Below are 115,343 nucleotides of genomic sequence, written 5' to 3' on the forward strand. Positions count from 1 at the left end.
GGTACGGCGTGCAGCGAAGGGGGCGAATCTTAGCTCGCCGGCCGCCGCTTGCGCAAGTCCCAATTTCCAGCCCGACAAAATAAAAGAGGCGCGACACCCGTCGCGCCTCAGTCCTGCACCACCCTCTATCGATATCAGCTCTTCGACGGCTTCTTGAACATCGCCTTGCAAGGCGGCGATAGCTCGTCGTAGTGCTGCTTCATGCAAGCCTTGATCTTCTCCTTATTAGGAACCTCGCTCGCGCAGAAGTGAAATGCATCGCCGCGACAGGCGTGATCCTGTTCATCCTGCGTGGCGGCATATCCCGGCAACGCCGCCGCGAGCATGAACGTCGCCGCCAGCATTGCCCCCACGCGCATCGGGCGCCTCATTGTTCCGATCATGTCGCGATCCTCGTGGTGATTGTTCTGATCGCCCTTTGCAAACGCCATTCCCGGCATGAGGTTTGCACACGCCAAAGCAGAATCCACCACACGGAGGCGCTGCCGCAACGGCAACGATCCCAACATGCAAACGCAAACTTTCGCCCGCACCGTGGCCACGGCGCTTCTCGCCATCGCACCGCTCGCCGCCCATGCGGACGATAGCGCCAGCCCCTGCACCGCACTCAAGCGCATCGTGGCAGCGGCGCCGCAACATTTCGCCTCGCTGACTCCCGACGATGGCCGCGCCGTCGCCCAACCCTACAGCGACGACGCCCAATGCGCCGCCACTCACGGCACGTATCAATGCAGCTGGAGCACGCGCAACGCCGACACCGGCTCAGGCACCGATGCACTGGAAAGCGTCGGCGCCGATATCGCGTCCTGCCTGCCAAACGCCACCCACGACGGCAACGCGCCGGGCCGCCAGCACTTCTATCTAGGCGAGCGCGGCAACCGCACCGAGATCACCGCACAAACCGCCGGGGCGAACCGGGTCAAACTCACCGTCTCGAAGCAGTAAGCAGCAATCGCACGCGGCATTCAGGTTCGCGCCGCGCCCTGCGGTGGCGTCACACCCTTGCGCCGACCACCCGCCGCGCGCGCAGCACCCTGTCGGCGCCCCGTCAGCACCGTCTGCACGATCACGGCGGCGAGCAGAAACGCGCCGCTCGCGAGATTCTGATAGTACGGGCTGAGCGTCCCGACCTGATTAATAACATTGTCGATAACGCCCAGCAGCAGCACGCCCGCCAGCGGCCCGGCCATCGTGCCGACGCCGCCCGTCAGCAACACGCCGCCGATCACCGCCGCCGCGATCGACTGCAACTCGTAACCGGTGCCCGCCGCCGCCAACCCCGAATCCAGATGCGAGGCAAGCAGCGCGCCGGACAACCCCGCCAGCGCGCCCGACAAACCATAGGCCAGCACCTTCACGCGCTCCACGCGCACGCCAAGCATGCGCGCCGCCTCCTCGTTACCGCCGATCGCGAAAATCGCCGCGCCAAATCGCGTGTGATTGAGCAGCAACGCGCCAAGCCCATAAACCACCGCCAGCACCCAGATCAGATTGCTGATCCCAGACAGCGAGCCATTGGCGATATGCGCGAAGAAGCCGGGATTGGCGATCAACAGGTCCTGGCTCGCGAGCACCAGCGCGAAGCCCTTGAGCCCAAGCAGCGCCGCCAGCGTCACGATGAACGGCGCCATGCGTGCCCGCGCGATCAGCAGACCATTGACCGTGCCGATCAGGAAACCCGCCGCGACCGGCGCCAGCATCGCTGCGCCCCAACCATACGGCGCGGCGTACGCGGAGAGCACCGTGCCCAGTCCGACCATCGAGCCGACCGACAGATCGAAGCCGCCCAGAATGATCACCAGACTTTGCCCGACGGCGACCAGCCCAAGAAACGCACTGTTCGACGCGATATCGGCGAGATTGGCCGGGCGCAGGAAGTCGGGAAACACGGAGCCCGCGATCAGCGCGACGACCACCAGCATGCCGATCGCCCCGCGCGACTGCACGAGCGCGATGATCTGTGCGCGGCGGCTCGCACGCGGAGCGGCGGAAGAAGCCGGGGACGAGGAGGAGCGCATTGCGTCGTTCGCCATCGCATCACGCTCCCGAACGTTGCAGATACAGCGCGACGACGATAAACACCGCCTTCAGGATCTGCGCATAGGTAAAGCTGATGTTGTTCATGATGAAGCTCGCGTCGAGCACCTGCAGCAGCAGCACGCCAAACACCGCGCCGACGATCGAAATCCGCCCGCCCGACAGCGGCGTGCCGCCAATCACCGAAGCCGCGATCGCATCGAGTTCGAAATTCACGCCGACGTAGTTCGGATCGGCGGCACCCAGGCGCGACGAGGCGAACAATCCCGCCAGCCCGGCCAGCGTGCCGCTCACCGCATAAACGAGGAACAGCGTGCGGCGCACCGGAATACCGGCGAGAAACGCGGCGCTACGGCTCGCGCCCACGAGGATCGTGTAGCGTCCGAAGGTCGTGCGTCGGACGACGAACGCCACCACGGCGGCGAGCGCCAGCGCGATCAGCATGACCATCGGCACTGGCCCGAGCGCGAAGGCGCCGAGTACATCGAAGGCCGGCGCTTCGGGCAGATTCACGCGCGAACCGCCGAGCAGCGCCTGGGCGAGACCGCGCGCGGCGACCAGCAAGGCCAGCCCTGAAATCAGCGGATCGATGGCGAGCAGCGCGACCAGTGCGCCGTTGCACAGCCCAGCCACCGTCCCGACCGCGACCGCGCCCACCAGCGCCGTGCCGACGCCATACGGCAGGAACACCGCGATAGACGCACTCGCCAGCGCCATCACCGAGCCCACCGAAAGATCGATGCCGCGCGTGGCAATCGCCAGGTTCTGGCCGAGCGCGATCAACACGATCGGCGCGGCTTCGAATAACAGACTGCGCGCCGCGAACGGGTTCGAGAAGCCCGGCGTCACCGCGAGATTGAACAGCACGAGCGCAGCCAGCGCGAAATAGACGCTGTGCTCGCGCAGCAGCGTCAGCCACGCTACGCGGCCTCGCGGCGCGGAGAAGTTCGAGGGACTCAAGCGTTCCTCGTTCGATTCAAGCTTGCTCGCCATCGCCATCTGGTCCTTGAAGTCCCTGGAGTTCATGCGGTCCTTGCCCTGCCAGCACGGCGAGCACGTCATCGGGATGCGCGCCCGCCGTGGGCATGCCGCCCTGCGTCGCACCTTCATTGAGCATCACGAGCCGGTCGGTCAGCGCGAGCAACTCCTCCATTTCCGAGGACGTCACCACCACCGCCAGCCCTTCCTGCGCGAGTTGCTGCACGACGCGATGCACCTCCTCTTTCGCACCGACATCGATGCCGCGAGTCGGATCGTCGAGCAGCAGCACGTCCGGGCGCGTGGACAGACATCGTGCGATCAGCGCCTTCTGCTGGTTGCCGCCGGACAGCGTTGTGATCAATGCCGCCGGGCCGGCCGTCTTGATGCCAAGCCGCGCAATCGATTCGCGCACCAGTTGCGCTTCCTTCGCGCGCGAAATAAAGCCGAAGCGCGATATACGCGGCAACAAACTCGCGACGATGTTTTCGCGCACCGAAAGCCGCGGGAAAATGCCTTCTGCGCGACGGTCTTCGGAGAGAAAAGCGAGACCGTGGCTGATCGAACGCGCGGGCGTCGCGTGTGCCAGCGTGCGGCCCGCGAGCTTAACGTCGCCGGCATCGGCCTTCTGTGCGCCGAAGATCGTCTTGAAGGTTTCCGTACGCCCCGATCCGAGCAGCCCGGCCAGCCCGACGATCTCGCGCGGCGCCACGCGCAGCGACACATCGCGCACGCGGTTGCCCCATTGCAGCGCGTCGACCTGCAGCGCGGGCGTGGTATCGGCGTTCGTTTCGGCGCGACCGGTGCGATCGGCCCAGGCGTGCTCGCCGGCGCTTTCGCGGCCGAGCATCGCAGCGATCAACGCCGCGCGCGGCAACTCCTCGGACGTGCCCGTTCGCACCACCGCGCCGTCGCGCATCACCGTGAAGCGATCGCACAGGCGATAACACTCGGAAAGCCGGTGGCTCACGAACAGCAGCGCGATGCCTTCCGCGCGCAACCGGTCGACCACCTCGAACAACACGTCGACTTCCGCACCGCTGAGCGCCGAAGTCGGTTCGTCGAGAATCAGCACGCGCGCGCCCAGCGAAACACCGCGCGCGATGGCCACCATCTGCTGCGCGCCCAGACCGAGCGTGCCCAGCTTCGCCGCCGGATCGACGGCCAGCCGGTAGCGCTGCACGATGCCGGCGGCGCCATCCAGCATGCGCTTTCGATCTGTCAGGATGCCGAATCGTTTTGGCTCGTGGCAGAGATAGATATTGTCGGCGACGCTGCGCTCGGGAATCAGGTTGATCTCCTGATACACCGCGCACACGCCCGCGCTCTGCGCGGCGCGCGGGCTGTCGAAGGACACGTTCGCGCCATCGAGCGTCAGTGCACCGACATCGGGCTGATGAAAGCCCGTCAGCACCTTGATGAGCGTCGATTTGCCCGCGCCGTTTTCGCCGACCAGACCATGCACTTCGCCCGCACGCAAGGTGAGCGAGACGTCGCGCAGCGCACGCACCACGCCGAAGGTTTTCGACACGCCGCGCGTTTCCAGCACGGTGCGCGGCCCGGCTTGTGAATCTGATGCTGATGCGTCGTCCACTGCGCTCATCGTCTCTTCACCTCGTTGCCGACTCAGTACCGCTTGCCCGACTTAGTAGACCTTGCCCGCCGCCAGCGACGACTTCGCATTCGTCTTGTCGAACAGTGCATCGTCCATGATCTGCTTTTGCGGCACCGGCTTGCCCGCGATCCAGTCATCGAGCGACTTGAAGGCCAGCGGGCCGAAACGCGGATTCGTTTCAACATCGGCGGCCACGATGCCTTGATCGATATCGGTGACGATTTCCTTGGTGCCGTCGATCGACACGATCTTCACGCCCTTGAGCTTGCCCGCCTGGCGCAGCGCCGTGATCGCGCCGACCGTCATGGTGTCGGCGTGCGTGTAGACGGCGTCGACATCAGGATGCGCGAGCAGGATCTGCTCCATCACCTTCTGCGCTTCGGTAGTCGACCAGTTGGCCGTCTGCGCCGCCGCGATCTTCATATTCGGATAGGCTTTGAGGCCTGCCGCGAAGCCATCCGTGCGCTGGCTTTCGACCGTGTTGCCGTAGCCGCCCTGGATTTCGGCGATCACGGCCTTGCCGCCGGTCGCGTCCGCGAGCGCCTTGGCTGCTCGCTCGCCCTGCTTGTAGAAGTCAGAGCCGAGGAAGGTGATGTAGTCCTGGCAGAATGTGCCCGCCGTCAGACGGTCGATCGTCACGACCGGAATGCCCTTGGCGCGCGCCTGCGCGAACGCGGGTTGCAGGCCGGTGGAGTCATTCGGCGCGATGATCAGCGCTTCGGCGCCCTGGTTGATCATGCTTTCGATATCGGCGACCTGCTTGGCCTGGTTGGCGTTCGCATTCGTATACAGGAGGCGCTTGACGCCGGCCGCCTTGGCCGCCGCGCGCACGGACGCGGTTTCGGTCGCGCGGAACGGATTCTGTTCGTTCTCGGATTGCGAGAAACCGACCACCATATCGCTCAGCTTCTTGCCGCCAGGCTTGGGATTGGTACAGCTTTCGCTGGAATTCGACTGGACTTTCTGCGCCCCGGAATCGGACTGGGCGTAAGCGCTGCCCGAGGTGGCGGCAGCAAGGGCCGCGCACAAACCGGCGGCAATCAGGGCGGACTGGATTCGTTGACGACGCATGGCTGTCTCCTGTCGGCCGCGTCCGACGCTCAGGCGTTCGGCACGACCCCATGCAAAGCGTTGAATGACGTTGGCGGCGGGCTTTGCCCTGCCGCGGCGTTGTTGTCTTCCTTTCTTGTCTTTCTTACCGGGCGACGCAATGACCAGGCCGCCTTATTACGTGTGTTGCTTCAACTAATATTATCAGCAATATTTAGGAGATATTAATGAGGGTATTCACGGGTACGACCGGGTTCGGCGCGCACACGGAAGCGCGCTCGATCAGCGGCCCGTCGAGTTTCACGGTGCGGTGACGCACCGGCGCGCCGGCGCTGCGGTTCTGTTCTTCCTGCAGCAACGTATCGACGGCCCAGCGGCCCAGTTCATAGTTCGGCAGCACCACGGTCGTCAGCGCCGGATGCGTATGACGGGCGATTTCCTGATCGTCGTAACCCATCACCGAAACATCTTCCGGCACGCGCATTCCGAGTTGCTTGAGCGCTTCGATCGCGCCGATCGCCATCAGATCGTTGGCGCAGAAGATCGCCGTGGGCGGATTCGGTTCGCGCATCAGCGAAAGCGTGAGTTCGAAACCCTTGTCCGGGCTCCAGTCGCCGTCACGCACGAGACACGGATCGAACAGCAGATCGGACGTCGCGAGCGCCTGACGGTAACCCTTGAGGCGATCTTTCGCCGCGTCCTGCCAGGTTTCGCCGTTGATAAAGCCGATGCGCCGATGCCCCGTTTCGATCAAAAACTCCGTCGCCGTATGACCGCCCGCCACTTCGGCCGGCACGACCGACGACAGCGCGTGATCCGCCGCATAGCAGTTGAGCAGCACGGCCGGCACCTTGAGCAGCGCGGGCGGCACGGCGACCTTGCGGGTATAGACGGTCGCGTAGATCACGCCGAGCACGTTCGGCATGGCGAGCGTCTGCAGCACGCGCTGCTCCATCTGCGCATTGCCGTGAGTCGAGAACACCGCGAGCACGCAGCCCGCGTTCCAGGCGGCGTCGCGCGCGCCGTCGATGCTCACGACCGGATGCGGGCTGGTGGAGATTTCGTCGGCGATATAGACGATCAGGTTGCGATCGCCCGCGGGCGCGGGCGGCTGCGCGGCGCGCACGGGCAACTGGTAGCCGAGCGATTGCGCAACCTCATGCACCTTGTTGCGCGTGGCGTCCGAGAGTTTGGCGCCTACCGCGCCGTTGAGGACGAGCGAGACCGTCGATTGCGAGACGCCGGCCGCCTTCGCAATATCGGTCATGGTCGGGCGGCGCTGGGTCGATTTTTTCATCGTATCGAGAGTGGCTTGCGCGGCCCGGCGGCAGAGGGACGGCCAGGTCCCGGGCGGGCGCTGGTGGGCCACAGCGTAGCACTAATATTTTTACCGGACAATTGGCGTAAATCGCCATGACCTTAGCGGAGCACCGCGCACTTTCCGGTCTATATTATTTTTTATTAGTAATATTCTTGAGCCACCGGAGATTGCGCCTTTGACCGCCGCCCCGACGCCCCGCTCTTTCCCGCTTGCCGGTTCCTTCGACGCTGCCGCGCTCGACGACGGGCAACTCGTCGCCTTGACCCACGGCAATTCGCATGTGCTGATCGCGCCTCATGTAGGCGGATCGATCGCCGCCTGGTACGACACGGACCGCACGACAGGCGCGACGGAACACTGGCTGCGCCCCGCCACCCGCGCGGCAATCGACGAACGCGACCCGCTCGGCATGGCCAGCTTCCCGCTGATGCCGTACTGCAACCGCATCCGCGACGGCCGATTTCGCTTCGACGGCGAGATGATCGATCTGCCGAGCGGCACCGGCGCCTTGCGGCACGCACTGCATGGTCACGCCTGGCGGCGGCCTTGGCGGGTCGAATCGGCGGAAAAGAATGCGCTCACGCTGCACTTCGAACATGAAGCGCCCGCGCGCGGCGGCGAGGCCTGGCCATTCAGCTATGAGGCGCGCCAGCACATCACGCTCGACGAAAGCGGGCTTTCGATCCGGCTCTGGGCGCGCAATCTCGGATCGCGCACCATGCCGTTCGGCTTCGGCCATCATCCGTATTACCCGAAACCGCCCGGCACGCGCCTGAGTGCCCGCGTGCGCGCGATGTGGGAAATCGACGCCGAGGTGCTGCCGGTGACGCTCAGCGCGCACCCGGCCGTCGACGCGCTGGAAAACGGTCTGATCGTCGATGAATTCGATCTCGACAACAATTTCTCCGGCTGGCGGCGCGAAGCGCTGATCGAATGGCCACACGAGGGCCGCCGGCTGACGTTGCGCGCCGGCGCGCCGCTCGATTACTTCGTGCTTTATAGCGCGCAAGGTCTGCCGTGGTTTTGCGCCGAGCCGGTGAGCAACACGACGGACTGGCTCAATCTGCAGCTAGACGGCCTGGCCGGGCGGCTCGACGTGGGCGGCACCGCGCTCGCGCCCGGCGAAATCGTGGAAGCCCAACTGGGCTGGACACCCAGCCGCGTCTAGACCTTAGCCCAGCGCGCCTCACATCCCCGGCGTCGAATGGATGCCGGCCTGTGGCGCGCCATAGCCGCCCGACTGGGCGTTATTCGGCAAGCCGTTGGCCAACTGGCCGCGAGGATCGGTCGGCCCGACCGGCAATTCGCCGGCCTGGCGGTTGCCGTGCGTCGGATATTCGCTACCCAGCGGCGCATTGGACATCAGCGCGAGATTGTTTTGCGGCGAGCGCAGATCGTCGTTCGGCGAAAGCTGCGCCACGGCGCTGCGGGCAGGCAGTCCCGCCGCGAGGGCTACTGTCAGGGCAAGCGCGCCCGCGCGTGCCACGGAAAATCGCATCGGATTTTTCACGTCGATCTCCTTCTTCAGACCCGCATCCGGTTCGACACGCCGCCGCGCGGCATGTTCATTTCAAGATACGCACGACGTCCGTAGGCGGATGCATCTCAATAATGTCCCCGATATCGCTCGAGGCCGGAGACGAGTAGGATGTTTGTCCGAAGTTCGCATAGCGAATTTGTGTGCGCTTCGTAGACAGAGGAGACACTTTTCATGAACCGCAGCGCCGTCAATGTTCAGACGTTCATCAACGAGCATCCGTTCTCGCCATTCCAGTGGTTCATCTTCCTGATGTGCTTCGCCATCGTGCTGCTCGACGGTTTCGACACGGCGGCGATCGGCTTTATCGCCCCGTCGCTGCTCGGCGAGTGGGGACTCGCCAAGCCTGCGCTCGCACCGGTGCTCAGTGCCGCACTGTTTGGTCTCGCGCTGGGCGCACTGGCATCGGGGCCGCTTTCCGACCGCCTCGGGCGCCGCGCCATGCTGCTCGGCTCCGTGCTGATCTTCGGCGTGGCGTGTTTCGCCTCGTCGTTCGCCGACAGCATCGACCATCTGGTCTGGCTGCGCTTCGCCACCGGCGTGGGTCTGGGCGCGGCCATGCCGAACGCCGTCACGATGATGGGCGAATACTGTCCCGACGCGCGCCGTGCGACCATCATTAATCTGATGTTTTGCGGCTTTCCGCTGGGCGCGGCCTTCGGCGGCTTCCTCGCCGCGTGGATGATTCCGCATTTCGGCTGGCGCAGCGTGCTGCTGCTTGGCGGCGTCACGCCGCTCGTGCTGGCGATTCCGCTCGCGCTGCGCATGCCGGAATCGGTGCGCTATATGGTGGCAAACGCCAAGCCGGCCGAGCGCATCCGCGCCGCGCTCGCACGCATTTCCGCCGATGCCGCCTCCGCCCAGGCGTTCACCATGACCGAAACCGCGCCGCACACCGAAGGCAAGGGCATCGGCGTGGTGCTTTCGGGCCGCTATCTGGTGGGCTCGGTGATGCTGTGGATCGCCTACTTCATGGGACTCGTGATCTTCTACGCGTCGATCAACTGGATGCCGCTGCTGCTCAAGGACGCCGGCCTGCCGCCCGCGCGCGCCACGCTGATCGCCGCGCTGTTCCCGCTCGGCGGTATCGGCGCGGTGCTGTGCGGCGTGCTGATGGACCGCTTCAACGCCAATCGCATCATCGCCGCGTGCTATGCGTTGACTGCGCTGTCCGTCTGGCTGATCGGCCAGGCCGTGGGCAATGTGGGCGCGCTGGTGCTCGTCGTGTTCGCGGCTGGCGTGCTGATGAACACCGCGCAATCGTCGATGCCCGCGCTCGCCGCCGCGTTCTATCCGACGCAAGGCCGCGGCACCGGCGTTGCGTGGATGCTGGGGATTGGGCGCTTTGGCGGTATCGCCGGATCGTTTCTGGTCGCCGAACTGGCGCGCAGGCATTTTTCGTTCGCGGGCATTTTCTCGACGATCGCCGTGGCCGGTCTCGTCGCCTGCGCGGCGCTGCTCGTGAAACAGGCCGCCAGACCGCTCGCCGTGGATGCCACGGCCGATGCGCGCAAGGAGTCGTTCGGGCATTGAGTGCGACGTCAGGTCGCGCTTTTTGACAGAGAGACCGCCGAAAAAACAAAAGGGGCCGCAGATTCAACTGCGGCCCCTTTGCATTTCAGCGAGCGCCCGGTGTATCGATAAGCCGGGCCGTGCGTTAGAACTTCGGCAGCGGACGGCTCGTCAGGCCCTGCGTCGCGTTATGCGATACGCCGGATGCGGCGGTGGTGAACGTCCACAATACGTCGATCGGATGCGTCTGGCTCGACGAATCGGTGAGCGTGCCGGTCACGTGCACGGTGTAGGTCGTGCTGGCCGCGAGCGGCGAGTACGGCGCGCACAGGGCGGCGTTCGACAGTTCGTTCGGCGTGGTCTGCGGCGTCTGCGCGAGACACGGAATATTGGTGCCGTTGGTCGCCGTGATCGTGAAGCTCATCGAGCTCAGCGTCGAACCGAACGCGCTCTGGATCGTCACCGGATAACCGACCGTGGTCATTTCGTACTGCGTGGCGCTGGCGAACGGATTCGGGTCTTCGTTGGCGAACCAGCTCGTCGGCACGCCCTGCTCGCCGGGGAACGGGTACGCGACGAGCGACTTCGACGAGAGCGTCGTGTCGGCCGTGGTCGAACCGAAGTCGATATTGAACGCCTCCCAGTTCGCGTTCGCCATGTAGCCGACGCCCATCGACGTGAAGTCGTCGAGCATGACGATGCGGTGGAACGGCGCGTCGAACAGCGTTTCGACCGGCGACACGCTGTCGCTGAAGGCCGCCGGCTGACCGGCCACGACGACTTCGCCCATCATCGTGAAGCTGCCTTCGGCTTCGATACGCGTTTGCGGATCGGCGCCCGTGAAGCCGGGATTGCCTGCGGTTTCCGTGTGACCGTACGCCTGGTTATCGACCAGGTAGGTCGCGTGATCGCTTGATGCCGTGGCAAGACCCGCGTTGCTCGGCAGGGCCGACAGACCGACGTTCTTGCGCATCGCGTTGATGTAGGCCGTGCCGTCGGCGCTGGCGTTGCCGCTAGCGGTCGGCATCGACGTGAGTTGCGAGGCCGGCGTGATCAGGATCGCGCTGTTGGTCGACGTCGTGGTCGTGGTGTTCGTCGTGGTCGTCGTCGCCGTGGTGGCGTTGCTGCCGCTCGACGAGTTACTGGACGCTGAGCTCGAACCGTCGGAGCCGCCGCCACCGCCGCCGCAGGCGGCAAGCAAGGCCGTTGCGAATAACGCAACTGCTTCGAATCTGAATTTGGAAAACCGCATTGTGGTGCCTTGTAAAGGTTCTACGTGAAGCAGCGTCGGCCAAACTGCCGCCGCCAGATGCAGGCGCGCCCACCCATCCTTGCTGCTTCGGGTTTTATTACCTCCCCTAAATCCGCTTAATGGCTTTCTATTCGTCTGGAGAAAGACATTGCACGAATTTGATTGCGCGTCCTGACTAACGGCAGGTCACGAATGAACTTGAGAGAAAACAGCAGAGGATAAAAACAGGCACGTTTTACCGGTCTTTCCGGCAAAACGCGCGATTATGAAGGAATGCAAAGAGGGCTGGAACGCTTGATTGCAGCGGGATTCAATCAGCGTTTAAAGAGCGATTCGACACAAATTTGAAATATCGAATGCGATGAGTTTTGTCTGATTTTTTATTTTGAAGTGCTTGCTAATTTTCGTTTGTGTGGGTTCCGCTCGCTGACACTCAGCCGCCGAGCGCAGCGAGATTGAGCGGGTAGGAATGACCGATCCACGCGGCCGCATCGCGGTGATCGCGCAGTGCATCGCCCGTGTTCGGGTGCACGAAAACATCGAGCTTTCCGTGATTGACCACGAGCCACGCGAACACATGCGCAAAGTGTTCGTTCGTGATGGCGAGCTGGTACGACCACATCGGATGCGGGCCGACGGGGCGTTCGTGAAAGCGACCCATTTCGATGGAATCGCCCAGTTCCGCCGTGATGGTTTCGCGCAAGGACCATGCGGTGTCGCGCGTGTCGGCGTCGAAATAAATGTGGGCATGCCACGTGGCAATGTTGGCGGGATCGGCGAGTTTCATGATGGGCGCTTGACGGGCTGGAAATGGATTTAAACCGCTATTTTGCCGCGATTTCGACTTTTACCTGTGGCTCGACGGCAGGGTTCAATACGCTAATTCCCAATCTGATTGAATAGGAATCCTTTTTAATTTTTTCTTCTTCGAAAGGATGTCGAGAGACCCCTTCGTGGTGGAGAACGTCTCTCGTGGTTCATGCCGTGTTGTCCGGTTCGCTTACTTCAGGAACAAACGATAAGCCGGGTTCTGCGTCTCTTCCCAGTGCGGATAACCGAGCGTCGCGAGGAAGCGGCGGAACTCCGCGTCTTCCGCTGCGGGCACCTGGATGCCGACCAGAATCGAGCTGTAATCCGCGCCTTGGTTGCGGTAGTGGAACAGGCTGATGTTCCAGTTCGGCGCCATCGACGAAAGGAAGCGCATCAGCGCGCCCGGACGCTCCGGGAATTCGAAGCGGAACAGGCGTTCGTCATGCGCGAGCGGCGAACGCCCGCCCACCATGTAGCGGATGTGCTGCTTCGAGAGTTCGTCGCCGGTGAGATCGACGCTCGGGAAACCGTGTTCGACGAAACTCTGCGCGATCTGCGCTGATTCGCCGCGGTTGCGAATCTGCACGCCGACAAAGATATGCGCGCGCTCGGCATCGTCGATGCGGTAATTGAATTCGGTGACGCTGCGCGTGCCCACCAGTTCGCAGAAGCGCTTGAAACTGCCGCGCTCTTCGGGGATCGTCACGGCGAAAACGGCTTCGCGCGCTTCGCCGACTTCGGCGCGCTCGGCCACGAAGCGCATGCGGTCGAAGTTCATGTTCGCGCCCGAAGTGATGGCGATCAGCGTTTTGCCGTCGATGCCTTCGCGTTCGGCGTATTGCTTCGCGCCGGCGACGGCGAGCGCGCCGGCCGGTTCGAGCACGCTGCGCGTGTCCTGAAAGACGTCCTTGATCGCGGCGCAGAGGGCGTCCGTGTCGACGGTCAGCACGTCATCGAGATATTCCTGGCACAGGCGGAAGGTTTCCTCGCCCACGAGTTTCACCGCCGTGCCGTCGGAGAACAGGCCGACTTCGCTGAGTTCGACGCGCTTGCCCGCCTTCAGCGATTGCGCCATCGCGCAGGAATCGTCCGTCTGCACGCCGATCACGCGGATTTCCGGGCGCACGGCCTTCACGTACGCGGCCACGCCTGCGGCCAGACCGCCGCCGCCGATCGGCACGAAGATCGCGTGAATCGGGGCCTGATGCTTGCTGAGGATTTCCATCGCCACCGTGCCCTGACCGGCGATCACGTAGGGATCGTCGAAGGGATGCACGAAGGTCAGGCCGCGTTCTTCCTGGAGACTGACGGCGTGCGCGTAGGCATCGCTGTAGGATTCGCCCGCCTGCACGACTTCGACCATCGAGCCTCCGTGGGCGCGCACCGCATCGACTTTCACCTGCGGCGTGGTGACCGGCACGCAGATCACCGCTTTCACGCCGAGTCGCGCGGCGGAAAGCGCCACGCCCTGCGCATGATTGCCCGCCGAAGCCGTAATCACGCCGCGCTGCAATTGTTCCGCCGACAGATGCGCCATCTTGTTGTACGCGCCGCGCAGCTTGAACGAGAAAACCGGCTGGTTGTCCTCGCGCTTGAGCAGGACCGTGTTGCGTAGACGTGCCGAGAGGTTCGGCGTGGGTTCGAGCTCGGTTTCGCGCGCGGCGTCGTAGACGCGGGCGGTCAGAATCAGACGGAGGTAATCGTGCTGCTGCGGCTTTTGCGTTGCTGTGCGCGTTTCGGCTTCGACTGCGGTGTGGCTCGATTGGACCTGCATGACGGCTCCTGTGCTGTCTCGTATTGAGCCCAGGAGGCGGAAACAAAAAACCCGCCTCGTGGGGCGGGTTGTTGTCGCTTATGTCAGACGCACGCTAACCCACCATTCGATGAATGGTGATAATAATCAGCGTAATCGGACGGAGGCGCGTGTTCATTCCTACAAGCATGGCGTAGCTGATCGAAATTGTCAATCGATGCGATTTCGACATCAATCGTTTCAAAAACTACGAATTACATTTCAAACAATACGTTTTTGAACGTACTTGCAAGCCGTGACGCCAGAGGTGGCTTGGAGCATCACATGCCGGCCTGGAAAACGCGTCTAGCCGTGAAACACTCGAGAAGGCAGGCATCAACTCTATGATTATAAAGGATTTTCTTCATCCCGCCTCTTTAGCGATGATGTTTCACGGGTTCGACCCTAGCCCTCCCCTGCTCCGGTCTACCTCGTTCCATCGGCCAAAAAAGTATGGGCAAGGCACGATCTCGTGCCTTGCCCTTTTCATGCGCTCGTTCGACCCGGCTGATCAGTTCGCAGCCGTCGTTTCCATTTCAGCCGCCCATTCGTCGATGACGGCTTTCATGCGCTCGGCAAGACGCTGCTGATCGGCGGCGGCGATGCCGTTGAGATTCAGTTCTGCCCGGCCATCGCCGAAAAGCTTGAGTTCGCCCAGCGCTACGCCATCCGGACGATTGAACTGGACGCGCGACTGATAGTGCGTCCTGCGCGGACCAATGCGACGCGCACCGGCTTCAGCCGACGCCGCTGCTTCGAGCTTGCGTACGCTGGCCTTGCCTTCGATCACCTGTTCGAGCCAATGCTCCGCAACCGATGCGCCGGCGCGATCGAAAATCAGCTTGATGTTGTACGCGTGGCCCAGACCGACATCCGCGCGATTCTGCGCCATGCGCTGCAACAGATACGGCGGCAGCGACGTCAGCGAAATGACCTTGCTGATGTGCTTCGGATCTTCGCTGACGGCCACGCCCAGTTCGACCTGATCGACATAGACACCTTCGTCGAGCAATTTCTTCCACGCGAGCGCATCGTCGAAGACCGTCTGCTCTTCGCGCTCCTTGTTCGCGTGATAGGCACGCAGATAGAGATTCTGGTTATCGAGACCGTCGCGGACGTCGGCGTCGATATGCTTGTCGCCGCGCGAACGCGCAGCACGAATACGCCGCTCGCCGTCGACGATAACGTACTTGCCCGGAAACTCTGCAAGCCGCGTCACCAAAATCGGCGTGATCTGGCCTTGCTTGTCGAAGCTTTCGGCAAGTTCGTCGATCGTTTCCGCGCTGTAGAACGAACGCGGATTGTAGGGATTCGAGACGACGTCTTCGACCGGAATGCGCACTACCGCATGCGTGGTCGTGTTTGGATCGCTATCCGCAGGCGTGTCGGTTGTGGGCGAGGTGACGACCGCATCCGCCGCCGGCGCCTCTTGGGGCGCAGCGGCTGCGACTTCCGCGAGCGAGACAACCGCTGCGTCGCGCTGGGCGATACCGACCACATCGCCGTCGGCAAGACGCTCCCCTGCCGAAGCGCGCTCGACTGCCATTCCCGCGCGAACCTTGCTGGTGAAATTCAGCTTAGTTGCCATCGACGACCTCCTCTTCCTGGACGAGCGCAATGATCTCGTTGTAGACAGCGGAGATTTCGTCCTTGGCGATCTTGACGCCCCGCACGCCTTTCACGTCGAAGACAGTCCGGCCAAGCGCGGCTGCCTGACGATAAAGCTCGCGTTGCTTGACCGTGGAAGCCAGCACACGCACGTTGCTTTCTGCGAGGATCGCGCTCATCTGGGTATGAAGCAGCGTCTTCGAATTCGACTTATTCAGCAAAATTGCGAATTTACCGGCTGGATTGGCGACGCGCGTGCGCTCCACCAGTTCCATCATCCCTTCGCTACTCCAGATGTCGATGGGCGATGCATCGGTTGGGATGACGGTTGCATCGGCAACAGCCAATACACGCGCCGTCGTCAGGTCGTTGATATTTGGCGGGCAATCGACGATCACGACGTCGTAGTCATTGGCCAAAGCGGCAATTTCCGGCCCGATCATCTTTTCCAGCTTATTGATGCTGCCGACCCGGAATGGCAACGGCGTTTCCGGCCCGGCTGCCGCACACCAGCTCATGCATGATTGCTGGCCGTCAGCATCGGCGACATAGACTTTGTAGCCTTCCGACTGGAAAGCGCCTGCGAGATTCATGCTGGTGGTGGTCTTGCCCACCCCGCCCTTTTGGTTCGCTACAGCGATGACCAGTCCCATTCAATTCTCCATGCAGTGTTCAACGGTAGAGGGTTCTGCACGCGGAATCTCCACGTGGAGACTCTCCAGCGAGTCAACTGGCAGTCTAGCGGCAAGTTAAAGTAAATTCTAGCTTTAGCGCTGAAATCGTTGCTGATTGCCTACCAAACTGGCCATTTGGCTAGTGGGTGAAGGGGAAATGAGAAGATTGATCGCCACCGAGCTACGCCGCACTCTTCACGTGGAGAGTGGGTTCTTCACAGCCTGGCGAATTGATCATGAATTGATGGCCGAAACTTCACTGTGAGATTGCACATCTCCACGTGGAGAATCGCGGACCTTGCGGGCGAGAGATGATTTACGGCAATTGTGCCGTAGCCCGCTTTTGCGTGAGATCTTGAGAAGCTGTCGCTAAAATTGCATGTCCTGAGTCACGTTCTCCGCATCACGAACTTTCCACGTGGAGAGTTCGCTAGGCACATAACGATCAGGGCTTCCAGAGTGAATCAAAAATAGCCGCGCAACGTAGAATTTTTAGCTTCGCGAATCTCCACGTGGAGACTCATCGGAAACGAGGAAAGCTAGCGCCATCAGCTCGCACAGCGCCATCTAGATGATCTGCGCAAATCTAAACGAAGTATCGACTCGAAGAATGTCTTTGCAAATGCAATCGCACGTAAGTGTGAAACTTGCGGCCTCCACGTAGAGGCGCCTCCGTTTCGAGTACGCAGACTCCCAGCGCCCGAATATTGATTGTTCGCGAGAGCATCAAGGCCTATCGCCACATCGCTAACCCAATTCAATCGCAACCGCTGCTTGCCGATGCAAAGCAGCGCGCGAAAAACGGCGCAAGCGTCCACCCGAATCTCCACGTGGAGATTCCCAGCATCGATACGCAAGTGGGAAAGCAGAAAAAGAAAGACTCGCGATCAAGCGCGCCAGCGGGAAGAGACATCAGGCAGGCGACCGAACCTATTCAATCCGGTGCCAAGCTGCAATATGCAGAAAATGTTGAAAGTGAAATTTACCTATGTTTTTATAATTGGCAAATTTCACCACGAAGTATCAGCGTTGCGCGCTCACTCTTCGCGCGACTTGAATGCGAATTCGACGTCGGCCAGTGCACCAAGGCCATCCCCTGCCGGCGCTTGCTGTCCGCTCAACAGGAATTCGAGCAGATCGGCGGCCGTCGGTTGACCCCAGGTATCCAGCACGACCCAACGGAAGAAGTTCGTCGATGCCATCTTGCTCGGCACCTTCGAAGTCGAGACCTTCAGCTTGTCCATGCCGACCGTCTCGTTGTAGCGCTTGATGAGCGCCGTCTGGTCGTCGTACTCGAGTTCGTTGAAGTAGGAACGCGCCTCGGCAATCTTCGCCGCAATGTAGCGATCCTGGACCTGATCCTGACTTTCGCGTGCCTTGCCCGCGTCGGCATTCGCTCCCGCTGCCGCATTTGCGCCGGGCAACTGATAACCCTGCATGAGCGCCTTGCGGAAATACGCGGCCACATTAGCCAGCGGCGCTGCATTTTTCTGCGCGACGCGTGCCGCCGTGTAGGCGACCGCGGAGCGAATCTTTTCATCGCCGTACTGCTTGAGCAGGCGACGCGCTTCCGAAACCGGAATGCTGAACTTCGCCATCTCGCCAATCAGCAGCGTGTCGTTGGCGCGAAGCTCCTGCGACGGGTCCGTTTCCGGCTTGCGCGTCACACGGAACTGCAGGGCCACGACCGATCGGCCGACCTTATGCTCGATCAGCTCGAAGTTGTGATCCGAGATCTCGTTGACTTCCTTGATACAGGGCACCAGCACGCGGCTCTTGAACTGCTTGTACAGCTTGTACGACTGCGCCGACGTGTCCTGGCCAAGAATCAGATCGCGCAATGTCGCCAGCGGGAAACGCGCGGTCATGCCCACGGCTTCGTAACGCACGACGTTTTCCCACAGCGCGAGCGAATGCGCCTTCCTGAACTGACGCGTGATCCGCATATCGATCATCGCGTAGATTTCAGGATTCAGGAGTTCACCGCGAATCTGCTCGGAAAAGGTGTAGCGCAGCACCGATCGTTCGAGTTCGGCGCCCGCCAGCAGACCCGAAGCCTTCCAGATGCTGCGTTTATCCTGAGTCAGGTAGTCCCAGTTGACGACCGTGCTGATGAGCGAGTTGATCGTTTCCTTGACGTACTCTGTGTTGTTGCTGTTCAGATCGACGTCCTGCGAGAGGGCGGAGATCGTGATCTCGAACGACGAGCGGCCTTGCTCGAGGGAATCCTGGCGGATCGCATTCTTGATCAGCGAGCTGAACATCTTGCGCTGCTGCAGACTGATCGATCCGGATTTCGGCGCGATGTGAATCGCGGGTACCGCCTTGCGGAAAAGATCAGGCGGCTGGCCTTGCTGGAATACGAGTGCACCTTGCTTGTCGGCGTCGCCGGCGTCGGCCTTTTTTCTTGCCATATGACCCACGTGATAGGGAACCTGGTCGGTTGGTAACTGTATACCAACCGACCAGGTGACTCAAGCGCGCCGATATGTCAGTGTAGGTGGACTGCACTCGCAGAAGGAAAACTTGACAGCCGCTCCGCGATTCGTGGCCGCGCCAGCACGACAATGGCCGTGCCGACGACTTGAACGAACCCGGAGGAGAGCCCATAACACGTAACCTAAGCATCTCGGCGCTCCAGAAATGCCACCCATAACTGGATACCTTTAGCGAAAATGTGAGCGCTCACTCTCGATAAAGTTACCCACAGGTGCCCAGTTATGGGAGTTTTTGCCGATCTGGGCCTACGGCAGCATACGCCGCGCCGGCACGTGGAAAAGCTCCCATCCAAGGTGACCTTGGGTTGATCCCATAAATGGATACCTCAAATTGCCGTACTTTCTGACTTTCACACCCGGCGGATCCCAGAAACCACCCATATCGCGTTACCTTTGTCTGATCCCATAAGCGGTGACCTCATGAATCGACGATCACCTGTCATCAAGTCTCTCGCGCAGGTCTCTGAAAATAGAGGCAAGGGTGACCTCCAGACGTGCGCAGGAAAGCGACCATAAGCGGTTACCTTCAAAAATCCCCATAACTGGATACCCCAAACGCAGCAAACAGCACTCCAAAGCCTTCTCCGTGCACGTTTGCTGCCCATAACCCGCTACCTAAGGACGCTCCCATAACCTGCAACCTGAGGGCATTTCGGCAAGAATTCCCATACGGCGAGACCTTTTTCCCATATCCACAGTCCCGAATCCCCATCCCTGGATACCGAAATCCCATATCCACAGCCTCCAACTCCCATACCCGGTACCTCAGGCCCCATAACATGCCACCAAATCGGCCGCAAACCCTTGCCCAGCAAGGATTCCAGCCGCCTAAAGGTTTACTAAAGGTTCTAAAGCGTATTTGGTAAACACTGAAACAGGCGTTCGGGAAGAAAGAGGTCTCCCAAAACCGGGACCCTAACTAGATGTAAGTGGTCACCAACTTCCCGAAAACCATATCTGGTGACCTAAGCGCGTCCGCGCTCAGCAAACCTCCCACTGGATGGCACCTTTGCCGGAGACCTTCACTGAAAACTTTCAGTTTGATCGCTAAGCCTATGATTTGTATAGAGTCGATTCTGAAGGTATCGAAATATGGGAAGCGAGCGTGCCGTATAGGTCACGCGCTATGGGAAGAATCGACGCTCCGCAGCCTGCCGCGTTGGAATCAGACACCTGGCGACAGGTAACACCGAATCCGTCTGACACGAACCGTTGAGCGCCTGAAAAACGGCGATCTGGGGTAAACCCGCTAAAGGTCACCAGTTCCCATAACGCGTTACCTTAAAAAGGTCTCCGTTAATGGGAATCCGGTGGGTGTCCGGCAACGCTTGCTGAGCAAGGTCCACCGTGACACGCGCAAACGGTGACCTTGCGAAGCGTCGAATCGAAGCCTCAGTTCGCCTGAGCGCGAGCCTGGATCTGGGCCGGCGGTGCGTCCTGCGTCGCCGTCTGCCCGGCAAGACAATCATGTCGATACAGCTTGCCCAGACGCTCCTGGGCGGCTTCCAGGTCCGACGGATACTCGTTGTCTACCGCGTGCTCCTCGTAGCCCACCAGCGAGAGATCCTTAATCTCCTGCATGAGTTCGCCGTGTGTGACCTCATGCGCGGGTTTCACGAACGGGTAGCTATGACAGGCGCGCGGCGAAAGATGGGGCGCGGCGAACGCGCTCACGCTTGCGGCGCCCAGTAGGGGAATCAATGCGAACCTGAGCCAATGCTTCATGGTGACCTCCGATTTGTTCTCGATTTGTGGACCGATACCTGACCAGCTCGTGGATGAATCGCCGGCATGCCTGCCGGCGAAAATCGAGAATAAGAAGTCAGCCGATGCGGGAAACGCTCACCAGCATGAAAGAACGTTTACCGACGAGCACCGCCGATCGATGCACGCGCATCCATGCCCGCCCACGCCTCGCGTAGATCCGAATTGACAAATTGACAGCTTCACGTCAACCGACGGTAAGGACATGACCCTCTCTTCATCGTCGCGATGCGGTTTGGGCAAGTCGTGCCCACTAAGATGGCCGGGCACGCGCGCAAAGATGGCGCTCGTGCGCTCAACGAGGACCGTCATCGAGGGAAGTCATGTCAGCCAGCGAATTCACGATGCCACCACGCCCGACGCTCCGGCAGCCGCATCCGGCACGGGGCGCACGATGAACCTGCCCGGCTGGGTCGCCGGCCGCATGGGCGCTTTCGTGCCGGAGGTGTCGCAGGGACGCGACACGCGCGCACCACTGGACGCCGAACCGGCGCACGCCACGGCAGCCGGGCTCGGCCATGAGCGCTGGAAGACCACGACCTTTCGCTGGTTCGCCGCCTACGCCGCCGTGTTTTCGGTGTCCTTTATGGTGTTGCTCGGTTTTATCGAGTATTCGGTGACCCACGCGATGCTGCGCGAGACCGACAGCGGCCTGCGCTGGCAACTGCGTTATTTCGATTCGCGCGGCGACGCGACGCTCGGCGCCACCCTCAATGCGCGCCTGCATCGCGAAAACCGGCAACAGAACTACTACGGCCTGTTCAGCGCGGACGGCCGCTGGCTCGCCGGCGACATCCGCACTTTGCCGCCGAAACTCGCTCTTGACCCGTGGGGCCGCTCGCACGAGCACGCCAGCGGCCAGAGCTTGCTGGTCGATACCACCGCCGCCCCGCAAGACCCGACGGCGCTGCGCGCGATGGGCGAAGTCCGCGCGGACGGCTCGCGCCTCGTCGTAGCGCGCACGCTGTCGGATGTGCGCCACGTCCACGGCGAACTGCTCAAGGCGCTGTTCGGCGGTGGCCTGCTCTGCCTGTGCGGCAGTCTGTGCGCCGGGCTGCTGCTGAGCATGCGGCAGATCCGGCGCGTCGCGCAGATCCGCCGTGCGACCGCGCGCATCGCCGCTGGCGAACTGGGCGAACGGCTGCCCGTGGTCGGCCGCGACGAACTCGACATGCTGGCCGATCTGGTCAACCGCATGCTCGACGAGGTCGAACGGCTGATCGGCGAAGTCAAAAGCGCCTGCGACGGCATCGCCCACGACCTGCGCACGCCGCTCACGCGGCTGCGCCTGCGTCTTTCGCATGCCGCCGAGACCCTTCACAGCCGTGGCGAGCCCGCGGTGGCCGAGGTGATCGAAAGCGCCCGCGACGAGGCCGACACGGTCCTAGAGCGCTTCGCCGCGCTGCTGCGCATTTCGGAGATCGGCGCGATCAAGCGGCGCAGCGCGTTCGCCGAGGTAGCGTTGCCCGACCTCGTGACCGAGCTATGCGAGCTTTACGCCCCGCTCGCCGAAGACAAAACGATCGACCTGCGTATCACGCTGGCCGACGTCGCCCCCCTTCACGCCGATCGCGCGCTGCTCTTCGAAGCCTTCAGCAATCTGCTCGACAACGCCATCAAGTTCGCGCCGCAAGGCGGCCAGGTCGGCGTCGCGCTGCATGCCACCGCTGCCGGCGCGCAGTTCAGCGTCACCGATAACGGCCCCGGCATCGCCCCCGCCGAACGCAGCGCGGTGCTCGGCCGCTACTACCGCAGCGATGCGGCGCGCCATGTGCCGGGCACGGGTCTGGGCCTCGGCATCGTCGCGGCGGTGCTGCGCTTGCACGACTACCGCCTGTCGATCGGCGACGCAAGCGAAGCGACCGCTCACTTGAACCTGGGCACCACCTCCCCCACCACCACGGGCACGACCGTCACCATCGACTGCTGGTCTCATCACTCCCGGTCTACCACGCGCCAACAATGAGAGTTCTGTTGTGCTCCTCCTCCGACGCGGAGCGGAGCTATCTATACAAGGCGCTGAGCGAGAGCCTCAACAGCGTCGAGGTTGCCGACAACCTCTACTACGCGGTCTATCTCGCCTCCCACGAACCCTTCGACACGGTGATCCTGTGCGCGAGCGGCGCACACGCGCACGATGGCCTCACCGACGCGCTCGCCTCGTTCACGCGCCTGCCCGACGCGCCCGCCGTCGTGATCGCGCTCACGCGTGCGACGCCGGCCGATTGCGCCCGTCTGCTGCGTGCGGGCGCCGATGCCTGCTTCGTGCAGCCCTGGTCGGTGCTCGAAATCCAGGAGCGCATGCTGGCGCTGCGCCGCACGGCGCTCACCCAGGCGGGGCCGAGCCTCGCGCGGCTCGACCCGCTCACGCGCGATCTGGTCGAAGAAGACCGGCGCATCTCGCTCACCACGCGCGAATATCTGCTGGTGGAATGCCTGCTGCGCCACGCCAACGCGCCGGTCGCGCGCGAACAGTTGATCCGCTATGCCTGGCCCGAGAAAGGCGATGTCGAGCCGTCGAGCGTCAATCTCGTGGTCTCGCGCCTGCGCCGCAAGTTCATCACGCACGGCGCGCGCACGCAGATCGAGACGATCAACCGCTACGGTTATCAGCTCGACTTGCGCGCCACCCCACTGGGAAGCAACCCGTAAGCGGTTTGCAAGCATCGACAAAACATCGCCGGGTATTTGCAAACCTAAATTTAATTTCATGAAAGCTGGCGCGGCACGGCGGCCCGACGACGGTAAACTCGCACTTCGAGAGAGGCCGCGCTGGTGACGCGCGGCGGAGTGCGAGGAAATGAGTCAGGTGCGTGTATTGACGGTGGAAGACGATGCCGTCACAGCTAACGAAATAGTCAGTGAATTAACCCAGCGCGGCTTCGTGGTCGACTGGGTCGACAACGGCCGCGACGGCATGGCGCGCGCGATGAGCGACGAATACGACGCGATCACGCTCGACCGCATGCTGCCGGGCGTCGACGGCCTGTCGATCCTCACCGCGATGCGCACGGTCGGCATCCAGACGCCGGTGCTGATGTTGAGCGCTTTGGGCGACGTCGACGAACGCGTGCGCGGTCTGCGCGCGGGCGGCGACGATTACCTCACCAAACCCTTCGATCCCGAAGAACTGACCGCGCGCCTCGAAGTGCTGCTGCGCCGCCGTCAGGCCGCCACGGTCACGCGCGAAACGGCGCTGAACGTGGGCCCGCTCGAACTCGACCTGATCTCGCGCAAGGTGCGCCGCGACGGCGAAGAAGTCGCGCTGTTGCCCACCGAATACCGCGTGCTCGAATTCATGATGCGCCACGCAGGCAAGACCATCACGCGCACGATGCTGTTCGAAGCCGTGTGGGGTTACCACTTCGATCCGGGCACCAACCTGATCGACGTGCATATGGGCCGCCTGCGCAAGAAAATCGATCCGCCGGGCGTGCCGCCGCTGATCCAGACGGTGCGCGGCTCCGGCTACATTCTCGGATAAACCTGCGTGTCGAGCCGTCCCTCCTTACCTTCTGCGTCCACGGCGCCCGCGATGCCGCGCCGCCGCTGGCACACCACCACGTTCCGCTGGCTGTGCGCCTACACCGTGCTGTTCGGTGTGATCCTCACGCTGCTCGTGGGCTTTATCGCCTGGAGCGCCACCCGTTCGATCGAGCGCGATACCGACACGATCATGGGCTGGCAGCTCATCTACTTCGATTCGATTCCCGATGCGCAACTGCCCGACGCGATCTATCAGCGTCTCGAGCACGAACGCATGCACGTGAACTACTACGGCCTGTTTACCGCCGATGGCCGTTACGTCGCGGGCGATCTGCTCGAAGCGCCGGCCAGCATCACCTATGACCGCGTGGGCTGCACGCTGCGCCACACGCTCAATCTGCGCGACCGCGTGCAGTCGCCGATCGTGCGCGCGCTCGCCGAAGTGCGGCCCAACGGCATGCACCTCGTGGTCGCGCGCGACATGACGAACGTGCTGGAAATCCGCGAATTCATGGTGCGTACGCTGGTGGTCGGCGCGGTGCTCGCGCTGCTGGCGGCGGCGGCGGGCGGCTTCGCGCTCGGCTTGCGGCAGATTCGCCGCGTGCGCGAATTCCGCCGCGTGACCCAATGCATCGCGCGTGGCGATCTCGATCAACGCCTGCCCGTGGGCGGCGACGACGAACTCGACATGCTCGCGCATCTCGTGAACCACATGCTCGACGAAGTCGAACGGCTGATGGGCGAAGTGAAGGGCGCCTGCGATGGGATCGCGCACGATCTGCGCACACCGCTCGTGCATCTGCACACGCTGCTCGCGCGCATTGCCGAGCGCGAAAGCCTGCGCGCCGATACCGAAGGCGCCGACATGATGGATCGCGCGCGCACCGAAACCGGTCAGCTGCTCGAACGCTTCCGCGCGATGCTGCGCATTTCGGAGATCGGCACGCTGCATCGGCGCGGCGGTTTTGCGACCGTCGATCTGCGCGAACTCGTCGATGAACTCGCCGAGCTTTACGAGCCGCTCGCGGAAAGCCGCGAGATCGACTGGCGCGTGCATACCGAAGCCGTCACGGAAATTCACGGCGACCGCGCGCTGCTGTTCGAAGCCTTCAGCAACCTCATCGACAACGCGATCAAGTTCGCGCCGCATGGCGGCATCGTCAGCGTGCGGCTGCGCTCGACCGCGTCCGGTCCGATGCTCGATGTCGCCGATAACGGTCTGGGCATCGCGCCCGCCGAACGCGCCGCCGTGCTCCAGCGCTTCTATCGCGGCGACGCGGTACGCCATATCGCCGGTTCCGGTCTGGGTCTGAGCGTGGTGGCCGCGGTGTTGCGCGTGCACGACTTCACGCTGCATATCGCCGATGCGGGCGATCTCGCCATCGGCGATGCCGCTGGAACATCGCACGGTCCAGGCGCGCGCATGAGCGTGGAATGCTGGCCGCGCGCGCTGACCTGAACGACGCAGACAAGCCCTTAAAAGACGTTACGAAGCAATGCGCATTCTCCTCATCTCGCCCAGCCACGCCGAAGGCGCCTGGCTGCAAAAGGCCCTGCAGGAAAGCGCCCACAGCCTGCAACGCGCGGAAGAGCTGCGCGACGGTCTCTATGTCGCCGGCGAAGAGCCGTTCGACGCGGTGATCGCCGTCGCGCTCGACGGCGCCATGCTGCCCGAACTGCTCGCGCTCCTGCCCCGCTTCGCCGAAGCGACCAAAGGCGCGACCATCATCGCCGTGCTCGGCATCGAAGCGACCGCCGCCGCGCGCTCGCAACTGCTGCGTGCGGGCGCCGATGCGTGCTTCCGTTATCCGTTCTCGTTTATCGAAATGCACGAGCGCATGCTCGCGCTGCTGCGCACGGGCCCGGCGCCCGCTGCGCTCACGGCGTTGAGCGCGCAAGTGGGCACAAAAGCGGGCACAAAAGCGGGCGCAAGAACGGGCACAAAATCCGGCGCATCGTTGAGTACGGACGGCGAGACGCCCCTGCCGCTGCTCGATGCGAGCACGCGCGAGATCGTCGAAGGCGCACGCCGCGCCGAACTCACGCGCCGCGAATACCTGCTGGTCGAATGTCTGCTGCGTCAGGCCGATATGCCGGTGCCGCGCGATCAGATGATTCGCTACGCGTGGCCCGAAAAAGACGATATCGATCCTTCCACCGTGAACCTCGTGGTCTCGCGCCTGCGCCGCAAACTCGAACGCGAAGCCATCGAAGTGCGCATCGAAACCATCAGCCGATACGGCTATCAACTCACGCTGCCGAAGCACGCGTAAACCCAAAACACGCGACCTGAACCCAAGGTAACCGCTTATGGGATTTCAGGTCACATGCATGTCATGGGTCGTGTACCTGTCGCGCAAAAAGCAAAGCGGCACGCATCGAGCGTGCCGCTTTCGCATGAACCTCCAGATACCGCGCAAGCGCCGCCCTGACGGCGCTTTGAGCCCGTAAAACAAGGCCTCAATGCGCGTAGAGCGTCGAGTTCAGGTAGGCGAGTTGACCATCCTGTTCGGCTTGCACGAGTTCGTGATAGACCTCGGCGCGCGTCTTCTGATGCACCGGCTGACCATAAGGTGCTACCCAACCGCCGTTGTTGAACGCGGTGGCCGTGTTGTTCATGGCGACCTGGGTCGACGTGGCCGGCTGGGCGTTCTGCGCGGGGGCCGTATCGGCGGTTTGGGCGAAAGCGGACGTGGTGACAACAGCACCTGCGAAAGCAGCGATGAGCATGAGCGACTTCATGGAAACTATCCTCCAGAGAACGTATTTGTTGGCCGCGTTGGCCGGCTGGCGAATGCGATCAGGCGCATTCCGGTATGGAGAGAATAGTTAGGTCAGCCTATCGAACCCGATGCATCACCATGAAAGAATGTTTAGACAAACGCCAGGAAACGTTGAGAAAGGCGTGGCGCGGGAAATAGCGCGCCTCGATGCCGCTGCCGCAATGCCGCGCCGCAATGCCGCTTAGTCCTTGCGCTGCTTTGCATCGGAAAACTTCATCGTTCTGCGTGGGCGATGCGCTTCGTAGAATCGGTCGAACCTTACGCACCGGTTAAAGAATCGATCCCATGAGCACACGCCGCGACTTCCTCAAATTCACCCTGGGCGCCGCCGCTGCCGCGCTGCCCGCGCTCGACGTTTCACGCGTGCTGGCGGCGCCCGCGCCGCGCACGCTGCGCATCGGTAACCAGAAGGGCGCGCTGAGCATCCTGAAGGGCCGTGGCGCGCTCGAACAACGGCTCGCGCCGCTGGGCGTCAACGTCACCTGGACCGAATTCAACGCGGGGCCGGTGCAGCTCGAAGCGCTCAACGTCGGCTCGATCGATTTCGGCGATGTGGGCGAAGCGCCGCCGATCTTCGCGCAGGCCGCTGGCGCGCCGCTCGCCTATGTGGCGGCCACGCCGCCGCGTCCGCGCTCGGAGGCCGTGCTCGTGCCGCGCAATTCCGCGTTGCGCGACGTGGCGGATCTCAAGGGCAAGCGCGTGGCGTTCAATCGGGGCAGCAATGTGCACTACTTCCTCGTGCAACTGCTGCGCAAACACGGTCTCGATTACGCCGATGTGCGCCCCGTGTTCCTCTCGCCGCCCGACGCGCGCGCCGCGTTCGAAAACGGCTCGATCGACGCGTGGGTGATCTGGGACCCGTTCTACGCGGCCGCGCAGACGAACCTGGGCGCACGCGTACTCGCCGATGCAAGCGGCGTAGTCGGCAATCGCGGTTTCTATTTTTCGTCGCAGAAGTTCGCGCAGCAGAACGCCGACGTGATCCGCATCGTCATCGACGAAATCGCGAAAACGGAAGAATGGGGCAAGACCCATCGCAGCGAATATGCGGCGGAACTGGCGAAGCTCTGGGGCCTGCCCGCGCCGGTCGTGCAGCAGGCCGTCGATCGCAATGAATTCGGCGCGGTTCCCATCACGAAGTCGATTCTCGGCGAGCAGCAGAAGATCGCCGATACCTTCCTCGAACTGGGTCTCGTGCCCAGACGGGTGGACGTGCTGCAGGCGGCGGCCTCAGGTCTCGTCTGAGCGCCGCCGTGGTTACCATTGCCTTGAACTGGCCGATCAGCCGCGCGACTTCGTCAACGTGACGGTCTCGAACAGCTCGTAGTTCGAGGTGGGCGTCTGGTCGGCGCCCGGCGCGTGATAGTAGTTCATCGTGATGGTGGTCTTGCCGCCATGCGCGCCGGGGTCCACATCGAATACCGCAATCCCATAACCGGTACCCGTATCGCGCTGCGCGGACCAGATCGCGTCCTCCAGCGCGTCCGCGCCCGGACGCACATACGAGCCCGCCGCCGCGCCTGCGGCCGTGTTCGGCACCGGCCGGTTGGGCTTCGTGAAGATCTGCGCCTGCGGATTGCCGTTACCCGCATCCACGCCATACACGTCGAGCGGCGCGCTGGTGCCTCCGCCGCCCAGAATCAGGTGGATGGTGCCGTGACTCGTGTCGAAGGTGTTCGCGCCCGCCTGCGCCAGCTGTGCGTGCGCGACCGGCTTCGGCTGCAGCGTATCGACGGGCTCGCCCGTCTTCGCATCCACGCCCGCATGATGATTGCAGCCGCGCACCGGATAGCTGCGCTCGTAATCGTGATCGTGGCCGCACACCACCAGATCCACGCCATAGCGGTCGAACAGCGGCAGCCACGCCTCGCGCAGGCCCTTGTCCGAGCCGTTGCCGGTCTTCGACGAACTGAGCGCGTCCTGATGCATCTGCACGACGATCCAGTCGATATCGTCGTCCTGCGCGGCCTGATGCAGCGTCTTTTCGAGCCAGCGCGTCTGTTCGCCGTTGCTGTAGCCGCGCACGTAGAACGAGGTGCCGGCCGCAATCGGCGCATTGCCGGTGCTGGCGACCGGCACGAGCGGCGCGGGACCGGCCACGAAAGCGGCGGCGTCCTGATAGACCACATCGTCGGCGTCGAGCGAAATGAACAGCACATTGCTCACACAAAAGCGATACCAGCGCCCCGAAAAGCGCGTGCCGTTATCGGGCAGCGTATAGCGCGTCAGATACGAATCCAGCCCCTGCGCGCCGTTGTAGAACTCGATTTCGTGATTGCCCGGACAAGGCATCCACGGACGATTCGACGACGACGTCTGGTTGTTGTTGCCGAAGTCGCGCCACACCTCGGTCTGATGCGCGGGATTCAGGTTCGCGTAGCACAGGTCGCCGTTGAGCAGGTGAAACAGCGGCTGGAAGCGCTCGACGGCTTCCACGGCAAAGCGGCTTTGCGGCGACGACAACACCCAGCCCGTGTTGGGCGTGGCCAGGTCGCCGTAACTCGTGAAACGGAACGGTTTGCGGCCGTGCGGCGCGGTCTTGAAGGTCGCGTTGAAGGGATTGCCCGCGTGGCTGTCGTTATCGGCGGTGACTTCGTAGCGATAGGTCGTGTCCGCGTGCAGATCGCGCAGACGCGCGTGATAGGTGAACACGACCACGCCGGTGAGGCCGTCCGTGTAGGTGCGCTGGATCGCGTCGACGGTGTCGCGGCGGCCACGGTCGGTCGTATAGGTCACGCGCGGGCGCGTGGCGGCCGCAAGCGAGGCCCACGAGACCACCACTTCGCTCGTCGGGTCCGCGCCCCAGGTCAGGTGAATCTGCTCGGGCGTGCCGTCGGGCGTGGCCGTATCGGCTTTCGCCGCGCCGGAGAGCGCCGCGGCGGCGCCCGCCGCGCTCGCAAAGCCGGATGCGCCGGCGAGCTTCAGAAAGCCGCGGCGCGACACGCCGCTGGTGGAATCGGTGGACGGTGTATCGGGAATGTTCTTGTTCGTCATGTCGAATCGCCTCGTGACCGGGCAGCGCGAGCACGCGACTGCGCGTTTTGCAGGGAGAGTGTCGGCGAAACGATGGCTTTCTTGCATGACCTCGCGATGACACACACGGGGCGCCAAGCCAGCCGCCACAAGCGATCCGCAATAAGTCGTCTAGTTAACTCGCGATGATTCAAGGCCTGCGAACCGCGCCCGAATCGCGTCAATGCGCCGGAATGACACCGTATTCGTCGATGGAATGCGCCGTTCTAGTGCAGTTATCGGGGATTGCCAGGGCATTCCCTGGATCGGCCCGTTTTTATTGAAAAGCGCTTGCGTCCTGCATTTTGTTCCCGCAATCTTGTCTAGACAACACGGACGGGCCGCACGCTGCGCCCGCTTCATTACGGTTAGCTCGATGACAAGGAGTAGCGACATGCAGGTGAAGTGCACCCGACTGGTCAAGGCCCTGATCGGAGCCGCGTTCGGCGCGGCGCTGCTGGCAGGCGGCAACGCAGGCGCGAAGGAATGGAAGACCGTGACGATCGCGCTCGACGGCAGCTACGCGCCGTGGAATCTGACCCTGCCGGGCGGCAAGCTCGGCGGCTTCGAACCCGAACTCGTCGCCAATCTCTGCGCCCGCGCGCAACTGCAGTGCAACCTGGTCACGCAGGATTGGGACGGCATGATTCCCGGTCTGCAGGCCGGTAAGTTCGATGTCCTGATGGATGCGATTTCCATCACGCCGGACCGCGAAAAGATCCTCGCGTTCTCGAAGCCGTATGCGGCCACGCCCGCAACCTTCGCCGTGTCGGACACGAAGATCCTGCCGAAGTCCGGTCCCAACGCGAGCCAGGTGAAACTCGACAACGACGCGCGCAGCAATCTGCCCGCCATCGACGGCCTGCGCAAGGCGCTCAAGGGCAAGACCATCGGCCTGCAATCGGGCACGATCTACACGCGTTTCGTGACCGACAACTTCAAGGACGTGGCCTCGATCCGCGTCTACAAGACCTCGCCCGAGCGCGATCTCGATCTGGCCAACGGCCGTATCGACGCGTCGTTCGACGACGTCACCTACTACGCCGCCAACGCCGGCAAGCCCGATTCGAACAGCATCGTCATGGCGGGCCCGCAGATCGCCGGTCCGGTCTGGGGCCCGGGCGAAGGCCTGGCCTTCCGCAAGCAGGACGCCGATCTGAAAGCGAAATTCGACACCGCCATCGCCGCCGCACAGGCCGACGGCACGGTCAAGAAGCTCGCGCTCAAGTGGTTCAAGACCGACGTGACGCCTTGATCGCGTCAAGCCGCATGGGAGGCCCGCGTGGCCTTCCAGGCGGATTTGCCGGATCGTTCGCTTGTTCGTTGCTTCTTCGTTGCTGGTTCGTCGCTTGTTAGTTTGAGGTAGTCATCATGTCAGTGATCGAAATGCTCGGCTTCGGCGCCGAGGGCTGGGGCGGCGTCCTGCTGCTGGGCGCGCTCATGACGGTCGTGCTCACCATCGCCGCGCTGGCGCTGGGCGCCGTGTTCGGCGGCCTCATCGCGGCGGCCAAGCTCTCGCGCTTTCGCGTATTGCGCGTGCTGGGCGACTGCTACACCACGGTGTTTCGTGGCGTGCCCGAACTGCTCGTCATCTATCTGTTCTACTTCGGCGGATCGGCGCTGGTGACGAGTATCGGCCAGCTGTTCGGCGCCGATGGTTTCGTCGGCGTGCCGCCGTTCGCGATCGGCGCGGTGGCCGTGGGCATGATCTCCGGCGCGTATCAGGCCGAGGTGTATCGCGCCGCCGTGCTGGCGGTTTCGCGCGGCGAACTCGAAGCCGCCCGCGCGATCGGCATGCCGACGCTGACGATGGCGCGCCGCATTCTGATTCCGCAGGTATTCCGCTTCGCGTTGCCGGGCATCGGCAATGTGTGGCAGCTCAGTCTCAAGGACTCCGCACTGATTTCCGTGACGGGTCTGGCCGAATTGCTGCGCGCAAGCCAGGTGGCGGCAGGATCGACGCATCAGTACTTCCTGTTCTTCGTCGCCGGCGGCGCGCTGTATCTGGCCATGACGGGCGTCTCGAACCGCATCTTCGGCCGCGCCGAAGCGTATGTCGGCCGCTCCTTCAAGCGCAATTTCGCGCGCAACTGATTCCACCTCTACGCGAATACGCACATCAAGCGGCGGACCCCGACATGCATATCGATATCGACTTTCTGCTCGACACGCTGCGCCAGTTGATCGCAGCCGTGCCGACCACGCTCGAACTGTTCTTCGCCTCGCTCGTGCTGGGCGGCCTGCTTTCGCTCGTGATCGTGGCCATGCGCGTTTCGCCGCGCTGGCTGCCCAATCGCTTTGCGCGCGCCTACATTCTGGTGTTTCGCGGCTCGCCGCTGCTGATCCAGATGTTTCTCGTCTACTACGGCCTCGGCCAGTTCGGCGTGATCCGCGAGAGCTTTCTCTGGCCGGTGCTGCGCGAACCTTATGTGTGCGCCGTGCTGTCGCTCGCGCTTTGCACCGCGGGCTATACGGCGGAGATCATTCGCGGCGGCCTGATGGCCGTGCCGGTGGGCCAGATCGAAGCCGGCTATGCGGTGGGTCTCTCGGGCTTTTCGCTGCTGCGTCGCGTGATCGGCCCGATCGCGCTGCGCCAGTGTCTGCCCGCCTATTCCACCGAAGCCGTGCTGCTCGTGAAATCCACCGCGCTCGCCAGTCTCGTCACGGTCTGGGAAGTCACGGGCGTCGCGCAACAGATCATTCAGCAGACGTATCGGACCACTGAAGTGTTTGCCTGCGCCGCGCTCATCTATCTCGCGCTCAACTTCTTCGTGGTGCGCTTGATCGGCATACTGGAAAAGCGCCTTTCGCGCCATCTGCGCGGTGCGCCGACCGCACCTGCGCGCAAGCTGACGTCGCTCGAAACGCCGCGCGCCGCATCCTGACCTGATCACCCCGGACATCTACGGAGTCACCCCATGAACGCAGCCGCACCGGTCGCCCTGTCCGTCAAGAACATTCACAAGTCCTTTGGCGAGCATCATGTGCTGAAAGGCATTTCGCTCGACGCCCATAAAGGCGATGTCATTTCGATTCTCGGCGCGAGCGGCTCGGGCAAGAGCACGTTTCTGCGCTGCCTGAACCTGCTGGAAATGCCCGACGACGGCACCGTCGCGCTCGAAGGCGAAGCGCTGAAAATGAAGCGCCGCCGCGACGGCAAACTGCAGCCGGAAGACCGCCGCCAGGTGGATCGCGTGCGCTCGCAACTGGGCATGGTGTTCCAGAACTTCAATCTCTGGTCGCACATGACGGTGATGCAAAACCTGATCGAAGGCCCGATGCGCGTTCTCAAGCGCACGCGCGCCGAAGCCACCGAAGAAGCCGAAGCGCTGCTCGCGAAAGTGGGCCTCGCAGACAAGCAGGGCCACTATCCCGCGCATCTTTCGGGCGGCCAGCAGCAGCGCGTGGCGATTGCCCGCGCGCTGGCCATGCATCCGAAAGTCATGCTGTTCGACGAGCCGACTTCGGCGCTCGATCCCGAACTGGTCGGCGAAGTGCTGCGCGTGATGCGCGCGCTCGCGGAAGAAGGCCGCACGATGCTCGTCGTCACGCACGAAATGGGTTTCGCCAAGCACGTGTCGAATCGCGTGATGTTCCTGCATCAAGGTCTCGTCGATGCGGACGGCACGCCGCAGGAAGTGTTCGGCGAACTGAAGTCGGAGCGCTTCCGCCAGTTCGTATCGAGCCATCAGGACCGCAACGCTCACTAAACGTAGTTCAACGCAGTCTGTACGGAAATATTCAGGTATCCCGATCATGGCCGTCATCCGTTCCGAACGTCCGCTTGAATGGCGCGACATCGCCGCTGTCGCCGCTGGCGAACCGCTGCAACTCGCCGATGAAGCACGTACGCGCATTCGCCAGGCGCGCGCGCTGGTCGATCAGATTGTCGTACGCGGTATTCGCGCCTATGGCGTGAATACGGGCGTAGGCGCGCTTTGCGATGTGGTGGTGTCGCCGTCCGAGCAGCACGATCTCTCGCACAACATCCTCATGAGCCACGCCGTGGGCGTGGGCGCGCCGCTGGGTGCACAGGAAACGCGCGCGATCATGGCCGCGGCGATCAACAACTACGCGCACGGCCATTCGGGCGTGCGCGTGGAACTGGTCGAGCAGCTCGAGGCGCTCCTGAACGCCGATTGTCTGCCCGAAGTACCCGCGTTCGGTTCGGTCGGTTATCTGAGCCATATGGCGCATATCGCGCTGGTCTGCGTGGGCGCGGGGCACGTGCGCTGGCATGGCGAGCGTCTGAGCGGCGCGCAGGCGCTCGAACGTCTTGGGCTGCAACCGCTTTCGCTGCAGGCCAAAGAAGGCTTGAGCCTCGTGAACGGCACGCCTTGCGTGACGGGGCTGGCTGCGCTGGCGCTGGAGCGCGCGCAGCGTCTGCTCGACTGGTCCGATGCCGTCGCGGCCATGAGCTTCGAAAATCTCGGCGGACAGATGGCGGCGTTCGACGCGCAGTCGTTGGCGTATCGCGTCTCGCCGGGGCTTGCGCAAGTGGGCACGCGCATGCGCGCGGCGCTTGCCGAAAGCGGTTTGCTGGCCGCCGCATTGGGCCGCCGCACGCAGGACCCGCTGAGCATGCGCACGATTCCGCACGTGCATGGCGCGGCGCGCGACGTACTCGCCGCGACCGCCGGCATCGTCGACCGCGAACTGGCTTCGGTCACCGATAACCCCATCGTCGATGGCACGCCCGGCGCGCCGCAGGTGTTCTCGCAGGCGCACGCCGTGGGCGCATCGATCGCGCTGGCGATGGACAGTCTCGCCGCCGCCGTCGCGCAGGTCGCGGCGATGGCCGAACGCCGGCTCGACCGCCTCGTCAATCCGCTCGTCAGCGGTTTGCCTGCGTTTCTCGGGCATGCAGGCGGCACGCGTTCGGGCTTCATGATCGCGCAGTACACGGCGGCTTCGCTGGTCGCGCAGAATCGCCGCGACGCCGCGCCCGCGAGCCTCGATGGCGGCGTGACTTCGGGCCTGCAGGAAGACCACCTGTGCCACGCCACGCCCGCCGCGCTCAAGGCGCTGGCCGTGATCGAGAACAGCAGCCGCATTCTGGGCATCGAGTTGCTGGCCGCCGCGCAGGCCTACGATCTGCAACCCGTCGATGCCGTGCGCGCGCCGTACACGGAAACGCTCTACAGCCGCATTCGCAGCGTGCTGGCGACGTATCGCGACGATCGTCCGCTGGCTGGCGATATGTCGGTAGCGTTCCGCATGATCGCCGATGGCAATCCGCCGCCGCTGCCGGACCCGCAGAGCGCGCAGCCGCACGCCGATCGTCTCGCCTGCGCGCCGCAGCCAGCGTTGCATGACGTCGCGCCTGGCGCGGCGACTTCCGCGAACGATGCGCTGGGTGATGCGCTAGCTGATGCGGTCGGCCACTGAGACACGCCGTTCGCACTGAACCGAACGAAGCCGAAGGAATCGCCACGACGATGAACACCGACGCTTCCCTGCTCGCATCCGCAGCCGCGCGGTGCGCCAGCCGCACACGCCGCACCGCGCCGCCTTATGAACAGATCAAGCGCTACGTGCTGGAGCGCGTCGAAAACGGCACCTGGAAGCCGGGCGACGCGATCCCGTCCGAAACGGTGCTCGTGAAGGAATTTGGCGTCGCGCGCATGACCGTGTCGCGCGCGCTGCGCGAATTGACGAACGACGGCGTGCTCACGCGCGTGCAGGGTTCGGGCACTTTTGTCGCGCCGCGCGATTATGAATCGACGGTATTGGAGATCCGCAATATCGCCGATGAAATCGCCGCGCGCGGCCATCGGCACACGGCGCGCGTGCTTGCGCTGCAAACCAGCGACGACGAAGCCGCGCTGCTTTCGCTAGGCGTGGCGCGCGGGCCGGTATTTCATTCGCGCATCGTCCACTACGAAGAAGGCGAGGCGATCCAGTACGAAGACCGCTTTGTGAATCCCGCGCTGTTTCCGCTGTATCTGCAGCAGGATTTCACGCAGGAAACGCCGAATCACTACATGGTGCGGCTCGCGCCGATCCAGCGCGCCGAGTTTCGCATCTACGCGCACAAGCCCGATGCTTACGTGCGTCATCAACTCGATATGGAAATCGGCGAGCCTTGCCTGATGGTCGAGCGCCGCACGTGGGTGGGCGAGGTGGTGGCGACGTCGGTGCAGCTCTGGCACGCGGCGTCGCGTTTTCATCTGGCGGGGAAGGTGTAAAAAAGCGGGCATGCCTTGGCTGGTCATGCCCGCTTTGTTACGTCAGGACGCTGTTTTTGCGTCAGGTTTCGCGTCGGCTTTCGCGTCGGCGTTGGCATCGAGTTGCTGCGTGCTCCAGCCGCCGCCGATCGCCTGAATCAGGCCCACGGTTGCGTTCAGCCGCCGCGTATCCAGTTCCAGCGACGAAATCTGCGTGGACAACGCCGTCGTCTGCGCCGTCACCACATCCAGATAACTCACCACGCCATCGCGGTAACGCGACATCGACAGCGTCAGCGTGCGCTGGGCGGCCGTGAGCGCCTCGTCTTCGCGTTGCGCTTCGTCGCCCAGATGGTGCAGCAGCGCGAGATTGTCCTCGACCTGCTGGAACGCATTGAGCACGGTGGCCTTGTAATCGGCGCCGTTCTCGGCGAGCTTCGCGCGCGCTTCACGCACCTTTGCCTTGCGCAGACCGCCGTCGAAGATCGTCTGCACGAGCGTCGGGCCGATCGACCACATCTCGTTGGGCGCGGCCAGCCACGGGCTGAAGGTGTCGCTCTGGAAACCGCCGTCCAGACCCAGCGACAGATCCGGGAAGAACGCGGCCTTCGCCACGCCGATCTCCGCATTGGCCGAGGCCACGCGGCGTTCGGCCGCCGCGATGTCCGGGCGCCGTTGCAGCAGCGCCGAAGGCAGCCCGGCGGGCAGATTCGGCAGATGCGGGCGCAGCGTGTCGGACGCGACGTTGAAGTCGGACGCCGGCACGCCGATCAGCGTGGCGATCGCGTGCTCGTAGAGGGCACGGCGCGCGCTCACGTCGTCGGCGGAAGCCTGCGCGGCGGCGAGCTGATTCTGCGCGCGCGACACGTCCAGATCAGAAGCGATGCCGCCGCGATGGCGGCTCTCGGTCAACTCCAGCGCGTGACGGTAGGCGGCGATCGTATCGTCGAGCAGCTTCGACTGCTGGTCGAGACCGAGCAGGTTGAACCAGGTCGTCGCGAGCTTTGCCTGCAGGCTCAGTTGCAGCGAAGCGAGATCGGCCTCGCTGGCCTCGCTCGTGGCCTGGCCGGCCTTCACTTCGTTGCGCACCTTGCCCCACAGATCGAGGTCGTAGCCGATGCCCACATCGAGCGTGTTCGCGTTGTACACGTTCGGCTGACCCGAGCCGCGCAGCGGGCGCAACGCCGACTGCCGGTCGCGCTGCACCTGCGCACCGAGGCCGATGGTCGGCAACAGCGCCGATTTGGCCTGGGCGGTGAGCGAGTCGGCTTCGTCGTGACGCGCGAGCGCGGCGGCGATGTTCGGGTTGGCCTTGGCGACCTTCGGCTCGAGCTGATCGAGCATCGGATCATGGAAGACTTTCCACCAGCCGTCGCGCGGCAATTCGTCGGCGGGCTGCGCCATCTGCCAGCCGCCGGTTTCCTTGAAGTGCGTCGGGATCGCTGCGGCGGGCGCGTGATAGACGGGCGCGAATGAGCACGCGCCCAGCAACGCAGTCGTTGCGAGCGCAACCAGCTTCAAGCGCCCGCGCGCCAGAGAGGGCAGGGGGAACCGCTTAACCATGCGCCTGCTCCGCGTCGTGCGACGCATTGGCCGATGCGGTCTTCGCGGGCGCATTGGTCGCCGCCGTGGCGGCGAGGCGCACCACATCGCCGTTCGTCAGCGAATCGGGCGGGTTGTCGATCACGCGTTCGCCCGCCTTCAACCCCTCGATGATTTCCACGCGCGTGCCCAGATCGGTGCCGATCGTCACGTCGCGCAACTGCACCTTATGGTCGTCGCCCGCGACGGCCACCTGCATGCCGTGCGAGCGGAAGATCAGCGCGCTGGCGGGCACGAACAGGGCGTGCGCGTCGCCGGGCATCGCCAGATGGACTTCCGTGTACTCGCCGGGGAACAGCATGCCCTGCTTGTTGTCGACGGAAAGTTGCACGAGCATCGTGCCCGACGTGGGCGAGATCGACTGGTCGGTATCGACGAGCTTCGCATCGAACTGCATGCCCGGGCGCTCCGGCACCGTGAGCGTGGCGTGCATGTCCGGTTTGATCGACGCCGCGTCGCTCTGCGGCACGCTCACGTAGACGCGCAACTGGCTCGCGTCGGACACCGTGAAGAGTTCCGGGCCGCTGCCGCTGCCCGCGCTGATGAGCGCGCCCACGTCGGTCTTGCGCGCCGTCACCACGCCGTCGAACGGCGCGGTCAGACGCTTGAACGATTCGAGCGCTTCGAGGCGGCGCACGTTCGCCTGATTGGCGTCCACGGTGGCCTGCTTGGCGATCAGGTCCGAGGTCTTTTCATCGGCTTCCTGCTGCGAAACCGAATCCTGCTTGAGCATCTCGGTCCAGCGTTTCGCGGTGGTGGCCGCGAGCTTTTCGTTGGCGATCGAGTTCTGCAGATCGGCGCGCGCCTGCTGAAGCTGCTGATCGAGATCGGGCGTATCGATCACGCCCAGCAACTGGCCCGCCTTCACATGCGTGCCGATATCGGCGTACCAGGCGTGCAGATAGCCGGAGACGCGCGCGTAGATCGGCGCGTTGATATACGCGGCCAGATGGCCGGGCAGCACGAGCGCCTGCGAGGCCGGGCTCGGCTCGGGCAGCACGGTGGCGACCGTGGGCACGGCCTGGGCGTCGGTCCAGGACGTGAGTTCCTGATGCGCGTGCACGCGGCTGAACAGACCGCCGGAGACGATCCCGGCGGCGACCATCAACGCCACGGCGGCGACGGACTTCAGATGGCGCAGCGATTGCGGCGGGGCGATGTCGACTTCAGTGGACATGGGATTCTCCCTCGAGGGCGGGTTGTTCCAGAGTGGGGATGGTGGCGTGCGGTTCGTCGTTATCGGAATCGTCGTGACCATCGCCGCGGTCATTGCGGTGCACGAGGCTGAACACCACGGGCACGAACAGCAGCGTCGCCAGCGTCGCGCACAGCAGGCCGCCGATCACGGCGCGGCCGAGCGGGGCGTTCTGTTCGCCGCCGTCGCCCATGCCGAGCGCCATCGGCGCCATGCCGATAATCATCGCCAGCGCCGTCATCAGCACCGGACGGAAGCGCGTGAAGCCGGCTTCCATGGCGGCGCGCAGCGCGTCGCCGGTGACGGCCAGACGTTCGCGGGCGAACGACACCACCAGAATCGCGTTGGCGGTCGCCACGCCCATGCAGAGAATCGCGCCGGTGAGCGCCGGGACGGACAGCGGCGTGTGCGTGGTGAATAGCATCCAGACGATGCCCGCGAGTGCGGCCGGCAACGCGCAGACGATCACGAACGCATCGGCCCACGAATGGAAGTTCACGACGATCAGCAGATAGATCAGCAGCACCGCGCCCGCGAGACCGAGCAGCAGGCCCGTGAACGCGCTGTTCATGGTCTGCACCTGGCCGCGCATCGTCACGGTCGAGCCCTTCGGCACGTCCTTGGCGGTAGCGTGGATGGCCGCCTGGATCTGCGACGCCACCGCGCCCAGATCGGCACCTTGCGTGGTCGCGTAGATGTCGAACAGCGGCATGATGTTGTAGTGCGAGACCACGGCGTCGGCGGTGCCGCGCGTGATCGTGGCGATGCCGCCGAGAATCTGCGAGCCGCCGGTCTTGCTCGTGACCGGCAGATTCTGCAGATCGGAGAGCGTGGTCATGCGGTATTGCGGCGTCTGCGCGACGATCGGATACGACACGCCGTTCTTCGGGTTGAGCCAGTAGGTCGGCGACACCTGGCTCGTGCCCGACAGGCTGGCCACCACGGAGTTCGTCACGTCCTGCTCGGTGATGCCGAGTTCATCCGCACGCGAACGGTCGACGGCCACGGTCAACTGCGGATAGGTCGAGGCCTGCTGGATACGCGGATCGGCCACGCCCGGCACCTTGGCGACCAGACGCAGCAGTTCGTTGGCGTACTTCTTGTTCGCTTGCATGTTCGGGCCGCTGACCTGCACGTCGATCGGTGCGGGCGCGCCGAAGTTCAGGATCTGGCTGACGATATCCGCAGGCAGGAACGAGAACGTCGTGCCCGGGAACAGGCGTGGAAGTTGCGTGCGCAACATTTTCACGTACTGCGCGGTAGGCGCATGATTTTCGCCGAGCGAAATCATGATGTCGCCGTCCTGCGGCCCGATCGTGCCGCTATTGTTGTACGTGAGGTTGATACCGCTGTTCGGCAGGCCGATATTGTCGATGATGCTCGTAAGCTGGTCGGCCGGAATCGCATGGCGCACCGTGTCTTCGATATGGTCGAAGAGGTCGGCGGTGTCTTCCACACGCGTGCCGATCGGCGCGCGCACGTGAATTTCGATTTCGCCCGAATCGATATTCGGGAAGAAGTTGCGGCCAAGGAACGGCACCAGCGCGAACGACAGCATCACGATGGCGAGAAAGCCCACGACGAAGCGCTTGCGATGCGTGAGTGCAAGACCCAGCACGCCGCGATAACCGGCGCGAATGCGCTCGAAGCGACGCTCGAAACCGCGCTGGAAACGCACCAGCGGATTGCGCGAAACTTTGACGTGATCGTGCGCGCCATGCGGTGCCATGATGGCCGCGAGTTCGCCCGATGCGTGACCTTGCGACGCGTGCGGCTTGAGCAGGTAGCGCGCCATCATCGGCACGAAGGTACGCGAAAGAATGAACGACGCGATCATCGCGAAGATCACGGATTCGGCCATCGGCACGAACAGGTAGCGTGCGATACCGTCGAGCAGCAGCATCGGCACGAACACGATACAGATACACAGCAGCGAAACCAGTGCGGGCGCAACGATCTGCGCGGCGCCGTCGAGAATCGCACTGCGCACGTCCTTGCCTTGTTCCAGATGCCAGTTGATGTTCTCGATCGTCACCGTGGCATCGTCGACGAGAATACCCACCGCTAGCGCGAGCCCGCCCAAGGTCATGACGTTGAGCGTTTCACCGCAAGCCGCGAGACCCGCGATAGCCGCAAGCACGGCCAGCGGAATCGACGCCGCAATGATGAGCGTCGAGCGCCAGCTACCGAGGAACAGCAGGATCATGGCCGAAGTCAGTGCAGCCGCGATAATGCCTTCGCGCGCCACGCCGCTCACGGCGCCCTTCACGAACACCGACTGATCGCCCAGCGGCACGAGCTTGAGGCTAGGCGGCAGCGACTGTTCGATCAGCGGCAGCTTGGCCTTCACGCCCGCGATGATGTCGAGCGTCGATGCCGAGCCGTTCTTGAGAATCGACATCAGCACCGCACGGTGACCGTCCACGCGCACGATATTGCCTTGTGGCGGATAGCCGTCGCGTACGTGCGCCACGTCGCGCATATAGATCACGGCGCCATCCACCGTTTTAATCGGCAGATTGTTGAGCGCGTCGATCGACAACGGGCTGTTGTTCAGGCGCACGTTGTATTCGAACTGGCCGATCTTCTGCGTGCCCGCAGGAATGATCTGGTTCTGCTGCGCGAGCGCATTCGCCACGTCCTGCGCGGAGAGCTTGCGCGCCTGCAGCGCCTGCGGATTCAGGTCGATCTGCACTTCGCGCGTCTTGCCGCCATATGGCGTGGGAATCGCAACACCCGATACGGACAGCAATTGCGGCCGGATAAAGTTGGTTGCGTAGTCACCGAGTTGCTGCTCGTTGAGCTTGTCGCTCGTGAGCGCAAGCTGCAGCACCGGCACCGTGGACGCGTTGTAGTTAAGAATCTGCGGCGGTGTGGTGCCTGGCGGCATCTGCTTCAACACGGTCTGCGAAACCGAGGTCACCTGCGCCGTGGCGGTGCGAATATCCACGGTCGGCTGGAAGAAGATTTTCACGATGCCATAGCCGCGGAACGACTGCGATTCGATGTGGGCCACATCGTTGACAGTCGTGCCGAGCGTGCGCTCGTAATAGGTGACGATACGTCCCGACATGTCGTCGGGTTGCAGACCGGCGTAATTCCACACCACGCTAATCACGGGAATGCGGATATCCGGGAAGATATCGGTTGGCGTGCGTAACGCAGCGAGCGGGCCAGCGATCAGGATCAACAGGGCCAGCACGATGAACGTGTACGGACGGTTCAAGGCCAGCCGGACGATTTTCAGCATCAGAAGGGGCTCCGTTCAGAACATCGGCGCCGGTTCCCGTCGCGTACCGGTGCGCCCAGATGGCGCAAAAAAAGCGTGAAAAGTACGGGAAACTACTGTGGAACCGACGCCGGTATTGTGGCGGGCGGGGTGTAACGTCCTGCAACCAGACAGATGAAAGAAGTTTTATTTATCGACTGGTTTTTTTAACAAAAAGGACTGCGAATCGCTGAATAAAAAAGTTTATTCGCAATGGCGTCAATTCGATTAACCGAGCAGATAACCGGAGCCGCGTATCGTGCGAATCAGCGAAGGCTCGCCAGGCGTATCCACGCGATTGCGCAGACGTCCCACATGCACATCCACCAGGTTCGTGCCCGGATCGAAGCGGCCGCCCCAGACGCCTTCGAAAATCATCGTGCGCGTGAGCACCTGGCCCGCGTGGCGCATCATGAATTCGAGCACGCGTAATTCGGTGGGGCGCAGGCGCAGCAATTTGTCGCGGCAGGTGAGCTTGCGCTTGACCAGATCGAGTTCGATCGGGCCGACGCGCAGCACCGTTTCCGCTGCAACCGGGCGCGTGCGGCGGCGCACGAGCGCTTCCACGCGCGCGGACATTTCGTCGATCGAAAAAGGCCGCGTGAGGTAATCGTCGCAACCGGCGCGCAGCCCCTGGATGCGTTCTTCCACACCGGTGGTGGAACTCATGACGATCACGGGCGTTTCGATGCCCACGCCGCGCATGGTGGTGACGATGGTGAGCCCGTCGAGATCGGGCAGGCGGCGCTCGAGCGCGACCACGTCATAGTCGCCGGCCATCACCATGGCGATGCCTTCGCGGCCGGAGCGCGCGACATCGACGGTGAAGCCTGTGGAGGCGAGCGTGGGGACGACGCTTTGTTCCGTGACAGCGTCGTCTTCGATGGTCAATATTCTGGGCATGGCTTTCCAGGAGTCGAGGCGGGATGATCGCGCGGATCATCCATGAATCAGGCGGCGTATTGCGCAACTGCGCGCAGCGTGTGCGGCATGGCATGGGTGGCGGGAAGGTGATGCGCCGGCGCGGGCTGGCCGCGAAACTGCTCGACGGCGAAGTCGATAAAGCTGCGCACTTTCATCGTCAGATAATTGCGGCCCGAATAGACGATCGACACGTGCTGCATGCCGCCGTTGACATCGTAGGCATTGAGCACCGGCAGCATGACGCCGCGCGCGATATCGTCGGCAACCAGCGGCAGCGGCAGCAGCGCCACGCCCATATCGGCGAGCGCGGCAGCGCGCACCGTGGCATAGCCGCTGGCGGTGAGCGGGCCACTTACGTTCACGCGTTGCACGCCTTCGGCGTTGGCGAATTCCCAGCTACGCGGCGCGTCCGATACGGCGAGCAGATCGTGCTGCGAAAGATCGGCGGGCGTGCGCGGCATGCCTTTGCGCGAGAGATAGGCGGGCGTGGCCACCACCAGTTCCTTCACCGATGTGAGCTTGCGGCTCACGAGCGAAGCGTTGACCTGCTGGCGGTCGGTGGCGAAGCAGACGTCGTAGCCGCCTTCGATCATGTCGATATGGCTGTCGTAAGCGGTCACGTCGAAATCCACCCGCGGATTCACGCCGCGATACGCGCCCAGCAGCGCGCTGAGGGCACCGCTTGCGAATACCGAAGGCGCGGCAATGCGCAGCACGCCGCTCGGGTCGCGCGTGGCGCGCACGAGTTCGGATTCGACTTCGTCGAGCTTGTCGATCACCGCGCGGCAGCCATCCAGATAGAGACGGCCCGCTTCGGTCAGCGAAAGACTGCGCGTCGAGCGGTTCAACAGACGCATATTCAGATGCGCTTCGAGCATGCCGACGCTGCGCGTGACCGCGGCGGCGGACATGCCGAGTTGCTTGCCCGCGAGGCTGAAGCTGCTCAGATCGACAACGCGCGTGAAAACGCGCATGGCTTGTAGCTGGTTCATTTGGCGAGTCCTTGCCGATAATGGCGAGAAGGCTCAGGGCCGCGCGCAGCATGCCCTGAATGGAAGGGACGAACGGGCGCAGCGCACGCGTGGACAATCACGCATGACGGCGCAGGCCCGCTCGCGCTGCGCGCGGGTCCGTATTCACGAGTTGAACGGTTGGCGCGGCGGATTATTCCGCTACGCCGTGTGCGGCCTAATTCGGCAACGCGTGCATGGGAAAGCGCGCCTCGCGCTGCGCGGCGGCTTCGTGCGCGCTCAGGGCGTCCTTGAGGCGCTGCATGCTTTCGGTCGGAATGGCAAAACCGGCCCAACCCAGGCCGGTATGGCGCAGAAATACCACCGCGCCGTCGAACAGCGGATTGCGTTCGGTGTACCAGCACGGATCGATTTCGAGCACGTATTGATGCGAGCGCAAAGGCTGCTCGGGTACGGCCGGGCGCATTTGTGCGCGCAGCTTGCTCAATTCTTCGATCAGGCCGTCTACGTCGGCGGTATCGAGCAGCGCGGCATGGCCGTCGATATTCACGCTGACCGCGTGCTCGCCATATTCATTGATGAGTTCGACCGACATCGGCTTTTGCATGGTGCATTCCTCGCAGTCCAGAAACTGGAAGGAATTATCGGTTCCGGCCCGGCATCGGTGTTTTAAGTTGCCGCTCACTCAACATGAAAACTAATTTAGAAAACGGCGAGACGTGCGTGATTTTGCGCGTGTGCAGAAGGTGGGATGGCGGGAAAAGGCGAGAAGAATGAAGCCTGCGTTCACGCGTTAAATGACAGCCGTGTCATATAACGCGCGAACGCAAAAATAATCCGCAATGGACTATTTCAGTTACGACAATTACCAGTGGTATTTGAGCCCTGCAAAAACCTGGCGACCATATCCATACGCACAATAATTACCGTAGTAACACGACGCCACATAAGTCTTGTTCAACAGATTCTGCGCGTTGATATAGACCTCCGAACCCTTCAGGCGCGGAATCGCGTAACCGAGGTCGTAGCGCAATGCCGCGTCCAGCAGGAAGAAGCTGCGCACCTGGAAGCTGTTGTCGGTGCTATAGGTTGCGCCCGTATAACGTCCGCCGCCGCCGATCGACAGACCCGCCAGCGGGCCGCCATGAATCGTGTAATACGCCCACAGCGAAGCCTGGTTCGACGGAATTGCGGCCAGATGCTTGTCCTGCAGACCGCTGTTGTCCTTCGTGTAGATCGTGTTCAGGTACGTATAGCTCGCGGAAACGTCGAGCGAACGGGTGAGGCTGACCTTCGCTTCGAGTTCGACGCCGCGCGAACGCGCTTCGCCTGCTTCGGAGTAATAGGAAGGATTGCTCGCATCGGCGGTCAGCAGGTTCTTGCGCGTGAGATCGAAGATCGCCGCCGTGAACAGCGCGTTGTAATGCTTCGGCTGATACTTGATGCCCAGTTCGTATTGTCGGCCGCGCTCGGGATCGAAGGCCTTGCCGTTGATGTCCGTGCCCGACTGCGGCGAGAAGGACTCCGAATAACTGAAGTACGGCACGATGCCGTTATCGAACAGATAGCTGATACCGCCGCGCCACGTAAAGGCGTGATCGTTCTGCCACTGGCGCGTGTTGTCGGTGATGTCGTTCGTGACCGTGTTGGCCCAGTCCTGGCGCACGCCCAGCGTCATCAGCACTTTCTTGTAGCGCAACTGGTCCTGCGCGTAGACGCCGTACTGGTTGCTGCTCGCGCGCGTGGTGGTGCGCGCGGGGTCTTCCACCGCTGCGCCATACACGGGATCGAACACGTCGATCGAAGGCGCGCTGCCATAACCGGTCGCGTAGGTCGTGGCCATGTGCTGATAATCGAAACCGGCCAGAACGGTGTGATCGACGGGTCCGGTGGAGAAGTTGCCTTCCACCTGATTGTCGATGGCGAACGAATTCATCTGCTCGTTCGACGCGATCGAATTGCGGTCGAGCGTGCGGTAATCGTCTTCGAGACTGCTGCCGTAGACGCTCGCGTAGTCTTCGCTGATGTGATAGTAGCGGGCGTTCGAACGCACCTTCCACGTATCGTTGAGCGCGTGCTCGAACTGATAACCCACCGCTTCCTGAGTGCGGCTGAAGCGTTCGAAATTGGCCTCGCCATCATAGAAGCTGCGCCCGATCGTGCCGAGCGGATCGTACAGCACGGTGCCGACCGCCGGCACGCTGCCATACGACGTGCTGGCCGGATCGCGCTGATAGAGCGCGTAGAGCGTGAGCGTGGTCTTCTCGTCGGGGCGCCAGGTGAAGGATGGCGCCACCGCCACGCGCTCGTTGCGCGTGCTGTTGACCTGACCGTCTTCCTGGCGGCCGATGGCCGTGAAGCGATACAGATAGTGCTGGTCGCCGGCGATCGGGCCGGAGAAGTCCATCGTCGCCTGTTGATGGCGATCGTTGCCGAACTCCACGCCCAGTTCGTGATACGGCTGCACGGTCGGCAGCTTGCTTTCCTGGTTGATCAGGCCGCCGGCGTTCGCCTGGCCGTAGAGCACCGAAACCGGCCCGCGCAGCACGTCGATGCGATCCATCAGATACGGATCGACCTGCGGCACCGAATACATGCCGTTCTGGATCTGCTTGAGGCCGTTCCAGTAAGTGTCCGCGCTGAAGCCGCGAATATTGAGCATGTCGTAGCGCGTGGCGACGCCGCCGCGCGTTTCCGTACTGACGCCCGCTTCGTAGCGCACGGCGGCGTTCAGCGTCTGCGCGTTCTGCTCGTTCATCTGGTCGCGCGTGACGACCGAGATCGACTGCTGCGCTTCGACAATCGGCGTGCCGGTTTTGGTGCCCGTCGAACTCCATTTGGCGACGACGCCTTCGGTCGGGCCATACGGGCTGTCGCTCTGCCCGGCCACCTTGACGGCGGGCAGCGTGGTGTCGTCGGCTGCGGTGCCGGCCGCGGCCGGGCGCGCACGCACGAGCCACACGCCGGTGCTGCTCTGCGCGATTTCGAGCTTGGTGCCCGCCAGCAGCGTGCTGAAGCCGTCGGCGACCGAATAGCTGCCGTGCAGACCCTTGCTCGCAAGACCGTCGACGAGGCTCGCGTCGAGCTGGACCGTCACGCCGGCCTGCATCGCGAAATCGGAGAGCGCGGTGCCCAGCGGCCCGGCGGCGACGTCATAGGTCTTGCTGGCGGCCGCCGTGGCAGCGGCCTGTGCCGCGAACGCGGGCGTGGCGCAGAGTCCGCCCAGCGCGAGGCTGGCCGGAATCGCGCGCAAGGCGAGCGCAACCGTCGCGCTCGACGTGACGCGGCGGGCGGCGAACAGAGGAAAACGCGAGCGGGCGGCGTGGCGCGCAACGGGCTCGGGTGCGCGGCGGGGCCGGCGTGCAGACATGGAAACTCCTGATCGGACGATGTGTGTTGAATCGGTTGATACGTGCTTGACACGCGAGATCAGGAAAGGGGACACGGATTCGCAAAATTTTTTTGCGCCTGCCGACAGCCCGGAAAACTCAGGCCGCGCCGCCTGGGGATGCGGGCTGTGGACCCGGCACGACCGTCACCCAGTAGCGCGTGCGCCAGATCACCTGCACCGGCAGCGTTTCGGGCAGCGCGGCGAGGATGTTGTCGGTATCGGCGAGCTGGAACGCGCCGGAGATATGCAGATCGGCCACCGCCGGATCGCAGCGCACGAGGCCCGGCCGGTAGCGGCTCAACTGGTCGAGGAAATCGGCCAGACGCACGCGCTGCGCGAACAGCACGCCGCGCGTCCAGTCCGCGTCGTGCGGGTCGGCGCTCGTGAGACCGTCGATGCTGGTCGCCGTGAAGCGCGTCTGCTCTCCGGCGGCGACGATGCGCGCGAGATGCGGCGCGTCGGCGGGCGTGACTTCCACCGCGCCGTGATAGACCGCGACGTGCGTGTCGCCGTCCTGGCGCACGACAAAGCGCGTGCCGAGCGCGCGGATGCGGCCATCGTCGGTTTGCACGATAAAGGGCCGCGCGGGTGTCTGCGGATCGGGCGCGGTTTCCACGAGGATTTCGCCAGCGTCCAGGCGCACGCGCCGCTCGTGTGCGTCGAAGTCGACGTCGAGCGCGGTGGCGGTGTTCAGATCCACGCGCGTGCCGTCGGCGAGCATCAGCGTGCGGCGCTCGCCGGTGGCGGTGCGCGCGTCGGCGCACCAGACGCGCCACGGCGTCGTGCGCCAGGCGAGCCAGGCAGTGGGCCCGGCGACCAGCAGCACGCTCAGCGTCTTGATGGCCGCGCGACGTTGCGCGGGATCGGCACGCGTGCCGCGTGTGTCGCGTTTGCCCCGTGTGCCGCGCTCAGCACGCGTGAGCGCGGGCATGCCCACACTCGCGGGCAGCGCGTCGAACTTCGCGTGAAGCCGTTCGGCGCGCCGCCACGCGCGCGCGTGTTCGGGATGCGCGGCACGCCAGCGCGTGCAGGCGTCGATCTCTTCGGGCGTGGGATTGTCGGCCAGACGCACGAGCCATTCGGCCGCCGCGCGCGCGACATGGCGCTCGAGCGGGCGTTGATCATCGTCGGTGCCGGCGTTCGTGTTGTCGATCTGGCCGTTCACGGCGCCGTCCTCATCGCGCCATCCTCACAGCACCATCATCAGGCAGGCTTCGAAGGCATCGGCCATATAGCGCTTGATGGTGCGTTCGCTCACCTGCAGGCGTTCGGCGATCTCGACGTAAGTCAGCCCTTCGAGTTGTGCCAGCAGGAACGCCATGCGCACTTTCGGCGCGAGACTGTCGAGCATCGTATCGACTTCATGCAGCGTTTCGAGGATCACGAGGCGCTCTTCGGTCGACGGCACCTGCGGTTCCGGCAGACTCGCAAGCGCGTCGAGAAACGCCTGTTCGAGCGACAGACGCCGGTAGTGATTGATGAGCACGCGGCGCGCGACCGTCGTGAGATAGGCGCGCGGCTCGCGCAGTTCGGGCGCGCCCAGGCGCTCGTGCGCGCTCAGGATGCGCAGGAAAGTGTCGTGCGCGAGATCGGCGGCTTCGAAGGCATCGCCCAGCTTGCGGCGCAGCCAGCCATGCAGCCAGCCGTGATGATCGCGATAGAGCGCGTGCACCTGTTGTTGCGCATCGATCATGACGGCGGACATCGAGCAAACCCCTTGTTTCCCGCGCCGCTGGCCGGTGCAGTCGGCCGGACTATGCGACCTGAATACGAATGATTTGCATTTATATCGTGAGATTACAGATTGCGCAACAATTTCAGCAATGAAAAAAGGGGCTTGAATGGCCCCTTTGCGGTGAATCGATTGCCAGCGCCCGATGGCGCGAGCGTCAGCGCATCGCGCCGTGCACGGCCGGATCGCGCAGGAAGTCGAGCAGCAGCGCGTTGACTTCGTCGGGCCGCTCCTGCTGGACCCAGTGGCCGGCTTCGGGCAGCAGCACTTTCTTCGTCAGGCGCGGCACGTGGTCCTGCAACTGCTCGTAGGCCTTCGCCATCATGTGGATCACGCCGTCCTGCTCGCCCGCGACGAACAGCGCGGGCTGCTGGATGCGCGCGCCGTCGAGAAAGGGCGTGAGCGCCCAGTTGCGATCGAGATTGCGATACCAGTCGATCGAGCCGCGAAAGCCGCTCTTCGCGAACTGCGCGGCGAATATATCGAGATCGGCGGCGGGCAGCCAGCCCGGTAGCGTCTCGGGATACGCGAGGCTATCGACGAAACGCTGGTGCTTTTCGAAGCCGATAAAACCCTTGCGCCGATGCTCGGGATGCCGACGGCTCTCGCCGCCCGCCGTGTAGTAGATGCCGAGCAGCGACTGGCGGATATCGGCTTCCAGTTCGCGTTCGACGCGGCCGGGCGCCTGAAAATAGTCCTGATAGAAGTGCTTTTCGAGCGTGTGCGTCTGGAAGTAAGCGGCGGGCCGCACGCGCGAGCGCGGCAGATACGGCACGCTCAATAGCGCGAGGGCGCGGAACATGTCGGGGCGCAGCAGCGCTGTCGTAGCCGCGACGATGGAACCCCAGTCGTGGCCCGCGAGGATCGCGCGCGTTTCGCCGAGCGCGTGCACGAGGCCGACCAGATCGCCGGTCAGATTCAGGATGTCGTAGGAGGCGGTGTCGAGCGGGACTTCGGTATCGCCATAACCGCGCTGGTCGGGCGCGACCACGCGATAACCGGCGGCGGCGATCGCTTCCATCTGGTGGCGCCACGAGTACCAGGACTCGGGCCAGCCGTGGCAGAGCAGCACGAGCGGACCTTCGCCGTGCTCGACGTAGTGCATGCGGATGCCGTTCGTGTAGGCGTAACGGTGTGCGAATGATGCGCTCATGGAGACTCCTAGGAGGATCGCTGCGCATGCACGATAGCAGATTTTGGATGGAAAAGAACGGTCGATCTATTTTATTGCGTGACGAGTGCGGAGGGCTCGATGACCTTGGCGATATGGATCGCGGAAACCACCCGGCCCGGCGCATCCACCGGCAGCTTTTCCGCACGTAACCACTGCACCACGAGCGGCCACAGCGTTTCCTCGAACCGGCTATGAAAAAACGCGAAATGGCCGATTTCATCCACGCCGATCTGCGCCGGCGCAATGCGCAAATGGGTGCGCGGCGCATGTGTGAAATAAGCCAGCAAACGCTCGATGGCAGGCGTCGTGCCGAAGGGATCGTCGGTGATGCTGATCGCGAGAACCGGCGCGGTGAACGCAGCGAGGCGCGTCACCAGCGCTGAACGTGCGCCTGGCGCACGCGCGTGAGTCTCCTCGAAGCGCGCCCGGCTACGGCTCCACGAAAGCGCGACACCGCGTGGCGTATCCTCCATCCAGCCCAACCGCTTCGCCGGAAAGTAGCCGCACATCCACGTCAGCAGCGGCATGACTGCATGCCACTTGAGCAACATCGGCAAGCGGCTGCGCGGCGCGTAATCACGCCAGTAAGCGTACTGCGCGCCCACCGTCACTACCCGGCGAATCGACCCGCCAGACGGCGCCAGCCCCGTCACCAATCCGCCGATGCTATGCGCCACCACATCGACCGGCTGTCCTGCGAACGCCTCGCGCGCATAACGCAGCGCCGCTTCGAAATCGCGCTCGCCCCAATCGAGCCAGGTCGCGTCGAGATCGGCTAGCCGCGCAGGCCGCGATTCGCCGATGCCGCGATAGTCGTACACGAGCACATCCCAGCCATGCCGATGCAGGCACACGGCAAAGCGAAAGTAATAGCGACAACGCACGGACGTGGCCGCATTGACGATCGCAAGCGGGCGCGGCGAGCCATCGGCCAGCGAGCGCGTGCCATGCCGCCAGACGAAGCCGCCGGGCGTGAAGCCATCGGCGGCGTGCAGGCGCACCGGTGTGGGCGGATGTTCGGTCATATGAGCGTAGTCCAGAGGCGACCCCGTCATTGAACTTGACCCAGCCGCCGCGCTCAATCAATCTTCGTGCATCGTTCGCATGAGGCACACGCATGGCAATCCCGCTCGTCAAGCTACCGTCGCTCGATTTCATCCGTGGTTTTGTCGCCGTGGGGCGGCGCATGAGCATCACGCTCGCCGCCGAAGATCTCTGCCTCACGCAGTCCGCCGTGAGCCGTCAGGTCAACGCGCTCGAAACCCAGCTGGGCGTGCGTCTGCTCAATCGCGGTTATCGCTCGATCTCGTTCACGCCCGAAGGCGAGCGTCTCTTCCGCGCTGCCGAAGGCGCGGTCGGCCAGCTTCAGGAGGTGGTCGATGCGCTGATGCAGCCGCGCGTGCGCCAGCCCGTGACGATCACGGCGAGTCTGGGCGTGGCCGGGCTCTGGCTGCTGCCGCGTCTGGGCGCGCTGCAGGATCGTCATCCCGATGTCGATCTGCGCGTGGCCGCCACCGACAAGGTGCTCGACCTGCGCGCCGAAAACATCGATCTCGCGCTGCGCTACGCGCCCGCGAACGCGTCGCCGGGCGCGTCCGCCACGGCGCACCGGCTCTACGAGGAATATGTGCTGCCGGTCGCGCATCCGTCGCTGGGCGTGACGACGCTCGACCCCGCCACGCTCGCGCGCCACGTGCTGCTCGAATTCGAAGGCCCGCGCCGCCCGATGCTGCGCTGGCCCGACCATCTGGGCGCGCTCGGCCTCGAAGGCTTGCCCGCGCGCGGCGTGCTGCGCTTCAACCGTTACGACCAGGTGATCCAGGCGGCGCTGGCGGGGCGCGGCATCGCGCTGGGCCGCCTCGCGCTGGTTGCGCCGATGCTGGCGGATGGACGCCTCGTGGCCATCGGCGAGGCGGGTGAGCCGACCGGTTACGCCTACTGGCTGCATCAGGCCGACGCCGCGCCGCGCGCGGACGCGGGCGCCGTGATCGAGTGGATTCTGGACGAAGCGCGCGACGACCTGATTACGGCCCGACGCGACTGAAACGTTGCTCCGTGACCGTCGTGCCCCACTGCGCGCCCGGCGCTTCCTCGGTCAGCGCAAAGCCGAACGACTCGTACAGATGCCGTGCCGCGTCGAGCCCCTTGAAAGTGCAGAGATACGTTTCGCGAAAGCCCAGCTCATCGACGAAACGCATGGCGCGCGTCATCAATTCGCGGCCCATGCCGCAGCCACGCAAGGCATCGTCGACGATAAACCAGCGCAGATGCGCGATGCCCGTTTGCATATCGCCGTCGATGGCGAGCGATGCCAGCGTGCGGCCGTTCTCGACGCCCAGCCAGAGCGCCTTGCCCACCGCCGGCAGCGCGCCCGCGAACGCCGCGAGTTGCGTCGCGACCCTCTGCTCGAAGAACGCGCCGAAGCCCCAATGCGCGGCGTAAAAACGCGCGTGCAGACTCGCGATATCGCCGATACAGCCGGGCAGGTAGCCTTCGTGGACCCGTGGACCGCTTGCCTCGGCGGTGGTTGAGGCAGCGGCGTTTTTGTCTTTGGCTGCGTCTTTCGCGCCGTTGTCCTGCGCCAGTGCGTCCGCGTAGAGCGCGAGCGAGCGCAGCAGCGCCTGTTGGTCGGCGGGCATCATGCGGCGCAGCGCGCTGGAGACCTGATCGGTCGCGAAACGGTCGATCTTGCGGCGCAGCTTCTGGCCTTCCGCCGTGAGATGCAGCGCGGACGAGCGCGCGTCGTCCGCACAGGCGCGCCGCTCGACGAAGCCATCGGCTTCCAGACGCGCCACCTGGCGGCTGGTGTTCGATTTATCGAGACGCAGCGTCTGCCCCAGATCGCGCGCGTTGATGCCGGGCCGCATGCCGATCTCCAGCACGGCATGGACCGCCGACGGCGCAAGATCGCTTTCGGCCAGCGTCGAGCGCATGAAACCCAGCTCGCGCACCAGCTTTCGCGAGAAGTCGCGCAATTCGAGGATGGTGGTGTCGCGGTTCTGCGCGGGGGTATCGACGAAATCCATGATCGTTCCCGATGAAGAGTGATGGCCAGTCATCGATTCTAGTTGCGATTCGCAACTACTTCAAGGCGCATCGATGAACCTTCGCATGCGTCAGATGCATGCGAAGCGCGCCAAAAACTCACTTGAGCGTCCTGCGCTGCGCGCGTTCTACTGCGTGCATGGCGGCATCGAGGAGACCATCGTGAGAGCAGCGGAAGACGCATGGCGGCAGCGCTGGCTGCTGGTCGTGGCGGGCGGCGTGGTGATGGGCGCGGCGCTGGGCGTGCGCAACGTGCAGGGGCTGTTCCTTTTGCCCGTGACGCTCGATCGCGGCTGGCCGCGCGAGACCTTCGGCCTTGCGCTGGCGTTACAGAATCTGCTGTGGGGCGTCTCGCAGCCGTTCACCGGCATGATTGCGGATCGTTACGGCTCGGCGCGCGTGATTTTCGCGGGCGCGCTGCTGTATGCGCTCGGCCTGGCGGTGATGGCGCACGCGCAATCGGTGGGCGTTTACACGTTGGGCGTGGGCGTGCTGATCGGCATCGCGTTGTCGGGCACGGCGTTCGGCGCGGTGTATGGCGCACTCTCGCGCCTCTTTCCCGCCGATCAACGCGGCTGGGCGCTGGGCGTCGCGGGCACGATCGGCGGGCTCGGGCAATTCTGGATGGTGCCGCTCGCGCAAGCGATGATCGGCTCGATCGGCTGGGCATCGGCGATCGGCGTGATGGCGGCGCTGATGTTCGCGACGGCACCGCTCGCGGCGTGGCTGCGCGACCGGCCCGCTGCGAACTCCGCGCAGGATTGCGCTGGCGACACGATGCGCGCAGCCGTGAAGGAAGCGCTCGCGCATCGCGGTTTCTGGCTGCTCAATCTGGGCTTCTTTTCCTGCGGTTTCCAGTTGGCTTTTATCGGCGCGCATCTGCCTGCCTGGCTGCTCGATCGCGGCATGAGCGCGCGCGAGGCCAGCATGGCGCTGGCGATCATTGCGCTGGCCAACACGGCGGGGACGTTTTTGTGCGGCTATGCAGGCGGATTCTTGCGCCGCAAATATCTGCTCTGCGGAATTTACTTCACGCGCGCCGCCGCAATGGCACTGTTTATTACAGTGCCGCTGACGCCCGCGAGCCTTTACGTGTTCGCTTTCGTGATGGGATTGACCTGGCTTGGCACGGTGCCGCTGACCAACGGCATCGTCTCGCAGGTGTTCGGCGTGCGTTATATCGCCACGCTATTTGGTTTCGTTTTCTTCGGCCATCAGATCGGCAGCTTCTTTGGCGTGTGGCTTGGCAGCGTGGTTTTCGATGCTACGCATTCCTATGCATGGCTCTGGTATGGATCGATTGCGCTGGGCGTTTTGTCGGGTCTGCTGCATTTGCCGATCGACGACCGGCGCGTCGCGCGCTTCAACGCTGGCGCGGCACTATCGGCATAAAGCAGCATAAAACCGCATGAAACCCACATGGATTGCGGTGTCGATTGCGTTGCTGCTGGCGGCATCGAGCGCTGTGGCATTCGCGTACTGGCTTACGCCATCGATGCTATTGACGCTGCTTTCGGGGCTGACTTTTTGTGGTTGAATGCGCAACGAAATGCGCTGACAACAGAAAGAAAGGGTAAGGAAACGCCCCTCATGCCGGTACAGGCGCTGCTATAAAATTCGCGCATGAAGCCCTGTGTCCTCATAGTTGACGACGATCCCGTCGTGCGCGATCTGCTGAGCCGTTTTTTACGCTCGCATGAATTCGATACAGCAGTCCTGCACGACGGCAAGCATCTGCTGCGCCGCCTCGAACGCGAACGGCCTTCGATCGTCGTGCTGGACATCATGATGCCGCAGACCGATGGTCTCGAAGCCATCGCCGCGCTGCGCGAAGCCGGCGACGATATTCCCGTGATCTTCGTGAGCGCGCGCGGCAGCGTGTCCGACCGCATTCGCGGCCTCACGCTGGGCGCGGACGATTATCTGCCCAAGCCTTTCGATCCGCATGAATTGCTCGTGCGCATCCAGAACATCCTGCGCCGTCGCGGGCCTTCGACGGCCAGCGCGCCCGAGGTGCGTTCGCGCTATCAGTTCGGCCCGTTCGAACTCGACTTCACGATGCGCTCGCTGTCGCGCGGACCAACGCCGATCCCGCTGCGCGAAAGCGAATTCGCGCTGCTGAAGATCTTCGCGACTCACCCGTACAAAGTGCTCACGCGCACGCTGATACACGACATCGTGCATCGCGAGGCGCGCGAATTCCGCGAGCGCAGCCTCGACGTGCCGATCTGGCGTCTGCGCCGCGTGATCGAGGACGATCCGGCCGCTCCGCGCTATATCCACACGGTACGCGGCAAGGGCTACGTGTTCGTGCCCGATCCCTCGCAAACGCCCGACGCGCTGAACGAAAGCGCCACCTGAAGCCGCCACCATAAAAAGCGCGCCGGCGAGACCGCCCGGCGCGTCAGGTACCACCGAGACCTCATCGCGCCGCTGGCGGCTGCGTGTCTGTGAAGTCAGTCGAAAGTCAGCGGATCGTCAAACCGAAGTGTCGATGAACAGCCCGCTCGAACTGGAGGCGCCTTGCGCCTGCAGATTGCCCGCGAGCGTCGCGAGGAATTGCTGAAGATCCGGCGCGGAATCTTCGAGCGGATCGTCCGACTGCACGCCCAGCGTATCGAGCAGATTCTGGTAATTCGACGCCAGCGCGCTATTCGATGTCGACGACGACTGCGCCAGCCCCGACACCGCCGAAGCCAGATCGCAGGTATAGCTCACGGAAGCCGTGCCGCTTTGCTGCGCAGCCGCCTGAAACAGCGAGCCGAGAAACTGCTGGAGCGCGGCGATCGTATCGGCCGAGCTGGACGAGCCGTCGCTTGCGGTGTCGTCGCTGACCACGCTGATATCGCCGTCCGTGGTCGTGCCGAGCGAATTCAGCGCGGCGGCGATGGCCTGCGCGAGCGGATCGGGGCCCGAATCGCTGGAAAGATCGGCGGAATGATCGTCGGATGACGACAGGGCGTTGCTCGACGTCACGCCATCGTCGGCGTTGGGCGTCGAGGTCCAGAGCGCGTAGAACGAAGGGGAATTGCCGGTCGAAGTCGCGGCGATGCTGATTGTCATGGAATGCCCCCGTGGCATGAACGGATCGATGATTATTGGCGCCATCGTATGCCGTTCGTCCGCGCCCGGGGCGGGTTTGTAAGTGGCGGAAAGGCAAGCCGCCATTCAAGGCACGCAAGTCGCTCAGGCCACTCAAGCTTGATTCAGGCCCCCGCCTGCCGTCCCGCGAATTCCACCACCGCTACGGTCCCGCGCCCTTGCGCGCCGTGTTCGAGCTTGACCTCGGCGCCGTGCGCGCGCGCGATCTCGCGCACGATCGCCAGACCCAGACCGCTGCCCGGCAAGGTCGAGGCGCGGAAGAACGGCTCGAACACCTTGTCGCGCAAGGGTTCGGCAATGCCAGCGCCTTCGTCGGCGACGGTCAGCAGATGCGTGTGCGCGCCCGCCGTGAGCGTCACCGCGACCGTGCCGCCCGCAGGCGAATAGCGAATCGCGTTATCGACGAGATTGAACACCAGCACCGAAAGCAGTTGCTCGTTGCCCATGACTTCGGCGCTGGGCGCAAGCGTCGCCACCAGTTCGACGCGCCGCCGCTGCGCGAGCAGCGCCAGTTGCTCGATCACGCCGGTCGCCACCGCGCGCATATCCACGGGCGCGCCTTCGAACTGGGTGTAATCGGCCGATTCGGCTTGCGCGAGCGTCAGCAACTGGTTGGTCAGGCCAACCAGCGAGCGGTTGCTCTGGTGCATCGCCGTGAGCGTTTCGTGCAGGCGTTCGGGGTCCTGCTGGCGGCGCGCGTATTGCAACTGCGTGCCGAGCAGCGTGAGCGGCGTGCGCAACTGATGCGCGGCATCGGCGATAAAGCGGCGCTGCATGGCGGTCTGTTTCTCGATCAGATCGAGGCAGGCGTTGAATGCGCTCACGATCGGGCGCAGTTCCGTGCGCAGCGGCTCGACGTCGATGCGCACCGAGGCCATGCGCGACGACGTGCGCACGCGCTGCGGCAGCCCGCGCGCAAGCCGCGTGAGCGGGCGCAATTCCAGCGTGAGCCCGACGCACACCAGCACCACCGCCACCGTGACGATGCCCGCGAAATAGAACATCTGCGGCCGCCAGAGCGCGCCCGCCATGGCGTCGCGCTCGCTGAGCGTGCGCCCGACCGAAACGATCACGCGGCGCGTCGTGCCCGCGTCGTACATCGGCCGGATCAGCGAAACGGCGCGGATGGGCGTGCCGTTGACGGCGGCGTCGTACCACTGCGGCGACGTTTCGGGCACGTGCTGCGGAAAATCCGAAGTACCGGCGATGATCGGCCCGCCGATTTCCTGCACGCGGAAGAACACCTGATCGCGGTGCGGCGTGCGCAGGATTTCGATGGCGCTCGGCGAGATCGAGGCGCTCAGCGCATTGCCTTCCCAGCCGATGTCGCCGGCCATCACGCGCGCGGCGGAAAGCAGCGCATCGTCCTGCAGAAGATTGGCCGTGCGCCACGCGTTGCCGCGCGTAATCAACCCGGCGGCCGCGATGAACACCGTCATCGGCAGCAGGAGCCAGAGCAGAAGGCGCACGCGCAGGCTGTTGGTGGGCCTCATCGGCTAGGGGAAGGCGGGGGTGTTATTCGTCCGCTTCGGCATCTTCGAGCAGATAGCCGAGGCCACGCAGCGTGATGATCGTCGCCGTGCTTTTTTCGAGTTTCTTGCGCAGGCGCGAGACGTAGATTTCGATCGCGTCCTCGCTGGTGGGCGCGTCGGCGTCGCTCACCGATTCGGCGAGCGTGGCCTTGGAGACGGTCTTTTTCGCGCGCAGGATCAGCGTTTCCAGCACGGTATGTTCGCGCGGCGTGAGCGTGAGCGCTTCGTCGCCCAGATAGAAGCGGCGGCTGTCCATGTCGTACAGCAGATTGCCGCAGCGGATGCGGTTCGAGCGCGACGGCGCCTGGCGGCGCGCCAGCACCTTGACGCGCGCTACCAGCTCGCGCGCGTCGAAGGGCTTGACGATGTAGTCGTCGGCGCCTGCGCCCAGGCACACCACTTTTTCGTCGATCGCGCCCGTGGCCGTGAGGATCAGCACGGGGGTGGCGTCGCCGCGCCCGCGCATGCGGCGCAGCAGCGCCTTGCCCGACATGCGCGGCAGGTTCAGATCGAGCAGGACCACGTCGTAGGTCGAGGCGCGCAGGGCATCTTCGGCGGCCTCGCCGTCACCGACGTGATCCAGCATGAAGCCGTCGTCGCTCAGCGTGCGCACGAGCCAGTGCGCGAGTTCTTCGTTGTCTTCGACGAGCAGCAGTCTCATGCGTGTTTGCGTAGGTTTGGAACGGACGGCGCTCAGGCCGTCTTGTACTGCTGGCGCGTGGCCTTCGAGCGGTACAGGAACAGCGTGGCGACCAGACCGCAGACAGCGGCGACGCTCATCCATGCGCCCGGTGCGGCCTTGTCGCCCGTCATGTGGATCAGCCACGTGGAGATGGCCGGCGTGAAACCGCCAACCAGCGTGGCGAGACTATAGGCCATCGAGAAGCCCGTGGTGCGCACATGCACCGGCATCAGCTCGGTCAGGGCGACGACCATCGCACCGTTGTACCACGCATAGAGCGTCGACAGCCACAGCTCGACCACCAGCAGCGTCGCGAACGACGGCGCCGCCACGAGCCACTGCATCGCCGGGTAGGCGGTCAGCACGGTCAGCACGGTGCAGGCGATCAGCACGGGTGCACGGCCGATGCGGTCCGACACGGCGCCGGCGATCGGCAGCCAGATGAAGTTCGATACGCCCACGCACACCGTCACCAGCAGCGCATCGTACGACGAGAGCTTGAGCACGACCTTGCCGAAGGTCGGCGTGTAGGCGGTGATCAGGTAGAACGACGTCGTCGTCATGATGACGAGACCCATGCCGGCCAGCACGATGCCGTAGTTGGCGATGATCGCACGGGTGATTTCGCCCAGGCTCGGATGATGACGGCGAGCCTGGAATTCATCGGTTTCGCGCAGCGTGCGGCGAATGTAGAACAGGAAGGGCACGATCATGCAGCCGATCACGAACGGCACGCGCCAGCCCCAGCTCGTCATTTCCTGAGCGGGCACGAGGCTGTTGAGCACCACGCCCAGCGCCGCTGCGAACACCACGGCCACCTGCTGGCTGCCCGACTGCCAGGAGCAGTAGAAGCCGCGATTGCCCTTGGTGGAGATTTCGGCGAGATAAACCGACACGCCGCCCAGTTCCGCGCCTGCCGAGAAACCCTGCAGCAGACGGCCGACCAGCACGAGCGCCGGTGCAAGCAGACCGATGCTCGCGTAGCCCGGCACGAAGGCCACGCACATGGTCCCCACCGCCATCAGCGACAGCGACATGATGAGACCCTTGCGGCGGCCGTGGCGGTCCATATAGGCGCCGAGCACGATCGCGCCGAGCGGGCGCATCAGGAAACCCGCGCCGAACACGGAGAACGCCAGCATCAGCGAGACGAACTCATTGCCGGCCGGAAAGTACGCGGCAGCGATGGCGGCGGCGTAATAGCCGTACACCATGAAGTCGTACATTTCGAGGAAGTTGCCGCTGACCGCGCGGAACACCGTGCGCGCTTTCGATTCGCCCGGTGCGGCGTTGATGGCAGTAGACATGTTGGACATCCTTTGATGAAAGACGAGCAGACCCGCAGCGGTTCGATAAACCGCCGTGCCGCTGCCCGTGGGGCTGCATTCGACGCTAACTAACTGTGTTGTTGTGCTGGGTGCTGGAGGCGCACGCTAGGGCGCGCCCTTGGGCGCGTCGGATTGCGCGCCGGTGACAAAGCGGTTGGTGTACGTTTTCGACAGATCGACGTGACGCGGCGTGAGTCCCGAGCCCGCCGCGATCAGCACGCGCTGGACGGTCTGCGGCGCGCCGGGCGGCATCAGGCCGTCGCGCGAGAACGCAGGCTGCATCGAGGCGAGCGCCTGCACGTAGCCCGCGCGGTCGCTGCCCGTGAGTTCGGCCGGCAAGGTATCGGCGATCTCCTGCGCAGAGTGCGTATCGAGGTAGCGCAGCGCGCGCACGAGCGCGTGCGCCAGTTGTGCGGTTTCATGCGGATGCGTTTCGACCCAGCTTTGGCGCATGTAGAGGCAGGCGCCCGCGTAAGGGCCGCCCAGCCAGCGCTGCGTGCCTTCGACGCTGCGCATGTCGGCGACCATCTGCGCTGCGCCGCTTGTCAGCAGGCGCGTGGCGGTGGGTTCCTCGACCATGCCCGCGTCGATGCTGCCCTGTTCGAGCGCTTCGATAAAGCGGGTGTCGGAGGCGAGCGGCACGATGGTGTAGTCGCCCGGCGCGACGCCCGCGCCCGCCGCCAGATAGCGCGTGACCACCCAGGTCGAGGCGCCGAAGCCGGTGACGCCCAGACGTTTGCCCTTCGCATCGCGCATCGAACCCGAGCGCGCCATGGCGCGGCCGCCTTCGGCGCGCGTGGAGGCCAGTTCGGCCAACCCGGCGGCGCGCTGGAACACGACGACCGAAAGCACGTCCTGGCCGCGGCTTTGCAGATCGAGCGTGTGGTCGTAGAAGCCCACCGCGCCTTCGATGGCGCCGGCGATCAGTTCCGTGGACGTGTCGATGCCCGCCGGGCCCGAAACCACCTGGACGTCGAGACCTTCGTCGCGGAAATAGCCCAGACGCGCGGCCAGCACGGCCGGGAGGTACACGATCTTGGAGACGCCGCCCATCATCAGCCGGATTGGTGCGGCTGGCCCTGCCTCGGCATAGGCCGGCGCGCCGATGCCCGCTGCCGCCGCGCCAAGCGCGATGCAGAGCAACAGGGCGCGACCGGAATGCTGGGCGCGAAAGGGCATGGGGGCGTGTCTCCTTGTGGTTGACGGCGCTACGGCGGGCCTCGGCGGGCTGCCGGTAGTCTGGATTGGTCGCCAGTATAAGAAAGAGAGCCCTTCTGGTTGCTTTCTGTCGTGAAGGGATTTTGTCGGTATTTACCCGGCTGGTGGGAATGTGGCGAAGTGCCACGGGGTGCTGAATCTTTCAATTAAGTTTCGATTGTCTTTCGTGTGTGTCTCAGTCATTTCGATATTAGGGATCGATTAGAATTCTGTTCCTTCGGTAGCTGATGGCGCGAATCGCCGCTGACGAGCGCACATACGCTGCGTGAAAAAGCGCTATGCAGAACGTCGTACTGCCGAGTTCGTTCGCGAACTGATCAGGACTACTGTGCGTATAAAACGGAGATTGGCAATCGTCGGGCGGTAGGCAATACATGTTGCTACGCGCGGAAATTACTGGCGCGAGTCAGGCATCAACGCCAACAGATCGACGCATCATTGACCTGCACCAAGCGTTCGCGATTTTCCCCAAAGGTCGACTCAATCGTGGTCAGTTTGGCAATTTCTCGATACAGGAAATCCGCTATTCTGCGGCCCTTTGTTCGCGTTGTACTCGCTCGATCTTTCCTGTTGCGCCCTCCTCACGCGCGAACCGAATATGGACAGACCGCATGAGTGGTAACGATCCATTCTGGAATTTATCTGGACCTCGATGAAACTGGCCTTTCTGGAACCCATGCCTTGGGCGTACGACACGGTAACGCCTTTGTACCGCCCGTTGGGAGGTTCCCAATCGGCCTTATGCTATCTGGCCGCAGAATTGGTCAGGCAGGGGCACGAAGTTTCGATTCTCAACGAGGTCAGCGAACCTGGGCTGGACGCAAACGGCGTACATATTCTCCCGCGCGCGCAAGCCACGTCGGATAGCGGGTGCTAGTCCTGACCGAAGGGGAAACCCTTCGGTCATTTGATGAGGTTGTTGTTGCTAGCGCCAGGTTTGTCTGGTAGCGACCGGAAACGGGCCAGCTAGTCAAAAAGCGCCTGCTCGGCGATCGAGCGAATGTCCGAGGTATATTCGTAGGTACCAAGGTGCGAAGTCTTGACCCACGGGCAGCCGAAGATTTCCCCTCCAATATCTCGCCATCTTTTGCAGAAGGAAATGTCCTCACCCAGCGTGACGCCATCCGGCAAGGTTATTTCATTGAAGAGCGCAGAGAGACGGGCGATGCCGGGGAAATACGGCGCTTCGAGCGGGCTGACCGGTTCCATAAGTTCAGGATAGGCGTCGATCATCTTTGTGAACACGCCGCGGCGAATCAGCATCAGCCCAGTCCCTCCTGCTGCGATTGGCAGCGGTTCGTCAACCTTGACCGTGTAGTTGCCCGGTAACGGATTAAAGGTTCCAAAAGTGGCCGTAAGCAGTGGCAGCGTGCCGGGTGTCAAATCAGGATTATTCTTTACGGCTTTGATAACGAGTTCCCAGTTTATTGTCTTTCTGGAATAAAGCGCGACCATGATGTCATGATCGTATTCCAGCATTTTCATTACGTCAGGTGCCTTGAAGACGATATCCGAATCGACGAACAATAAATGTGTGGCGGATTGATCTAGCAGGAAGTGATTGAATAGCAGATTGCGAGCTTTGGCGATGCGGCTGATATTCTTCGACCAGTTGAAGGAAAATTCATGCCCTGCTCGAAGAAGCTTGCCTTGCAAATCCAGCAGCGAGTTAGTGTATGAGCCGTAGCACTGATCGTTATAGACTGGCGACACGACGTGTACGTGAATTGATTTTTCGGTCATATAGGATTTAACTGTTATTTGCAATCGATTCGCAGGTTTATTTGCGCAATATTATTGCGCAACAAAAGAGACCGCAAATTCAAGCTATGTTTTTTTGAGGATAATCAAGTTTTTTACTCGGAGAGGATACGATCGTCCGCAACCAGGCTTTCCGAAGCCCACCTTTACGAAACTCAACAAGATCGCCTGACACGCTCTGATGACGCCGCCTGCCACGGATCTATCGCTTCGCTACGAAAAGGCCTTTCGCGCCTATGAAACAGGCCAAACGGGGGCCGCTCTCGTCCATCTCGAATACGTTCTGGAGCGCGAACCTCAAAACTGGGATGCCACCCATCTGCGTGGCCAGATCGCGCTGTCGCTGAATGACCCGCAACAGGCCGAGCAATGGATAACGCGGAGCATCGCGATCAAACCGCATCCGCTCTTCTACAACAGCCTCAGCGTCGCGCAAACGCGGATGGGCGCGTTTGCGCGCGCGGCCGAAAGCGCACGCGCCGGTCTCGCGATGCACGACCTTTGTACTCCGGAACTCGTCGTGACGCTTCTATACAACCTTGGCGTAGCGCTGCAGGCAGACGATCAGTTGCAGCAAGCGGCTGACGTCTATCGGCTCGCCATATCCGTGGACGCCACACATTCCGAGGCGAGAAACAACCTGAGCGCGTGTCTTAACGCGCTTGGAAATCTAGACGAAGCGATCGCCGTTCTGCGCGAAGCAATCGAGCTTGACCCGCACAATCACGCAGCGCGCAGCAATCTCGGACACTCTTTGCTTGCTGCCGGAAATTTCACTGAAGGATGGCGGTATTGCGAAGACCGCTGGGCGGCTTATCAAATGGCGAACGGCCCGGTCGCGATTAAACCTGCGGATTTGCCGATACCGCGTTGGCTGGGTGAAGCCTTCAAAGGGAAAAAACGTCTGCTGGTACTGAGCGAACAAGGCCTCGGCGACATGCTGCAATTTTGCCGCTACCTTCCGATGACACTCGCGCGTTTCAGTCATGTCAGCTTCGTGTGCCCGCCGCCGCTGCGTCGTCTATTGAACGATTCACTCAGCGCCGATAACCCGAATCTCGAACTTCTCGACGAAATGCCAACTAATCTGCAGCATTGGGACTATTACGCCCCGATGCTGTCATTGCCGCTGGCTTTCAATACGCAACGGGACACGATTCCGGCGACCGTGCCGTACTTGCACGCGAACCCGCAACTCGCGCATCAATGGGCGACACGCATGCGCGCGCAACATTCCAATGGACGGCCGTGTATCGGGCTGGTCTGGGCGGGCGGTCATTCGGGAACCGTCCTCGATCGGCGGCGCAGTCTTGACGCCGATGCGATAGCGCCTCTATTGAACTGGCCACACGCCCAATGGTTGAGTCTCCAGAAGCCTGAAAGCGCACAAAAGCAGCTCCCGCACGCGCGATTCCCCCATGTGATCGACTGGATGGACGAAGTGGACGACTTTGCCGATACCGCCGCCCTCATCGAAGCATTGGATCTCGTGATTTCTGTCGATACGTCGGTCGCGCATCTTGCCGCGGCCATGGGCAAGCGTGTCTGGTTGCTGAACCGTTATGCCGGTTGCTGGCGATGGTTGCGCAATCGTGAGGACAGTCCCTGGTATCCCGGCATGCGGATTTTTACGCAGCGCACGCGTGGCGACTGGACGGACGTGCTGGCACGTGTGCTAGAGGCGTTGCAACGCGAATATTTTTATCCGCCAAGCCAGCCTTCCACCTCACGCACGAAGTCCTGATCCCGCGACATCGCGGCGGCCGGCAAACGCGCCAATTCGTCGAATGCCCGCGCATGCGCTAGCACGAAACCGCGCAATTCCTGCGTAAACGCGCGTTCATCGGCGCGTCGCCGGGCGAGTGCCGCGGCGACGCTCGACTCGATCAACCGACGCTGCTCGCCGATCACATCGACGCAAGCCTGACGACACGCGCCCGAAACCCGCGCCACTGCGAGCAACGCAGGCACCGGCGCGATAGTCAGACGTGCGCCGGGCGCGAGCGCCAGCAAAGCGCCCGGCGAAGCAAGCAGCGCCGCGGCCACAGTGTCACGCCACAATTTGCGCTCGAAAATCAGCGCCGCGCGTTCGCGTTCGATCGCACGAGTGTCGATCACGCGCGTTCCGTCGATCAAGGGCGTCGCATCTACTTGCAACCCTTCGCGAATGCAATCGGCGCCAAGCGCACGCACGCTTTCGCGTCGCGCGCCCAGCGTCACCGCCTGCCATCGGTCGGGGACAAGCGGATCGAGCGGCACCGCTTCGCAGCGCACGGGCTTGCCCGTTTCGTGCAAGGTGCAGCGGCCATCGTGCGCGAGCGCCGGACAGCGCGCGGCCGACGGATAATCGTAGCCTTGCAGCGTGATCGAAATCCAGCCCGTGTCACGCGCGTCCAGGCGATGAAACAGCGCATCGGCGAGCGCATCGTGTTCCGCCACGTCCTGCGCATCGAGCACGCGCGCCACGCCTTGTGCGACCAGACGCTCGCCCACGCGGCGGCGCGCGACGCGCTCGATCGCAAGACTGCCGATAAACACCGAGCGCCGCGCGAACCACTCGCGCAGCGTTAGCGCAGGCGGGCTGTCACAGCATTTGCCGCAGGCGTTGCAGGCGAGCGACCAGGCGCGCGCTACCATGGCCGCCGCACGGAATCGTCGTAGCGCGTGAGGATGAAATGCGCGACATCGTCGGAGTGATACGCGGCGATCAGCGTGCTGACCCAGCGCGCCGAACGATCGGCGTCGCGCACGGCGAGCACATCGGCGTAAGGCGAGCGGGCGTCCTCGTAGCTGATGCTGTCGCGCGCCGGAAAGAGGCCCGCGCGCGCCGCATCGTCGCTTGTGATGGCGACGAGATCCGCGGAATCGAGCGCCTTGAAAAGCCGCTCGCGCGGCACGGCGACGATCTTCAGATGCAGCCGGTTGCCGGTGATATCGCGCGTCGTGGCATGCAGCCCGGCGCTGTCGCGAAACGTCACGAGCGTATCGTTTTGCAGCAGCACGAGCGCGCGCGACGTGCCCGGCGCATCGGCGGGAATCGCAATGGTCGCGCCCGGGCGCAACTGCGCGAGGCTGCGCAATCGGCGCGAATACAGCGCCATCGGCAAGTTGATGGTGGGCGCCACGCTGGTGAGCGCGTAGCCGTGCGCGGCGCAGGTCTGTTCGAGGCGCGTGGCGTCCTCGAAACTGGCGACGTCGATACGGCCAGCCGCGAGCGCCGCGTCGATGCGTGCGGCGTCGTCGAACACCACGACGTCGAGCGGCAGGCCGCGCGTGGCCGCTACGCGTTTGACCTCGTTCATGATTTGCGCGTGCGTGCCCGGCGTCACGCCTACGCGAATCGTTGCGGGCGCAACCGAAGTGGCGACATCCGCGTGAGCCAGCGACGATGCAAAAGTACATATCGCCGCCATCAAGGCAAAAACGCGCCTCATGCCGGGTCCCTCGCCACCGTGCGAAAGCCGATATGCGAAGCCGCAAGATCCGCTTCCTGCTGTTCGCGCGACGAAGCGCGATAGCGCACGCAGTAATCGCGCGAGCACAGGAATGAGCCGCCCTTGATGACCATCGCGGTGTCGTGTCGGCGCGAAGCCGGCGCGACGACGGCGGTATCGCCGTTCGTGTGCGATTGATGCGGGCCGCTGTAGACGTCTCTGGTCCACTCCCACGCGTTGCCGATCATGTCGTACAGGCGGAAGTCGTTGGCCGCGTAGCAGCCCACGGGCGCGAGTCCGGCGTGGCCGTCTTCGGCGGTGTTCAGCACGGGAAACACGCCTTGCCAGTAGTTCGCGGCGGGCTTGCCGCCCGCGTCCACGGGCGCGGCGTCGAGGCTCGCGTCGTTGTGGCCGGCTTTGCCCGCATATTCCCATTCGGCTTCGGTCGGCAGATCGCGGCCCAGCCAGTGCGCGTAGGCGAGCGCGTCGTGCAGCGTGACGAGCGTGACCGGCAGATTGCCCTTGCCATCGACATTGCTGGCCGGTCCTTGCGGATGCCGCCACGACGCGCCGTCGACCCACGACCACCACGCCAGATCGCGCGCGTTCATCTCCTCGCGCGTGGGCTCGTGAAAGACCGCCGCGCCGTGCTGTTTTTCGGCTTCCGTCACGTAACCCGTGGCGGCGACGAAGGTCGCGAATTGCGCGATCGTGACGTCATGCTGATCGATCCAGAAGCCCGCGACGCGCGTGGTGCTGCCGCCGCTGTCCGGGCGTTCGTCCGGATAACCGCGCGTGCTGCCGAACACGAAGGCGCCGCCGTGCAGATGCACCATGCCCGCTTTCGGATCGTCGCGCCAGCGCGCGGGCAGGCCGCTATAGCGTTCGCATTGCCGCTCGCTGCCGAGCGAGGCGAGCGGGCGGCCCTGGTTGAGCGTGTCGAATGCCGCACCCGGCGCGCTACGCGCGCTCGCCTGCGATTCGTACGTCATGGCGAAGGCCGCCGCAAAAATCGCGGCGCCGAACGCCGCGCCGGTGAGCCAGAAGCGCATCGCCGGTCCTCAGTAATAGCCGTGCGGCTGCAGCGGTTCGACGCCGCCCACGCTCGTCATGTAGTCGTTCCATTGCTGGATGAGCGACTGGATCACGGACGGGTTTTGCGTCGACACATCGTTGACTTCGCCGCGATCGGACGCGATGTCATAGAGCTGCCAGTGACCGTCGGCGGGCCCGAGCGGCGGTTCGGTCCAGAGCGCTTTCCAGCGGCCGTCGGCGCTGCGCAGATAGGCGCGGCCATAGGACTCGTCGCCGAATGCGGCCGTGTGGACTTCGGCCGTGCTGGTGCCTGCGAGCAGCGGCAGCAGCGATTTGCCCGTCACCGGATACACATAGCGATTGTTGTAGACCACCTTGCCCTTGTTCTGATCGACGCCGGTGAGCGCGTTGATCAGCGCGGGTGCGGGCGTCGAAGGCGGCGTGACGCCCGCGACATCGAGGAAGGTCGCCGTGTCGTCGGTGACGTGCGTGAACACGCGCAGCGTCGCCGCCTGCGTGGTCTGTCCCGGCAGATGCGCGATGGTCGGCACGGACACGCCGCCTTCGGCCGAATAGCCCTTGGTGTAGCGGAACGGCGCGGCGCTCACTTCGGCCCAGCGCAGGCCGTATTGCAGACGTTGTGCGCTCTGTTTGCCGTTGTCGGTGCCGAGCGCGGTGTAGGTCGGGTCCTGCGAATTGGCGGTGTCGGTGGCGGTGGGATCGGCGCCCGAATCGATCGGCCAGCCTTCCGCGCCGTTATCCGACTGGAACATGATGAAGGTGTTGTCGTATTCGCCGATGTCCTTCAGGTGTTGAATCAGGAGTCCGATGTTGTAATCCAGGTTCTCCACCATGCCTGCGTAGATTTCCATGTAGCGCGCCTGAGCCTTGCGTTCGGCAGGCGAGAGGCTGGCCCAGAGCTTGTCGACGTTGCCCTGGCCGTAATCGGCGTAGCCGTCCGATGCCCGATGCACCGCGCTGATGTATTTCGCGCTGGCCGTGCCGTTGTTCGCCGTGGCGGCCGATCGCGTGAGCGTTTCGGCAAGGCCTGGGTTCGGCTGGAAATCGGCGGGAATCAGGCCGAGCGCTTTTTGCCGCGCGATGCGCGCGTTGCGGATCGCGTCGTAGCCGGCATCGTAGACGCCCGTGTATTTGTGCAGCCACGGGTCCGGCACCTGCAGCGGCCAGTGCGGCGAGGTATAGGCCGCGTAGGCGAAGAAGGGTTTGCCGTCGCCCTTGTGCGAGTCGATATACGCAATCAGCTTTTGCGTATAGAAGTTGGTCGAGTAGAACACCGCGGGATTGCCGCCCGTGCCGCCGGGCTGGCCCGGTTGTCCGGGCTGCACGTACTGGCCGTCTTCGGTGTAGTTCTGCGAGCCCGCGAGTTCGTGCGCGAAGTGATTCGTAGCCGCGCCGCCGAGCAGCGCGTAGCTGTGTTCGAAGCCCCATTGATCCGGCGTCTGGCCGCTGCCCGACGTGCTGCCCACGATGCCCGAGCCCAGATGCCACTTGCCCGCCATGTAGGTGTGATAGCCCGCGTCCTTGAGCAGTTGCGCCACCGAAAGCGCGCGATCGTTCAGATAGCCCTCGTAGCCGGGCAGACCTTTGCGCTCATCGGTGGGCACGCCCATCGTGCCTTCGCCCACGAGATGGTGATCGGTGCCCGAAATCAGCATCGAACGCGTGATCGCGCAGACCGTGCCCGCATGGTGATTCGTCAGAATGCGGCCCGACGCGACCAGCGCGTCGAGATTGGGCGTGTTGATTTCGCCGCCGAACGCATGGATATCCGAGTAGCCGAGATCGTCGGCCATGATGTAGAGGATGTTGGGCTGCTTGTGCGTCGAGGCGGCGGCGCTCGCCTGCGAGGTGACGGAATCGGAGCCGCCGCATGCGCCGAGTGCGAGCGCGCCCGCGATGGCTGCTGCGGCAAGGCGTAAATGTGGAAGCGTGCGTGGGGTGGGGCGAACAGCTTTGGCGAGCTGATGAAGGGCGGCCGGGTATCTCATCGTCGTTGTTCTAGTGCTTTTGTTTGTTGGAGCGGCGATCTTAGCGGCGCGCGCGTAAGCCCCAAAGTCGGATTCGTCAGTTGCTTTGCGGGGGTTCTGATATAGCGGGCAACGTCGCGCGCGCGAGCCTTTACAATAGGCGGCCACCACCACAAACCATCGACGAGACCATGACCCGAGACCCCCGCCTCACCCTCAACGCGCGCCAGCAGGAGTTGCTCGAATGGGTGCAGCGTGACGGCTTCGTGACCGTCGACGATCTCGCCGCGCACTTCGACGTGACGCCGCAGACCATCCGCCGCGACGTCAACTGGCTCTCCGACATGAATCTGCTGCGCCGCTATCACGGCGGCGCGAGCCTGCCCACCAGCGCCGAAAACGTCTCGTACAGCGCGCGCCAGCAGATGTTCCACGACGAGAAGCGCCGCATCGGCGCGCTCGCGGCTTCGCATATTCCCGATCAGGCGTCGCTGTTCATCAACCTCGGCACCACCACCGAGGAAGTTGCGCGTGCGCTCAATCGCCATCGCGGCCTGCGCGTCATCACGAACAATCTGAACGTCGCGAGCATGATGAGCGGCTATCCCGAATGCGAAGTGCTGATCACCGGCGGCATCGTGCGGCCCTGGGACAAGGGCATCGTGGGCGAGTTGACGATCGATTTCATCCGGCAATTCAAGGTGGATTACGCGATCATCGGCACCTCGGCGATTGAAACCGATGGCACGTTGCGCGACTTCGACACGCGCGAAGTGCGCGTGGCCGAGGCGATCATCCAGCATGCGCGCACCGTCTATCTCGTCACCGATCATTCGAAATTCGGCCGGCCCGCGCTGGTCCGCCAGGGGCATCTGAACCAGATCCACGCGCTGTTTACCGACAAACCGCTGCCCGCCGATATGGACGAAACCATCGCCCAGGCCGGCACGGCGGTGTACGTCGCGCAATGAAGCAGAGCGCAACCGGTTGCTCGATCGAAGAGGCCATGCGGCTGCTCGGCGGGCGCTGGCGTCTGCTGCTGGTTTCGTATCTGCTCGACGGCCCGAAGCGCTTTAACGATCTGCGCCGCGACATGCCCGGCATCTCGCAGCGCATGCTCACGCTCGACCTGCGCGCGCTCGAAGACGCCGGGCTGGTGCTGCGCACCGTCTACCCGGAAGTCCCGCCGAAAGTCGAATATCGACTGACCGAAGACGGCACGCGCCTGCTGCCGGTCGTCGAAGTCATGCGCGAATTCGGTCTCTGGCTCAAGGCGCGCCCCGGCTTCCCCACGCCGATGCATGAGTCTGCAATCGAGCCCGCCGATTTCCCCGCCGAGTAAGCGTCCGCGCACGCCGACGGCGAACGAACATTCAGCGAACATTCAAGCGAACCTCAAAACGAACATCGTACGAATCGAATTCGAACATTTTTCATGTTCGTTTCCGTTTCTAACAGCGAGCTAACGACGCGATTTGTTCGCGCGGTAGCGGGTTCGTTTGATGCTATCCCCCGGGAAAACCCCAGTTTTTCTGCGCTATTTCCCCCAATTCGCCGATTTCCTCACACTTTTCCCCGATTCCATCCGCGCGAACTTTACTTTTTCGAATTTGTTCGTTAAATTTCGGATTTGAACATTTCTGGTTCGCATCTGGACTTGCATGGGGCCCGATCAAGGGATTGTCCGCGAGTTCAACCAACAGGAAACGCAGGTGACTCAAGAGAATCGGTACGATCTGCTCGTCGTGGGCGGCGGGATCAACGGCGCGGGTATTGCGCGCGATGCAGCCGGGCGCGGGCTGTCCGTGCTCCTTTGCGAACAGGACGATCTGGCCTCGCATACCTCGTCGGCCAGCACCAAGCTGATTCACGGCGGGCTGCGCTATCTCGAGTACCACGAGTTCGGTCTCGTGCGTAAGGCGCTGCAGGAGCGCGAAACGCTGCTGCGCTCCGCGCCGCACATCATGTGGCCGCTGCGTTTCGTGATGCCGCATATGCCGAATCTGCGTCCGGCGTGGCTCATCCGCATTGGCCTCTTTCTCTACGATCACCTCGCGAAGCGCGAACTGCTGCCCGGCTCGCGCGGTATCGACATGCGCCGTCACGAAGCGGGCAAACCGCTGATCGACTCGATCCGCCGCGGTTTCGTCTATTCGGATGGCTGGGTCAACGATGCGCGCCTCGTCGTGCTCAATGCACTCGATGCGCAGGAGCGCGGCGCGCGCATTCTCACGCGCACCCAACTGATTGCCGCCCAGCGCGTGAAGAGCGCGAGCGGCGAAAGCGAATGGCAGGCCACGCTGCGCCGCACCGACGGCACGAGCCTCGAAGTGCGCGCCCGCGCGATTGCCAATGCGGCCGGCCCGTGGGTGGGCGACGTGCTGCACGGCGCGCTGGGCAGCGGCGCGCAACATAGCGTGCGCCTCGTGAAAGGCAGCCATATCGTCACGAAGCGTCTGTTCGAGCACGACCACGCCTACATCTTCCAGAATCCCGACAAGCGCATTATTTTCGCGATTCCCTACGAGCACGATTTCACGCTGATCGGCACGACCGACGTGGAATATCGCAACGATCCGGCCAAGGTCGCGATCGACGGCGACGAAACGCGTTATCTCTGCGAGTCGATCAATCGCTATTTCAAGCGTAAGATCTCGCCCTCCGACGTGCACTGGACCTATTCGGGCGTGCGTCCGCTGCTCGAGGAAGAGGGCGCGAAGAACGCTTCGGCGGTGACGCGCGACTATCGTCTCGAACTCGACGACACCGACGGCGCGCCGCTGCTTTCCGTGTTCGGCGGCAAGATCACGACCTTCCGCAAGCTCGCGGAAGAGGCCGGCGACATGCTCGCCCGTGTGCTGGGCAGCAACGCTCCCGCGTGGACCGCAGGCAAGCCGCTGCCGGGCGGCGATATCGCCGATGCGCGTTTCGACACGTTCGCGCAGAGCTTCGCGAAGCGCTTTGCCTGGCTGCCCGCGCCGCTCGCGCAGCGCTATGCACGCGCTTACGGCACGCGCGCCGGGCGTCTGATCGGCACGGCGAAGTCGCTCGATGAACTGGGCACGCAGATCGCACCTGGCATCTACGAGGCCGAATTGCGCTATCTGCGCGATACCGAATGGGCAACCTGCGCCGAGGATGTGCTGTGGCGCCGCTCGAAGCTCGGCCTGCATGTGACGCCGGGCACGCTGGAGGCCGTCACGGCCGCGCTGGAATCGTGGTTCGCCGCGAGTCATGCCCGCACTGCCGTGCCGCATTGAAGGCACTAGAAGCATTAACGGCAGTCGAAGCAGTCGTCAGGCATTGCGCGCCGCGTTTCATGGGTTCGATTCGTTGGAGCGTGGCGCGAATCACAATTACCGAATCACATCTACATTCGGATGGAGATAAGAGACATGCAGGATCAACAATACATTCTCGCGCTCGACCAGGGCACCACCAGTTCGCGCGCGATGCTGTTCGACCGCCAGGGCCGTATCGTTTCGACGGCGCAGAAAGAGTTCGAGCAGATTTATCCGCGTCCGGGCTGGGTCGAGCATGACCCGCAGGAAATCTGGTCGACGCAGGCCGGTGTGGCCGCCGAAGCCGTCACGCGCGCGGGCCTGAACGGCACCAATATCGCCGCTATCGGCATCACGAACCAGCGCGAAACCACCATCGTGTGGGACCGCGAAACCGGTCATCCGATCTATAACGCCATCGTCTGGCAGGACCGCCGCACGGCCGACTTCTGCGATCAACTCAAGGCGCAAGGGCTCGAAGAGAAAGTGCGCGCGAAGACCGGTCTGCCGATCGATTCGTATTTCTCGGGCACCAAGATCCGCTGGATTCTCGACAACGTCGAAGGCGCGCGCGAAAAGGCGCGTCAGGGCAAGCTTGCGTTCGGCACGGTCGATAGCTGGCTGGTATGGAACTTCACCAAGCACGAACTGCACGTTACCGATGTGACCAACGCGTCGCGCACGATGCTGTTCAATATCCACACGCGCCAGTGGGACAACGAGCTGCTCGAAGCGCTCGATATTCCGCGCAGCATGCTGCCGGAAGTTCGTTCGTCATCCGAAGTGTATGGTCCGACCAAGACCACGGTGTTCGCATCGAAGATTCCGCTCGCCGGCATTGCGGGCGATCAGCAGGCCGCGTTGTTCGGCCAGATGTGCACGCACACCGGCATGGTGAAGAACACCTACGGCACGGGCTGTTTCCTGATGATGAACACGGGCGACAAGCCCATCGAGTCGAAGAACAACCTCGTGACGACGATCGCCTGGCAGATCGGCGATCAGGTCAATTACGCGCTCGAAGGCAGCATCTTTATCGCAGGCGCGGTGGTGCAGTGGCTGCGCGACGGCATGGGCATCATCAAGAGCGCGTCGGAAATCGAAGCGCTGGCCGCCAGCGTCCCGCACACGGACGGCGTCTATCTCGTGCCGGCCTTCGCGGGTCTGGGCGCGCCGCACTGGAATGCGCGTGCACGCGGTTCGCTGTTTGGCGTGACGCGCGGCACGAGTTCGGCGCACGTGGCACGCGCGGCGCTCGATTCGATCGCGTATCAGTCGCTGGACGTGCTGGCGGCCATGGAAGCGGACTCGGGCATCAGCGTGGGCGAACTGCGCGTGGACGGCGGCGCGAGCGCGAACAATCTGCTGATGCAGTTCCAGGCCGATCTGCTGGGCGTGGATGCCGTGCGTCCGCAGATCACCGAAACGACCGCGCTGGGCGCGGCGTATCTGGCGGGTCTGGCAATTGGCTACTGGGGCAGCGTCGACGAACTGCAAAGCCAGTGGCATGTGGATCAGCGTTTCAAGCCGGCGATGGCGGCTTCGCAGGTCGACGCCTGCCGTGCGGGCTGGCAGCGTGCGGTGCGCGCCGCGAAGGCCTGGGCCGACGATACGAAGTAAGGCTCGCATTAACGCTTTCAGGCAGTAGAAGCACCGCTGTAGAAACAGGGCATCCCAACTCAATCATTCACACACAATAACAGCGGGCGACGGGGCCGGAGGATCGGACCTGTGCGCCCGCTTGACAATAAGTGAGACAACTATCATGTCACCCTATATTGCAGAATTCATCGGCACAGCGATTCTCGTGCTGCTAGGCAACGGCGCGGTCGCCAACGTGCTGCTCGCCAAAACCAAGGGCCGCGGCGCGGACCTGATCGTCATCGTGATGGGCTGGGCGATGGCCGTGTTCGTGGCCGTCTACGTGACCGCTTCGTATAGCGGCGCGCATCTGAACCCGATTGTCACCATCAGCCTTGCGCTGGCGGGCAAATTCGCGTGGTCGAAAGTGGGCGGTTATATCGCCGCGCAGATGCTCGGCGGCATGGCGGGCGCGTTTCTCGTGTGGCTCGCCTATCGTCAGCACTTTGCTAACGAAGAGGATGCGGATCTCAAGCTCGCGGTGTTCTGCACGGGCCCGGCGATTCGTTGCGTGCGCCACAATGTCATTACCGAAGCGATCTGCACCTTCGTGCTGATTCTCGGCGTGCTGTATCTGGCGGCGCCGCAAGTGGGTCTGGGGGCGCTCGATGCGCTGCCGGTCGGCCTGCTGGTGCTCGGTATCGGCATTTCGCTGGGCGGTCCCACGGGCTACGCGATGAGCCCCGCGCGCGATCTGTCGCCGCGCATCATGCACGCGCTGCTGCCGATTCCGGGCAAGCGCGACAGCGACTGGCGCTATGCGTGGATTCCCGTCGTCGGGCCGCTGCTGGGCGGTGTGGCGGCATCGATGCTGTATCTGTACCTGCACTCGATGCATTGAGTCGAGCGCGCATCGCGCGCACCCGGTTTCGATCAAGGCGGCGGACTCAGGTCCGGCCGCCTTTTTTTATTGCGCTTTATTTCGCCGATGCGGCACGCTGCTGACGCTTGCGGGCGCGCAACACCAGCGCGGCGGCCACGAAGCCGATCAGCGCGCAGTAGCGGAAATCCGCGCCTACGCTCTGGTGATCGACCACCACGCCGCCTAGCACCGAACCCAGCGCAATCGCCACCTGCGTCGCGAGCGTGAACAGCGCAGCGGCGGCCTCGGTTTCGCCATCCGGCCCACGTCGATGCCAGACGTTCAGGCACAAGGGCAATGCGCCCCACGCGATGCCCCAGACCATCACGCCCGCGAGCACGGTCACGCGCGCGTGATCCAGCGCAGGCAGCAGCGCGAGCACCACGGCCAGCAGCAAGATATTGCCGAGCATCGCCGGCACGAGCGCGCGCCCGACGTAATTCCCGGCTGCGTAATTCGCGACCAGCGCGCAAAAGCCATAGGCCAGCAGCACCCACGTGCCGGTTTCGCCGGATACACCCGCCTGTATCAGCAGCGGCATCAAATACGTATAAGCGCCGAAGTGCGTCGTGAATACCAGCAAGGTGAGCGCGAGACTCAACTGCGCTTCGCGCCGCCGCGCGAACGCTGCAAAGCCGCTCAGGCGCAAAGCCGTTTGCGCGGGCAGCGAAGGCAGCACGACGATCTGTGCGATCAACGCGGCGCTCGCCAGCACGCCCGCGCCGATAAACGCGCCGCGCCAGCTAAAGAGGCTCGCGAGGAAGGTGCCGAATGGCAGGCCCACGATCATCGCCAGCGCCGCGCCGCCGAAGATCGTGCCGGCCGCGCGATGCACATGCGCCGGCGCGACAAGCCGCCCCACCACGGCCATGCCCAGCGACCAGAAAGCGCCGAGACTCGCCCCCACCATCGCGCGGCTCACCAGCAGCACCGCGAAGTTGCGCGAAAACGCCGCGATCAGGCAGGCCGCCAGCAGGAGCACAGAAAGCGCGATGAGCACGCGGCGGCGGTCGATTCTGCCCGCCGCAATCATCACGCCGGGCGCGGCCACGGCGGCGAACAGGGCGGGCGAGGTCATCATCAGGCCGGCCTGGCCATCCGAAATGCCGAAGCTGCGGGCGACATCGGGCAAGACGCCGACGGGCAGAAATTCCGTGGTGACGCTGGCAAACGAGCCGAGCGCGAGCGACCAGACGGCCGCCCAATGTTCTTTACGATGAGTCGCGCGCTCGGGCTGCGCGCATTCGATATCCGGCATTGAAACGTGGCTTGCGAGAAGTCCGCGCGGCGCGAGCAGAAACGCCGACGCGCCTCAAAAGGCGCGTCTGGCGGGAGAATGGGGGGCTGCACGTGTCCGCGAGGGAACGATTGAAGGGAACTTGTAGGCTGGATTGTACAGGGAGTGTCCAACCCAGCCTGCGCCATGCGCCTCTTTCGTGGCTTCAGCTTGCGCCGTTGAGCATCTTTTGTGCTTCGCCGCTCGAAAGCGCGTAGCCATAGAAGCGTCGATAAAACTGCTGCGTCTGCGCGAGCATCGATTCCGCCGGTTCGCCCGCGAACGCTTCCGGGTGCAGCGTGCGCGCGGCCCAGCGCACTTCAAGCGCGGCTTCGGGGCCGTAGCGGTCCCAGGGAAACACGCCCGTCGGGTTGCGATAGACGCGGCCGTTGCGCACGGCGTCGAGCGTTTGCCAGAGCGCGCGTTGCGGCGTCGTCTCGATCGAACCCGCATTGGCCGCGAGAATCACCACATCGGGATGCCACGCAAGCACCTGCTCGATCGACACCGGCTTGAGATTGCCGCGCAGACCATCGGCGGCATTGCGCGCGCCGGCCGCCTGAATCCAGCGATCGACGATCGTGTCCGAGCCGTCCACCTTCAGCGGCGCGAGCGAGGCGACGTGGAGCACGCGCGGCGTCGTGCCAGCGCCGTGCGCGGCGATGGCCTGCGCCGTTTCGCTGAGCGTCGATTGCAGATACGCGCGATAGTCGTGCGCGCGCTCGCGGGCGAGCGGCGTGTCGAGCGTCTGCGCCGTGAGGTCGATGCATTGGAGCATCGAATCGTAGTCGTCGAAGCCAACCGGCACAACGTTCAGCCCCAATCGCCGCATGGCGCCGAGAGTCGGGTCGCCGGCGCTGGCGAACACGACATCGGCGTTCAGGCGCAGCAGATCTTCCGCGTTGACGGTTGCGCCCACAACGGCTTGCGCGTGAGCCAGCGCGGGCGCGACGCGAAACATCCACGGCAGCGCCTGCGGCCGCGCGACGGTGGCGACCACGTTGCTGGCCGAACCGAGCATCGTGACCACGGCGTTATGCGCGTACCAGAGATCGGCGATACGGGTTTTCGGCTGCGCCTGCGCGGCGATGGCGCACACGCTCAGTGCGAGCGAGGCGACAAGACGTGAATATCGTGCGAGTGTCATAGATCGAATTCCACCGATGCCGTGATCGTGCGCGGCGCGCCCAGCGATGCGGTGGCGTTGCCCGATCCCGTGTAGCCGTTCAGGCCGCCCGGCACGATATTGGTCCAGTAATGGCGGTTCGTGACGTTATCCACCGAAAGGCGGAACGTGACGGCGCGATCGAAAATATCGGCGAGATAGCCCACGCCCAGATCGAGCGTCGTGTACGAGCCGACCGACCAGTTATTGGCGTTATCGGTTGGCCGCGAACCGACGTAGTGCACGTTGAGATTCGTGAAGAGGCCAGGCACCTGCTCGATCCTGTATTGCATCAGCACATTGAGCGCGAACTCGGGCAGGCCGACGATGCGTTTGCCCTCGGTGCTCGCGTTGCCCGTATCGAACAGGCGCGGATCGAGCCACGTAAAGCCGCCGAACACCGTGAGATCGCGCGTGGCGTTGCCGTCCAGCATCACCTCGATGCCGCGATTGACCTGATTGCCCGCCGTGCCATACGTGCCGTCCGCGAGCGTATAAGCGTACGGGCGCGTAATGCGGAACGCCGCAACCGAAGCATTCATGCGCGCGAGCGCGAGCTTGTAGCCCACTTCCCATTGCTTGCTGCGATACGGATCGAGAATATTGCCCGCGTTGGTCGAGCCCGCGGGCGCGGTATCGCCTTGTTGAAGGCTATCGGCGTAAGTGACGTAAAGGCTCTGGTTTTCGCGCGGCTTGAAAATCAGGCTCGCCGCGCCGGAAAGGCCTTGATTCGCCGATTCGCTGGTCTGCACGCCCTTGACGTTGTAGTTGTGCGTCGAGAGCCAGCTCTGGCTGCCCGCGAGCAGCACCGACCAATGCGGCGAGAAGCGGATATTGTCGCTGGCATTGAACGACTGCTGCGTGCTTTGCGCCGATTGATATCGACGCTCGAAATCCGGCGCGCCCGTCACGGCGAACGATTGCGGATTCGCCAGGCTCGCGCTGCCGAGCGTCGTGGTGCCGCCCGCGACCGGGTTGAAGTTGTCCCACACGAAGCCGCTGGTGCCCAGGCTGATGTCGTGCTGCACGCTGCCCGTTTCGACATGGCCGCGCAGATAGAGCAGGTTGCTCGTGATGGTGAAGCGGCTCGCGGTGGCGGTCGAGATCGTGGTCTTGTAGGTGCCGTCGGTGGCGATCGTGTTGGTGGGCGTGGTCGATTCGCGATCGGCGATCTGGCGCAGCACGGCCGCTTCCAGATGCCAGTTTGGCGAGAAGTCGTGTTTCAGGCGCACCGAGCCGGTGTCGGTGGTGTCGTCGTTGCCGCCGTTGGACGAACCCCAGACCGGATTGGTGGGATCGAGCGCGGCCGGAAAATGCGCGCCGCTCGCCAGCGCGAAGGTCGCCGGAAAGCCCTTGGTGACGTAGTGATAGTGGCTGAAGTTCGTCTCCAGCACCGTGTCGCGCGAGAGATGAAAATCGAACGCCACGCTCGCGAGCTGGCGGCGCAGCGAACTATGGTCCGTATAACCGGTGCCGGTTTCGTCGAGCAGCGTCAGGCGATAGCCGATCGCCTTCGACGGTCCCACGCGATCGGACACGTCGAGGCCGCGCGTAAAGCGCGTCTGCGTGCCGTAGCCGAGCGTGAAGTGGAGCTGGCGGTCGTCGGTGGGACGCTTCTGGATGAAGTTGAAGGTGCCCGCCGGATTGGCCGGGCCGTACAGCGCGCCCGCCAGACCGTTCATGACTTCGATGCGGTCGAATTCTTCGAGCGGATAGTCGGTGGTGGACACCACGTTGAGTCCGTCGATGCGGCTGTTCTGCACCACGCTGCCCTGAATGCCGCGCGATTGCGGGCGCGCGCCGTCGCCTTGCACCGAAGGCAGCAGGCGCAGCGCATCGGCGATACTTTTCAGTTGCTGATCCGCGATCACTTCCTGGTTCACCACGTTGACCGTGTAGGGCGTGTCCACGCGCTTGAGCGTGCCGAGCGGACCGAGCGTGGCGGTGTCGCTGCGCGGGGAATCGGCGCTATCCGCGCTCGCGCTGGCGGTGACGGCGACCGTGGGCAGCGTGGTCGTCTTGCCGGTTTTCCGGTTTTTATCGACGGAATTGTTCGCGGAATTATTTGTGGCATTGGTCGTGGCAGAAGCGGGCGGCGTGCTCTGCGCGCGGGCGGTCTGCGCCGCTGCAAAAGCGCACGCGGCTGCGAACGCTACAGCGGCGCAGCGCGACGGATGGCGATGGGTCATCGGGTGTTCGAAGGCGGGAGTGGGGAGGCTGGAATCACGGTAGAAGCGGTGCGCGCGCGGAAAAAGCGCTGACCGTCGATGTCGAGCTGTTCGACCGGCGCGCGATACAGCGCACTCACGGTCTGCGCATCGAGCACCTCGCGCGGCGGGCCATCGGCGACGATGCGGCCGCCGTCGAGCAGCGCCACGCGCGTGGAGAGATTGCAGGCGTCGTCGGGACGGTGATTCGTGTTGACGATCGCGTAGCCGCTCGCCGCGAGCGCGGCCAGGCGCTCCAGCAGACGCAGATGCTGGCCATAGTCGAGGCCCGCGAACGGCTCGTCGAGCAGCAGGATGCGTGCGCCTTGCGCCAGCGCGCGGGCGAGCATCACGCGTTGACGCTCGCCGCCCGAAAGCGCGCCGTAGTCGCGCTGCGCGAGATGCGCGATCTGCATATCGTCGATGGCAGCGGCCACGATCTCGCGATCCTGCCTGCGAGGCGCGCGCATCAGACCGCGATGCGGCAGGCGCCCGAGCATCACGATCTGCTCGACGGTATAGGGAAATTGCGGCGTGTGGTGCTGCGGCACCCACGCGACGTGCTGCGCGATGGTGCGGCGCGCGTGACGCTGCAGCGGCTGGCCATGCAGTTCGACTTCGCCTGCTGTGGGCGCAAGAAGGCCGAGCAGCACACGCAGCAAGGTGCTCTTGCCCGCGCCATTCACGCCGAGCAGCGAAACCAGTTCGCCTGCGCGCACGCCGAAACTCACGCCGTCGAGCACGCAGGCGTGGGCGCGCTGCACCACGATATCGCGGCAGCCGAGCGAGACGGGCGTGCTCATGCGCTCAGTTTCCATCGCGACGCAGCGTGCGCAGCACGGCTACGAAGGCCACCGCGCCGCCCAGTTCGGTGATGATGCCCAGCGGAATTTCGGCGCTTGCCACGCTGCGCGCGCAGGTATCGGCGAGCATCAGCGCGATGGCGCCCACGAGCGCGCTCATCGGCAGGACGAAGCGATTGGATGCGCCCACGAGCGGACGCACGAGATTGGGCACCAGCAAGCCAATCCAGCCGATCATGCCGGCCAGTGCCACCGTCAGCGCGCACACGAAGGTGGCGAGCGCCATGACGCCGAGGCGGATGGCGCTCACGGGCACGCCCAGGCTGCGCGCTTCGTCGTCGCTGAGCGTGAGCGCGTCGATCAGCGGAGCGGCCGCGCACAGCAACACGGTGCCGATCGCGAGCGGCGCGCCCGCCCACGCGAGATCGTGCCAGCCCACCTGCGCGAGCGAGCCGAGCAGCCAGTACACGATCGCAGGCAACTGGTTGAGCGGGTCCGCCACGTATTTGAGCAGCGAAACCAGCGCGGAAAAGAGCGCATTGCTCACCAGCCCGCCGAGCAGCAGCGTGAGCACACTGCCGCGTTCGCCGCGCGCTTGCGCAATGCCGCCGATCAACGCCGCCGCGCCCACGCCCACCATCATCGCGACGATGCCGCCCGCGAACGCGCCCGCCTCGATCAAGGCCGCGTGCGTGCTGCCGCTGCCCGCGACGATCGCAAGCGCCGCACCAAATGCGGCGCCGCCCAGCACGCCCAGCAGCCCCGGCGAAACCAGCGGATTGCGAAACACCGCCTGATAGGTGGCGCCCGACGTGCAAAGCGCCGCGCCGATCAACGCGGCGGCCACCAGACGCGGCAGACGCGCTTGCATGACGACGGCGTGCAGCAACGCGCCATGCGCGCTATCGGCTGGCGCCGCGTGCAGATGCAGGGCGCTCAGTAGCGTCAGCGCGACCTGCGCGGGCGCGAGCGGCAAGCGTCCGGCGCACAGCCCCAGCCATGCAACCAACGGCACGCCCGCAAGCGCGACCCACAATGCAATCACCGCACGCGAACGACCGCGCGGCCTGGCTGATTGAAAAGCGAATTGAACGAAAGATTGAAGCTTCGATATCGGCATTGCGATGCGAGAAACGACGCAGCGCGCGACGCTTCTCTCTGGATTCGGCAAAAGCCGTGCATAAAAGGACAATGCGACGACCGCTGCCGCTCGCAATTTCGAAATATCTTACCGGATATATCGATTTTGAAACGACACGAAAAGGCTGCGACAAATCAGCGCGCCGATAATCGAAGTTCTTTAAATTGACCGGTTATTGTGTGCAAACCGAGCGCGTGATCGCCGGAAATTCCGATGCACCGGGATGGCTCATGACATAACTGCAGCGCGATGCCGAAACTTCAGCGCGATCGGAAGGCGCGGAAGGATACGAGTCTTTTTCGTCGGCGGCGGTGGTGCCGTTAAGCCATGCGCGATAAAGCTGGGCTTTCACCTGAATGGGCGCGACGCCGTGGCGTCCGGCGACTTCTGCGGCCGCGTGCGCCGATAGCGACGTGAATGCCGGCAATGCGGCGGCTAGCGAAAAGAGGCAAAGGGCGAAAGTGCGTTTCATGGACGTATCCCTGTTCGATGAGCAATCAAGGCGATATGGAGCGGATTTATTTTTGCTTCACGACCGTCATTCGTCGATCCGCAAAGAGGATTTTGACGACGCGCCACGACAGCGTCATTGCTGGAGAATTAAACTTTATTTAGCGCCATTTTCTGGATGGACGTGTTGTTTCACGAAACTAAATAAATTTTCATGTTTGGATATAAGTGGTTTGCGATACTGGGCGCGAACGCGGGGAAATACGATGAAAATGAGTCTCTGGCGCAGCACGACATTCCGGCTGCTCATGATCTATGCGCTGGTGTTCTCGGCGTCGATGTCCGCGCTCGTCTATCTGAATTACTGGCAATCCGCCTCCTATACCGCACGCGAGGCCGACTACAACATCAACTGGCAGTTCGCGTATTTTTCGGCGCTCGCGCCTTCGCAGGTGCCGGCCGCACTGGAGGCGCATATCCGCAGCCAGATCCAGCGCCCGGTGAACTTCTACGGCCTGTTTTCACCCGATAAACGCTGGCTGGCGGGCGATATCGGCCGCATGCCGCATCATCTTGCGCAGAACGACGTCGGGGTCTGGGACCGGCCGCTTTTGATCGGCGCGACGCTGCATCCGCAGTATCTGCGCACGCGCGTCACGCGCCTGCCGGACGGCAATCTGCTGGTGGTGTCGCGCGACGTCGGCGAAATGGCGCGGCTGCGCGAGACCATGCTGGGTGGCCTTGCCGGCAGCGCGGTGCTGGTGATGCTGGGCGGTCTGGGCGTGGGCGTGCTGGTGTCCACGGCGCAATTGCGCCGCGTGAAGGCGGTGCGCCATGTGGCGCAGCAGATCGCGGCGGGCGACCTGGACGCGCGTTTGCCCGAGGGCGGCCGCGATGAAATCAGCTGGCTTTCGCAGATCGTCAATCACATGCTCGACGAAGTCTCGCGCCTGATGCACGAGGTCAAGGGCGCCTGCGACGGCATCGCGCACGATCTGCGCACGCCGCTCGTGCGGGTGCGCGCGCATCTGGCGCGCGTGCCGCTGGAGCGGCTGGAAGGCGAGCACGCGCAACTCGTCGATCAGGCCACGCATGGCGTGAACGATGTGCTGCGGCGCTTCTCCGCGATGCTGCGGATTTCGGAGATCGAGGCGATGCGGCGGCGCGCGGGTTTCGGCGATGTCGCGCTCGATGTGCTGTGCGCCGAAGTCGCCGATCTTTATCAGCCGCTCGCCGCGGAAAAGCAGATCGATCTCGCGCTGCAACTGGAGCGCGTGCCCATCGTGCGCGCCGACTACGCGCTGCTGTTCGAAGCGCTCGCGAACCTGCTCGACAATGCCATCAAGTTCACGCCGCCGGGCGGCCGCGTCGGTTTGCAGGTGGCGATGGGGCCGCAAGGGCCGAGCGTGCACGTGAGCGACAACGGTCCCGGCATTGCGGAAGCGGAGCGCCTGGCGGTGTTCCAGCGCTTTTATCGCAGCGAGCGCACGCGCGAGGCGCCGGGTTCGGGGCTGGGGTTGTCGCTGGTGCAGGCGGTGATGCGGATGCACGGTTTCGGCCTGGCGCTGGCGCAGGAACGGCCCGGCTTGCGGGTGACGCTCGATTGCTGGGCCTATGCGGCGTCGCGGGCGCGGGAGCCGGACCTGAAAGAGGCAATCTGACGAAGGCGATGAGCGGCGCATCAGAACTGCACATCCGGCCCTCAAGCCCGGCGCGATTATTGCCGTTATCGCAATCATCGCAACGACTATCCGGCGTTCGCCGGTCCCGGCAGCATGCGCAATATTACGGTTCGAGCCAGCCTGCTGGCGCTCCTCGTGGTTTTCTCGACGATGATTCTGCTCGGCGGCCTGGTCGGCGTCATTGCACTTCATAGCGCCAATACCAATACCCAGTCGTTACGCGAAATGGCGCGCCAGACGATTCTCGTCAACGATGCTTACAAGGACACCGCGCGCACGCGCTCGGCGCTGATGCGTGCCTACACCGCGCTCAAGGAGCGCAACGACACGGCCACGCGCGATTCCGCGCTCAAGAGCGCGCAGCGCACGCTCGATCTTTCGGCGAGCGAGACGCAGGCGTTCCAGAAGGCCGCGCCGTTCGACGGCATGAACACGGCGCTCAAGGCGCAACTGGTCGACTCGGCGGCGCAGCTGGCGGCCAGCCTCGAACACGCGCGCGACGCGCTCGCAAACGGCGATACCTCGGCTTACGCGACGCTCAACGACAGCGCGATCACCACGTCGGGCCAGGGCTATTCGGCGAGCGTCGAGAAATTCCAGCAGCTTGCCAACCAGCTTTCCGAAGCAGCGCTTGCGAGCGGCAATACGCAGTATCAGTGGATCGTCGGCATGGTGGTGCTGGGCGTGGGCATCGCGCTGGTGCTGATCGTGGCCTCGCATTTCGCGCTGCGCCGCGTGGTTTCAGCGCCGCTCGCGCAGGCCGCCGACGTGCTCGACCGCATCGCCTCGAACGATCTGACCGTGCGCGTGCCGCCCGCGAGCCGCAGCGAAATCGGCCTGCTGTTCGCGGCGATGCAGCGCATGCAGTCGGGCCTCACGCAGACGGTTTCGGGCGTGCGCGATAGCTGCGAAGCGATTCACACGGCCGCGCGCGAAATCGCGGCGGGCAACCTGGATCTGTCGAGCCGTACCGAGGAACAATCGGCTTCGCTCGAAGAAACCGCCGCGAGCATGGAGCAACTGACTTCGACGGTACGCCAGAACGCCGAGCATGCGCGCGAAGCGAGTTCGCTGGCGGGCGGCGCGGCCGATCTCGCGCAGCAGGGCGGCGACGTGGTCAATCGGGCCGTGCGCACGATGGCCGATATCAGCGCAAGCTCGAAGAAGATCGCGGAAATCACCGGCATCATCGACAGCATCGCGTTCCAGACCAATATTCTCGCGCTCAACGCGGCCGTTGAAGCGGCGCGTGCTGGCGAAGAAGGTCGTGGTTTTGCCGTGGTGGCGGGCGAAGTGCGCACGCTGGCGCAGCGTAGCGCGGGCGCGGCGCGCGAGATCAAGGATCTGATCGGCCTGTCGATCGAGCATGTGCAGAACGGCAATGCGCTGGTTTCGCAGGCGGGCGACACGATGGGGCAGATCGTCGGCGCGGTGCGCAATGTGGCGACGCTGATGGGCGAAATCACCACGGCTACCACCGAGCAAAGCGATGGCATCGAGCAGGTCGGCCATGCGGTGAGCCAGATGGATCAGGTGACGCAGCAGAACGCGGCGCTGGTGGAAGAAGCGGCTGCGGCGGCGGGCGCGCTCGAGGCGCAGTCGCAGCGCATGCGCGAGGCGGTGTCGGTGTTCCGTCTCGCGCATGCTTGAAAGCTGATGGCGGGTTGACCGGCGTTACTTCGGGATCACGAAAAGCAGCGCCGCGAACACCGCATAGAGCCAGCCCACGTGCGTGAGCTGGCGGCTCCTGACCTGCGGCGCGCGGAACGACCACTGCAGGAACAGGATCGCGATCATCGTCATCACGGCGGCGAGAATCGACGGCGAGGCGAGGTGCCAGGGCGTAAAGAACAGGCCGAAGGCGGTGGGAATGGTCGCCTGGATCATCATCGCGCCGCTGATGTTGGCCAGCGCCAGACGCTCCTTGCCCTGACGCACCCAGATGATCGCATTCATGATTTCGGGCAGTTCGGTGGCGATCGGGCTAAAGAGCAGCGCGGTCAACTGCGGGCTCAAGCCGAGCCACGGTCCCACGGCGCTGATCTGCTGCACGAACAGGTGCGAGGCGAAAAAGATCACCACGAGCGCGCCCAGCGTCTGCGCGAGAATCCACACCATCGCCGGATTGGCGTCGCGCGGGCGCAGCTTGAGCGGTTCGAGATCGCCGCCTTCCTCGTCGTGCTCGCCGCCGTCGTCGCTCAATTCCTTCCAGCAATAGACCGCATAGGCCGCGAGAAACGCGATGCCGAGCAGCGGCTTGAACTGGAACAGCACCAGACCCAGACCGATCTTGGCGACGAAAATCGCCAGAAACCAGAGCTGATCGCGGCGCAGGCGGCGTGTGTCGGCGTCTACCAGGCCGGCGCGCGCGCGGCCCGCACGCGCGGCGGTCGCGAGCAGCGCCACGCCCACCACGGCATAGGCCACGGTGCTCAGCGCCAGCGGGCCGCCAATCGCGGCGCCGATGCCGATTTCCTTGTGCGCGGCATCGCCGCCGAAGGCCACGGCCACGAGCGTGACGACGCTTTCAGGCAAGGCGGTGCCGAACGCGGCGAGAATCGTACCGGTGGCGGTCTGCGTGATATTGAGCTTCTGGCCGAGCCATTCGACACCGTTGACGAAGGTTTCGCAGGACAGATAGATGATGCCGGCCGCGGCAATGAGCAGGGCGAACGTCCAGATCATGACGAACGCTCCGTGGCGAGGATGCGGGAATCGAGGGACATTATTGTAGTGATATTCCACGGGCCGGACGGTAGGACCAATGACGCAATCCCCCCGCCCAGCCCGGGTGTGGAGGATGACGTCATAGGTCTCGTCAGGCCGAAGAACGGCTGCCGGCGCCATGGCAAATCTGCCAATTATGTTGACGACGGCGCCCCGCGCGTTGCGCGCAAGGCAGACTACTCCCCTAAGACCCGCGCATTATAGCGCATCAATGTGACGCCGCCGAGTCCCGGCAGCGGCATCCCGCCTTGCGGGCGCGGCCCAAAGCAAAACGCGCAAGGCGCCTTGTGGGCACCCTGCGCGTCATGAGCGGCGCGCCGTCCAGCGCGCGCCGCGATGCGGACCGGCGAGGTATTCGTCCGATCAGAAGTGGTGGCGCACGCCGATCATCGCCATCGCCTGCTTGTTGGTCGATGCGTCGTTGCCGAAGTCGCCGAACGATGCCGTGGCGTTCACGAGCGCGCCCGAATCGGCGTCGATCGTGCGGCCCGAGGCCTTCTGGTAGCCCGCGAGCACGTAGATGTCGGTGCGCTTCGAGAGGAAGTAGTCGCCGCCCAGCGTGACCTGGTTGTAGCTGGCGTTCACGCCATTGCCGCTGCCCTTGGTGTAGTTGTAGCCGAAGCCCAGCAGCGCCATCGGCGTGACCTGGTAGTTCAGGAAGAACTGTCCGGTGTTGAACTTCGTGTCGCTGTTCGCGCCATACGCGCTCTGGTAGTTCGCGTAGTCGACATTGCTGTAGCTCACGCCGACCTCGAACGGACCGTAGTTGTAGTTACCCACGGCTCGGATGATCTGCAGCGAATTCGCCGAAACAAAGCCGCCCGAAATTGCTGAGGAATCCACATCGACCGTGCTGTTCGGGCTCAGGCCGTCGAACGACGACGTCGTGCCGCTGTTGCTGTTGGCCTTGAAGTAACCCGCGCCGAAGCCGAACGGACCATGGTTGTACGCCGCCGCCACGGCCCACGTCTGACCCGCGCCCGTGCTGCCCGCCTGACCGCCGAACGCGTACATGGCGCTGATCTGCAGGCCTGCGTAGTTCGGGCTCGTGTACTTGATCGAGTTGTTGGTGCGGTAGCTGTTGTCGTAGTTGTCGATGTCGCCAGGCGTTGCGAATGCGGAGCCGAAGTTGACGTCGTCGGTCATCGGCTGCAGCAGGTCGATCAGCGGATCGTACTGGCGACCGAGCGTGACCGTGCCGCCCGTGGTCGAGTTCAGGCCCACCATCGCGGTACGGCCGAACATGCGGCTGCCCTGGCCCTGCTTGCCGTTATCGATATTGAAACCGCTTTCGAGCTTGAAGATCGCCGACAGACCGCTGCCCAGATCTTCCGTGCCCTTCAAACCCCAGAGGTTCGGCGAGACGTTGCCCGACATCATCTGGAACGTGTTGCCCGACCCGTTCTTGCCGGCCTGGTTGCCGAAGAAGGCCACCGAGGTGTCGAGTGCGCCGTAGAGCGTGACGCTGCTTTGTGCATGAGCGACAGAGGCGATCGATGCCAGTGTGGCCGCGAGAGCGAGTGCGGTTTTTTTCATTGATGGATATTCATTAAAAAGTTGCGTGAGAGAGCATTCGCTTCATGAAACCGAATCGCGGCGGCGGAGGCACGCCAGCCGTGTTCAGGGGGCGATTATGCGTAACGCACTACCGTGGTGAATTCGAAAAGCTGAAAGACTGAGTTTCAGAAAACGCAGTGCGGCGTAGCGACCGTCTGGACGGAGCTGCAAGCGCGCTCAACGCGAAGGTGTTGTTTTTTTGCGGCTATTTGCAGGGGCTTTGTGGCGATGCCGCAGCGAAGGAACCTCGCGCGAGGTGCATCGACAAGCCAACCGAAAGCCGTAGATCGCGAATCAAATCGATGAACGACGCTCAGGATACTTGAGCGTATCGGCTGCGATCCGGCGTTTATCGAATCGCGCAGTGTGCATGAGCACACGCTTAAACATTTCTTCATTTTCCTGCGGATATTCGCGCAGGTTCACGCCTCTATCCTTGCCGCATGAATTGATCAACGGCGTCAGCCACGTGGCTGGAAAGGAGCTTGAAATGAAGAAGAGTTTGAGTGGCGCGCTTGTCGTCCTGCTGGTTTCGATGTCGACGCTCGCGCATGCACAAGGCACGCCTGGCGATGGGCAGACGATGGGCCAGGCGGCTTCGGCAACGGTATCGACATCGGCGCCTGCAGCGGCAAACACGCAATGGAACAACGACGGCAGCGCGCACATCACGCGTGCCCAGGTGTACCGCGAACTCGTGCAGGCGCAGCAGGACGGCCAGCTCAAGACGCTCAATAGCACGGTCTACGCGCATCACTGACGTATCGCCGATACGTCATCGAACGCAACGTCACGCCGGCCTGGCCGCGCGGCGTGACGGACTCTCGCATCGCGGCCAGATATCCGAGTTTCCGATCCCATGAAATCACGCATTGTCACTTACATCGTGCGCGCGGCGCTATGCGTCGCGGCCACGGCGGCCATGTCCGGCTGCGCCAATCTGCATCCGCAACCGAATGGTCCTGGCGACTGCGTCGGGCCGCCGGATTATTGCGTGCCGTTCTTCGGCTCGTAATTTCAGGCAGGGCCAGGCGCGCGGCGTTGGCACTTCGCGCGCCGCGCGCATAATACGCATCGACCGACAAGCGATGCGAGCAAGCCCATGCAGAACACCTCTCCCAGCGATCGCGCGATCCTCGATTCGTGGCATCGCAATGCCGCGCCGTGGATCGACGCCGTGCGCGGCGGCCTGATCGCCAGCCGCAAGCTCGCAACCGACGCCGCCATTGTGCAGGCGATTCTGGCTTGCGCGCCGCGCACGGTGATCGATCTGGGTTGCGGAGAGGGTTGGCTAGGCTGCGAACTCATGCGGCGCGGTATCGACGTCACGGGCGTGGATGCCGTGCCCGAGTTGATCGAGGCAGCGCGTGCCGCGGGCCTCACGAATACCCGTTTGCTTTCCTATGAAGACATCGCGCGAGGGCAGCTTGCCCAGCGCGCCGATGTCGTCGTCTGCAATTTCTCGCTGCTCGGCGCGCAATGCGTGGACGATCTGATCCGCAGCGTGCCGTCGCTGCTGGAAGACGGCGGCACGTTCATCGTGCAGACCTTGCATCCGCTGATGACCTGCGGCGATCAGCCTTATGCCGATGGCTGGCGCGCGGGCGCGTGGGCCGGTATAAACGGCGCGTTTCACGACGCGCCGCCGTGGTACTTCCGCACGCTGGAAAGCTGGATCGCGCTGATTCACGCGGGCAATCTGACGCTGCGCGCCTTGCGCGAGCCGGTCGATCCGCGTAGCGCAAAGCCGGCTTCTTTGATGCTGATCGCGCAGGCCGCTTAGCAGGCCGCTCATTGAGCAAGCGCTGGCGCTACGCCTTCGGTCGCTTCGTGCTTCGCTGCCTGGCGCACGTGAGTCAGGTCGATCAGTTCGCCGGATTTGCCGTCGGTGGACGGCAATTTCGGAATCGTATCGTCTTTCATCAGCCAGTTATCCGATTGATAGCTGTTCGAGCGCGCCTGCATATAACCGTAGCGGTCGGACGCAATCGCCTGCAGCATCGCACCGTCCTTCACGATCACAGGCCGCAGGAAAATCAGCAGATCCTTCTTTTCGCGGCTCTTGGTTTCATGCCTGAATAGCGCGCCAATCACGGGGATTTTCGAAATCCACGGCGTGCGCGTATTGCCGTTCGTATAGTTATCGCTGATCAGCCCGCCGAGCGCGACGATCTGGCCGTCATCCGCGAGAATGGTGGTCTGCAGCGAGCGCTTGTCGATGGTGAAGCCGCCCGATTGCGTGGAGGTATCGCTTTCGACGCTCGAATCTTCCGAATAGACCTGCATCGTGATGGTGCCGCCCTGATTGATCTGCGGCTTCACATTCAGAATCACGCCCACGTCCGTGCGGCTATAAGTATTGAATGCATTCGCGGCGGAAGAACTCGACGAACTGGTCGAATAGGAACCCGATTCGATCGGCACATTGCTGCCCACCAGAATGCGCGCCTCGTGATTGTCGAGCGTGACGAGGCTGGGCGTGGACAGCACGTTCACATCGGAATTCGTCTGCAGCGCGCGAAACAGGCCCTTGGTGCCGAGAATATTGCCGAAGCCCGCCACTACGCCCACGTCCGTCGTGCTTTCGGCGAGCGATTCGAGGCCCGTCGTCGTCATCCATTCGATGCCGAATTCGCCGTCTTTCTCGGAGGTGACTTCCATGATCAGGCCTTCGATATAGACCTGCACCTTGCGCTGATCGAGGCGCGCGATCACCGTGCTGAGATTCCTGAAAACAGGCTCCGGCGCGGTGATGATCAATGAGTTCGTGGAGGTGTCCGCGACGATTTCGCCCGAGCCCTTGTCGTCCTGATCGTCGCCGGAATGCGATTGGCCCGAGCCGCTGCCCGAAGCGCTGCTGGAACTGGAAGACGTCGAGCTTTTCGTCGAACTGTCCGAGCCGCTCGGCAGCGGCGGCAGCGAGCCATTGCTGTTGGGCAAGCCCGACGAGCTTTGCGAACTTGCGCCCAGCACGGCGCTGGCGAGCGAATCGCCGCTGCCGCTCGACTGGCCCAGAATGCTGCGCAGCGTCTTGGCGAGTTCGGTGGCGTCCGCGTTGCGCAAGGTGACGATGTGGATATTGCCGGGCGCGCGCGTGGGCGTGTCGAGCTTGATGATCAACTGCTGCGCTTCGTCGAGCCGGGCCGCGCTGCTCGAACGCAGAATGATGGCGTTGCTGCGCGTATCCGCGGTGGCGACCACTTTTTGCGTCGGATCGCTATTGCCGATGCCGCTCAGATCCAGCACCTTGGCGGCCTGCTGCGCGATATCGGTGGCGTCGGCGAAATTGAGTTGCACAACCGCGATATGCGGCGCCGAAGCTGCTTCCATGCCGGCAATGACCGCCGCGATTCTCTGTACGTTGTCGGCGTAGTCGGTGACGACCAGCGTGTTGTTGCTGGCGTTCGCCGTGACCGTATTGTTCGGCGAAATGAGTTGCCGCAACACCGGTTGCAACGTGGCGGCCGATTCGCGATGAAGCTGGAAGACCTGCGTGATGATCTGGTCGCCGCGCGCGACGGGCTGATTGCCTACGTACGTGGGCACGCCCTGATTCTTTGCATCGGCTTCGGGCACGACCTTGAGTACGCCGTGATCCTGCAGCAGCGAAAAGCCGCGCATGCGCAAGGCGGATTGCAGCGTCTTGAGCGCAACGTCTTCAGGCACGGGATCGGCCGAAATCAGGTCGATCTGGCCTTTGACGCGCGGGTCGACGATGATGGTCTTTCCCGTTGCTTCGCCAATCGCGTGCGCCACCGTGCCGATATCCGCATGGGCGAAGTTCATCACCACGGCGGCCGCAGCCACTTGCGCAGTCGAGGCGAGCAAGGCGCCAACCGCGAGCAGCGTCGCCTTGTTGACCAGACGTGGGACCGAGCGTGGGATCAGGCGCTGGGTCAGACGCGCGGGCGGAACCGGAACCGATGTTCCACGTTGTAATTCGTTCATTATTGCGTTGGCTGTGCGGGACGACATGGCTCGCCGGAAAGCGGGTAGCGAGCCGGAATGAATGGATTCAATAGCAGAGCGAAACGATCGGTTCGGCGTCTATGGAGCGCAACGCGCCGTGCTCGAACCTTGAATGGGTAGACCGGAGTGATCGACAGAATCCGCTGGTTTCGCTAAAGCGTCGAAGTCTATTTTTTAATGAAGGCGCGCGAATGACGTGCGCCGGATTCTTCATTATCAATTCTTTCCTTGAAGCGTCTCTTATCGTTATTAATCATGGTTGTAGCGGAAAGCAGGGATAGGAACGGTAATGAAAATCTCAATCGGCAATGACGATTTCGAACGACCAGCATCGCTCGAATACTGGCCGTCGCGCTTTCAGATTGCTTAATGGCAATCGGGCGGCGGACCGTCAGGCGGCGGCCCATCAGGATGATGCGGGGGCGCCGAACCATTGAATTGAGGCGGCGGCGTATCGCCCGACTGTGCATGAGCAGGCGGCGGACCGGGCGGCGGGCCGCCGCAAGGCGGGCGCGGCGGCTTGCCCGAGGCCGTATCGGGGCCGCCGTCGTACTGCTGGGCCAGCGCGAGCGACGACGCGCATCCCAGCACGACGAGTGCAAATAAAGCCTTGAATTTCACGATTGACTCCCTCGGCTGCCGGCCGAAGCGGGCGTTGCGGCCATGTTTTTCCGTGGCGCATACGCTGGAGAAAGAATGCCTCGCAGTATTGCGCAAATACGCCGAAGTGTGAGTTTCAGATTATTAATTCGGCATGCGTAGCATTTAAATGGAGTGCGGAAAGATTTGTTAATAAAGAGGAAAGGAACGGAAATGTAGCCAACGTTACGACGTCACATTGCAATTGCATGATTCCGTCGCCTGAGAAAAGCAACGTCATGGCAAAAGCAGGAAAAAACACAAAAACATCAACGTCGATAGAAGGGGATTGTGATGCGTCGTACCGTCTGGACAGCCATCGCGCTGGCCGCCGCTGCAAACTGGCTGGCCGCCTGCGGCAGTAACACGACTAGCACCGTCAGCGCACAGGATGCACTGACCACCACCACGCCGATCAAGCATCTCGTGGTGATTTATGGCGAAAACGAATCGTTCGATCATTACTTCGGGACTTATCCGAATGCGGACAATCCGTCGGGCGAACCGGCATTTACGGCAGCATCGGATACGCCGACCGTCAACGGTCTGACGACCACGCTGCTCACGGACAACCCGAATTCCTATAACGCCACCAACCTGACCATTTCCGGTATCACGGCCGCTTATCTGCAGCCGTTCCGTATCGACCGTGCGCAGGCGAACACCGCGTCGCAGAACCATAACTACAGCCCCGAACAGGAAGCTGAAGACAATGGCGCGATGGACGAATTCGCCTACTACACGGGTAAGGCCACCACCACCGGCTCCGGCGTGTTCGACACGAAGGGCATGGTGATGGGCTACTTCGACGGCAACACCGTCACGGCGATGTGGAACTACGCGCAGCACTTCGCGATGAACGACAACGCGTACACGGGCACGTTCGGCCCGTCCACGCCGGGCGCGCTCGAAGTGATCTCCGGTCAGACCAACGGCGTGACGCTCACGACCGGCACCAGCACCAACAGCACGACGATCTCGGGCGGCACGTCGCTGAGCACCCAGGCGATCGCAGACGGCGCAGACGGCTTCTCGCTGATCGGCGACCTCGACCCGACCAACGACCAGTGCACGATCAACAACGACAGCACCACCACGGTCACGGCGGCGATGAGTTCGTCGAACAAGAATATCGGCGATCTGCTGAATTCGGCGGGCATTACGTGGGGCGGCTTCATGGGCGGCTTCAACCTGTCCACGACCAATGCCAACGGCACGACGGGCTGCAGCCGCAGCACGTATTCGTCGGTGCTGAATTCGAGCGTAGTGGACTACGTGCCGCACCACGCGTGGTTCCAGTACTACACGACCACGTCGAACCCGGCCCACACGCGCCCGACTTCGACCGCCTATATCGGCTACACGGAGCCGAAGGACAGCACTTCCACGCCGGTCCATCACCAGTACGACGTCAACGACTTCTATACGGCGGTGAAGGCGGGCAATTTCCCGTCCGTGAGCTTCCTGAAGGCGCCGGCGGTTCAGGATGCCCACCCGGGCAATTCGGACCCGCTCGACGAGCAGTCGTTCGTGACCAACGTGGTCAACTTCCTGGAAGAGCAGCCCGACTGGAAGAATACGGCCGTCATCATTGCCTATGACGATTCGGATGGCTGGTACGACCACCAGTACATCACGCCGACGAGCGCTTCGTATGCGACCAACGACTACCTGAACGGCACGAGCACCTGCGGCACGGGCACGGCGCCGGTCGGCGTGACGGGTTCGCCGGTCAACGGTCGTTGCGGTCCGGGTACGCGTACGCCGTTCATCGTGATTTCGCCGTGGGCGAAGAGCAATTACGTGGATAGCACGGCCATCACCCAGGCGTCGATCACGCGCTTTATCGAAGACAACTGGCTGGGCGGCACGCGTATCGGCAGCGGTTCCTTCGATGCATCGGCGGGCAGCATCCTGAACATGTTCAATTTCAGCGGCAGCGGCAATAACTCCGTGCTGTATCTGGATTCGAGCCTCGGGACCAAGCTGTCATCGGCACCGGCCATATCGGTGACCAACTAGCGATGCGCGATTCTTCGCCTGCGCCGCATGGGCAGGCGAAGAACAATCCGATCCGTGGTTTCGCCGACGAGCCAGCGTTTTGCGCTGGCTCGATTTGTCGTTGTGTACTGGGTTAATTTTCTGCTGTCGTCATCATGAACTCTCGTTTGAATGTCGTTGCGCCGTCAACCAATTCGGGCGGCACGCCTGCCGCCGGGCGGCCGCGGTATCGCTTCGTGCTGTGGGGCGCACTTGGCGTGCTGCTCCTGCTGGCCGCGTGTGGCGTCTATGCTTTTCAACATCCCGAGCGCATGCCGCAAGCCGTCGGCGAAATGCTCGAAGATGAGTTTGGGGTGAATCCGCATCCGATTCATTTGATGAAGCCGCAGAATGCGCCCTTGAGTTTGCTGGCGCAGATCGGCAAGCAGATTTTCCACGATCAATCCTTGTCCGCTTCGGGCAAGCAGTCCTGTGCGTCCTGCCATAGCCCGCAGCATGCTTACGGCCCGCCGAACGCGCTGGCCGTGCAGCCAGGCGGCGAGCATCTGACGCAGCATGGCTACCGGCCGCCGCCTTCGCTCACCTATCTGTATCGCCAGGCCAACTTCAGCATTGGACCGGATGCGCCCGATATGGATGTCGCGCCGGTCGCCCTCACCACGACCGCGCAACAGGCGCAAGGCGTGGCGCGCGCGCAGAAGAATGCGGGCGTGGCACCCGCTGCGCCCGCGATGGTGCCGCAAGGCGGCCTGTTCTGGGACGGCCGCGCCGATACCTTGCAGGCGCAAGCCATGGGTCCGCTGTTCAATCCGGTGGAAATGGCCAATACGAGCGAAGCCGAAGTCGCGCGCAAACTCGAGCGCGCCGGCTATCTCGACGAACTCAAGAAACTGTTTGGTCCGGCCGTGTCGTCGGGGTCGGTCATGCTGGTCGACGAAGCGATGTCCGCCGTCAGCCGCTATCAGATCGAAGACGCCTCGTTTCACGAATTCAACAGCAAGTACGACAACTGGCTCGAAGGCAAGGCGCGTCTGAGCCCGGCGGAATTGCGCGGCCTGCGTCTTTTCAACAATCAGGACAAGGCGAATTGCGCGGGCTGCCATTTGAGCCAGCCGGGCCGCGACGGCCTGCCGCCGCTCTTTACCGACACGCAATACGAGGCGCTGGGCGTGCCGCGCAACCCGGAACTGGCGCAGAACAAGGAACCGAAATTCTTCGACATGGGTTTGTGCGGCCCGTACCGCCAGGATCTCGCGAGCCAGACGCAATACTGCGGCATGTTCCTCACGCCGACCCTGCGTAACGTCTCCACGCGCAAGACCTTCTTCCACAACGGCGTGTATCGCGACCTCAAGCACGTGATGGACTTCTACAACCTGCGCGAAACGTCGCCGGAAAAGATCTATCCGCTCGATGCCTCCGGCAAGCCGCAAAAGTACAACGATCTGCCGGCGAAATACGCGGCCAATGTCGATATTGCCGATGCGCCGTTCGACCGTAAATATGGCGATAAACCGGCGATGTCCGATCAGGATATCGACGACATCATCGCGTTCCTGAAGACGCTGAATGACGGCTACAAGCAATAAGCGCCGCGCGCGCGGCTTCACCATGATCGAAGTGCTCGTGGCGCTCGCCATCATTGCCGTCGCGCTGGCGGCATCGATGCGGGCGGTGGGCAACCTCGCGTCCAGTGAAGCGGAATTGCACCTGCGCCTGCTGGCCGGCTGGAGTGCGGATAACGCGCTGACCGATCTGCGCGTCACGCACGCCTGGCCGCCGCTCGGCGTGAAGCAGTTCGACTGCTCCGAAGGCAACTTCGCACTCGTGTGCACGGAAAACGTGAGCACCACGCCGAACCCGCTGTTCAGGCGCGTGGAGATCTCGGTCACGGCGCCGGGACACAAGGGCCGGCTAGCGCAGCTCATGACGATGTTCGACGATGAAATCAACCGTTCGCTCTAATCGGCGCGCCGTCCTGCATGCGGGTGCACGCGCGGGTGCACGCACGGGCGGCTTTACGCTGCTGGAATTGCTGGTCGCGGTGGCGATTCTCGCGGTGGTCGCGGTGCTCGCGTGGCGCGGTCTCGACGCCATTGCACGGGGCCGCGATTCCATCACGCGTTCGATGGCCGACGAGCGCGTGTTCGCGCAACTGTTCGACCAGATGCGCATCGACGCGCGGCTCGCCGTTTCCGACGATGAAACCGGCGGCAGCGCGATTGCCGCCGACGCCTCCGGCCTGCAGATCGTGCGCACCTGGCCCGCTGCGGCAGGCGAGGCGCCGCGGCTGGAAGTCGTGCGTTATCACGTCGCCGATGGTCTGGTGATCCGCTATGCGTCGCCGCCCATCGGCAACTTCAGCCAGCTTCGCCGCACGATGCGCAAGGGCGAAGACAGCACATGGAGTTCGGTTGCGCTGATGAACGGCGTGAACGCGATCCAGGTGCGCATGTACGTGCCCAAAACCGGCTGGACGACGCAAATGACCGATGTGCGCAGCGCGATCGTGGCCAACGACAACAACCTGACGATCCCGCAACTGGCCGCGATGCCGCTGCCGCGCGCGGTGACCGGATTGCGCGTGAGCATTCGCGCGGCGTCGCTCACGCGGCCCGTCGATCGCGCGTTTCTGGTAGGGGAGTGAGGATGCGCAGCAGTGGATCTCCCCGCACGCCGCGTCATAAGCAACGTCATCAGCAACGCCATAAGCCGCGCGAACGCGGCGCGGCGATCATTACGGCGCTGCTGGTGATGGCGTTATCGGCGATTCTCGTCTCGGGCATTCTCTGGCGCGAGCAGGTGCAGGTTCGGCGCATCGAAAACCAGCGCCTGATCGGCCAGGCGCAATGGGTGGCGCGCGGCGCGCTCGACCTGACGCGGCTCGTGCTGCACGCGGAAGCCGACACCTTGCCGTCCGTGACCTATCTGGGCGGACTCTGGAGCACGCCGGTTGCGCGCACGCGCCTGAGTCATTTCATCGGCGAAACGGGCGGCGACGAAGATGCGATGGCCGGATCGACCTGGCTCACCGGTACGGTCGAAGACGCCCAGTCGCGTTTCAATCTGCGCAGTCTGGTGGCGAATCCGTCGCCCGGCGTGCTGGAAGTGAACGTGACGCAATTGCAGGCATTCCAGCGGCTGCTGCAACTGTTGGGTCTCGATGGCAAGCTGGCGAGCAAAACGGCGCTCTATGTGCGCGCCGGGCTGTCGCATTCCGCCACGCGTTTCGAAAACGCCGGAACAACGAGCGCATCCAGCACATCGGCCACATCGAGCCAGCCGCAAGAAGACGGCGCCAATGTCACCGATAACCCCGGCCTCGACGATGACGACGACGCGGACAGCAAGGTCGCATCGCTGCTGATGACCGACACGGACGCCTTGCTCGACATTCCCGGTTTCACGCCGGCTGCCGTCGCACGCTTGCGTCCGTTTATCACGGTGCTGCCGAACGCCACGCCGGTGAACATGAATACCGCGAGCGCCGAGGTCTTGAGCGCCATCGTGCCGGAAATGACGCTGGCAAAAGCGCAGGCGTTCGTCGCGCGTCGTCAGACGGTGTTCTTTCGCAATATGAGCGATGTGTCGCTGGCGCTGGCCGCCGCCGATGTCGAAGGCGTGACACTGGATTCGTCGCTCTACGACGTGAACACCAGCTACTTTCTGGTGCACGGCGGCGTGCAGCACGATCGCGCCGAAGTGGACCGCACGACGCTGGTGTGGCGCGATCCGCTGACTCACGCCACACGCGTGGTGCGCGTGCAGGATCAGCTATGAAAGGGGGCTATTTTGCAAAGCGGCGCGACTGAATTTTTTCGTCGCTATAATGCCGGCGCGGGGCTCTACGAACAGGAATACTAATAATATCTGAGAGAGGTGGCCGTGGAAGCTAACATGAATGTCATGTCGAACCATCCCGGTGTAGCCTTTGCCGAACCGTCGCGAGCGCGGGGTGAGAGAGACCTTCTGCGCTCGCTCCATGTGAGCGTCGACCGCATGATGGTTGGCGTGCTGTGGGCCTTGTTCGCCGCCGCCTGCGGACTCGCGAGCCACTACGACACGTGGCAGGCCGTGTTTGTGATCGGCTTGCCGACTGCGGCGCTCGGCACGATTCTGGCCTTTGTGCTGCCTGGCTGGCTGATCACGCGCCTCTATATGGCCGCATCGCTGATGACGTTTGCCGCGCTCCATATCCATCAGGAGCATGGCGTGCTGGAGCTGCATTTCGGCGTCTTCGTCTTTATGTCTTTCCTGCTGGCGTATCGCGACTGGCGGGCGATTCTTTGCGCCGCCGCTGTGATTGCCGTTCATCATGTGGCGTTCAATTATCTCCAGTTGTGGGGATTCGGCGTGTTCTGCTTTACCTCGCCGTCGCTCGTCACGGTGCTGGAACACGCGGCTTATGTCGTCGTTCAGGCGGTCCTGCTGAGCTATATCGCGCACAGCATGAAACAGGACGCGATTGCCGGGCGCGAACTGGCCATGCTCGGCGATGTGCTGTCGCGTCACGCCGGGCATTTCGATCTGCGCGTCGACTGCATTACGTCGCTCAAGGGCGCGGGCAGCCGCCTGTTTCAGGGCACGCTGGCTGCACTGCATCGCACGATGCGCGATATCGTCGGCACGATCGACACGATGGCGAAAGCGTCGGACAGTATCGCCGAACGCAATCGCGCTCTGTCCGGGCAGATCTCGACGCAGGCATCGACGCTCAAGGACAGCGCGGCCGCTATCGGCGTGATCGAGCAGCGCGTGCGCGAAAGCGCCGATCACGCCCGGCAGGCCAATCGCATGGCGCAGGAAGCGGCGGGCATCGCGCAGGATAGCGGCCGCGCGGTGAGCGATCTGGTCGGCAAGATCGGGCAGATCAATCAGGCGACCGGCAATATGAGCGCGATGATCGAAACCATCGAGGCGATCACGGTGCAGACCAATATCCTCGCGCTCAATGCGGCGGTAGAAGCGGCGCGGGCGGGCGAGAAAGGGCGCAGCTTTGCCGTCGTGGCCGGGGAAGTGCGCGCACTGGCGCAGCGCAGCGCGGCCGCCGCGAAGGAAATCAAGCTGCTGATCGAGGCATCGCAACAGCATGTTGAGGAGGGCGCGGGACTCGCGCAGCGCGCGGGCGAATCGATGGCGAGCGTGCTGGCGCGCATCGAAGCCGTGGCCGGCGTGGTGGAAAACGTCGCGGCTGAAAGCGCGCTACGTTCGCAGGACTTCGAGCACTTTCTACGCGAGATGGCCGCCATCGATGCGATGTTCGCGAGCGATGTGGCGCATGTGTTCGATGTGAGCGCGGCGTCGGCGGGATTGCGGCAACAGGCGAACAATCTGCACCGGGCGGTTTCGATCTTTCTGGTGGATGACGGCGCAGAAGACGATGAAGGCTGAGCCGCGCGACGCCGCTTGCGTCATATCGCTGTGCTAACCTTGCGCAGCTTCGCGCTTTGCCATGCCGCTTCACAACCGCTTTTTGCCATCCCGTATCGACATCCTGCCAGGAAAGAGAGCCCGATGAGACAGCACAAGAAGTTGCGCACGAAACCATCTATTGCACTGCGCCATGCCGCGCGCATGATCGCCGCCGCCGTGGCGTGCGCGGGCGGCGTTCTGGCCGCACCGGCCGCGCACGCCGCGCCGACTGAAATCCAGTTCTGGCATGCAATGGAATCGGAACTGGGCGAGCGCGTGAACGAAATCGCCCAGCAATTCAATGCTTCGCAAAGCGACTACAAGATCGTGCCGGTTTTCAAGGGCACTTACGATCAGACGCTGGCGGCCGGCATTGCCGCTTATCGCAGCGGCGACGCTCCCGCGATCCTGCAGGTCTACGAAGTCGGCACGGCCACGATGATGCAGGCGAAAAAAGCCGTCGTGCCGGTGTACGACGTGATGAAAAATGCTGGCGTGCCGTTCGACGAAAAGGCGTTCGTGCCGACCGTCGCGAGCTATTACAGCGACGCGAAAACCGGTCATCTGGTATCGATGCCGTTCAATAGCTCCACGCCGCTGCTTTATTACAATCGCGACGCCTTTAAAAAGGCTGGCCTGAATCCCGATGCGCCGCCCAAAACGTGGCCCGAAGTCGCCGCCGATGCCGCAAAACTCAAGGCCGCTGGCCTGACCTGCGGCTTCACGACCGGTTGGCAAGGCTGGATTCAGATCGAAAACTACAGCGCCTGGCAGGCCGCGCCGATCGCCACGCGCAACAATGGTTTCGACGGCGCAGACGCCGAACTCGAAATCAACAAGCCGCTGCAGGTTGCGCATATCGCCTTCCTGCAGAAGATGGCGAAAGACGGCACCTTCACCTATGTGGGCCGCAAGGACGAAGCTACCGCCAAGTTCTATAGCGGCGACTGCGGCATCATGATGGGATCGTCGGGCGCGCTCGCCAATGTGCAGAAGTACGCGAAGTTCCAGTTCGGCACCGGCATGATGCCGTATGACCCGAGCGTGAAAGGCGCGCCGCAGAACGCGATGATCGGCGGGGCGAGTCTGTGGGTGCTGGCGGGCAAGAATCCCGAGGTCTACAAAGGCGTTGCGAAGTTTCTCGCCTATCTGACTTCGCCTGCGGTGGCCGCGAAGTGGCATGAAGATACCGGCTATCTGCCGGTGACGACCGCGGCTTACGATCTCGCGCGCAAGCAAGGCTTCTACACCGCGCATCCGGGCGCCGATACGGCCACCAAACAGATGCTCAACAAGCCGCCGCTGCCCTATACGAAGGGCCTGCGTCTGGGCAACATGCCGCAGATTCGCACGGTGGTGGACGAGGAACTCGAACAGGTCTGGACCGGCAGCAAGACGCCGCAACAGGCGCTCGATTCGGCCAATTCGCGCGGCAACGAATTGCTGAGGCGTTTCGAAAAACAGGGCGGTTAAGCGTAAAACCGCAGGTCACGAACAACGGCGCGCTGCCTTTGAAACAGCGCGCCGTTTTGTTTTAGAACCACGCGTCCTGCATGTCGAGCGTGGTGCGATCGAGCGACGCAAGCAGATCGAATTGCGCCGAGGTCTTCGGCAATTCCCATGCGAAGAAGTACGTGGCCGCCGCGAGCTTGCCGCGATAAAAATCGGCGTCGTCGCCTTGTGCGTGCTTGAGCGCCGCGCGCGCGGCCAGCGCTTGTTCGAGCCAGACCCAGGCGACAACCACGTGGCCGAACGCTTCCAGATACACCGAAGCGTTCGCCAGCGTCACATTCGGGTCGCCTGCCGCCCACAGCGCGCGCGTGACCTCGGTCAGACGCGCCAGCGCCGCTTCGAGCGCGCGCGCATGCGCGGCGTCCTGCGCTTCGCCATTCGAGCGCGCACGATCGAGCGTGGCCTGCACGCGCTGCGCAAACAGCTTGAGCGCGGCGCCGTCCTTGATCGTCACCTTGCGGCCCAGCAGGTCGAGGCCCTGAATGCCGTGCGTGCCTTCGTGAATCGGATTGAGGCGGTTGTCGCGATAGAACTGTTCGACGTTGTATTCGCGCGTATAGCCGTATCCGCCATGCACCTGGATCGCCAGATCGTTGGCGGCGAGACACCATTGCGACGGCCAGCTTTTCGCAATCGGCGTGAGCAGGTCGAGCAGCAGCGTGAGCGGTTCGCGCGCGGCATCGTCGTCGATGGCGCTGGCTTCGTCCACGAGCTTCGCGCACCAGAGGTTCAGCGCGAGCGCGCCTTCCACGTAGCTTTTCTGCGCGAGCAGCATGCGGCGCACGTCCGCGTGTTCGACCAGCTTGATCTGCGGCGAGGCCGGGTCCTTGCCCGCCGCGCCCATGCCGCGTCCCTGCGGACGATTGCGCGCGTAATCGAGCGCGTGCAGATAACCGGTGTAGCCGAGCATCGTCGCGCCCAGACCGACGCCGATGCGCGCCTCGTTCATCATATGGAACATGCAGGCGAGGCCCTTGTGCGGCTCGCCCACCAGATAGCCGATCGCCCCTGCGCGGCCGCCCGGCGCGTACTTCGTGCCCTCGCCGAAATTCAGCAGGCAGTTGGTGGTGCCGCGATAACCCATCTTGTGATTGAGACCCGCGAGCACGACGTCGTTGTGCTCGCCGCGCGAGCCGTCTTCGTTGACGAGGTACTTCGGCACGATGAAGAGCGAAATGCCTTTCACGCCGGGAATGAGTTTGCCGTCCGGACCGGGAATCTTCGCCAGCACCAGATGCACGATGTTCTCGGAAAGCTCGTGCTCGCCGCCCGAAATCCACATCTTGTTGCCGCGCAGACGATATTGCGCACCCAGCGCGGATTCGCCTTCGTAATCGGCGCGCGTGGCGACGTCCGAAAGCGAGGAACCGGCCTGCGGCTCCGAAAGACACATCGTCCCGAAGTAGCGGCCTTCGAGTTCGGGCTTCACGAAGGTCTCGATCTGCTGTTCGGTGCCGTGCTTGAGCAGCAGGTTCGCATTGCCGATGGTCAGGAACGGATAGGCGCTCGACCCCACGTTGGCCGCCTTGAACCAGGCGAAGCCGGCTTTTTCGACCACCAGCGGCAACTGCATGCCGCCGTAGTCGTAATCCTGGCCCGCCGCCATCAGGCCCGCTTCGCAGAACGCCTTCAGGGCGGTCTTCACCTCGGGGATGATGGTGACGGTCTCGCCGTCGAAATGCGGCTCGTGCTGGTCGTTCTTCTTGTTGTGCGGCGCGAACAGGTCGGTGGCGATCTTCTCGCAGGTGTCGAGCGCGGCGTCGAAGGTTTCGCGCGAGTGATCGGCGTAGCGTTCGATGCGCGTCAGGCGCTCGACATCGAGCCATTCATACAGCAGAAAATTCAGGTCACGGCGGGAGAAGATCAGCGACATGGCAGGCGGTCTCGCGAAATAGGTGACGAGGAAGTACGCCAGACTACACTGAAATAGAACGATCGTGCTATTGGTGATTGCGCGAAGGGCACACGGGGTTTGCGAGGTTTCGCATCGCGCAGCTTGCTTTGCCGCTGCGTCCCGGAAACAATGGTGCGCCGCGCGCTCATCGAGCTGTTGCGGTTCAGTCAACGCGCATTTTCTGCCCACTCACGGACACTCACTGAAGAACAGGAGCATTTGCATGAGCCAACCCGCGCTGATCGTCATCGACCTCCAGAACGACTACTTTCCCGGCGGCGCGTTCGAGCTCTGGAACGCCGACGCGACGCTCGCCGTGGTCGAGCGCGCGATCGGCCGCGCGCAGGCGAAGGGCATTCCGGTGATCCACGTCCAGCACGTCGCCGATGCCGCCAAAGGCAACTCGCCGTTCTTCAACGCGGGCACGGTCGGCGTGGAAACGCATGCGCGCATCCAGGCCGCCGCGCCCGACGCGCCCGTGGTCGTCAAGCAGTTCGCCGATGCCTTCGAGCGCACCACGCTGCACGACACCTTGCAGCGCCTGGGCGTGGACGAACTGATCCTGTGCGGGATGATGACGCAGAACTGCGTGACGCACACGGCGCTGTCCCGCCGCGCGGACGACTACCAGAAAGTGACCGTGCTCAGCGACGCCTGCACGACGGTCAGCCAGATGATTCACGCCATCGCGCTTAACGCGCTGGCTACGCGCGTGACGCTGGCGCCTTCCACCGAAGTCTTCTGATTTTTTGCCGATCTGAACGGTGCGCTTGCGGTTGAGGAAGATCAGCGTCTTTTTCGCTGCAGGCGCGCCGGGTTGCGCGAAGCCCGCACTGATGTTTTTCTCCGCCATCGCCAGAAAATCCGGCCGAATCGTCTAAGAAAGCCCGTGAAACGTTTGCAAATACTCGAATAAATAAGGGCTTTATAAAGTTATGGCGCATACGTGCCGTAGACTGGCGAACGGGCTGCGTTCGCACCGCGCGAGGCCGGCCTGCTCCGTATTTCCCATTTTTATCGCCGCCCTGTGCCTTCCCGGATTGCCGGGCCGAGGCCGCAGCGCGGCGACATTGTGTCGTGGTATCGTCGCGGCCCTTCGCGCGTAGCTAATAAGCCGCGTAAATCAACCGCGTCACTCAACTATTCAGGCTCAAAGGAGGCCTTCCCGTGATGAACGTGCTGGGCTGCATCGTCTACAAGCACAATCCGTGGCTCGTTCTGGTGGCCGTGCTGATCTGCGGCACGGGTTCGTGGGTGACGGCGCGCCTCGTGCGGCGGGCGTTCGCCACGCGCGGCATGCAGCGCGCGGGCTGGCAATTCCTCGCCGCCACCACGGCGGCCGTGGCGATCTGGTGCACGCATTTCGTGGCGATGCTCGGCTTCGAACCGGGCGTGCCGGTCAGTTTCGATCCCGTGCTCACCATCGTTTCGCTGCTGATCGCGCTGGGCGGCAGTTTCCTCGGCATTTTCGTGGCGTGCAGCGGCATGACGCGCGCCGCGCCGGCGATTGGCGGCGCGCTGGTCGGGCTGTCCATTTCGCTGATGCACTACACCGGCATGACGGCGTACCGCGTCGAGGGCATCGTCACCTGGAACCGTCCGTATCTGGTGGTCTCGATCGTGTTTTCGGTGGTGTTCGGCGCGCTCGCGTTCGACCGCGCCTCGCGCCGGCCCGCCCTCAACGCCGAGGGCGGCGAGGGCAACGCACCCAGCGCGCGCGCTCAGGTGGCTGCGGTCGCGGCGCTGCTCGCGACGGCCATCGCCACGCTGCACTTCATCGGCATGAGCGCGTTCCAGATCGAGCCGCTCGCCATCGACCCGCACGTGGCCAATTCCGCCGCGCTCGAAGCGCTGGCGCTGGCGGTGGCCGGCATGGCCTTCATCATCGCCGGTGCGGGCCTCGTCAGTTATCTGCTCGACGACAGCGTGCGCGCCGAATCGGTCGAACATCTGCGCACCATGGCGCTTTCGGACATGCTCACCGGCCTGCCGAACCGCGCCGGTTTCAACGAACGCCTCGACGCCGAAATCACGCGCACGGCCGCGCATGGCGGCAAGCTGGCGCTGGTGGGCATCGACCTGAACCGCTTCAAGGACATCAACGATCTGCGCGGCCACCACGCGGGCGACGAAGTGCTGCGCATCCTGGCGCTGCGTTTCAAGAGCCTCGTGCGCGACGACGAATTCGTCGCACGCGTGGGCGGCGACGAATTCGTGGCGCTGCGCCGCTTCCAGCGCCGCGAAGCGCTCGACGACTTTCTGCATCGGCTGGAGGCGGCGCTGTTCCGCCCGATCCGCTACGACGACTGGGAAGTGATCTCGGGCGCGAGCATGGGCGTGGCGATCTACCCGGACGACGCCACCACGCAGACCGTGCTGATCAATAACGCCGATCTGGCGATGTACCGCGCCAAGGCCGACCTCACGCGCTCGGTGTGTTTCTACGAGCCGAAGATGGACGAAATGGCGCGCGCGCGCCGCTCGCTCGCCGCCGATCTGCGCGACGCGCTCGCGCGCGGGCAGTTGAGCGTGCATTACCAGGTGCAGACCTCGATTGCGAGCGGCGAAATCTGCGGCTACGAAGCGCTGCTGCGCTGGGAGCATCCGCGTCAGGGCTTTATTTCGCCGGGCGTGTTCATTCCGCTGGCCGAAGAGAACGGCCTGATCCTGTCGATTGGGGCGTGGGTGCTGCGCGAAGCGTGCTCGCGCGCGGTGACGTGGCAGCCGCCCTGCAAGGTGGCCGTGAACCTCTCGCCGGTGCAGTTCGCGCACGACGATCTGCCTTCGCTGGTCGCCGAAGTGCTGGCCGAAACGGGGCTGCCGCCATCGCGTCTCGAACTCGAATTGACCGAATCGACGATTTTCGCCGACCGCGAACGCTCGCTCGAAACGCTGCAACGCATCAAGGAACTGGGCGTGAACCTGGCGCTCGACGACTTCGGCACCGGCTATTCGTCGCTCGATACGCTGCGCTCGTTCCCGTTCGACAAGATCAAGCTCGACCAGTCTTTCGTGAGCGAAGCCGAATCGAGCCGCCAGGCGACGGCGATCATCCGCGCGGTGCTGGCGCTGGGCAAGAGTCTGGGAATTCCCGTGCTGGCCGAAGGCATCGAAACGCAGGATCAGCTCGATCTGCTGGCGGGCGAGGGGTGCGACGAAGTGCAGGGCTTCCTGCTGGGCCGCCCCGTGCCGCTGGCGCAACTGGTGGCGAGCGGCAAGCTGAGCCTCTTGGGCGCGGCGGCGACTGAACCCGCGCCGCCGGTCGCTGCGGTTGCAGTCGCAGCGGGTTGAAACGCTGCGCTGGCAGGCGGCTGAACAGCCGTCTTGCCGCATACGCAGCGCTAAATGTGGTGTCTTGAGCGCCTTAAATCGCGGCCAGGCTCCACGGCCGCGTGTCCAGCTCGTGCGCGGCGCCGCGCATGCTGCCGAGCGACGATTCCACCCGCCGCACCAGCGACATCAGACGCGGCGCGATATCGTCGATCAACTGGTTGTCGCCGAGATTGAACACGGCAATCGAGCAGCTGAACACCCAGTATTCATCGTCGATGGGCGAAACCAGCGGGATCGCGACGGAGTGAATCTCGCGCTGCATATCGCCGTAAGACACTGTGCAGCCCGATTCGCGCAACTGCTGCCGCGCCTGCGCGAGCCGCTGCGCCAGCAGTTCGCCCTTGACCGGATCGCGCGTGAGCACGTCCTGCAGATACAGTTCGCGCGCCGCGGGCGGCACGGTCCACAGATACGCGCGGCCCGCTGCCGTGCGCGACAGCGACACGCGCGTGCCGGTTTCCGCGCGATACACCGAACTGCCCGCGCCCTGAATCACTTCCGTGTAGGCCAGATTCATCCGATGGCCGACCGCGAGCTTCACCTGGCCCTGACAGTAATCGGCCAGTTCCTGCATCATCGGCCGGGCGATCTGGCGGATCGTCATGCGGCCGAGCGCGGGCGCGGCGAGGCTCACCATCTCCGTGCCCAGCACGTATTTCGAAATACGCTCCGAATAGCGCAGCAGGCCGAATTCGCAGAGCGTGTTGATCAGGCGCAGCGCGGTGGGCTTGGGCAGACCAGTGCGCTCGACCAGTTCGCGCGCCGACAGCTCCGACGCCCCCATCGAATAGCACTGCAGAATCCGGATGCCGCGTGCGAGTGCGCTAACGAGCACGGCTTCGCTGGATGATTCGGCCGCCTCGTCGGCGCGGCCGGTACTCTCGCGGTCGCGGCTGAGTGGGTCTTTCATGTCGGATTCCTTCGTCGGGATGAGGGCGGCGCAACCAGGATTAACCCTGTGCGCCGCGCGGCAAACCCGGCATTCTAGCTTCGACATTTGATGCAAAACAAGAATTTAAGACGGCAGTCTCATTTTTTTTGAGAATCGCGACGCTTTGCCGCGCCCAGTTTGCCGTGCGATGTGGTGATCGAAGCCGGTTGGGACGGGAATCTGGACTTGCCGGTTCGATCGAACGCAATCGTCGCGCGCTTATGCGCGCCGGATCGACCGTTGACGGGTGATGGGGACGTACCGCATGATTGTCCGCATGAGCCATTTTTCTCTCGCCCGCGCGATCAGCGCGATCACTACGACCACCACGACCGCTTCTGGCGGGTCGTGAGGTCGAGACGCGAGCACGGTTCAACGCTATCAAGCGCATCCACCCCAAGGCCCCGCCGGTAACGGACGGGGCCTTGTCGTTTCTTTCGCCCTCGCTTCCGTACCGGCAACAACGAGGAATCGAAGGAGAAACGCCATGCAAGACCCTCTCGCGCCCCGCCGCGCCCTGCTGATCGTCGATATGCAGCTCGGTCTGTTCAACGCCAGCCCGGCGCCGCACGAAGGCGCGCGCGTGCTCGCCAACATCAACACGCTGATCGCGCGGGCGCGCGAGGCGGGTGCGCCGATCTACGCCGCGCGCCACACCGGGCCAGCCGGTTCGCCGCTCGCGCCCGATAGCGCGCTGACGCAACTGCTGCCCGATCTCGATGTGGACCCGGCGCGCGACACGGTGTTTGCGAAAACGCGGCCGAGCTGTTTCGTCGGCACCGGTCTCGCGCAGCAACTGGCCGAAGCGGGCGTGAGCGAGGTGGCGATCGTGGGTATGAAGAGCGAATATTGCGTCGATACGACTTGCCGCGCCGCGCTCGATCTGGGCCTGCGCGCCGTGCTGATCGAGGACGCGCACACCACGATGGATACGCCGTCGCTCAAGGCGCGCGAGATCGTCGAGCATCACAATCGCACGCTCAATGGGCCGTTTGTGCGACTCGCGCGCACGGACGACTTCGAGTTCTGATCGCGACGCCTGAAAAACAAAACGCGCCTGCGAAAGCAAGGCGCGTTTTGCGTGGCGGCAAGCGCAACGAGCGCGGATGGACTACCGCAAGCCCGGCCTCAAGGTCGCCACTTCGTCGAGCGCATCGAAAATCCCGACCACATCGTCGTTCATGCCCGCGCGTTGATCGCGCGCATGCGTGCCGACAACTTCATCCCAGAACGACTCCGAACCGTATTGCAGCCGTTGCGCGTGCAGCCGGCGCGTGAAGAGTTGCAGATCGACCTTCGCCGCATTGCCGACCGAACCCATCAGCCCATAAGCGCCATTGGCCACCAGCGGCGCGGCGCGGCTGGCGCGCGCTTTGGCGATGGCGCTGGCGATGCGCTGCTCGCCGCTGCGATGCGCGGCGCAGCCTTGTTCCGCTGCCACGCGCGTGGCGGCCACATGTCCGGCCATCACGCTCAACTGGCGCTCGAGCGCGAGAAAGGTGCTGCAGGTGCGGCTGGCCGGCGCGCGGCCGTTGACATACGCAGTGCTGATGTCGAGCACGCGCTGCATCGCGCCCGCCATGGTGGCGGCGGTCACGATCGCACCCAGTTCCGCGATGCCGCGCGCGGGCAGCGGCTGCGCCACGCGCGTGTCGAAGCGCACGGTGGCGTCGAGGGCATCGCCATGTTTTTCCACGCAGGAAGCGTTGAGCGCGACCAGCCAGGTGCCGGTATTGGTTTCCACGACCACGGCATCGGCGACCTGACCGTAGGGCACGAAGGCCGAACGTTGCGTGGCATCGGCGATGGCGAGCGCAATCGGCCCGCGCGGCGCGGCCACGTTGGCGGCCGCGAGCAGATGGCGCGCGATCATGGTGTGTGCGGCGGGCAGCGGCAAGGCGTGCTGGCCGAACGCGAACAGCACGCCCGCCGCCTGCGCGAGCGGCAGATCGGCGCCGCCCAGCGTTTCCGGCACGAGTGCGTCGAGCAGGCCGAGCGCTTCGAGTTGCCGCCAGAGTTCGCGTCCGGCGCGGCGGTCCTGCGTCAGCTCCACGCCGCGCACGAATTGCGGCGTGCAGAGATCGCCGAGCACGGTTTGCGCCGATGTCGTCAGCGTATCGTCCATGGTGTGTCTCTCCCTTATTGGCGTCATGCGCCCGCTCGATAAAGCGCGTGCTGCGCGGTCGTCATGGATCGTCCTCCTGATGCTGTCTTCTTTATGGGCGGCTCGCCGCCTCTTTGAGTCGTTCCGATTCTATGAGCGCGTTCCGCACGAGGCAACCCGAAAAAAACCCGACAAAAACCCTGTATTCCGCTTTGCCGTGCGTGCGCCGCGTGAAATCGAAACGGCCGGATGCGCGCAACGCCAGTCTCCTCGGGCGATACGCGGCGGGCGCATGACATCGGCGCGGTTTTGTTCCATCTCACGACGTAATGCATTGCGGATCTGGAAATAACGCCGAGCCTCGCGTGTGAATTCGTTGCGGGCGCAATGGGTTGGCGCAATCGTTCGCGAAGCGAAGCGTGTTGCCGATGCCGAGATGATGTATCCCCAATATTGAACGCCGATGAAAAACTGAGACGTACGGTCAAGCGCGCCGCGCGAAGGCGGTTATTGTCAGCAGACAAATGGGAGAAAAGCAGGAATACATACGGGCGCCCGCCGATCCTTGCGCGGCAGCCGGTCAATCACGCGTCGCGAACGGGTCCGGGGAAGGGCTGGACGACCCGCGCGGGCGTTTTTCCGGGCAATCCGGACAGCTAGCAAGCCAATAAAAAAGCGAGCAAGACCATGCGTGCCAATCCGAAAGACTCCTCTTGCGGCCCTGCGAACTGCGGCCGCCTGCCAGCCATCCTCGCCGATGCCGAACTCGATCACGTCGAGCGCATGGTGCAATACATGAACCGCGCACAAGCCGCGCAGTTGCCGCACTCGCCGCGCGGCATCGACGGCGAATACTGGAAGAAGCGTCTGCACAAACTGGAATCGACTTACGATCTGGTGGCGACGCAGCGCAGCCGGGTGGCGCGTTTGCTGGAGATCCTCAACGGCGCCGACGTTCAATCGGACGCAGCCACCACAGCGCGCAACGCCTTTGCGTTCTGACTGGCGCGGTATCGCAGACTTTGGCGCAGGCGCATCGGCGCGCCTGCCTATTCGAATGCGCGCGCAGTCCTGAAAAAGACGCGCATTCCGCTCATTTCCCGTTCGAACCCGATCAGGCTTTCGCCGTGATCGTGCCTGGGCAGCCCGCGCCGTGCAGCCCACCGGCCAGCCATCGCGCTTCCAACCGTCCCCATTTTGATCGTTTCAATCACACAAATGATTGAATTGCGCAATCCTGCGCGCGCGTTTACACTGCGCCATGATCGTTTCAATCAAAACATTGAGCAAACCGATCAAAACCACCAGAGCGACCACGCTGGCCCAAGGCGTGCGCCGATCGGATCATCATTGAGGAGACTCGCATGGCCCAGATTCCTATCAAGCGTTCGATCGAGCGCGTTCCCGGCGGCATGATGATCGTGCCGTTGCTGGTCGGCTCGCTCGTGGCGACCTTCGTGCCCGGCCTGCCGAAGTTCTTCGGCTCGTTCACCAACGCCCTGTTCACCGGCGCGCTGCCGATCCTCGCGGTGTTCTACGTCTGCATGGGCGCGAGCATCGACGTGAAAGCCACGCCTTATCTGCTCAAGAAGGGCGGCGCGCTGTTCATCACCAAGGTGGGCGCGGCGATCATCGTCGGCGTGCTGATGGGGCATTTCCTCGGCGAGCAGCCGGTCGCTTCGGGTCTGTTCGCGGGGCTGTCCACGCTGGCCGTGGTCGCCGCCATGAACGACACCAACGGCGGTCTCTACATGGCGCTGATGGGCCAGTACGGCCGCTCGGAAGACGTGGGCGCGTACACCATCATGTCGCTGGAGTCGGGCCCGTTTCTCACGATGGTCACGCTGGGCGTGGCCGGTCTTTCCGCGTTTCCGTGGCAGACGCTGGTGGGCAGCATCCTGCCGCTGTGCGCCGGGATGCTGCTTGGCAATCTCGACCGCGAAATGCGCGCTTTCCTCGCGCGCGCCGTGCCGGTGATGATTCCGTTTTTCGCGCTCGCGCTGGGTGCGGGCCTCGATCTGCACAAGGTCTGGCAGGCCGGTTTGCTCGGCATCGGTATGGGCGTTGCGGTCGTGATCGTGACGGGCATTCCGCTGTATTTCGCCGATCGCGTGACCGGCGGCACGGGCGTGGCCGGTGTGGCGGCCGCCAATACGGCGGGCAATGCCGCCGCCGTGCCGGCGCTGGTCGCGGCGGCCAATCCGGTCTACGAACACGCGGCGCAAAGCGCGACGCTGCTGGTCGCGGCCTGCGTGGTGGTGACGGCGATTGCCTCGCCGGTGCTCACGGCCTGGACCGCGAAACGCGCCCAGGCGCGCGAAGCGAAGCACAATCGCGCGCAGAACAGCATGCAGAACAGCGCACAGGCTTGCGAAGGCAAGAGGCTCGCGCCATGAAGTTGCTGATCATCGCCGACGATCTTTCCGGCGCCGCCGATTGCGCGATCGGGTTCGCGAACGCGGGCCATCGCACGGTGGTGACGCTCGACGAAGCCCAGGCCGCGCACGACGCCGACGTGATCGCCGCCGACACCGACACGCGCCGTCTCGCGCCCGCCGATGCCGCTGCGCGCACCGCGCACGCGTCGGCTGCGTTGGGTCGCGAACGCCGGCTGTACAAGAAGATCGACTCGACGTTGCGCGGCAACTGGGCCGCCGAAGTCGCGGCCTTGCAGAAGCAGGCGGGCCTGGCGATCGTCGCGCCGGCGTTTCCGGCGACGGGCCGCACGGTGCGCGGCGGCGCGCTGCTCGTGCATGGCGTGCCGCTCGACCAGACCGAAACCTGGCAGCTCGAACATGCGGGCCGCAACGCCGATATGGCGGCGATGCTGGCGGCAGCGGGCCTCAAAAGCGAGCGCTTCAACGCCGCGCTGCTGCACGACGATGCGCGCGCCTTGTCGCGCCGCGTGGCGCTGATCGCTGCGGAAGGCACGGACGGCGCGCAGGCGCTGATCGTCGATGCGCAAAGCGCCGCGGATCTGCGCGCGCTCGCAGGCGCAACGCTCGAACTCGACACGCCTTTTTTCTGGGTAGGCTCGGGCGGACTCGCGCGCGAACTGGCGACGCTCGACCCGCCGCGCGCCGCAAGCCATGCCGTTGCCGATAACGCCCACCAAGACCGCGGCGGCAGCGCGCCCGGCCCGATTCTCGTGATGGTCGGCAGTCTGTCCGCCGTGGGCGAGCGTCAATGCGCGGTACTGCGCGAGCGCGTCGGTCTCGTCGAACTCGTCGTGCCGCCGGACGTGCTGCGCGCCGGTCGGTCGCACGGGCACTGGTCGCAGTGGCTGGCGCGCATCGGCGCGGCGCTCGATACGTCGCATGGCACGACGCACGACACGGCGCACGCCGATCTGCTCCTGCGCATCGGCCGCGACGACGCTTTCGATCCTGCCGAAGGCGCGCAGCTTTCGGCGATGCTGGCCGCGCTGGTCGCACCGCATTTCGCCACGCTCGGCGGTCTGATTGCCACGGGCGGCGAGACGGCGCGCGCGATGCTCGACGCGGCCGGCATTGCGTCCCTGCGCCTGATCGCCGAAATCGAAGCGGGCGTAGCCGTCGCGCGCCCGCATGCGCAGACTGCGCAGACGCCACCCGCGCATCGGCCTGCAGTGGTCACCAAGGCCGGCGCTTTCGGCACCGACGATGCGCTCTACGCCGCCTGGCGGCATCTGCGCGAGCAGGCAAACACCCCAACCGAACACAACCCGACACAGGCATGAGCGGCGCGCGGCGCCTCACAACGAGCCGCGCACCGACGCCACGCAAGCACCATTGAGGAATTTATGAGCACTTACATCCCCGTCATCGGCATCACGATGGGCGACGCCGCCGGCGTTGGCCCCGAGGTGGTCGCGAAGAGTCTCACGCATGCGACGGTCTACGCGCAGTGCCGTCCGGTCGTGATCGGCGATGCGCGCCGCCTCGAACGCGCGATCGCCATCTGCGGGCTGGAACTCGCGGTGCGGCGTGTGAACGATCCGTCCGAGGCGCGCTACGAGCCGGGCATCATCGACGTGATCGACCTGAATCTGATCCCCGACGATCTGCCGTTCGGCCAGCTTTCCCCGCTGGCGGGCGACGCTGCGTACCAGTACATCGCGCGCGCGGTCGAACTCGCGCAGGGCAAGCAGATCGACGCGATCTGCACGGCCCCGCTGAACAAGGAAGCGCTGCACGCGGGCGGTCACAAGTATCCGGGCCACACGGAAATGCTCGCGCACCTCACGGGCGTCGAAGAAGTGTCGATGATGCTGGTCGCGCCGCAACTGCGCGTGATTCACGTGACGACGCATATCGGCATCATCGACGCGATCCGCAAGATCGAGCCGGGTCTCGTGCAGCGGACGATCGAGCGCGGCAACGCCACGCTGGTGAAGGCGGGCATCGAGCGGCCGCGCATCGGCGTGTGCGGGATCAATCCGCATGCGGGCGAAAACGGTCTGTTCGGTTATGGCGAGGAAGAGGAGAAGATCGTTCCCGCCGTGAAACTGCTGCAGGAACGCGGTCTCGACGTGACCGGCCCGCTGCCCGCCGATACGCTGTTCTTCCGCGCGGGCCGCGGCGACTTCGACCTCGTGGTGGCGATGTATCACGATCAGGGCCACGGTCCGGTGAAGGTGCTGGGTCTCGAAGCGGGCGTGAACGTGACGGTGGGTCTGGAAGTGATCCGCACCTCGGTCGATCACGGCACGGCGTTCGATATCGCGGGCAAGGGCGTGGTGGACGAAGGCAGCATGCTCGAAGCGCTGCGTCAGGGCGCGGAACTGGCCACGCGCCGCTAATGGCGTTTCGCCGATAAGGCGAGCGGACGGGCTCGCGCCATCGTGTAAGATCGCCGGGTCCGTTCAGCCACCGCTTATGCAATGAAAGCTTCCGATCGTCACCGCGCCATTCTCGAACTCGTGCAAACGCGCGAGGCCAACGTCGAACAGTTGACGGAGGCGCTGGGCGTGTCGGAGGCCACGATTCGCCGCGATCTGGCGGTGCTGCACAAGCAGCGCCGTCTCGTGCGCACTTACGGCGGCGCCACGGCGCTGGTAGGCGTGCACGAACCGGAAGCGTCGCTCGAAGAGCGCAAGGCCGCGCAGCGCGAGCAGAAAGAGCTGATCGCGCTGGCCGCAGCGGCCCATGTGCGCGATGGCGACACCGTCATGCTCGACGGCGGCACCACCTGCGCCGCGCTCGCGCGCCATCTGCTCACGCGCAGCGACCTGCATGTGATCACCAACAATCTGCTGGCCGTGACCACCCTCGCGAACGCGCCGGGTATCGAAGTCACGCTGCTCGGCGGCGATCTGCGCAGTTCGAGCATGAGCACGCTCGGGCCGCTGGCGGAACTGCTGCTGTCGCGCGTGAGCGTGGATACTGCATTTCTGGGTGCGGATGGTGTGGTGGCCGGCTTCGGTCTGTGCGAAGCGAGCGCGCAGCAGGCCTCGCTCAAGGACTGCATGATCCGGCGCGCGGCGCAGGTGATCGTGCT

Annotated in this window: 97 protein-coding genes and 1 riboswitch (1 of these 98 running past the window's edge); of the genes, 45 read left to right on the plus strand and 52 right to left on the minus strand. The window is 63.8% G+C overall.

Annotated features, from left to right (window positions below):
• Window positions 1-134: 134 nt before the first annotated feature.
• Window positions 135-509: a hypothetical protein gene (locus U5A67_RS15820; RefSeq protein WP_321959719.1), complete on the minus strand. Its 375-nt coding sequence runs from the start codon at window positions 507-509 to the stop codon at window positions 135-137.
• On the opposite strand from U5A67_RS15820, the gene U5A67_RS15825 reads away from it, so the two are divergent.
• Window positions 508-945 carry a hypothetical protein gene (locus U5A67_RS15825; RefSeq protein ID WP_321815438.1) on the plus strand — a complete coding sequence of 146 codons (438 nt, stop codon included), beginning with the start codon at window positions 508-510 and terminating at the stop codon, window positions 943-945. The two genes, U5A67_RS15820 and U5A67_RS15825, sit on opposite strands and share 2 nt — an antisense overlap.
• A gap of 20 nt (window positions 946-965) precedes the next feature.
• On the opposite strand, the gene U5A67_RS15830 is transcribed toward U5A67_RS15825, so the two are convergent.
• From U5A67_RS15830 to U5A67_RS15850, 5 genes are all read right to left on the minus strand, one after another.
• The gene (locus U5A67_RS15830) at window positions 966-2,033 is read right to left on the minus strand and encodes an ABC transporter permease (RefSeq protein WP_321815437.1); all 1,068 of its coding nucleotides are present in this window, start codon (window positions 2,031-2,033) and stop codon (window positions 966-968) included.
• Between the two features lie 4 nt (window positions 2,034-2,037).
• Window positions 2,038-3,063: an ABC transporter permease gene (locus U5A67_RS15835; RefSeq protein WP_321815436.1), complete on the minus strand. Its 1,026-nt coding sequence runs from the start codon at window positions 3,061-3,063 to the stop codon at window positions 2,038-2,040.
• On the minus strand, window positions 3,014-4,618 hold the full coding sequence (locus U5A67_RS15840) for a sugar ABC transporter ATP-binding protein (RefSeq protein WP_321815435.1): 1,605 nt from the start codon (window positions 4,616-4,618) through the stop codon (window positions 3,014-3,016). The genes U5A67_RS15835 and U5A67_RS15840 overlap by 50 nt, the downstream gene beginning before the upstream one ends.
• A gap of 42 nt (window positions 4,619-4,660) precedes the next feature.
• A complete protein-coding gene (locus U5A67_RS15845; RefSeq protein WP_321815434.1) occupies window positions 4,661-5,701 on the minus strand; it encodes an ABC transporter substrate-binding protein in 1,041 nt (346 codons plus the stop codon).
• Between the two features lie 193 nt (window positions 5,702-5,894).
• The gene (locus U5A67_RS15850; RefSeq protein WP_241023664.1) at window positions 5,895-6,977 is read right to left on the minus strand and encodes a LacI family DNA-binding transcriptional regulator; all 1,083 of its coding nucleotides are present in this window, start codon (window positions 6,975-6,977) and stop codon (window positions 5,895-5,897) included.
• A 199-nt stretch (window positions 6,978-7,176) separates the two neighbouring features.
• On the opposite strand from U5A67_RS15850, the gene U5A67_RS15855 reads away from it, so the two are divergent.
• Entirely contained in the window at window positions 7,177-8,169 is a 993-nt protein-coding gene (locus U5A67_RS15855; RefSeq protein WP_321815433.1) for an aldose 1-epimerase, read from the plus strand.
• A gap of 18 nt (window positions 8,170-8,187) precedes the next feature.
• On the opposite strand, the gene U5A67_RS15860 is transcribed toward U5A67_RS15855, so the two are convergent.
• The gene (locus U5A67_RS15860; RefSeq protein WP_321815451.1) at window positions 8,188-8,499 is read right to left on the minus strand and encodes a hypothetical protein; all 312 of its coding nucleotides are present in this window, start codon (window positions 8,497-8,499) and stop codon (window positions 8,188-8,190) included.
• Window positions 8,500-8,712: 213 nt separating this feature from the next.
• On the opposite strand from U5A67_RS15860, the gene U5A67_RS15865 reads away from it, so the two are divergent.
• Entirely contained in the window at window positions 8,713-10,071 is a 1,359-nt protein-coding gene (locus U5A67_RS15865; protein ID WP_321815432.1) for an MFS transporter, read from the plus strand.
• 124 nt (window positions 10,072-10,195) lie between these two features.
• Here U5A67_RS15865 and U5A67_RS15870 read toward each other — a convergent pair whose 3' ends face one another.
• The 7 genes from U5A67_RS15870 to U5A67_RS15900 form a co-directional block, all read right to left on the minus strand.
• Complete coding sequence (locus U5A67_RS15870) at window positions 10,196-11,302, minus strand: CAP domain-containing protein (RefSeq protein WP_321815431.1); 1,107 nt, start codon at window positions 11,300-11,302, stop codon at window positions 10,196-10,198.
• Between the two features lie 433 nt (window positions 11,303-11,735).
• Window positions 11,736-12,089: a DOPA 4,5-dioxygenase family protein gene (locus U5A67_RS15875; RefSeq protein ID WP_205984483.1), complete on the minus strand. Its 354-nt coding sequence runs from the start codon at window positions 12,087-12,089 to the stop codon at window positions 11,736-11,738.
• A 213-nt stretch (window positions 12,090-12,302) separates the two neighbouring features.
• On the minus strand, window positions 12,303-13,886 hold the full coding sequence (gene ilvA / locus U5A67_RS15880) for a threonine ammonia-lyase, biosynthetic (RefSeq protein WP_321815430.1): 1,584 nt from the start codon (window positions 13,884-13,886) through the stop codon (window positions 12,303-12,305).
• 529 nt (window positions 13,887-14,415) lie between these two features.
• Window positions 14,416-15,492, minus strand: coding sequence for a ParB/RepB/Spo0J family partition protein (locus U5A67_RS15885; RefSeq protein ID WP_321815429.1), 1,077 nt, complete (start codon window positions 15,490-15,492; stop codon window positions 14,416-14,418).
• The gene (gene parA / locus U5A67_RS15890) at window positions 15,482-16,165 is read right to left on the minus strand and encodes a ParA family partition ATPase (protein WP_205984486.1); all 684 of its coding nucleotides are present in this window, start codon (window positions 16,163-16,165) and stop codon (window positions 15,482-15,484) included. Before parA ends, U5A67_RS15885 begins: the two co-directional genes overlap by 11 nt.
• A 1,058-nt stretch (window positions 16,166-17,223) precedes the next feature.
• Entirely contained in the window at window positions 17,224-18,600 is a 1,377-nt protein-coding gene (locus U5A67_RS15895; RefSeq protein ID WP_205984487.1) for a replication initiation protein, read from the minus strand.
• A 1,476-nt stretch (window positions 18,601-20,076) separates the two neighbouring features.
• The gene (locus U5A67_RS15900; RefSeq protein WP_321815428.1) at window positions 20,077-20,409 is read right to left on the minus strand and encodes a hypothetical protein; all 333 of its coding nucleotides are present in this window, start codon (window positions 20,407-20,409) and stop codon (window positions 20,077-20,079) included.
• Window positions 20,410-20,737: 328 nt separating this feature from the next.
• Between U5A67_RS15900 and U5A67_RS15905 the strand changes: the two genes are divergently transcribed.
• The 5 genes from U5A67_RS15905 to U5A67_RS15925 all read left to right on the plus strand — a co-directional run bounded on the left by U5A67_RS15905 (window position 20,738) and on the right by U5A67_RS15925 (window position 26,207).
• The gene (locus tag U5A67_RS15905; RefSeq protein WP_321815427.1) at window positions 20,738-22,414 is read left to right on the plus strand and encodes a HAMP domain-containing sensor histidine kinase; all 1,677 of its coding nucleotides are present in this window, start codon (window positions 20,738-20,740) and stop codon (window positions 22,412-22,414) included.
• Window positions 22,411-23,100: a response regulator transcription factor gene (locus U5A67_RS15910; protein WP_321815426.1), complete on the plus strand. Its 690-nt coding sequence runs from the start codon at window positions 22,411-22,413 to the stop codon at window positions 23,098-23,100. The genes U5A67_RS15905 and U5A67_RS15910 overlap by 4 nt, the downstream gene beginning before the upstream one ends.
• Before the next feature lie 157 nt (window positions 23,101-23,257).
• A complete protein-coding gene (locus U5A67_RS15915; protein ID WP_205984614.1) occupies window positions 23,258-23,932 on the plus strand; it encodes a response regulator transcription factor in 675 nt (224 codons plus the stop codon).
• 51 nt (window positions 23,933-23,983) lie between these two features.
• Complete coding sequence (locus tag U5A67_RS15920; protein WP_205984615.1) at window positions 23,984-25,393, plus strand: sensor histidine kinase; 1,410 nt, start codon at window positions 23,984-23,986, stop codon at window positions 25,391-25,393.
• Between the two features lie 37 nt (window positions 25,394-25,430).
• Window positions 25,431-26,207, plus strand: coding sequence for a response regulator transcription factor (locus U5A67_RS15925; protein WP_321815425.1), 777 nt, complete (start codon window positions 25,431-25,433; stop codon window positions 26,205-26,207).
• Between the two features lie 187 nt (window positions 26,208-26,394).
• Here U5A67_RS15925 and U5A67_RS15930 read toward each other — a convergent pair whose 3' ends face one another.
• Window positions 26,395-26,676 carry a DUF4148 domain-containing protein gene (locus U5A67_RS15930; RefSeq protein WP_205984491.1) on the minus strand — a complete coding sequence of 94 codons (282 nt, stop codon included), beginning with the start codon at window positions 26,674-26,676 and terminating at the stop codon, window positions 26,395-26,397.
• Between the two features lie 326 nt (window positions 26,677-27,002).
• Here U5A67_RS15930 and U5A67_RS15935 point away from each other — a divergent pair, with 326 nt between their 5' ends.
• Entirely contained in the window at window positions 27,003-27,962 is a 960-nt protein-coding gene (locus U5A67_RS15935) for a sulfonate ABC transporter substrate-binding protein (RefSeq protein WP_321815424.1), read from the plus strand.
• 36 nt (window positions 27,963-27,998) lie between these two features.
• Here U5A67_RS15935 and U5A67_RS15940 read toward each other — a convergent pair whose 3' ends face one another.
• Window positions 27,999-29,711 carry a metallophosphoesterase family protein gene (locus U5A67_RS15940; RefSeq protein ID WP_321815423.1) on the minus strand — a complete coding sequence of 571 codons (1,713 nt, stop codon included), beginning with the start codon at window positions 29,709-29,711 and terminating at the stop codon, window positions 27,999-28,001.
• 412 nt (window positions 29,712-30,123) lie between these two features.
• On the opposite strand from U5A67_RS15940, the gene U5A67_RS15945 reads away from it, so the two are divergent.
• The 6 genes from U5A67_RS15945 to hutC all read left to right on the plus strand — a co-directional run bounded on the left by U5A67_RS15945 (window position 30,124) and on the right by hutC (window position 35,917).
• Entirely contained in the window at window positions 30,124-30,984 is an 861-nt protein-coding gene (locus U5A67_RS15945) for a transporter substrate-binding domain-containing protein (RefSeq protein ID WP_205984494.1), read from the plus strand.
• A 116-nt stretch (window positions 30,985-31,100) separates the two neighbouring features.
• Entirely contained in the window at window positions 31,101-31,823 is a 723-nt protein-coding gene (locus U5A67_RS15950) for an ABC transporter permease (RefSeq protein ID WP_205984495.1), read from the plus strand.
• Window positions 31,824-31,867: 44 nt separating this feature from the next.
• A complete protein-coding gene (locus U5A67_RS15955; protein ID WP_321815422.1) occupies window positions 31,868-32,614 on the plus strand; it encodes an ABC transporter permease in 747 nt (248 codons plus the stop codon).
• Window positions 32,615-32,647: 33 nt separating this feature from the next.
• The gene (locus tag U5A67_RS15960; protein WP_205984497.1) at window positions 32,648-33,439 is read left to right on the plus strand and encodes an ABC transporter ATP-binding protein; all 792 of its coding nucleotides are present in this window, start codon (window positions 32,648-32,650) and stop codon (window positions 33,437-33,439) included.
• Window positions 33,440-33,485: 46 nt separating this feature from the next.
• Window positions 33,486-35,117: a histidine ammonia-lyase gene (locus U5A67_RS15965; protein ID WP_321815421.1), complete on the plus strand. Its 1,632-nt coding sequence runs from the start codon at window positions 33,486-33,488 to the stop codon at window positions 35,115-35,117.
• Window positions 35,118-35,167: 50 nt separating this feature from the next.
• The gene (hutC, locus tag U5A67_RS15970; protein WP_321815420.1) at window positions 35,168-35,917 is read left to right on the plus strand and encodes a histidine utilization repressor; all 750 of its coding nucleotides are present in this window, start codon (window positions 35,168-35,170) and stop codon (window positions 35,915-35,917) included.
• A 42-nt stretch (window positions 35,918-35,959) separates the two neighbouring features.
• Here hutC and U5A67_RS15975 read toward each other — a convergent pair whose 3' ends face one another.
• The 11 genes from U5A67_RS15975 to U5A67_RS16025 form a co-directional block, all read right to left on the minus strand.
• Entirely contained in the window at window positions 35,960-37,459 is a 1,500-nt protein-coding gene (locus tag U5A67_RS15975; RefSeq protein ID WP_321815419.1) for an efflux transporter outer membrane subunit, read from the minus strand.
• Complete coding sequence (locus tag U5A67_RS15980) at window positions 37,452-38,675, minus strand: efflux RND transporter periplasmic adaptor subunit (protein WP_321815418.1); 1,224 nt, start codon at window positions 38,673-38,675, stop codon at window positions 37,452-37,454. Before U5A67_RS15980 ends, U5A67_RS15975 begins: the two co-directional genes overlap by 8 nt.
• Window positions 38,665-41,943 carry an efflux RND transporter permease subunit gene (locus U5A67_RS15985; protein WP_321815417.1) on the minus strand — a complete coding sequence of 1,093 codons (3,279 nt, stop codon included), beginning with the start codon at window positions 41,941-41,943 and terminating at the stop codon, window positions 38,665-38,667. Before U5A67_RS15985 ends, U5A67_RS15980 begins: the two co-directional genes overlap by 11 nt.
• A 246-nt stretch (window positions 41,944-42,189) precedes the next feature.
• Window positions 42,190-42,864: a response regulator transcription factor gene (locus tag U5A67_RS15990; protein WP_205984503.1), complete on the minus strand. Its 675-nt coding sequence runs from the start codon at window positions 42,862-42,864 to the stop codon at window positions 42,190-42,192.
• Window positions 42,865-42,911: 47 nt separating this feature from the next.
• Window positions 42,912-43,877, minus strand: a complete 966-nt coding sequence (locus tag U5A67_RS15995) for a LysR family transcriptional regulator (protein ID WP_205984504.1) — start codon at window positions 43,875-43,877, stop codon at window positions 42,912-42,914.
• 196 nt (window positions 43,878-44,073) lie between these two features.
• Entirely contained in the window at window positions 44,074-44,463 is a 390-nt protein-coding gene (locus U5A67_RS16000) for a hypothetical protein (RefSeq protein WP_205984505.1), read from the minus strand.
• 258 nt (window positions 44,464-44,721) lie between these two features.
• Window positions 44,722-47,226 (minus strand): TonB-dependent siderophore receptor, encoded by a 2,505-nt coding sequence (locus U5A67_RS16005; protein WP_321815416.1) that lies wholly within the window; start codon window positions 47,224-47,226, stop codon window positions 44,722-44,724.
• A gap of 118 nt (window positions 47,227-47,344) precedes the next feature.
• Window positions 47,345-48,412, minus strand: a complete 1,068-nt coding sequence (locus U5A67_RS16010; protein WP_321815415.1) for a FecR domain-containing protein — start codon at window positions 48,410-48,412, stop codon at window positions 47,345-47,347.
• Window positions 48,413-48,436: 24 nt separating this feature from the next.
• Window positions 48,437-48,952, minus strand: coding sequence for a sigma-70 family RNA polymerase sigma factor (locus tag U5A67_RS16015; protein WP_321815414.1), 516 nt, complete (start codon window positions 48,950-48,952; stop codon window positions 48,437-48,439).
• Window positions 48,953-49,136: 184 nt separating this feature from the next.
• Window positions 49,137-50,132 (minus strand): alpha/beta hydrolase, encoded by a 996-nt coding sequence (locus U5A67_RS16020; RefSeq protein WP_321815413.1) that lies wholly within the window; start codon window positions 50,130-50,132, stop codon window positions 49,137-49,139.
• Window positions 50,133-50,203: 71 nt separating this feature from the next.
• Entirely contained in the window at window positions 50,204-51,178 is a 975-nt protein-coding gene (locus tag U5A67_RS16025; RefSeq protein ID WP_321815412.1) for an alpha/beta fold hydrolase, read from the minus strand.
• A gap of 92 nt (window positions 51,179-51,270) precedes the next feature.
• Between U5A67_RS16025 and U5A67_RS16030 the strand changes: the two genes are divergently transcribed.
• Window positions 51,271-52,197 carry a LysR substrate-binding domain-containing protein gene (locus tag U5A67_RS16030; RefSeq protein WP_321815411.1) on the plus strand — a complete coding sequence of 309 codons (927 nt, stop codon included), beginning with the start codon at window positions 51,271-51,273 and terminating at the stop codon, window positions 52,195-52,197.
• Here the strand turns inward: U5A67_RS16030 and U5A67_RS16035 are convergent.
• A complete protein-coding gene (locus U5A67_RS16035) occupies window positions 52,178-53,179 on the minus strand; it encodes a helix-turn-helix domain-containing GNAT family N-acetyltransferase (protein WP_321815410.1) in 1,002 nt (333 codons plus the stop codon). The genes U5A67_RS16030 and U5A67_RS16035 overlap by 20 nt on opposite strands.
• Window positions 53,180-53,360: 181 nt before the next feature.
• On the opposite strand from U5A67_RS16035, the gene U5A67_RS16040 reads away from it, so the two are divergent.
• From U5A67_RS16040 to U5A67_RS16050, 3 genes are all read left to right on the plus strand, one after another.
• The gene (locus tag U5A67_RS16040) at window positions 53,361-54,590 is read left to right on the plus strand and encodes an MFS transporter (RefSeq protein ID WP_415767850.1); all 1,230 of its coding nucleotides are present in this window, start codon (window positions 53,361-53,363) and stop codon (window positions 54,588-54,590) included.
• A gap of 16 nt (window positions 54,591-54,606) precedes the next feature.
• Window positions 54,607-54,735 (plus strand): hypothetical protein, encoded by a 129-nt coding sequence (locus U5A67_RS16045; protein WP_321959720.1) that lies wholly within the window; start codon window positions 54,607-54,609, stop codon window positions 54,733-54,735.
• A gap of 86 nt (window positions 54,736-54,821) precedes the next feature.
• Window positions 54,822-55,559, plus strand: coding sequence for a response regulator (locus U5A67_RS16050; protein WP_321815408.1), 738 nt, complete (start codon window positions 54,822-54,824; stop codon window positions 55,557-55,559).
• A gap of 117 nt (window positions 55,560-55,676) precedes the next feature.
• Here U5A67_RS16050 and U5A67_RS16055 read toward each other — a convergent pair whose 3' ends face one another.
• The 6 genes from U5A67_RS16055 to U5A67_RS16080 all read right to left on the minus strand — a co-directional run bounded on the left by U5A67_RS16055 (window position 55,677) and on the right by U5A67_RS16080 (window position 62,803).
• Entirely contained in the window at window positions 55,677-56,261 is a 585-nt protein-coding gene (locus U5A67_RS16055) for a hypothetical protein (RefSeq protein ID WP_321815407.1), read from the minus strand.
• Window positions 56,262-56,404: 143 nt separating this feature from the next.
• Window positions 56,405-57,793: a sensor histidine kinase gene (locus U5A67_RS16060; protein WP_321815406.1), complete on the minus strand. Its 1,389-nt coding sequence runs from the start codon at window positions 57,791-57,793 to the stop codon at window positions 56,405-56,407.
• Window positions 57,794-57,815: 22 nt separating this feature from the next.
• On the minus strand, window positions 57,816-58,493 hold the full coding sequence (locus U5A67_RS16065; protein ID WP_205984516.1) for a response regulator transcription factor: 678 nt from the start codon (window positions 58,491-58,493) through the stop codon (window positions 57,816-57,818).
• A 32-nt stretch (window positions 58,494-58,525) separates the two neighbouring features.
• The gene (locus U5A67_RS16070) at window positions 58,526-59,821 is read right to left on the minus strand and encodes an MFS transporter (RefSeq protein WP_205984517.1); all 1,296 of its coding nucleotides are present in this window, start codon (window positions 59,819-59,821) and stop codon (window positions 58,526-58,528) included.
• 126 nt (window positions 59,822-59,947) lie between these two features.
• Window positions 59,948-61,021, minus strand: coding sequence for an ABC transporter substrate-binding protein (locus U5A67_RS16075; protein ID WP_321815405.1), 1,074 nt, complete (start codon window positions 61,019-61,021; stop codon window positions 59,948-59,950).
• 1,005 nt (window positions 61,022-62,026) lie between these two features.
• Window positions 62,027-62,803, minus strand: coding sequence for a hypothetical protein (locus tag U5A67_RS16080; protein ID WP_321815404.1), 777 nt, complete (start codon window positions 62,801-62,803; stop codon window positions 62,027-62,029).
• A 199-nt stretch (window positions 62,804-63,002) separates the two neighbouring features.
• Here U5A67_RS16080 and U5A67_RS16085 point away from each other — a divergent pair, with 199 nt between their 5' ends.
• The gene (locus U5A67_RS16085) at window positions 63,003-64,565 is read left to right on the plus strand and encodes a tetratricopeptide repeat protein (RefSeq protein WP_321815403.1); all 1,563 of its coding nucleotides are present in this window, start codon (window positions 63,003-63,005) and stop codon (window positions 64,563-64,565) included.
• On the opposite strand, the gene U5A67_RS16090 is transcribed toward U5A67_RS16085, so the two are convergent.
• From U5A67_RS16090 to U5A67_RS16105, 4 genes are read right to left on the minus strand one after another with little or no spacing between them, the layout of a single operon-like run.
• Window positions 64,523-65,458: a flagellin N-methylase gene (locus U5A67_RS16090; RefSeq protein ID WP_321815402.1), complete on the minus strand. Its 936-nt coding sequence runs from the start codon at window positions 65,456-65,458 to the stop codon at window positions 64,523-64,525. The genes U5A67_RS16085 and U5A67_RS16090 overlap by 43 nt on opposite strands.
• On the minus strand, window positions 65,452-66,255 hold the full coding sequence (locus U5A67_RS16095; RefSeq protein ID WP_321815401.1) for a MetQ/NlpA family lipoprotein: 804 nt from the start codon (window positions 66,253-66,255) through the stop codon (window positions 65,452-65,454). The genes U5A67_RS16090 and U5A67_RS16095 overlap by 7 nt, the downstream gene beginning before the upstream one ends.
• The gene (locus tag U5A67_RS16100) at window positions 66,252-67,307 is read right to left on the minus strand and encodes a formylglycine-generating enzyme family protein (RefSeq protein WP_321815400.1); all 1,056 of its coding nucleotides are present in this window, start codon (window positions 67,305-67,307) and stop codon (window positions 66,252-66,254) included. The genes U5A67_RS16095 and U5A67_RS16100 overlap by 4 nt, the downstream gene beginning before the upstream one ends.
• 9 nt (window positions 67,308-67,316) lie before the next feature.
• Window positions 67,317-69,299: an arylsulfatase gene (locus U5A67_RS16105; protein WP_321815399.1), complete on the minus strand. Its 1,983-nt coding sequence runs from the start codon at window positions 69,297-69,299 to the stop codon at window positions 67,317-67,319.
• Window positions 69,300-69,469: 170 nt separating this feature from the next.
• Between U5A67_RS16105 and U5A67_RS16110 the strand changes: the two genes are divergently transcribed.
• From U5A67_RS16110 to U5A67_RS16130, 5 genes are all read left to right on the plus strand, one after another.
• Entirely contained in the window at window positions 69,470-70,249 is a 780-nt protein-coding gene (locus tag U5A67_RS16110; protein WP_205984530.1) for a DeoR/GlpR family DNA-binding transcription regulator, read from the plus strand.
• Window positions 70,246-70,620 carry a helix-turn-helix domain-containing protein gene (locus tag U5A67_RS16115; protein WP_321815398.1) on the plus strand — a complete coding sequence of 125 codons (375 nt, stop codon included), beginning with the start codon at window positions 70,246-70,248 and terminating at the stop codon, window positions 70,618-70,620. The genes U5A67_RS16110 and U5A67_RS16115 overlap by 4 nt, the downstream gene beginning before the upstream one ends.
• A gap of 370 nt (window positions 70,621-70,990) precedes the next feature.
• Window positions 70,991-72,538 (plus strand): glycerol-3-phosphate dehydrogenase, encoded by a 1,548-nt coding sequence (gene glpD, locus U5A67_RS16120; RefSeq protein ID WP_321815397.1) that lies wholly within the window; start codon window positions 70,991-70,993, stop codon window positions 72,536-72,538.
• Between the two features lie 135 nt (window positions 72,539-72,673).
• Complete coding sequence (gene glpK / locus U5A67_RS16125) at window positions 72,674-74,179, plus strand: glycerol kinase GlpK (RefSeq protein ID WP_321815396.1); 1,506 nt, start codon at window positions 72,674-72,676, stop codon at window positions 74,177-74,179.
• Between the two features lie 145 nt (window positions 74,180-74,324).
• The gene (locus U5A67_RS16130; protein ID WP_205984534.1) at window positions 74,325-75,041 is read left to right on the plus strand and encodes an MIP/aquaporin family protein; all 717 of its coding nucleotides are present in this window, start codon (window positions 74,325-74,327) and stop codon (window positions 75,039-75,041) included.
• Window positions 75,042-75,117: 76 nt separating this feature from the next.
• On the opposite strand, the gene U5A67_RS16135 is transcribed toward U5A67_RS16130, so the two are convergent.
• From U5A67_RS16135 to U5A67_RS16160, 6 genes are all read right to left on the minus strand, one after another.
• Window positions 75,118-76,320, minus strand: a complete 1,203-nt coding sequence (locus U5A67_RS16135) for an MFS transporter (RefSeq protein ID WP_321815395.1) — start codon at window positions 76,318-76,320, stop codon at window positions 75,118-75,120.
• A 184-nt stretch (window positions 76,321-76,504) separates the two neighbouring features.
• Complete coding sequence (locus U5A67_RS16140; protein ID WP_321815394.1) at window positions 76,505-77,485, minus strand: ABC transporter substrate-binding protein; 981 nt, start codon at window positions 77,483-77,485, stop codon at window positions 76,505-76,507.
• Window positions 77,482-79,692 (minus strand): TonB-dependent siderophore receptor, encoded by a 2,211-nt coding sequence (locus U5A67_RS16145; protein ID WP_321815393.1) that lies wholly within the window; start codon window positions 79,690-79,692, stop codon window positions 77,482-77,484. The genes U5A67_RS16140 and U5A67_RS16145 overlap by 4 nt, the downstream gene beginning before the upstream one ends.
• Window positions 79,689-80,513 carry an ABC transporter ATP-binding protein gene (locus tag U5A67_RS16150; RefSeq protein WP_321815392.1) on the minus strand — a complete coding sequence of 275 codons (825 nt, stop codon included), beginning with the start codon at window positions 80,511-80,513 and terminating at the stop codon, window positions 79,689-79,691. The genes U5A67_RS16145 and U5A67_RS16150 overlap by 4 nt, the downstream gene beginning before the upstream one ends.
• Window positions 80,514-80,517: 4 nt before the next feature.
• Window positions 80,518-81,549: an iron ABC transporter permease gene (locus tag U5A67_RS16155; protein WP_321815391.1), complete on the minus strand. Its 1,032-nt coding sequence runs from the start codon at window positions 81,547-81,549 to the stop codon at window positions 80,518-80,520.
• A gap of 277 nt (window positions 81,550-81,826) precedes the next feature.
• On the minus strand, window positions 81,827-82,126 hold the full coding sequence (locus U5A67_RS16160; protein ID WP_205984540.1) for a hypothetical protein: 300 nt from the start codon (window positions 82,124-82,126) through the stop codon (window positions 81,827-81,829).
• Between the two features lie 244 nt (window positions 82,127-82,370).
• Between U5A67_RS16160 and U5A67_RS16165 the strand changes: the two genes are divergently transcribed.
• Complete coding sequence (locus U5A67_RS16165) at window positions 82,371-83,765, plus strand: HAMP domain-containing sensor histidine kinase (RefSeq protein WP_321815390.1); 1,395 nt, start codon at window positions 82,371-82,373, stop codon at window positions 83,763-83,765.
• A gap of 114 nt (window positions 83,766-83,879) precedes the next feature.
• On the plus strand, window positions 83,880-85,436 hold the full coding sequence (locus U5A67_RS16170; RefSeq protein WP_321815389.1) for a methyl-accepting chemotaxis protein: 1,557 nt from the start codon (window positions 83,880-83,882) through the stop codon (window positions 85,434-85,436).
• A gap of 24 nt (window positions 85,437-85,460) precedes the next feature.
• Here U5A67_RS16170 and U5A67_RS16175 read toward each other — a convergent pair whose 3' ends face one another.
• From U5A67_RS16175 to U5A67_RS16185, 3 genes are all read right to left on the minus strand, one after another.
• Window positions 85,461-86,471: a sodium:calcium antiporter gene (locus tag U5A67_RS16175; RefSeq protein WP_205984543.1), complete on the minus strand. Its 1,011-nt coding sequence runs from the start codon at window positions 86,469-86,471 to the stop codon at window positions 85,461-85,463.
• A gap of 58 nt (window positions 86,472-86,529) precedes the next feature.
• Window positions 86,530-86,713: riboswitch (yybP-ykoY riboswitch) on the minus strand.
• A gap of 163 nt (window positions 86,714-86,876) precedes the next feature.
• Window positions 86,877-88,049 (minus strand): porin, encoded by a 1,173-nt coding sequence (locus U5A67_RS16180; protein ID WP_205984544.1) that lies wholly within the window; start codon window positions 88,047-88,049, stop codon window positions 86,877-86,879.
• Between the two features lie 315 nt (window positions 88,050-88,364).
• Window positions 88,365-88,496, minus strand: coding sequence for a hypothetical protein (locus U5A67_RS16185; protein WP_277397926.1), 132 nt, complete (start codon window positions 88,494-88,496; stop codon window positions 88,365-88,367).
• Window positions 88,497-88,560: 64 nt separating this feature from the next.
• Between U5A67_RS16185 and U5A67_RS16190 the strand changes: the two genes are divergently transcribed.
• The 3 genes from U5A67_RS16190 (at window position 88,561) to U5A67_RS16200 (ending at window position 89,853) form a co-directional block, all read left to right on the plus strand.
• Window positions 88,561-88,830, plus strand: a complete 270-nt coding sequence (locus U5A67_RS16190) for a DUF4148 domain-containing protein (protein ID WP_321815388.1) — start codon at window positions 88,561-88,563, stop codon at window positions 88,828-88,830.
• 99 nt (window positions 88,831-88,929) lie between these two features.
• Window positions 88,930-89,085: a hypothetical protein gene (locus U5A67_RS16195; protein WP_205984546.1), complete on the plus strand. Its 156-nt coding sequence runs from the start codon at window positions 88,930-88,932 to the stop codon at window positions 89,083-89,085.
• An 87-nt stretch (window positions 89,086-89,172) separates the two neighbouring features.
• On the plus strand, window positions 89,173-89,853 hold the full coding sequence (locus U5A67_RS16200) for a class I SAM-dependent methyltransferase (RefSeq protein ID WP_321815387.1): 681 nt from the start codon (window positions 89,173-89,175) through the stop codon (window positions 89,851-89,853).
• A gap of 8 nt (window positions 89,854-89,861) precedes the next feature.
• On the opposite strand, the gene U5A67_RS16205 is transcribed toward U5A67_RS16200, so the two are convergent.
• Complete coding sequence (locus U5A67_RS16205) at window positions 89,862-92,018, minus strand: secretin N-terminal domain-containing protein (protein WP_321815386.1); 2,157 nt, start codon at window positions 92,016-92,018, stop codon at window positions 89,862-89,864.
• A 387-nt stretch (window positions 92,019-92,405) separates the two neighbouring features.
• The gene (locus tag U5A67_RS16210; protein WP_321815385.1) at window positions 92,406-92,660 is read right to left on the minus strand and encodes a hypothetical protein; all 255 of its coding nucleotides are present in this window, start codon (window positions 92,658-92,660) and stop codon (window positions 92,406-92,408) included.
• A gap of 312 nt (window positions 92,661-92,972) precedes the next feature.
• On the opposite strand from U5A67_RS16210, the gene U5A67_RS16215 reads away from it, so the two are divergent.
• The 7 genes from U5A67_RS16215 to ugpB all read left to right on the plus strand — a co-directional run bounded on the left by U5A67_RS16215 (window position 92,973) and on the right by ugpB (window position 101,564).
• Window positions 92,973-94,700 (plus strand): phospholipase C, encoded by a 1,728-nt coding sequence (locus tag U5A67_RS16215; RefSeq protein ID WP_205984550.1) that lies wholly within the window; start codon window positions 92,973-92,975, stop codon window positions 94,698-94,700.
• Between the two features lie 134 nt (window positions 94,701-94,834).
• A complete protein-coding gene (locus U5A67_RS16220) occupies window positions 94,835-96,268 on the plus strand; it encodes a cytochrome-c peroxidase (protein WP_321815384.1) in 1,434 nt (477 codons plus the stop codon).
• Complete coding sequence (gene gspI / locus U5A67_RS16225) at window positions 96,249-96,644, plus strand: type II secretion system minor pseudopilin GspI (protein WP_205984552.1); 396 nt, start codon at window positions 96,249-96,251, stop codon at window positions 96,642-96,644. Before U5A67_RS16220 ends, gspI begins: the two co-directional genes overlap by 20 nt.
• On the plus strand, window positions 96,622-97,326 hold the full coding sequence (locus tag U5A67_RS16230; RefSeq protein ID WP_321815383.1) for a type II secretion system protein J: 705 nt from the start codon (window positions 96,622-96,624) through the stop codon (window positions 97,324-97,326). Before gspI ends, U5A67_RS16230 begins: the two co-directional genes overlap by 23 nt.
• A gap of 2 nt (window positions 97,327-97,328) precedes the next feature.
• Complete coding sequence (gene gspK, locus U5A67_RS16235) at window positions 97,329-98,459, plus strand: type II secretion system minor pseudopilin GspK (RefSeq protein WP_321815382.1); 1,131 nt, start codon at window positions 97,329-97,331, stop codon at window positions 98,457-98,459.
• A gap of 117 nt (window positions 98,460-98,576) precedes the next feature.
• A complete protein-coding gene (locus U5A67_RS16240; protein WP_321815381.1) occupies window positions 98,577-100,070 on the plus strand; it encodes a methyl-accepting chemotaxis protein in 1,494 nt (497 codons plus the stop codon).
• A 183-nt stretch (window positions 100,071-100,253) separates the two neighbouring features.
• Complete coding sequence (gene ugpB / locus U5A67_RS16245; protein ID WP_321959725.1) at window positions 100,254-101,564, plus strand: sn-glycerol-3-phosphate ABC transporter substrate-binding protein UgpB; 1,311 nt, start codon at window positions 100,254-100,256, stop codon at window positions 101,562-101,564.
• 61 nt (window positions 101,565-101,625) lie between these two features.
• Here ugpB and U5A67_RS16250 read toward each other — a convergent pair whose 3' ends face one another.
• Window positions 101,626-103,476, minus strand: coding sequence for an acyl-CoA dehydrogenase (locus U5A67_RS16250; protein ID WP_321815379.1), 1,851 nt, complete (start codon window positions 103,474-103,476; stop codon window positions 101,626-101,628).
• A gap of 244 nt (window positions 103,477-103,720) precedes the next feature.
• On the opposite strand from U5A67_RS16250, the gene U5A67_RS16255 reads away from it, so the two are divergent.
• Entirely contained in the window at window positions 103,721-104,242 is a 522-nt protein-coding gene (locus U5A67_RS16255; protein ID WP_205984556.1) for a cysteine hydrolase family protein, read from the plus strand.
• Between the two features lie 425 nt (window positions 104,243-104,667).
• Window positions 104,668-106,788 carry a putative bifunctional diguanylate cyclase/phosphodiesterase gene (locus U5A67_RS16260; protein ID WP_321815449.1) on the plus strand — a complete coding sequence of 707 codons (2,121 nt, stop codon included), beginning with the start codon at window positions 104,668-104,670 and terminating at the stop codon, window positions 106,786-106,788.
• A 73-nt stretch (window positions 106,789-106,861) separates the two neighbouring features.
• Here U5A67_RS16260 and U5A67_RS16265 read toward each other — a convergent pair whose 3' ends face one another.
• On the minus strand, window positions 106,862-107,740 hold the full coding sequence (locus tag U5A67_RS16265) for an IclR family transcriptional regulator (protein WP_321815378.1): 879 nt from the start codon (window positions 107,738-107,740) through the stop codon (window positions 106,862-106,864).
• A gap of 508 nt (window positions 107,741-108,248) precedes the next feature.
• On the opposite strand from U5A67_RS16265, the gene U5A67_RS16270 reads away from it, so the two are divergent.
• Window positions 108,249-108,791, plus strand: coding sequence for a cysteine hydrolase family protein (locus U5A67_RS16270; RefSeq protein ID WP_205984559.1), 543 nt, complete (start codon window positions 108,249-108,251; stop codon window positions 108,789-108,791).
• An 81-nt stretch (window positions 108,792-108,872) separates the two neighbouring features.
• On the opposite strand, the gene U5A67_RS16275 is transcribed toward U5A67_RS16270, so the two are convergent.
• Complete coding sequence (locus tag U5A67_RS16275; RefSeq protein ID WP_205984560.1) at window positions 108,873-109,886, minus strand: acyl-CoA dehydrogenase family protein; 1,014 nt, start codon at window positions 109,884-109,886, stop codon at window positions 108,873-108,875.
• Between the two features lie 666 nt (window positions 109,887-110,552).
• Between U5A67_RS16275 and U5A67_RS16280 the strand changes: the two genes are divergently transcribed.
• The 5 genes from U5A67_RS16280 to U5A67_RS16300 form a co-directional block, all read left to right on the plus strand.
• A complete protein-coding gene (locus tag U5A67_RS16280) occupies window positions 110,553-110,867 on the plus strand; it encodes a hypothetical protein (protein ID WP_321815377.1) in 315 nt (104 codons plus the stop codon).
• Window positions 110,868-111,229: 362 nt separating this feature from the next.
• Window positions 111,230-112,261, plus strand: coding sequence for a 2-keto-3-deoxygluconate permease (locus tag U5A67_RS16285; RefSeq protein WP_321815376.1), 1,032 nt, complete (start codon window positions 111,230-111,232; stop codon window positions 112,259-112,261).
• The gene (locus U5A67_RS16290) at window positions 112,258-113,583 is read left to right on the plus strand and encodes a four-carbon acid sugar kinase family protein (RefSeq protein ID WP_321815375.1); all 1,326 of its coding nucleotides are present in this window, start codon (window positions 112,258-112,260) and stop codon (window positions 113,581-113,583) included. Before U5A67_RS16285 ends, U5A67_RS16290 begins: the two co-directional genes overlap by 4 nt.
• A 63-nt stretch (window positions 113,584-113,646) precedes the next feature.
• On the plus strand, window positions 113,647-114,645 hold the full coding sequence (gene pdxA, locus U5A67_RS16295) for a 4-hydroxythreonine-4-phosphate dehydrogenase PdxA (RefSeq protein ID WP_321815374.1): 999 nt from the start codon (window positions 113,647-113,649) through the stop codon (window positions 114,643-114,645).
• An 81-nt stretch (window positions 114,646-114,726) separates the two neighbouring features.
• Window positions 114,727-115,343, plus strand: partial view of a DeoR/GlpR family DNA-binding transcription regulator gene (locus U5A67_RS16300; protein ID WP_205984564.1) — the 5' portion only. The gene runs 151 nt beyond the window's last position; the window shows 617 of its 768 coding nt (coding positions 1-617); it begins with the start codon at window positions 114,727-114,729; its stop codon lies beyond the right edge, outside the window.

It is taken from the genome of Paraburkholderia sp. J69-1, from assembly GCF_905220255.1.
GTDB lineage: Bacteria > Pseudomonadota > Gammaproteobacteria > Burkholderiales > Burkholderiaceae > Paraburkholderia.

Excerpts from the sequence above, each read along its gene's own strand:
- U5A67_RS15825 (WP_321815438.1), top strand. The coding sequence starts at position 508 with ATGCAAACGCAAACTTTCGCCCGCACCGTGGCCACGGCGCTTCTCGCC.
- U5A67_RS15820 (WP_321959719.1), bottom strand. The coding sequence starts at position 509 with ATGTTGGGATCGTTGCCGTTGCGGCAGCGCCTCCGTGTGGTGGATTCT.
- U5A67_RS15830 (WP_321815437.1), bottom strand. The coding sequence starts at position 2,033 with ATGGCGAACGACGCAATGCGCTCCTCCTCGTCCCCGGCTTCTTCCGCC.
- U5A67_RS15835 (WP_321815436.1), bottom strand. The coding sequence starts at position 3,063 with ATGAACTCCAGGGACTTCAAGGACCAGATGGCGATGGCGAGCAAGCTT.
- U5A67_RS15840 (WP_321815435.1), bottom strand. The coding sequence starts at position 4,618 with ATGAGCGCAGTGGACGACGCATCAGCATCAGATTCACAAGCCGGGCCG.
- U5A67_RS15845 (WP_321815434.1), bottom strand. The coding sequence starts at position 5,701 with ATGCGTCGTCAACGAATCCAGTCCGCCCTGATTGCCGCCGGTTTGTGC.
- U5A67_RS15850 (WP_241023664.1), bottom strand. The coding sequence starts at position 6,977 with ATGAAAAAATCGACCCAGCGCCGCCCGACCATGACCGATATTGCGAAG.
- U5A67_RS15860 (WP_321815451.1), bottom strand. The coding sequence starts at position 8,499 with ATGCGATTTTCCGTGGCACGCGCGGGCGCGCTTGCCCTGACAGTAGCC.
- U5A67_RS15865 (WP_321815432.1), top strand. The coding sequence starts at position 8,713 with ATGAACCGCAGCGCCGTCAATGTTCAGACGTTCATCAACGAGCATCCG.
- U5A67_RS15870 (WP_321815431.1), bottom strand. The coding sequence starts at position 11,302 with ATGCGGTTTTCCAAATTCAGATTCGAAGCAGTTGCGTTATTCGCAACG.
- U5A67_RS15875 (WP_205984483.1), bottom strand. The coding sequence starts at position 12,089 with ATGAAACTCGCCGATCCCGCCAACATTGCCACGTGGCATGCCCACATT.
- ilvA (WP_321815430.1), bottom strand. The coding sequence starts at position 13,886 with ATGCAGGTCCAATCGAGCCACACCGCAGTCGAAGCCGAAACGCGCACA.
- U5A67_RS15885 (WP_321815429.1), bottom strand. The coding sequence starts at position 15,492 with ATGGCAACTAAGCTGAATTTCACCAGCAAGGTTCGCGCGGGAATGGCA.
- parA (WP_205984486.1), bottom strand. The coding sequence starts at position 16,165 with ATGGGACTGGTCATCGCTGTAGCGAACCAAAAGGGCGGGGTGGGCAAG.
- U5A67_RS15895 (WP_205984487.1), bottom strand. The coding sequence starts at position 18,600 with ATGGCAAGAAAAAAGGCCGACGCCGGCGACGCCGACAAGCAAGGTGCA.
- U5A67_RS15900 (WP_321815428.1), bottom strand. The coding sequence starts at position 20,409 with ATGAAGCATTGGCTCAGGTTCGCATTGATTCCCCTACTGGGCGCCGCA.
- U5A67_RS15910 (WP_321815426.1), top strand. The coding sequence starts at position 22,411 with ATGAGAGTTCTGTTGTGCTCCTCCTCCGACGCGGAGCGGAGCTATCTA.
- U5A67_RS15920 (WP_205984615.1), top strand. The coding sequence starts at position 23,984 with ATGCCGCGCCGCCGCTGGCACACCACCACGTTCCGCTGGCTGTGCGCC.
- U5A67_RS15925 (WP_321815425.1), top strand. The coding sequence starts at position 25,431 with ATGCGCATTCTCCTCATCTCGCCCAGCCACGCCGAAGGCGCCTGGCTG.
- U5A67_RS15930 (WP_205984491.1), bottom strand. The coding sequence starts at position 26,676 with ATGAAGTCGCTCATGCTCATCGCTGCTTTCGCAGGTGCTGTTGTCACC.
- U5A67_RS15935 (WP_321815424.1), top strand. The coding sequence starts at position 27,003 with ATGAGCACACGCCGCGACTTCCTCAAATTCACCCTGGGCGCCGCCGCT.
- U5A67_RS15940 (WP_321815423.1), bottom strand. The coding sequence starts at position 29,711 with ATGACGAACAAGAACATTCCCGATACACCGTCCACCGATTCCACCAGC.
- U5A67_RS15945 (WP_205984494.1), top strand. The coding sequence starts at position 30,124 with ATGCAGGTGAAGTGCACCCGACTGGTCAAGGCCCTGATCGGAGCCGCG.
- U5A67_RS15950 (WP_205984495.1), top strand. The coding sequence starts at position 31,101 with ATGTCAGTGATCGAAATGCTCGGCTTCGGCGCCGAGGGCTGGGGCGGC.
- U5A67_RS15955 (WP_321815422.1), top strand. The coding sequence starts at position 31,868 with ATGCATATCGATATCGACTTTCTGCTCGACACGCTGCGCCAGTTGATC.
- U5A67_RS15960 (WP_205984497.1), top strand. The coding sequence starts at position 32,648 with ATGAACGCAGCCGCACCGGTCGCCCTGTCCGTCAAGAACATTCACAAG.
- U5A67_RS15965 (WP_321815421.1), top strand. The coding sequence starts at position 33,486 with ATGGCCGTCATCCGTTCCGAACGTCCGCTTGAATGGCGCGACATCGCC.
- hutC (WP_321815420.1), top strand. The coding sequence starts at position 35,168 with ATGAACACCGACGCTTCCCTGCTCGCATCCGCAGCCGCGCGGTGCGCC.
- U5A67_RS15975 (WP_321815419.1), bottom strand. The coding sequence starts at position 37,459 with ATGGTTAAGCGGTTCCCCCTGCCCTCTCTGGCGCGCGGGCGCTTGAAG.
- U5A67_RS15980 (WP_321815418.1), bottom strand. The coding sequence starts at position 38,675 with ATGTCCACTGAAGTCGACATCGCCCCGCCGCAATCGCTGCGCCATCTG.
- U5A67_RS15985 (WP_321815417.1), bottom strand. The coding sequence starts at position 41,943 with ATGCTGAAAATCGTCCGGCTGGCCTTGAACCGTCCGTACACGTTCATC.
- U5A67_RS15990 (WP_205984503.1), bottom strand. The coding sequence starts at position 42,864 with ATGCCCAGAATATTGACCATCGAAGACGACGCTGTCACGGAACAAAGC.
- U5A67_RS15995 (WP_205984504.1), bottom strand. The coding sequence starts at position 43,877 with ATGAACCAGCTACAAGCCATGCGCGTTTTCACGCGCGTTGTCGATCTG.
- U5A67_RS16000 (WP_205984505.1), bottom strand. The coding sequence starts at position 44,463 with ATGCAAAAGCCGATGTCGGTCGAACTCATCAATGAATATGGCGAGCAC.
- U5A67_RS16005 (WP_321815416.1), bottom strand. The coding sequence starts at position 47,226 with ATGTCTGCACGCCGGCCCCGCCGCGCACCCGAGCCCGTTGCGCGCCAC.
- U5A67_RS16015 (WP_321815414.1), bottom strand. The coding sequence starts at position 48,952 with ATGTCCGCCGTCATGATCGATGCGCAACAACAGGTGCACGCGCTCTAT.
- U5A67_RS16020 (WP_321815413.1), bottom strand. The coding sequence starts at position 50,132 with ATGAGCGCATCATTCGCACACCGTTACGCCTACACGAACGGCATCCGC.
- U5A67_RS16025 (WP_321815412.1), bottom strand. The coding sequence starts at position 51,178 with ATGACCGAACATCCGCCCACACCGGTGCGCCTGCACGCCGCCGATGGC.
- U5A67_RS16030 (WP_321815411.1), top strand. The coding sequence starts at position 51,271 with ATGGCAATCCCGCTCGTCAAGCTACCGTCGCTCGATTTCATCCGTGGT.
- U5A67_RS16035 (WP_321815410.1), bottom strand. The coding sequence starts at position 53,179 with ATGGATTTCGTCGATACCCCCGCGCAGAACCGCGACACCACCATCCTC.
- U5A67_RS16045 (WP_321959720.1), top strand. The coding sequence starts at position 54,607 with ATGAAACCCACATGGATTGCGGTGTCGATTGCGTTGCTGCTGGCGGCA.
- U5A67_RS16050 (WP_321815408.1), top strand. The coding sequence starts at position 54,822 with ATGAAGCCCTGTGTCCTCATAGTTGACGACGATCCCGTCGTGCGCGAT.
- U5A67_RS16055 (WP_321815407.1), bottom strand. The coding sequence starts at position 56,261 with ATGACAATCAGCATCGCCGCGACTTCGACCGGCAATTCCCCTTCGTTC.
- U5A67_RS16060 (WP_321815406.1), bottom strand. The coding sequence starts at position 57,793 with ATGAGGCCCACCAACAGCCTGCGCGTGCGCCTTCTGCTCTGGCTCCTG.
- U5A67_RS16065 (WP_205984516.1), bottom strand. The coding sequence starts at position 58,493 with ATGAGACTGCTGCTCGTCGAAGACAACGAAGAACTCGCGCACTGGCTC.
- U5A67_RS16070 (WP_205984517.1), bottom strand. The coding sequence starts at position 59,821 with ATGTCTACTGCCATCAACGCCGCACCGGGCGAATCGAAAGCGCGCACG.
- U5A67_RS16075 (WP_321815405.1), bottom strand. The coding sequence starts at position 61,021 with ATGCCCTTTCGCGCCCAGCATTCCGGTCGCGCCCTGTTGCTCTGCATC.
- U5A67_RS16080 (WP_321815404.1), bottom strand. The coding sequence starts at position 62,803 with ATGACCGAAAAATCAATTCACGTACACGTCGTGTCGCCAGTCTATAAC.
- U5A67_RS16085 (WP_321815403.1), top strand. The coding sequence starts at position 63,003 with ATGACGCCGCCTGCCACGGATCTATCGCTTCGCTACGAAAAGGCCTTT.
- U5A67_RS16090 (WP_321815402.1), bottom strand. The coding sequence starts at position 65,458 with ATGGTAGCGCGCGCCTGGTCGCTCGCCTGCAACGCCTGCGGCAAATGC.
- U5A67_RS16095 (WP_321815401.1), bottom strand. The coding sequence starts at position 66,255 with ATGAGGCGCGTTTTTGCCTTGATGGCGGCGATATGTACTTTTGCATCG.
- U5A67_RS16100 (WP_321815400.1), bottom strand. The coding sequence starts at position 67,307 with ATGCGCTTCTGGCTCACCGGCGCGGCGTTCGGCGCCGCGATTTTTGCG.
- U5A67_RS16105 (WP_321815399.1), bottom strand. The coding sequence starts at position 69,299 with ATGAGATACCCGGCCGCCCTTCATCAGCTCGCCAAAGCTGTTCGCCCC.
- U5A67_RS16110 (WP_205984530.1), top strand. The coding sequence starts at position 69,470 with ATGACCCGAGACCCCCGCCTCACCCTCAACGCGCGCCAGCAGGAGTTG.
- U5A67_RS16115 (WP_321815398.1), top strand. The coding sequence starts at position 70,246 with ATGAAGCAGAGCGCAACCGGTTGCTCGATCGAAGAGGCCATGCGGCTG.
- glpK (WP_321815396.1), top strand. The coding sequence starts at position 72,674 with ATGCAGGATCAACAATACATTCTCGCGCTCGACCAGGGCACCACCAGT.
- U5A67_RS16130 (WP_205984534.1), top strand. The coding sequence starts at position 74,325 with ATGTCACCCTATATTGCAGAATTCATCGGCACAGCGATTCTCGTGCTG.
- U5A67_RS16135 (WP_321815395.1), bottom strand. The coding sequence starts at position 76,320 with ATGCCGGATATCGAATGCGCGCAGCCCGAGCGCGCGACTCATCGTAAA.
- U5A67_RS16140 (WP_321815394.1), bottom strand. The coding sequence starts at position 77,485 with ATGACACTCGCACGATATTCACGTCTTGTCGCCTCGCTCGCACTGAGC.
- U5A67_RS16145 (WP_321815393.1), bottom strand. The coding sequence starts at position 79,692 with ATGACCCATCGCCATCCGTCGCGCTGCGCCGCTGTAGCGTTCGCAGCC.
- U5A67_RS16150 (WP_321815392.1), bottom strand. The coding sequence starts at position 80,513 with ATGAGCACGCCCGTCTCGCTCGGCTGCCGCGATATCGTGGTGCAGCGC.
- U5A67_RS16160 (WP_205984540.1), bottom strand. The coding sequence starts at position 82,126 with ATGAAACGCACTTTCGCCCTTTGCCTCTTTTCGCTAGCCGCCGCATTG.
- U5A67_RS16165 (WP_321815390.1), top strand. The coding sequence starts at position 82,371 with ATGAAAATGAGTCTCTGGCGCAGCACGACATTCCGGCTGCTCATGATC.
- U5A67_RS16170 (WP_321815389.1), top strand. The coding sequence starts at position 83,880 with ATGCGCAATATTACGGTTCGAGCCAGCCTGCTGGCGCTCCTCGTGGTT.
- U5A67_RS16175 (WP_205984543.1), bottom strand. The coding sequence starts at position 86,471 with ATGATCTGGACGTTCGCCCTGCTCATTGCCGCGGCCGGCATCATCTAT.
- U5A67_RS16180 (WP_205984544.1), bottom strand. The coding sequence starts at position 88,049 with ATGAAAAAAACCGCACTCGCTCTCGCGGCCACACTGGCATCGATCGCC.
- U5A67_RS16190 (WP_321815388.1), top strand. The coding sequence starts at position 88,561 with ATGAAGAAGAGTTTGAGTGGCGCGCTTGTCGTCCTGCTGGTTTCGATG.
- U5A67_RS16195 (WP_205984546.1), top strand. The coding sequence starts at position 88,930 with ATGAAATCACGCATTGTCACTTACATCGTGCGCGCGGCGCTATGCGTC.
- U5A67_RS16200 (WP_321815387.1), top strand. The coding sequence starts at position 89,173 with ATGCAGAACACCTCTCCCAGCGATCGCGCGATCCTCGATTCGTGGCAT.
- U5A67_RS16205 (WP_321815386.1), bottom strand. The coding sequence starts at position 92,018 with ATGAACGAATTACAACGTGGAACATCGGTTCCGGTTCCGCCCGCGCGT.
- U5A67_RS16215 (WP_205984550.1), top strand. The coding sequence starts at position 92,973 with ATGCGTCGTACCGTCTGGACAGCCATCGCGCTGGCCGCCGCTGCAAAC.
- U5A67_RS16220 (WP_321815384.1), top strand. The coding sequence starts at position 94,835 with ATGAACTCTCGTTTGAATGTCGTTGCGCCGTCAACCAATTCGGGCGGC.
- gspI (WP_205984552.1), top strand. The coding sequence starts at position 96,249 with ATGACGGCTACAAGCAATAAGCGCCGCGCGCGCGGCTTCACCATGATC.
- U5A67_RS16230 (WP_321815383.1), top strand. The coding sequence starts at position 96,622 with ATGAAATCAACCGTTCGCTCTAATCGGCGCGCCGTCCTGCATGCGGGT.
- gspK (WP_321815382.1), top strand. The coding sequence starts at position 97,329 with ATGCGCAGCAGTGGATCTCCCCGCACGCCGCGTCATAAGCAACGTCAT.
- U5A67_RS16240 (WP_321815381.1), top strand. The coding sequence starts at position 98,577 with ATGAATGTCATGTCGAACCATCCCGGTGTAGCCTTTGCCGAACCGTCG.
- ugpB (WP_321959725.1), top strand. The coding sequence starts at position 100,254 with ATGATCGCCGCCGCCGTGGCGTGCGCGGGCGGCGTTCTGGCCGCACCG.
- U5A67_RS16250 (WP_321815379.1), bottom strand. The coding sequence starts at position 103,476 with ATGTCGCTGATCTTCTCCCGCCGTGACCTGAATTTTCTGCTGTATGAA.
- U5A67_RS16255 (WP_205984556.1), top strand. The coding sequence starts at position 103,721 with ATGAGCCAACCCGCGCTGATCGTCATCGACCTCCAGAACGACTACTTT.
- U5A67_RS16260 (WP_321815449.1), top strand. The coding sequence starts at position 104,668 with ATGAACGTGCTGGGCTGCATCGTCTACAAGCACAATCCGTGGCTCGTT.
- U5A67_RS16265 (WP_321815378.1), bottom strand. The coding sequence starts at position 107,740 with ATGAAAGACCCACTCAGCCGCGACCGCGAGAGTACCGGCCGCGCCGAC.
- U5A67_RS16270 (WP_205984559.1), top strand. The coding sequence starts at position 108,249 with ATGCAAGACCCTCTCGCGCCCCGCCGCGCCCTGCTGATCGTCGATATG.
- U5A67_RS16275 (WP_205984560.1), bottom strand. The coding sequence starts at position 109,886 with ATGGACGATACGCTGACGACATCGGCGCAAACCGTGCTCGGCGATCTC.
- U5A67_RS16280 (WP_321815377.1), top strand. The coding sequence starts at position 110,553 with ATGCGTGCCAATCCGAAAGACTCCTCTTGCGGCCCTGCGAACTGCGGC.
- U5A67_RS16285 (WP_321815376.1), top strand. The coding sequence starts at position 111,230 with ATGGCCCAGATTCCTATCAAGCGTTCGATCGAGCGCGTTCCCGGCGGC.
- U5A67_RS16290 (WP_321815375.1), top strand. The coding sequence starts at position 112,258 with ATGAAGTTGCTGATCATCGCCGACGATCTTTCCGGCGCCGCCGATTGC.
- pdxA (WP_321815374.1), top strand. The coding sequence starts at position 113,647 with ATGAGCACTTACATCCCCGTCATCGGCATCACGATGGGCGACGCCGCC.